At 66.5% G+C, this 113121-nt stretch carries 106 protein-coding genes (1 of these 106 only partly in view); 51 read left to right on the top strand and 55 right to left on the bottom strand.

Features of this window, described 5'->3' with window-relative positions:
* On the top strand, positions 1-297 hold the 3' portion of the coding sequence (locus ASF98_RS23350) for a TfoX/Sxy family protein (protein WP_055807591.1). The gene continues 63 nt to the left of window position 1, outside the view; 297 of the gene's 360 nt are visible here — the last part of the coding sequence; its start codon lies off the left edge, out of view; the stop codon is at positions 295-297.
* Between the two features lie 36 nt (positions 298-333).
* On the opposite strand, the gene ASF98_RS23345 is transcribed toward ASF98_RS23350, so the two are convergent.
* Positions 334-813, bottom strand: a complete 480-nt coding sequence (locus ASF98_RS23345) for an NUDIX domain-containing protein (RefSeq protein WP_055807588.1) — start codon at positions 811-813, stop codon at positions 334-336.
* Between the two features lie 66 nt (positions 814-879).
* On the opposite strand from ASF98_RS23345, the gene ASF98_RS23340 reads away from it, so the two are divergent.
* Together ASF98_RS23340 and ASF98_RS23335 are read left to right on the top strand one after the other, a co-directional pair.
* The gene (locus ASF98_RS23340) at positions 880-1653 is read left to right on the top strand and encodes an oxygenase MpaB family protein (protein ID WP_055807585.1); all 774 of its coding nucleotides are present in this window, start codon (positions 880-882) and stop codon (positions 1651-1653) included.
* 15 nt (positions 1654-1668) lie between these two features.
* On the top strand, positions 1669-2583 hold the full coding sequence (locus ASF98_RS23335) for a DUF817 domain-containing protein (protein WP_055807582.1): 915 nt from the start codon (positions 1669-1671) through the stop codon (positions 2581-2583).
* A gap of 10 nt (positions 2584-2593) precedes the next feature.
* On the opposite strand, the gene ASF98_RS23330 is transcribed toward ASF98_RS23335, so the two are convergent.
* The gene (locus ASF98_RS23330; protein ID WP_235506142.1) at positions 2594-3853 is read right to left on the bottom strand and encodes a hypothetical protein; all 1260 of its coding nucleotides are present in this window, start codon (positions 3851-3853) and stop codon (positions 2594-2596) included.
* 506 nt (positions 3854-4359) lie between these two features.
* Here ASF98_RS23330 and ASF98_RS23325 point away from each other — a divergent pair.
* Positions 4360-4623, top strand: a complete 264-nt coding sequence (locus ASF98_RS23325; protein WP_055807578.1) for a GlsB/YeaQ/YmgE family stress response membrane protein — start codon at positions 4360-4362, stop codon at positions 4621-4623.
* Between the two features lie 99 nt (positions 4624-4722).
* Here ASF98_RS23325 and ASF98_RS23320 read toward each other — a convergent pair whose 3' ends face one another.
* Complete coding sequence (locus ASF98_RS23320) at positions 4723-5970, bottom strand: NYN domain-containing protein (protein ID WP_055807572.1); 1248 nt, start codon at positions 5968-5970, stop codon at positions 4723-4725.
* Between the two features lie 225 nt (positions 5971-6195).
* Between ASF98_RS23320 and ASF98_RS23315 the strand changes: the two genes are divergently transcribed.
* Positions 6196-7626 carry an amino acid permease gene (locus tag ASF98_RS23315; protein WP_055807716.1) on the top strand — a complete coding sequence of 477 codons (1431 nt, stop codon included), beginning with the start codon at positions 6196-6198 and terminating at the stop codon, positions 7624-7626.
* Positions 7627-7698: 72 nt separating this feature from the next.
* Positions 7699-8475 carry an IclR family transcriptional regulator gene (locus tag ASF98_RS23310; RefSeq protein WP_200939446.1) on the top strand — a complete coding sequence of 259 codons (777 nt, stop codon included), beginning with the start codon at positions 7699-7701 and terminating at the stop codon, positions 8473-8475.
* Here the strand turns inward: ASF98_RS23310 and ASF98_RS23305 are convergent.
* Genes ASF98_RS23305 through ASF98_RS23295 form a run of 3 tightly spaced genes read right to left on the bottom strand, consistent with a single transcriptional unit; the run spans position 8468 to position 10455 of the window.
* Complete coding sequence (locus ASF98_RS23305; protein ID WP_055807566.1) at positions 8468-9229, bottom strand: IclR family transcriptional regulator; 762 nt, start codon at positions 9227-9229, stop codon at positions 8468-8470. The two genes, ASF98_RS23310 and ASF98_RS23305, sit on opposite strands and share 8 nt — an antisense overlap.
* A 45-nt stretch (positions 9230-9274) precedes the next feature.
* Positions 9275-10024 (bottom strand): cyclase family protein, encoded by a 750-nt coding sequence (locus ASF98_RS23300; protein WP_055807563.1) that lies wholly within the window; start codon positions 10022-10024, stop codon positions 9275-9277.
* Positions 10021-10455 carry a hypothetical protein gene (locus tag ASF98_RS23295; protein WP_326951118.1) on the bottom strand — a complete coding sequence of 145 codons (435 nt, stop codon included), beginning with the start codon at positions 10453-10455 and terminating at the stop codon, positions 10021-10023. The genes ASF98_RS23300 and ASF98_RS23295 overlap by 4 nt, the downstream gene beginning before the upstream one ends.
* A 160-nt stretch (positions 10456-10615) precedes the next feature.
* On the opposite strand from ASF98_RS23295, the gene ASF98_RS23290 reads away from it, so the two are divergent.
* Genes ASF98_RS23290 through ASF98_RS23280 form a run of 3 tightly spaced genes read left to right on the top strand, consistent with a single transcriptional unit; the run spans position 10616 to position 12876 of the window.
* Positions 10616-11992: an NtaA/DmoA family FMN-dependent monooxygenase gene (locus tag ASF98_RS23290; RefSeq protein ID WP_055807557.1), complete on the top strand. Its 1377-nt coding sequence runs from the start codon at positions 10616-10618 to the stop codon at positions 11990-11992.
* A 41-nt stretch (positions 11993-12033) separates the two neighbouring features.
* A complete protein-coding gene (locus ASF98_RS23285; RefSeq protein WP_055807554.1) occupies positions 12034-12366 on the top strand; it encodes an ArsR/SmtB family transcription factor in 333 nt (110 codons plus the stop codon).
* A 12-nt stretch (positions 12367-12378) separates the two neighbouring features.
* The gene (locus ASF98_RS23280) at positions 12379-12876 is read left to right on the top strand and encodes an SRPBCC family protein (protein ID WP_055807551.1); all 498 of its coding nucleotides are present in this window, start codon (positions 12379-12381) and stop codon (positions 12874-12876) included.
* Positions 12877-12976: 100 nt separating this feature from the next.
* Here the strand turns inward: ASF98_RS23280 and ASF98_RS23275 are convergent, their stop codons facing one another.
* Positions 12977-13174, bottom strand: coding sequence for a hypothetical protein (locus ASF98_RS23275; protein ID WP_011693996.1), 198 nt, complete (start codon positions 13172-13174; stop codon positions 12977-12979).
* 403 nt (positions 13175-13577) lie between these two features.
* Between ASF98_RS23275 and ASF98_RS23270 the strand changes: the two genes are divergently transcribed.
* Complete coding sequence (locus ASF98_RS23270) at positions 13578-14276, top strand: DUF2306 domain-containing protein (protein ID WP_055807548.1); 699 nt, start codon at positions 13578-13580, stop codon at positions 14274-14276.
* Here the strand turns inward: ASF98_RS23270 and ASF98_RS23265 are convergent.
* The 9 genes from ASF98_RS23265 to ASF98_RS23220 all read right to left on the bottom strand — a co-directional run bounded on the left by ASF98_RS23265 (position 14245) and on the right by ASF98_RS23220 (position 26093).
* Positions 14245-15981, bottom strand: a complete 1737-nt coding sequence (locus tag ASF98_RS23265) for a thiamine pyrophosphate-dependent enzyme (RefSeq protein ID WP_055807546.1) — start codon at positions 15979-15981, stop codon at positions 14245-14247. The two genes, ASF98_RS23270 and ASF98_RS23265, sit on opposite strands and share 32 nt — an antisense overlap.
* A 75-nt stretch (positions 15982-16056) precedes the next feature.
* The gene (locus ASF98_RS23260) at positions 16057-17571 is read right to left on the bottom strand and encodes an amino acid permease (RefSeq protein WP_055807543.1); all 1515 of its coding nucleotides are present in this window, start codon (positions 17569-17571) and stop codon (positions 16057-16059) included.
* 65 nt (positions 17572-17636) lie between these two features.
* Entirely contained in the window at positions 17637-18578 is a 942-nt protein-coding gene (locus ASF98_RS23255; protein WP_082507017.1) for a glutaminase, read from the bottom strand.
* Positions 18575-20176 (bottom strand): PucR family transcriptional regulator, encoded by a 1602-nt coding sequence (locus ASF98_RS23250; RefSeq protein ID WP_055807540.1) that lies wholly within the window; start codon positions 20174-20176, stop codon positions 18575-18577. The genes ASF98_RS23255 and ASF98_RS23250 overlap by 4 nt, the downstream gene beginning before the upstream one ends.
* A gap of 631 nt (positions 20177-20807) precedes the next feature.
* Positions 20808-22109: a dicarboxylate/amino acid:cation symporter gene (locus ASF98_RS23240; protein WP_055807535.1), complete on the bottom strand. Its 1302-nt coding sequence runs from the start codon at positions 22107-22109 to the stop codon at positions 20808-20810.
* A gap of 200 nt (positions 22110-22309) precedes the next feature.
* Complete coding sequence (locus ASF98_RS23235) at positions 22310-23677, bottom strand: aspartate ammonia-lyase (protein ID WP_156372515.1); 1368 nt, start codon at positions 23675-23677, stop codon at positions 22310-22312.
* Between the two features lie 396 nt (positions 23678-24073).
* The gene (locus tag ASF98_RS23230; protein ID WP_055807533.1) at positions 24074-24802 is read right to left on the bottom strand and encodes a FadR/GntR family transcriptional regulator; all 729 of its coding nucleotides are present in this window, start codon (positions 24800-24802) and stop codon (positions 24074-24076) included.
* 93 nt (positions 24803-24895) lie between these two features.
* On the bottom strand, positions 24896-25147 hold the full coding sequence (locus ASF98_RS23225; protein WP_055807530.1) for a DUF2630 family protein: 252 nt from the start codon (positions 25145-25147) through the stop codon (positions 24896-24898).
* Positions 25148-25298: 151 nt separating this feature from the next.
* A complete protein-coding gene (locus tag ASF98_RS23220) occupies positions 25299-26093 on the bottom strand; it encodes a carbon-nitrogen hydrolase family protein (protein WP_055807527.1) in 795 nt (264 codons plus the stop codon).
* A 32-nt stretch (positions 26094-26125) separates the two neighbouring features.
* Between ASF98_RS23220 and ASF98_RS23215 the strand changes: the two genes are divergently transcribed.
* Entirely contained in the window at positions 26126-26782 is a 657-nt protein-coding gene (locus tag ASF98_RS23215) for a GntR family transcriptional regulator (protein ID WP_055807525.1), read from the top strand.
* A 14-nt stretch (positions 26783-26796) separates the two neighbouring features.
* Here ASF98_RS23215 and ASF98_RS23210 read toward each other — a convergent pair whose 3' ends face one another.
* Positions 26797-28188: an MFS transporter gene (locus tag ASF98_RS23210; protein WP_055807710.1), complete on the bottom strand. Its 1392-nt coding sequence runs from the start codon at positions 28186-28188 to the stop codon at positions 26797-26799.
* Between the two features lie 148 nt (positions 28189-28336).
* Here ASF98_RS23210 and ASF98_RS23205 point away from each other — a divergent pair, with 148 nt between their 5' ends.
* Both ASF98_RS23205 and ASF98_RS23200 read left to right on the top strand, forming a co-directional pair.
* Positions 28337-29023 carry a DUF2848 domain-containing protein gene (locus tag ASF98_RS23205; protein ID WP_055807522.1) on the top strand — a complete coding sequence of 229 codons (687 nt, stop codon included), beginning with the start codon at positions 28337-28339 and terminating at the stop codon, positions 29021-29023.
* A 94-nt stretch (positions 29024-29117) separates the two neighbouring features.
* Positions 29118-29717 (top strand): NADPH-dependent FMN reductase, encoded by a 600-nt coding sequence (locus ASF98_RS23200; protein WP_055807519.1) that lies wholly within the window; start codon positions 29118-29120, stop codon positions 29715-29717.
* 57 nt (positions 29718-29774) lie between these two features.
* Here the strand turns inward: ASF98_RS23200 and ASF98_RS23195 are convergent, their stop codons facing one another.
* On the bottom strand, positions 29775-30098 hold the full coding sequence (locus ASF98_RS23195; RefSeq protein ID WP_055807516.1) for an antibiotic biosynthesis monooxygenase family protein: 324 nt from the start codon (positions 30096-30098) through the stop codon (positions 29775-29777).
* A gap of 167 nt (positions 30099-30265) precedes the next feature.
* On the opposite strand from ASF98_RS23195, the gene ASF98_RS23190 reads away from it, so the two are divergent.
* On the top strand, positions 30266-30886 hold the full coding sequence (locus ASF98_RS23190) for a J-domain-containing protein (protein ID WP_055807513.1): 621 nt from the start codon (positions 30266-30268) through the stop codon (positions 30884-30886).
* Positions 30887-30931: 45 nt separating this feature from the next.
* Complete coding sequence (locus tag ASF98_RS23185; RefSeq protein ID WP_055807510.1) at positions 30932-31714, top strand: hypothetical protein; 783 nt, start codon at positions 30932-30934, stop codon at positions 31712-31714.
* Positions 31715-31724: 10 nt separating this feature from the next.
* Here ASF98_RS23185 and ASF98_RS23180 read toward each other — a convergent pair whose 3' ends face one another.
* Entirely contained in the window at positions 31725-32045 is a 321-nt protein-coding gene (locus ASF98_RS23180) for a DUF6221 family protein (RefSeq protein ID WP_235506141.1), read from the bottom strand.
* Complete coding sequence (locus tag ASF98_RS24595; RefSeq protein WP_197024942.1) at positions 32046-32210, bottom strand: hypothetical protein; 165 nt, start codon at positions 32208-32210, stop codon at positions 32046-32048.
* Positions 32211-32393: 183 nt separating this feature from the next.
* Between ASF98_RS24595 and ASF98_RS23175 the strand changes: the two genes are divergently transcribed.
* Positions 32394-32771, top strand: a complete 378-nt coding sequence (locus ASF98_RS23175; RefSeq protein WP_055807507.1) for a hypothetical protein — start codon at positions 32394-32396, stop codon at positions 32769-32771.
* 120 nt (positions 32772-32891) lie between these two features.
* Here ASF98_RS23175 and ASF98_RS23170 read toward each other — a convergent pair whose 3' ends face one another.
* The 10 genes from ASF98_RS23170 to ASF98_RS23125 form a co-directional block, all read right to left on the bottom strand.
* Positions 32892-33176: a DUF1540 domain-containing protein gene (locus ASF98_RS23170; RefSeq protein ID WP_055807503.1), complete on the bottom strand. Its 285-nt coding sequence runs from the start codon at positions 33174-33176 to the stop codon at positions 32892-32894.
* 258 nt (positions 33177-33434) lie between these two features.
* Complete coding sequence (locus ASF98_RS23165) at positions 33435-34763, bottom strand: ammonium transporter (RefSeq protein ID WP_442854057.1); 1329 nt, start codon at positions 34761-34763, stop codon at positions 33435-33437.
* Between the two features lie 315 nt (positions 34764-35078).
* Entirely contained in the window at positions 35079-37253 is a 2175-nt protein-coding gene (locus tag ASF98_RS23160; RefSeq protein WP_055807496.1) for a transglycosylase domain-containing protein, read from the bottom strand.
* 153 nt (positions 37254-37406) lie between these two features.
* On the bottom strand, positions 37407-38912 hold the full coding sequence (locus tag ASF98_RS23155) for an NAD-dependent succinate-semialdehyde dehydrogenase (protein ID WP_055807493.1): 1506 nt from the start codon (positions 38910-38912) through the stop codon (positions 37407-37409).
* Positions 38913-38938: 26 nt separating this feature from the next.
* Entirely contained in the window at positions 38939-39748 is an 810-nt protein-coding gene (locus ASF98_RS23150) for an HpcH/HpaI aldolase family protein (RefSeq protein ID WP_082507016.1), read from the bottom strand.
* Positions 39733-40518, bottom strand: a complete 786-nt coding sequence (gene hpaH, locus ASF98_RS23145) for a 2-oxo-hept-4-ene-1,7-dioate hydratase (protein WP_055807491.1) — start codon at positions 40516-40518, stop codon at positions 39733-39735. Before hpaH ends, ASF98_RS23150 begins: the two co-directional genes overlap by 16 nt.
* Before the next feature lie 2 nt (positions 40519-40520).
* Complete coding sequence (gene hpaD, locus ASF98_RS23140; protein WP_055807488.1) at positions 40521-41606, bottom strand: 3,4-dihydroxyphenylacetate 2,3-dioxygenase; 1086 nt, start codon at positions 41604-41606, stop codon at positions 40521-40523.
* 49 nt (positions 41607-41655) lie between these two features.
* Complete coding sequence (gene hpaE, locus ASF98_RS23135) at positions 41656-43167, bottom strand: 5-carboxymethyl-2-hydroxymuconate semialdehyde dehydrogenase (RefSeq protein ID WP_055807479.1); 1512 nt, start codon at positions 43165-43167, stop codon at positions 41656-41658.
* Between the two features lie 22 nt (positions 43168-43189).
* Positions 43190-43864, bottom strand: a complete 675-nt coding sequence (locus ASF98_RS23130) for a GntR family transcriptional regulator (RefSeq protein WP_055807475.1) — start codon at positions 43862-43864, stop codon at positions 43190-43192.
* Complete coding sequence (locus ASF98_RS23125) at positions 43857-45383, bottom strand: fumarylacetoacetate hydrolase family protein (protein WP_055807473.1); 1527 nt, start codon at positions 45381-45383, stop codon at positions 43857-43859. Before ASF98_RS23125 ends, ASF98_RS23130 begins: the two co-directional genes overlap by 8 nt.
* Positions 45384-45607: 224 nt before the next feature.
* Between ASF98_RS23125 and ASF98_RS23120 the strand changes: the two genes are divergently transcribed.
* Positions 45608-47509, top strand: a complete 1902-nt coding sequence (locus ASF98_RS23120) for an FAD-binding monooxygenase (RefSeq protein WP_055807471.1) — start codon at positions 45608-45610, stop codon at positions 47507-47509.
* Positions 47510-47520: 11 nt separating this feature from the next.
* Here ASF98_RS23120 and ASF98_RS23115 read toward each other — a convergent pair whose 3' ends face one another.
* The 4 genes from ASF98_RS23115 to ASF98_RS23100 form a co-directional block, all read right to left on the bottom strand.
* Positions 47521-48378: a prephenate dehydratase gene (locus tag ASF98_RS23115; protein ID WP_082507015.1), complete on the bottom strand. Its 858-nt coding sequence runs from the start codon at positions 48376-48378 to the stop codon at positions 47521-47523.
* Between the two features lie 117 nt (positions 48379-48495).
* Positions 48496-49215: a GntR family transcriptional regulator gene (locus ASF98_RS23110; RefSeq protein ID WP_055807468.1), complete on the bottom strand. Its 720-nt coding sequence runs from the start codon at positions 49213-49215 to the stop codon at positions 48496-48498.
* Between the two features lie 4 nt (positions 49216-49219).
* Positions 49220-49762: a PTS sugar transporter subunit IIA gene (locus ASF98_RS23105; protein ID WP_235506140.1), complete on the bottom strand. Its 543-nt coding sequence runs from the start codon at positions 49760-49762 to the stop codon at positions 49220-49222.
* Complete coding sequence (locus ASF98_RS23100) at positions 49759-50061, bottom strand: glucose PTS transporter subunit EIIB (protein WP_082507014.1); 303 nt, start codon at positions 50059-50061, stop codon at positions 49759-49761. The genes ASF98_RS23105 and ASF98_RS23100 overlap by 4 nt, the downstream gene beginning before the upstream one ends.
* A 112-nt stretch (positions 50062-50173) precedes the next feature.
* Here ASF98_RS23100 and ASF98_RS23095 point away from each other — a divergent pair, with 112 nt between their 5' ends.
* Genes ASF98_RS23095 through nagB form a run of 3 tightly spaced genes read left to right on the top strand, consistent with a single transcriptional unit; the run spans position 50174 to position 53535 of the window.
* The gene (locus tag ASF98_RS23095; RefSeq protein ID WP_200939445.1) at positions 50174-51448 is read left to right on the top strand and encodes a PTS transporter subunit EIIC; all 1275 of its coding nucleotides are present in this window, start codon (positions 50174-50176) and stop codon (positions 51446-51448) included.
* Positions 51438-52748 carry an N-acetylglucosamine-6-phosphate deacetylase gene (locus tag ASF98_RS23090; RefSeq protein WP_055807465.1) on the top strand — a complete coding sequence of 437 codons (1311 nt, stop codon included), beginning with the start codon at positions 51438-51440 and terminating at the stop codon, positions 52746-52748. The genes ASF98_RS23095 and ASF98_RS23090 overlap by 11 nt, the downstream gene beginning before the upstream one ends.
* Positions 52729-53535, top strand: coding sequence for a glucosamine-6-phosphate deaminase (gene nagB, locus ASF98_RS23085; RefSeq protein ID WP_055807462.1), 807 nt, complete (start codon positions 52729-52731; stop codon positions 53533-53535). The genes ASF98_RS23090 and nagB overlap by 20 nt, the downstream gene beginning before the upstream one ends.
* Positions 53536-53660: 125 nt before the next feature.
* Here nagB and ASF98_RS23080 read toward each other — a convergent pair whose 3' ends face one another.
* Entirely contained in the window at positions 53661-54950 is a 1290-nt protein-coding gene (locus tag ASF98_RS23080) for an ammonium transporter (protein WP_055807459.1), read from the bottom strand.
* Positions 54951-55257: 307 nt separating this feature from the next.
* On the opposite strand from ASF98_RS23080, the gene glnT reads away from it, so the two are divergent.
* From glnT to ASF98_RS23045, 7 genes are read left to right on the top strand one after another with little or no spacing between them, the layout of a single operon-like run.
* Positions 55258-56601, top strand: coding sequence for a type III glutamate--ammonia ligase (gene glnT, locus ASF98_RS23075; protein WP_055807456.1), 1344 nt, complete (start codon positions 55258-55260; stop codon positions 56599-56601).
* Positions 56602-56630: 29 nt separating this feature from the next.
* Positions 56631-57539 (top strand): glutamine amidotransferase, encoded by a 909-nt coding sequence (locus ASF98_RS23070; protein ID WP_055807455.1) that lies wholly within the window; start codon positions 56631-56633, stop codon positions 57537-57539.
* The gene (locus ASF98_RS23065) at positions 57527-58273 is read left to right on the top strand and encodes a protein glxC (protein ID WP_055807452.1); all 747 of its coding nucleotides are present in this window, start codon (positions 57527-57529) and stop codon (positions 58271-58273) included. The genes ASF98_RS23070 and ASF98_RS23065 overlap by 13 nt, the downstream gene beginning before the upstream one ends.
* A gap of 10 nt (positions 58274-58283) precedes the next feature.
* Entirely contained in the window at positions 58284-59642 is a 1359-nt protein-coding gene (locus tag ASF98_RS23060; RefSeq protein WP_055807448.1) for an FMN-binding glutamate synthase family protein, read from the top strand.
* Entirely contained in the window at positions 59642-60802 is a 1161-nt protein-coding gene (locus tag ASF98_RS23055; protein ID WP_055807444.1) for an FAD-dependent oxidoreductase, read from the top strand. Before ASF98_RS23060 ends, ASF98_RS23055 begins: the two co-directional genes overlap by 1 nt.
* Entirely contained in the window at positions 60799-62055 is a 1257-nt protein-coding gene (locus tag ASF98_RS23050; RefSeq protein WP_268760447.1) for an allantoate amidohydrolase, read from the top strand. Before ASF98_RS23055 ends, ASF98_RS23050 begins: the two co-directional genes overlap by 4 nt.
* A 45-nt stretch (positions 62056-62100) precedes the next feature.
* The gene (locus tag ASF98_RS23045; protein ID WP_055807441.1) at positions 62101-62721 is read left to right on the top strand and encodes a helix-turn-helix domain-containing protein; all 621 of its coding nucleotides are present in this window, start codon (positions 62101-62103) and stop codon (positions 62719-62721) included.
* Between the two features lie 49 nt (positions 62722-62770).
* Here ASF98_RS23045 and ASF98_RS23040 read toward each other — a convergent pair whose 3' ends face one another.
* Positions 62771-64180 carry an aldehyde dehydrogenase family protein gene (locus ASF98_RS23040; RefSeq protein WP_055807439.1) on the bottom strand — a complete coding sequence of 470 codons (1410 nt, stop codon included), beginning with the start codon at positions 64178-64180 and terminating at the stop codon, positions 62771-62773.
* A 327-nt stretch (positions 64181-64507) separates the two neighbouring features.
* Between ASF98_RS23040 and ASF98_RS23035 the strand changes: the two genes are divergently transcribed.
* Positions 64508-65983 (top strand): APC family permease, encoded by a 1476-nt coding sequence (locus ASF98_RS23035; protein WP_055807436.1) that lies wholly within the window; start codon positions 64508-64510, stop codon positions 65981-65983.
* Here the strand turns inward: ASF98_RS23035 and ASF98_RS23030 are convergent.
* Positions 65960-66682: an AmiS/UreI family transporter gene (locus tag ASF98_RS23030; RefSeq protein ID WP_055807433.1), complete on the bottom strand. Its 723-nt coding sequence runs from the start codon at positions 66680-66682 to the stop codon at positions 65960-65962. The two genes, ASF98_RS23035 and ASF98_RS23030, sit on opposite strands and share 24 nt — an antisense overlap.
* Before the next feature lie 203 nt (positions 66683-66885).
* Between ASF98_RS23030 and gdhA the strand changes: the two genes are divergently transcribed.
* Positions 66886-68223 carry an NADP-specific glutamate dehydrogenase gene (gdhA, locus tag ASF98_RS23025; RefSeq protein WP_055807431.1) on the top strand — a complete coding sequence of 446 codons (1338 nt, stop codon included), beginning with the start codon at positions 66886-66888 and terminating at the stop codon, positions 68221-68223.
* A gap of 56 nt (positions 68224-68279) precedes the next feature.
* Here the strand turns inward: gdhA and ASF98_RS23020 are convergent, their stop codons facing one another.
* Both ASF98_RS23020 and ASF98_RS23015 read right to left on the bottom strand, forming a co-directional pair.
* Entirely contained in the window at positions 68280-69239 is a 960-nt protein-coding gene (locus ASF98_RS23020; protein ID WP_055807428.1) for a helix-turn-helix domain-containing protein, read from the bottom strand.
* 128 nt (positions 69240-69367) lie between these two features.
* A complete protein-coding gene (locus tag ASF98_RS23015; protein WP_055807425.1) occupies positions 69368-69964 on the bottom strand; it encodes a TetR/AcrR family transcriptional regulator in 597 nt (198 codons plus the stop codon).
* Positions 69965-70091: 127 nt separating this feature from the next.
* Here ASF98_RS23015 and ASF98_RS23010 point away from each other — a divergent pair, with 127 nt between their 5' ends.
* Positions 70092-72017, top strand: a complete 1926-nt coding sequence (locus ASF98_RS23010; RefSeq protein WP_055807422.1) for a primary-amine oxidase — start codon at positions 70092-70094, stop codon at positions 72015-72017.
* Between the two features lie 9 nt (positions 72018-72026).
* On the top strand, positions 72027-72476 hold the full coding sequence (locus tag ASF98_RS23005; RefSeq protein ID WP_055807419.1) for a hypothetical protein: 450 nt from the start codon (positions 72027-72029) through the stop codon (positions 72474-72476).
* A gap of 61 nt (positions 72477-72537) precedes the next feature.
* Here ASF98_RS23005 and ASF98_RS23000 read toward each other — a convergent pair whose 3' ends face one another.
* A complete protein-coding gene (locus ASF98_RS23000; RefSeq protein WP_055807417.1) occupies positions 72538-73866 on the bottom strand; it encodes an MFS transporter in 1329 nt (442 codons plus the stop codon).
* Between the two features lie 164 nt (positions 73867-74030).
* Here ASF98_RS23000 and ASF98_RS22995 point away from each other — a divergent pair, with 164 nt between their 5' ends.
* The 3 genes from ASF98_RS22995 (at position 74031) to ASF98_RS22985 (ending at position 76755) form a co-directional block, all read left to right on the top strand.
* Positions 74031-74867: a shikimate dehydrogenase family protein gene (locus ASF98_RS22995; protein WP_055807414.1), complete on the top strand. Its 837-nt coding sequence runs from the start codon at positions 74031-74033 to the stop codon at positions 74865-74867.
* Between the two features lie 155 nt (positions 74868-75022).
* Positions 75023-75826, top strand: a complete 804-nt coding sequence (locus ASF98_RS22990; protein ID WP_055807411.1) for an IclR family transcriptional regulator domain-containing protein — start codon at positions 75023-75025, stop codon at positions 75824-75826.
* Complete coding sequence (locus tag ASF98_RS22985) at positions 75823-76755, top strand: threonine/serine dehydratase (RefSeq protein WP_055807409.1); 933 nt, start codon at positions 75823-75825, stop codon at positions 76753-76755. The genes ASF98_RS22990 and ASF98_RS22985 overlap by 4 nt, the downstream gene beginning before the upstream one ends.
* A gap of 11 nt (positions 76756-76766) precedes the next feature.
* On the opposite strand, the gene ASF98_RS22980 is transcribed toward ASF98_RS22985, so the two are convergent.
* Positions 76767-78083, bottom strand: coding sequence for an LssY C-terminal domain-containing protein (locus tag ASF98_RS22980; RefSeq protein ID WP_055807406.1), 1317 nt, complete (start codon positions 78081-78083; stop codon positions 76767-76769).
* Between the two features lie 89 nt (positions 78084-78172).
* A complete protein-coding gene (locus ASF98_RS22975) occupies positions 78173-78646 on the bottom strand; it encodes a sensor histidine kinase (RefSeq protein WP_055807403.1) in 474 nt (157 codons plus the stop codon).
* 315 nt (positions 78647-78961) lie between these two features.
* On the opposite strand from ASF98_RS22975, the gene ASF98_RS22970 reads away from it, so the two are divergent.
* From ASF98_RS22970 to ASF98_RS22960, 3 genes are read left to right on the top strand one after another with little or no spacing between them, the layout of a single operon-like run.
* Complete coding sequence (locus ASF98_RS22970) at positions 78962-79798, top strand: response regulator transcription factor (RefSeq protein WP_055807400.1); 837 nt, start codon at positions 78962-78964, stop codon at positions 79796-79798.
* Positions 79799-79840: 42 nt separating this feature from the next.
* A complete protein-coding gene (locus ASF98_RS22965) occupies positions 79841-81682 on the top strand; it encodes a sensor histidine kinase (RefSeq protein WP_055807397.1) in 1842 nt (613 codons plus the stop codon).
* On the top strand, positions 81679-82335 hold the full coding sequence (locus ASF98_RS22960; RefSeq protein ID WP_055807394.1) for a response regulator transcription factor: 657 nt from the start codon (positions 81679-81681) through the stop codon (positions 82333-82335). Before ASF98_RS22965 ends, ASF98_RS22960 begins: the two co-directional genes overlap by 4 nt.
* A 74-nt stretch (positions 82336-82409) precedes the next feature.
* Here the strand turns inward: ASF98_RS22960 and ASF98_RS22955 are convergent, their stop codons facing one another.
* Positions 82410-82898: a hypothetical protein gene (locus ASF98_RS22955; protein ID WP_235506139.1), complete on the bottom strand. Its 489-nt coding sequence runs from the start codon at positions 82896-82898 to the stop codon at positions 82410-82412.
* A gap of 217 nt (positions 82899-83115) precedes the next feature.
* On the opposite strand from ASF98_RS22955, the gene ASF98_RS22950 reads away from it, so the two are divergent.
* Positions 83116-83682, top strand: coding sequence for a type 1 glutamine amidotransferase domain-containing protein (locus ASF98_RS22950; protein ID WP_055807390.1), 567 nt, complete (start codon positions 83116-83118; stop codon positions 83680-83682).
* A 107-nt stretch (positions 83683-83789) separates the two neighbouring features.
* Here ASF98_RS22950 and ASF98_RS22945 read toward each other — a convergent pair whose 3' ends face one another.
* The 6 genes from ASF98_RS22945 to ASF98_RS22920 all read right to left on the bottom strand — a co-directional run bounded on the left by ASF98_RS22945 (position 83790) and on the right by ASF98_RS22920 (position 88887).
* Positions 83790-84026, bottom strand: a complete 237-nt coding sequence (locus ASF98_RS22945) for a hypothetical protein (protein ID WP_055807387.1) — start codon at positions 84024-84026, stop codon at positions 83790-83792.
* Positions 84027-84098: 72 nt separating this feature from the next.
* Entirely contained in the window at positions 84099-84329 is a 231-nt protein-coding gene (locus tag ASF98_RS22940; protein ID WP_055807384.1) for a hypothetical protein, read from the bottom strand.
* Between the two features lie 393 nt (positions 84330-84722).
* The gene (locus tag ASF98_RS22935) at positions 84723-86381 is read right to left on the bottom strand and encodes an FAD-dependent oxidoreductase (protein WP_055807380.1); all 1659 of its coding nucleotides are present in this window, start codon (positions 86379-86381) and stop codon (positions 84723-84725) included.
* Positions 86378-87481, bottom strand: coding sequence for an alcohol dehydrogenase catalytic domain-containing protein (locus ASF98_RS22930; protein WP_055807376.1), 1104 nt, complete (start codon positions 87479-87481; stop codon positions 86378-86380). The genes ASF98_RS22935 and ASF98_RS22930 overlap by 4 nt, the downstream gene beginning before the upstream one ends.
* The gene (locus ASF98_RS22925) at positions 87475-87777 is read right to left on the bottom strand and encodes a YciI family protein (protein WP_055807373.1); all 303 of its coding nucleotides are present in this window, start codon (positions 87775-87777) and stop codon (positions 87475-87477) included. Before ASF98_RS22925 ends, ASF98_RS22930 begins: the two co-directional genes overlap by 7 nt.
* Before the next feature lie 144 nt (positions 87778-87921).
* Complete coding sequence (locus ASF98_RS22920) at positions 87922-88887, bottom strand: LysR family transcriptional regulator (RefSeq protein ID WP_235506138.1); 966 nt, start codon at positions 88885-88887, stop codon at positions 87922-87924.
* Positions 88888-88970: 83 nt separating this feature from the next.
* Between ASF98_RS22920 and ASF98_RS22915 the strand changes: the two genes are divergently transcribed.
* From ASF98_RS22915 to ASF98_RS22860, 12 genes are all read left to right on the top strand, one after another.
* Positions 88971-89801 (top strand): IclR family transcriptional regulator, encoded by an 831-nt coding sequence (locus ASF98_RS22915; protein ID WP_055807368.1) that lies wholly within the window; start codon positions 88971-88973, stop codon positions 89799-89801.
* Between the two features lie 253 nt (positions 89802-90054).
* Entirely contained in the window at positions 90055-91422 is a 1368-nt protein-coding gene (locus ASF98_RS22910) for an MFS transporter (RefSeq protein ID WP_055807366.1), read from the top strand.
* 53 nt (positions 91423-91475) lie between these two features.
* Positions 91476-92645 carry a Gfo/Idh/MocA family protein gene (locus ASF98_RS22905; protein WP_055807364.1) on the top strand — a complete coding sequence of 390 codons (1170 nt, stop codon included), beginning with the start codon at positions 91476-91478 and terminating at the stop codon, positions 92643-92645.
* A 9-nt stretch (positions 92646-92654) separates the two neighbouring features.
* Positions 92655-94718, top strand: coding sequence for an FAD-dependent oxidoreductase (locus tag ASF98_RS22900; protein WP_055807361.1), 2064 nt, complete (start codon positions 92655-92657; stop codon positions 94716-94718).
* A complete protein-coding gene (locus ASF98_RS24370) occupies positions 94715-95551 on the top strand; it encodes a sugar phosphate isomerase/epimerase family protein (RefSeq protein WP_055807358.1) in 837 nt (278 codons plus the stop codon). The genes ASF98_RS22900 and ASF98_RS24370 overlap by 4 nt, the downstream gene beginning before the upstream one ends.
* The gene (locus tag ASF98_RS24365) at positions 95548-96384 is read left to right on the top strand and encodes an aldo/keto reductase (protein ID WP_235506137.1); all 837 of its coding nucleotides are present in this window, start codon (positions 95548-95550) and stop codon (positions 96382-96384) included. Before ASF98_RS24370 ends, ASF98_RS24365 begins: the two co-directional genes overlap by 4 nt.
* Positions 96385-96432: 48 nt before the next feature.
* A complete protein-coding gene (locus tag ASF98_RS22885) occupies positions 96433-98256 on the top strand; it encodes an FAD-dependent oxidoreductase (protein ID WP_055807355.1) in 1824 nt (607 codons plus the stop codon).
* A gap of 150 nt (positions 98257-98406) precedes the next feature.
* Positions 98407-100500, top strand: coding sequence for a S8 family serine peptidase (locus ASF98_RS22880; protein WP_055807685.1), 2094 nt, complete (start codon positions 98407-98409; stop codon positions 100498-100500).
* Between the two features lie 16 nt (positions 100501-100516).
* The gene (gene mgtA / locus ASF98_RS22875) at positions 100517-103225 is read left to right on the top strand and encodes a magnesium-translocating P-type ATPase (protein WP_235506136.1); all 2709 of its coding nucleotides are present in this window, start codon (positions 100517-100519) and stop codon (positions 103223-103225) included.
* 114 nt (positions 103226-103339) lie between these two features.
* The gene (locus ASF98_RS22870) at positions 103340-104221 is read left to right on the top strand and encodes a CPBP family intramembrane glutamic endopeptidase (RefSeq protein WP_055807352.1); all 882 of its coding nucleotides are present in this window, start codon (positions 103340-103342) and stop codon (positions 104219-104221) included.
* Between the two features lie 29 nt (positions 104222-104250).
* Positions 104251-104988, top strand: a complete 738-nt coding sequence (locus ASF98_RS22865; protein WP_055807350.1) for a DUF4386 family protein — start codon at positions 104251-104253, stop codon at positions 104986-104988.
* Positions 104989-105093: 105 nt separating this feature from the next.
* Positions 105094-105300, top strand: coding sequence for a hypothetical protein (locus ASF98_RS22860; RefSeq protein ID WP_055807347.1), 207 nt, complete (start codon positions 105094-105096; stop codon positions 105298-105300).
* On the opposite strand, the gene ASF98_RS22855 is transcribed toward ASF98_RS22860, so the two are convergent.
* The 5 genes from ASF98_RS22855 to ASF98_RS22840 form a co-directional block, all read right to left on the bottom strand.
* The gene (locus ASF98_RS22855) at positions 105297-106280 is read right to left on the bottom strand and encodes a CapA family protein (protein ID WP_055807344.1); all 984 of its coding nucleotides are present in this window, start codon (positions 106278-106280) and stop codon (positions 105297-105299) included. The genes ASF98_RS22860 and ASF98_RS22855 overlap by 4 nt on opposite strands.
* Before the next feature lie 30 nt (positions 106281-106310).
* Positions 106311-107561: an ABC transporter permease gene (locus ASF98_RS22850; RefSeq protein ID WP_055807341.1), complete on the bottom strand. Its 1251-nt coding sequence runs from the start codon at positions 107559-107561 to the stop codon at positions 106311-106313.
* Between the two features lie 2 nt (positions 107562-107563).
* Complete coding sequence (locus ASF98_RS22845) at positions 107564-108511, bottom strand: ABC transporter ATP-binding protein (RefSeq protein WP_055807338.1); 948 nt, start codon at positions 108509-108511, stop codon at positions 107564-107566.
* Between the two features lie 219 nt (positions 108512-108730).
* Positions 108731-108907, bottom strand: coding sequence for a CsbD family protein (locus ASF98_RS23930; RefSeq protein WP_082507011.1), 177 nt, complete (start codon positions 108905-108907; stop codon positions 108731-108733).
* A gap of 133 nt (positions 108908-109040) precedes the next feature.
* Positions 109041-111458 (bottom strand): HAD-IC family P-type ATPase, encoded by a 2418-nt coding sequence (locus ASF98_RS22840; protein ID WP_055807336.1) that lies wholly within the window; start codon positions 111456-111458, stop codon positions 109041-109043.
* 140 nt (positions 111459-111598) lie between these two features.
* On the opposite strand from ASF98_RS22840, the gene ASF98_RS22835 reads away from it, so the two are divergent.
* Complete coding sequence (locus ASF98_RS22835) at positions 111599-112003, top strand: hypothetical protein (RefSeq protein WP_326951076.1); 405 nt, start codon at positions 111599-111601, stop codon at positions 112001-112003.
* Between the two features lie 4 nt (positions 112004-112007).
* Here the strand turns inward: ASF98_RS22835 and ASF98_RS22830 are convergent, their stop codons facing one another.
* On the bottom strand, positions 112008-112751 hold the full coding sequence (locus tag ASF98_RS22830; protein WP_055807333.1) for a GAF and ANTAR domain-containing protein: 744 nt from the start codon (positions 112749-112751) through the stop codon (positions 112008-112010).
* Between the last annotated feature and the right edge of the window lie 370 nt (positions 112752-113121).

The raw sequence follows: 113121 nt of genomic DNA, 5'->3' as shown, positions 1-113121 counted from the left end.
CCGGGCATCGAGATCAAGCCGATGTTCGGGAACCTCGGCGCCTTTGTCAACGGAAACATGTTCGCGGGGCTTTACGGCTCCACCTTGGGCGTGAAGCTCACGGAGGCCGACCGCGACGAGCTGATGGCGAGCCGGGAAACCCTGCCATTCATCTCGGCCGAACGGCCCATGGGCGGCTATGCGGGGCTCCCGGTACAAGGGTCGCCAGAAGAGATCGAGCCGTGGCTGGCCCGGGCGCTGGCGCACGTCGCCGAACTGCCGCCGAAGGCACCCAAGACTGCCAAACCGAAAAAGTGACGAACGACGACGGCGGGACCTCCCGGACTGTCCGGGCTAGTGCTGGATACCGTCCCGGAGCCGCTGAACCAGGGCGTCAAGGATGGGCAGCTGGCCCTTCACCAGCTTGGTGCGCGCCTCGGACTCGCTGAACCAACGGGCGTCGTCGATCTCGGGATAGCGGTTGATGATGCCGGACCCCCTGGGCCATTCCAGTGGGAAGGTGTTGCTCACGATGCTTTCGGGCTGGAAATCCCAGCCGGCCGCGAAAGCCGTGATGACCTTGCCTGAGGGTTGCCTGAAAGCGCCCAGTTCGAAGTAGTCGGCCGGCGGTGCCGGAGTGCCCATTTCCTCGGCGAACTCGCGCCGGGCGGCCGTCAGCGCATCCTCGTCCTCGGGGTATTCACCCTTCGGGATGGACCACGCGTGCTCGTCCTTGCGGGCCCAAAAAGGTCCGCCCATATGGGCTATCCAAACCTCCAGGTGGGCTTCCGGGTTCCACCGGAAAAGCAAAATGCCTGCGCTGCGAACCGTCATGTTGCCTCCTGGTCCAAGGCTATACGTCGGCGGCGGCGAGGGTCGGCTCTCGGGTAGTGTGTGGGCATGGTGCGTGGACTTGCCGACATGGGAGCAGAAGGCGTTCTGCTGGCCGGGGCAGGGCGGGCAATCCTGCTGCAGATCGCGAACCCGGCAGTGGGCCACGGCGTTGCCGAGCACAGCAACTTTGCCGATCGTCCGCTCGAACGGCTTCGGGCCACCCTCACCTACGTGTATGCAGTGGTGTACGGGACTGAAGACCAGGTGGCAGCGGTGCGCCGCAGCGTGAACCGCGCCCACGCCCCCGTCCGCCGCAAACCTGACGCCGGCTCCGCGGGCTACAGCGCCTTCGACGCACAGTCCCAGCTTTGGGTGGTGGCAACCCTGTACGACACGGCCGTCACCATCTACGAAAAAATCTACGGTGCGCTGGACGACGAAGCCGCTGACCTCATGTACCGGGACTACGCGAGAATCGGCACCGCATTGCAGCTTCCCGCGGAGCTGTGGCCGGCTGACCGCGCGGCATTCGGCCGTTACTGGGAGGGTTGCCTGCAGGGGCTGGAGGCCGATGCCGTTGCGTCAGGCGTGGCCCGCGGCCTGCTCTATCCGACGGACCCCCGGACCTGGCAGCGTGTGGTCATGCCGCTGGCCCGCTTCATTACCGCAGGGCTTCTGCCGGACCACCTGCGGCAAGGCTTCGGGCTGCCGTGGACTGAACGTCATGGCCGCTGGTTCGACCGCACCGTGCGGTGGTCCGCGGTGGTGTATCCACGGCTGCCGCGCCGGGTCCGGCACTGGCCAAAGAACTACTGCATGGGCAGGCTCGGCGCAGCCTAGGGAAACGGGGGATCAGTGCGGAGCTTCACATCCGTAGAGCTTGTGATCGATCAGCGGGCCCATCGGTTCTTGGACAGTGCGCCCGCCGGAGGTGCCAGGTCAAGGGTCGCCGAGTTTGTGGTTTTCGGCCTCAAGCAGGGCTGGGCATGCATCTTTGGGGCCGCGCTTCTCGCCGTGCTCATGGCGGCCCGCCTTTGGTACCCGGACGACGCCGGTCTGGCCAGGAACGACTTCCTGACCCTCGCCGCCGTCGTCATCCAGATCCTGATGGTGGCCACACGGCTGGAAACTGTCCGCGAGCTGAGGGTTATTGTCCTTTTCCACATCGTGGGAACGGTGATGGAGCTGTTCAAGACCGACGTCGGATCCTGGTCCTACGAGGCCGAAGGTTTCCTCCGCATCGGGGCGGTCCCGCTCTTCAGCGGCTTTATGTACGCGGCGGTGGGTTCCTACATGGTCCGCGTCTACCGGCTCTTCGACCTGCGCTTCAGCCGGTACCCGCGGCGATGGATTACGGCGGTCATTGCCGCGGCCGTCTACGTGAACTTCTTCACCCACCACTACATCTGGGACGCCCGCTGGCTGCTGCTGGCCGCCGTCGTGACCGTCTTTGGACGGTGCGTCATGCACTTCCGCGTCTTCCGCCGGAAGTTCCGGATGCCGCTGGTCCTGGCGTTCCTCCTGGTGGCGCTGTTCATCTGGATTGCGGAGAACATCGCCACCTGGTCGGGGGCCTGGCTCTACCCCAACCAGGTGGACGGCTGGCATATGGTCTCGCCCGACAAGCTGGTTTCGTGGTTCCTGCTGATGATCATCTCAGTGGTGCTGGTGGCCTGGGTCTACAAGCCGCAGCGACCGGAAGTGGCGGAAGATGCCGGCGGTGAAACCACTCTGCCCCTGGATGCCGGCATCGGGCCAGCCTCTTCCTGACGGAGGGGGCCTACGGTCCGGCCTTGGCAAACACCCGGCCGATGAACGCGGCCAGCGCGTCGGCGTTCGCCTGCACTTCGGCCTGTGAGGACGTTCTGCTGCTGGCCTCCACCGACAACGTCCCCTTGCGGGCCCCGACCCGGACGTGCCATTCGCCCGTCCCGTCGAACAGCTGGTAGGCGACGGCGTAGCTTGCGTCCGATGCGACGGTTATGTTCAGGGGCGAGACGGCCGGCCACTGGCGCTGGCCGCCGCCAAGGATGTTCTCCTGGATCGTCGCGCAGTCGCGGAGCGTGGCGGCTCGGGTGTCGAACGGATACGGCGGCGCCGCCGTCGAAGGCATGCTGATCACGCTCAGCTCGGTGTAGTCCATCTTGCTGGCACCTTGTATCTGCCCCTGGGCGAGGATGGAGCCTGCAAGTGACCCGTAATAGGCTGCGTCGTCGTAAGTGCATGGCGGCATGGAGCCCGGCGAAGAAGGGGCGAGAGTGACGCCGGGCACCGGGCCGATGACAGAGGCGCCGGGCAGTGCGACGGGGCTTCCGTCCGGCCCGGCGACGGCGTTGAGCAGTGCGACCAGATCGTCGGGCGTGCGGGGGTTCGGTGGCGGCGGCGGAACCGTCGGAGGCTTTGTCTCCGCCTGGTCGATGAGTTCCTTCGCCAAGGCGGCCATGGAGTCGAGGGCCGGCCTCGCATCGGCCTCGGAGTTGAGCTCGGCGGTAGCGAGACTCAGGGTGATGGACATGGTGCCTGCAAGCACCCTCAGCCCGACTGAGCCGTAGTCGCCTGGCCCCTTCGGCTTGGTGGTCTGCATCAAGCCGTGCTGTTTCTCGGCAATCGGGGGAGCCGCCAGTAACTGGACAGCGTAAGTTGAGGTCCGGCCGGACTCCGTTGACGCCATGTCAAACTGGCTGCAGCGGGCCGCCAGATCGTCCGTGTAGCCGAAATCTGCTGTGGCGATGGCATCCTTTTCCGCGCTTCGCAGTGTGATCATGATGGTGGTGGTCGGTCCCGACTGCGCGCCCGTCGGCATGGCGCCTTCGGCGAAGTTCACGCTCTTGTCCGCCCACCTGACGAACGGGTTTTGGGGGACGAACGCGATGCACTCGCCGGGTGTTGTCTCTGTGCTGACCTGGGGGAAGGATCCGCTGGCGGCTCCACTGCGCTGGCGCGCGGAGTCCTGGGCTGTGGGGACCTGCAGGTTCCGGTTCTGCGCTACTCCGTTGATGATCGCGACGAGCTCGGCGTCCGTAAAGACCGTCTCCGGCAACCCGGTTGTTTCAGGCCCGCTTGATGAGGACGCGGGCGGTGCACTAGCTGTGGCGGTTGGCGTCCCGTCCGACGGACTTGCGCCCGGCGTCCCGCCTCCGGATGAACATCCTGCCAGAGCCAGCAGGGCAGCCACGGCGCACGCGATCCAATGTCCACCTTTCGTACCCGCCCTGAAGCCACCGCCGGTTTCGGTTCCACAAACGGACATGCTCGGCCTCCTCTTCCAGAAGCCAAGGCTACGAACCAGCGGGCATACCCGCTAGGGTATTTGGGCCTCAGGTGCTGTCCGCGGGTAGTCTGTGCTGGCAATTCACGTAGGCGGCCGCATATTCGGGTGGCGGCCACTCGTGACGGGCCCGGGAGGACTCCTTAGAATCCACTCACCGGCAGGTGCCGGCAACCCGGACCGCGGAGTGGCAGCAGGCAACGGGCATGACCCCGTCCAGCAGGAATTCCTGCTCCTGCCGCAGCTAAGCGGTTCTCTCATTCGGAAGGAAGCTCGTCATGGGATTTCTCGGATTTCTCCTGCTCGGCTTGATCGCGGGGGCTATCGCAAAAGCCATACTTCCCGGCAGGCAGGGCGGTGGTTGGGTGGTAACACTGGTTCTGGGTGTGGTTGGCGCCATCCTTGGCGGATGGATCGGCTCGCTGGTCTTCGGCGGCGGACTCGCTGACTTCTTCGATCTCAGGACCTGGCTGCTGGCTATTTTGGGGGCTGTGATCGTATTGGCGATTTTCGGCGTCGTTACGCGTCGAAGCCGGGCCTGACCCCCGCGGTCCGTGAGGCCGCAAACCGAAGAAAACCGAGACAGACGACGGCGGTTCCTCCCCGCCGTCGTCCTCTCACCGACGCCTGCCGGAGGGAAACTAGACCTCCAGATAACCGCCACTGGCCCAGCGCCGCAGGGCCGCCTTCTCGGCGTCGTCGAACTCCATCAGCGCCACGCGGCAAAGCTCCTCCACGTCTTCTGTCCATGCCGCCGCCAGCCCTTCCGCCGTCGCATTTTCATTGAGCTGATAATTGACGTAGCCCAGACCTTGAATGACGAAGTTCACGGCACCGCGGGACACGGGCTGGCCGGCGGTGACACAGTCGTCCCGGACGAGCCGGGAGAGTTCGTTGCGGTTGACCGGCTGTTCGCGAAGCCTGGCCGCCATCGCCTGGAACAGTTGCCGGAACTGGGCTGCGGAGAGAGCGGGCACGTCCGTCACCCTGGTGACGCGTTCCTCGATGCCGGGCTCGACGTCGGCCTCCGCGGGCAGGTCGTCACTGGAAAACCGCTGCGCGTCCCAGACCCAGCCGCCCCGTGAGGGGGAGTACTCAACGCTGTTGCCGATCTGGGCCACCCACGTCCCGAATTTTCCGTACCCTCCCCAGTCAGTCTTCAGGGAAGGGTCCGCCGTGAGTGCGCGGTGGGCCACCATCGCCCCGACCACCGGACCCGGGGCAGCGCGAACGAAGTCGCAGACCTCCCGGACCGCGGCGGAAGCGGTTTTCGACATGGTCTTGGGCTTGGATTTGGCAGCCGGCTGGACCTGCGGCGGCTGAACAGAGGCCACGGCCCGGATGGGCTCGCCGGTGCTGCCGTTGAGTATGGCCACGAAGTCGTGGGACTCCACCACGCTGTCCGCCATCTCGCGGTAGGCGAAGGCCACGGCGCCGGCGGCGATGACCGTGGTCATCTTGTCGGCCGCCCGAAATCGCTGGATGAGCGACGTGAAATCAGCATCCGCCGAGGCGATGAAGAACTCGTCTATGCCTGCGCCGCCGGACAGTGCGTCCATCGCATCCAGCACGAGGTTGATGTCGGTGCTGGATTTCCCGCGCTGCGTCAGCGAGGGGCAGTCGATCACACGGAAACCCGCACGGGTCCAGTACGTCCGGTACTTCGAGTACACCACCGGGTTCAGGTAGCAGTTTCGGATCAGGAAGCGGCGGGAACTTTCGGCGGAGCCGCCGGCGGACAGGGCGTCCGCCCAGTGCTTGGGATCCTCGGCGAACCGCTTCGCCGCCAGGGGATCGAGGGCCAGCAGACCCGTGTACACGTTGTCGAAGTCCACAAACATGGCCGCCCGGATTCCGGGTCGTCGGGCGGGGGAGGGCGACTCTTTCATCTGCCCAGTGTGCCAGCACGCCGGTGTAGCTGGGGAGCCTGAGTCCAACGGATTCGGGCGGCATTAATGTTGTGCAATATAAACATTTGTGAATGCTTTTAAGGATCTTAACGCGGATTTGGTGCTAGTTTCATGACGCCGGGCGGGTGCGCCGACCTGGTCCCGGGTCCCGTCAGGCCACGGGCTAATCCCGTCCGCACGCCCACAAACTTCCGGGAGCAATTCATGGAACTCTCCTCCACTGCCAGCTTGGACCCCCAGGTTTCCGTCACGGCCGGAACTACTCCCGGGCTCCGCCGGTCCATGGGCCCCCGGCACCTCGTGATGATCGCCATGGGCGGCGTCATCGGGTCCGGCCTCTTCCTCAGTTCGGGCTACACGATTTCCCAGGCAGGCCCGCTTGGCGCGGTCCTCGCCTATCTCGTGGGCGCCTTCGTCGTTTATCTGGTCATGGCCTGCCTCGGCGAGCTGGCCATCGCTTATCCGGTCTCAGGTGCGTTCCACATCTACGCGGCCAGGTCCATCGGTCCTGCCACCGGCTTCACCACGGCCTGGCTGTACTGGCTGTGCTGGGCAGTGGCCCTGGGGTCGGAGTTCACCGCGGCCGGACTGCTCATGCAGCGCTGGTTCCCGGGAATTGAGGTGTGGGTGTGGTGCATCGTCTTCGCGTCCATTCTGTTTGCCCTGAACGCCGTCTCATCGCGCTTCTTCGGCGAATCCGAGTTCTGGTTTTCCATCATCAAGGTGGGCGCCATCGTTGTCCTGATTGCCTTTGGCGGGGCAGCGCTGGTCGGGTTCCACCCGCTGGCCGGAGGTTCCCACCCGTTCCTGCTCGAAAACTTCAACACGTCGGGCGGACTGTTCCCCAACGGCTTCTCCGGCGTCCTGGTGACTGCCCTGGCGGTGTTCTACGCGTTCTCCGGCTCGGAACTCATCGGCGTAGCGGCGGGCGAAACAGCCAACCCCGAGACCAGCATTCCCAAGGCCATGCGGACCACGGTGTTCCGCCTGCTGATCTTCTTCGTGGGCGCCATCGCTGTCATCGCTGCCACCATCCCGTTTGACCAGGTGGGCCTTGACGAGAGTCCCTTCGTCACAGTCTTTTCCTCCATCGGCATTCCCTACGCGGCGGACATCATGAACTTCGTCATCATCACCGCCCTGCTCTCCGCCGGCAACAGCGGCCTGTTCTCTTGCGCCAGGATGCTCTACTCCCTGTCCGAGGAAGGGCACGCGCCGAAGGCTTTCCGGAAGCTCACCAAACAGGGGATTCCCTTCATCGCTCTTTGCGTCAGCATGGTCGGCGGGCTGGCCTCGCTGATCAGCAGCGTGGTCGCTCCGGAATCGGTGTATCTCGCGCTGGTGTCTGTCGCCGGGTTCGCTGTTGTGGGAGTCTGGATGTCCATCACGGCGTCGCATTTCTTCCACAGGAGGGCCTTCGTGCGGAACGGCGGAAACATCGAAGACCTCGCCTATAAGGCCCCGCTGTTTCCGGCGGTTCCGATCCTTGCCTTCACTCTGTGCCTCGTCTCTCTGATCGGCATCGCCTTCGACCCGAACCAGGTAGCGGCCCTGTATTTCGGCATCCCCTTCGTCGCGGCCTGCTACGCGTTTTTCTACTTCAAGCACGGACGACGCCGGCAGCATGCGAGCTAGTCAGCCGCCGGTCACCGCAGCCTGCGCCGTGTGAGAATGGGCGTTGAGGTCCACCAGAGGGAGCGGTTCAGCTTGGAATTGTCGGAAGCGTCATCGCTGGGCCAGGGCCTTCGCCTTGTCCGGCTCATCATCGACCGCGAGAAGCAGGGCAGGCCACTGCTGGGCGTTTCGCAGCTCGCCGCCGAACTTGAGATGGACCAAAGCCGGGTGTCCCGGCTTACCCAGGAGCTGTGCGAACTAACCATTCTGGAGCGGGTGGAACGCGGACCGTTCCGTGCCGGTCCGGCCTTCTTCCAGCTGGCGGCCAGCCTCAATGTCGGCTGGATCGGCCAGGCGAAGAGCGAGCTGGAACTCTTCGTGGCCGAGTTCGGGCTCCGGGCCCGGCTGTCAGTCCGCGACGGTGTGCGGGTGATCCTCCTCAGGACATCGAGCAATGACGCCGTGCTGGGAAGCTTTGTGAAACCGGGCATGGTCACACCTGTCTGGTGCACGGGATCAGGCCGTGCCCTCCTCTGGGACCACAGGCCAACAGAGGTTGCGGAGCTTCTGCAGGGTGTGGATTTCATCGGCGTGGGCGGCCCAAGAGCGGCCCACGCCGTGTCGGAAGTGTGCGAGTTGATGGAACATGACCGCCCGCAGGGTTTCATCAGGGCGGCCGAGGAGTTTGAGCACGATGTTCATGAGCTGGCCGTTCCCGTGCGGGATCCGGGCGGACGCGTCAGCGCAGCCCTCTCCGTCCTGGGCAGCCGTGCCGCTGTTGAGCTCCGGACCGAGGAAATTGCGGATGCTCTGCACTCGGCAGCACGGCGCCTCGCGGCGGTGGGTGCAGACGGCACTGGAGTCAGCTAGGACGCCCCAGGGCCGCTTCAAGCCGGCCGGCCCATTTCAGGGCTGCGGAAGCAATTTCTTCGCACTTCGGCTCCAGCCGCGCCTTTGGTCCGACCACCTGCAAAGCAGCGATGGTCTCGGCGCGGAAGTCACGCACGGGGACGGCCACGGAGTACAGGTTGGGCTCCGCCTCTTCATCCACAACGGAATATCCGCGCTCCCGCGCCCCAGCCAGGCGAGCAAGGAAGTCCTCGACGTCGACGGGAGTGTTGGGGCCATGGCGCACAAATTCAGTGTGGCTAAAGACGGCCCGGACCTCGGCGTCGCCGGAGTCCCACAGCAGCGCCTGGCCGGCGTCGCTGCAGTAAGCGGGGTAGGGCCGGCCGATCCACGAACCCACCATCCTGCTGTCCGATGGGACATGCTCACCGATCGTTACGGTGCTGTCCCCGTTAAGGACACCCAGAAAGCAACCTTCGCCGGTATCCTCGACGAGCCCCTCCAGAGCCGTCAATCCGTCGGTCCGGAGCCTTTGCTCAGTGAGTAACTGGGCATCCGTGTAGAGGCTCCAGTCCAGTGAATACTCCCGGTGCCCGCCACGGAGCAGGAAGTTCTCCTGCTGGGCGGCCTTAAGCCCGCGGGAAATCTGGCTACGGTCCTTGCCGAGGTCTGCGGCGATGTCCCCGACGGTCGCGCCGCGCGCTCCGCCCTCGTGACGGGACCCGACAGCTAAGACGACTTGCATTCCGCGGCCCATGCTGGAGATCTTCGACATGGATCCGATCTTAGTTCGTGGCAGCCGCCGGTCAGGGGGTTGCCTCTAGTGGATCGCGAAGACCCGGGCGGGGAATCCACTTCCGCCTTGAGGCTTCGGCCACGTGGCCACCAGCACAGCCCCTGATTCAGGCAGGCCGTCCAGATTGGCGAGCAACTCTATCTGCCAGCAGTCCTGGGCAAGGATGTAGGTTTCCAGGCTGAAGTCCTGGTGCGACGTCGCCTTGCCCGGGTCCGTGTCGGTCTGTTCGTGGCCGATCGCCGTGATGTCCCGCTCGCCGACCAGGAAGGACAGCACCTCCCGGGACCAGCCCGGGGTGTGGCTGACGCCGTCGGAATCCCGGTTCGCCATCGACTCCGGGTCCGGCCAGCGCTTGCTCCAGCCGGTCCGAAGCGCTACGAACGCGCCGGACGGAATCCTTCCGTTGCGTTCCTCCCATGCTCTGACGTCAGCCAGGGTGGGCGTCGCGTCGGCGTCGATCGCGGTTCGCGTGCTGATGTCCAGCACCACCAGGGGCAGCACCATCTCTTCCACCGGGATGTTGTCCAGGCTTCGCCCGCCACGGATAAAGTGCGACGGCGGGTCCACGTGGGTGCCCCACTGGCCGACGATGGAGTAGACATGTGCCGTGAAGCCGTCGCCGTTTTCCAGGTCGAACAGGGCCGTCCTGCGTTCGTCCGGAAAGGCAGGGAAGTGTGGCTGGCCGGGGTGGAAGGCGTGCGTCAGATCCGTGAACGATCGGCCGGACAGCAACGACTGGAATCCTTCCCAGAGTCCGGTGGTCTGGACTGTCATGACGCCCGCCCCAGTGCTGGTCGAACAGACCCTGCCGCGGAAACCCGGACCGGCTCGGAAAGTTCGATGACCGGCACCTCCCAAGGGTGAACTTCGATCATGCGCCCGACGAGCCGGCTGACGGCCTCGTCGGGCAGGTCTGCGTCCAGGTAAGTGGTCAGGACAAAAGTGGGCGACAGGGTCCGTTCGCCCGCGCGGCCGAACGTGGGGTTTGCTGCCGCTGAAGCGGTGAACCCCTCGAAGCCGAGACTCGATTCGAACACGTGCCGGTAGTTTCCAAAGTCCCCGAGATCGGGGCAGGACTCCAGTGTGTCGAAAAGTGACGAGAGGCCGGGGTCCGTTTTCAGGACCTCCAGGTCACCCTCCACGAGCCGCCTCAACGAAACTGCGCCAATGGGCCAGTGGACGCGGAGTTTTCGCACACTTTTCATTGCAACGTCCATGTCCGGATGCCTCTTCCCTCGATCGGCCGGAGCCGCTCGTGCGGCTTGTGAATCATCCTGACAGACCGTAATAGGCATTACAAGCATATGCGCTTGTATATGATGCACGTAGAATTACCGTCCCGCCATGAAAGCGAAGTGATCCGCCTTGAGCACCCCTACAACCCCGCTGCTTTTCGCCCTCTACGAACAGGCCAGCGTCGGTTGCGGCGGTGCCCCAAGCCTCTGGACGCACCCGTTGGATGACCGCCTGTCGGTCAACTCCCTGGACCGCTGGCGGGACGTGGCCGTTACCGCGGAACAGGCCAACCTTGATGCGCTGTTCTTCGCCGACGTGCTGGGCCTCTATGACGTCTACGGCGGATCTGCCGACGCCGCCCTGGGCTGGGCCGTAGAGGCGCCGGCAAATGACCCGTTCATCTACGTCCCTGCGCTGGCGGCGCTGACGGAGCGGCTGTCCTTCGTCATCACGGCCTCGACCACCTATGAGCACCCGTTCTCCCTTGCCCGCCGCTTCGGCACCCTGGACCACCTCAGCAACGGCCGCATCGGCTGGAACATCGTCACGTCATACCTTTCCAGTGCGGCCAGGAACTTCGGTATGGACGAGATGCTCAAGCACGCGGACCGGTACGGCCGCGCGGATGAGTTCATGGATGTGTTCTACAAATTGCTGGAAGGCAGTTGGGCGGGCGACGCTGTTGTTGGCAGTAAGAGCGAAAAGATGTACGCGCGTCCCGGCTCTGTCCGGCCGATCAATCACGATGGCGAACATTTCCGGGTGGACGGACCGTCTTTGACCTCGCCGTCACCGCAGCGGACCCCCGCCCTGTTCCAGGCGGGGTGGTCTCCGCGGGGCCGCGAATTCGCCGCCAAGCATGCTGAAGTGATCCTGCTGCCCAAGAAGGATCCGCAGGAAATTGCCGAAGGCCTGGCGGACATCGACCGCCGGGCGCAGGAGGGCGGCCGTCCCGCCGGCGAGGTCCGCTCCATGGCGCTCGCCCGGATCATTACCGCGCCCACGGCGATCGAAGCGCAGGAAAAGTACGAGGAACTGCAGCGCAACTACCACCTGGAGGCACAGCTCGTCAGCTATGCCGGCGACACCGGAATCGACCTCAGCAAATACGCCGACGACGAGCCGCTGGCTACGGCGTCCAACGGACTCACGTCCTACGTGGTCAAGGGGGCGCCGCAGGACCGGCCGCTCACGGCCGGGGACGTGCGGCGCAAATTCTCCGAGGTCACGCGCGGAACGGACCTGCTGTTCATCGGTACGCCGGAGGGTGTCGCCTCGCAGATCCAGGACCACGCGGCGGCGTCCGGGCTGGATGGCTACATGATCAACCCGCTGGTGAGCCCGGGTTCCCTGAATGACTTCGCCGAACTGGTGGTGCCGGAGCTTGCCAAGAGGGGGCTCTACGACATGGAACCGAAGAAGGGCACCTTGCGATCCCGGCTCCGGGCTGACGGTGCCGACCTGATGGCGGCTACGAGTTACGGGGCCGGGTTCCGCCAGCGTTAACCCATTGACACCCGGGCACCGCAGTCATATTCTACAACCAAATGGTTGTAGATCAGCTCAGTGATGCCGAAGTGGACCGCCTGTTCCAGGCGTTCGCCGATGCCACCCGGCGGGATATTGTCCGGCGGGTGACGGTGGGTGAGTATTCCGTTTCCGGCCTTGCCGCCCTCTACGCCATGAGTTTCGCCGCCGTCCAGAAGCATGTGGCGGTGTTGGAACGGGCTTCCCTGGTGACTAAGGAGAAGCGCGGAAGGGAGCAGGTCGTGCGGGGAAACCATGAAGGCCTGCAGAAGGCCCGCCGGCTGCTTGACGAGTATGAAGCGATCTGGCGGCAGCGAGCCGAGCGGATCGCAGACATTCTGGCTGAAGGATAGGAAGGTTGCGCAATGCCTGTTATCAGTTCCACCAAGAATCTTGAGGCCCTCAGCTTCACCCTCGTGGCGGAGTTCGACGCCGGCGTCGAGCGCGTCTGGCAGATCTGGGAAGACCCGCGCCAGCTGGAGCGCTGGTGGGGTCCGCCCAACTATCCGGCCGCGTTTGACCGGTTCGACTTCCAGCCCGGCGGGGCAGCCGGCTATTACATGACCACCCCCGAAGGCGAGAAGCCTCGCGGCTGGTGGCGCTTCACCGCAATTGACGCGCCGCGGAAGCTCGAGTTCGACGATGGCTTCGCTGACGAGTCCGGCGCTCCGGTGGACGCCATGGGAATCGCTCATGCAGTCGTGGACCTCGAGGACATCGGCGGCCGCACGCGCATGACCATCATGTCCACGTTCGAATCCGAGGAGCAGATGGAAGAAGTGATGAAGATGGGCATGGAGGAGGGTATGAGGGAGGCTGCAGGCCAGATCGACGCCGTCCTCACCGAGCACTCCCATGCCTGACGGGGCTACGGTTCGTCTCTGACTGATTAAGCCGAAAAGCCAGCGGACGACGGCGGGAATTCCCGCCGTCGTCCGCTGGCTTTTTATTGTGCCTGACGTCCTAGACTGCGGCGCCCTGGGCGGCGCTGCGGTTCAGGCTCACCGTAAAGGTGTTCGGCCCGCTGAGGGTGACGGCAACATCATTCCGGTGGGCGTTGGCCTTCGTGGAAATATCGTGCACCAGGGCGTCCAGCGTGTGATCGATAGCTGAGCGGTCCCAGATCTTAAGGGTTACGGAGTGATTGGTTTCGAACGTCATTATTCGGTGCCTCATTCATCAATTTGGTCATGGGCTTCGCGTCGGCGCGGAGCCCGGGACGGGACAATCCGTGAACGCTCAGAGGCCTTGCGCAGCTCGGCGAGCTCACTGGTTTGGCCTCGTTGCGTCCACCAGGTTGGGTCGTTCGTTGCCGCTGCATTCTCTGCGCCGAAGCGCGAAATCAGGGCTGGTGCGGTTGTGAAATCGCATTCTCAACCGTCCTTTCCATGATGCACGGAGGGGCGGTGACGTCTCAAGCGGATAGCCGTTCATTGCGCGTGAGACTCATCACAGCCGTTGCCGCGACGCCGCGGGAGTCCGGACCTATTGACAAGTGTACGGTGTACACCTATGGTCATTCGCAAGAGGTGTACACCGTATACCGGCCAGCGAAGGACCCGCCATGCGCACCGAGACCACCAGCCCTCCTGCCGCCTCCGTCCGGCGTCACCGGCCCCAGTGGCCCGTGCCTGCGGGCCTGCTCCTGCTCAGCCTGATTCCGGTGATTTTCGGGGCCCTCCGGCTGACCGAGCTGGCGTCCGGTGCAGCGGTCACGCCGCAGAACGCGCGGTTCTTCGCCTCGCCCGTCCCGGTGGTGACGCACATTGTCGGCGTGACGGTTTACTCCGTGCTCGGGGCGTTCCAGTTTGTCCCCTCACTTCGGGGACGGCGCGGCTGGCACCGCATCGCAGGACGCATTCTCATCCCGGCAGGCCTGCTCACAGCGCTCTCCGGGCTGTGGATGTCCGTTTTCTATCCACTCCCGGACGGCTACATCGACGTCCCGCTCCGGCTGTTCTTCGGCTCGGCCATGCTGGTGAGCATCATCCTGGGCGTCGACGCGATCAGGCGCCGGGACTTCGTGCGGCACGGCGCCTGGATGACGCGGGCCTACGCGATCGCCGTGGGCGCGGGAACCCAAGCGCTGGTGAGCATTCCCTGGCTGCTCCTGATTGGCCCCACCGATGTACCCACCCGGGCGGTGCTCCTGGGGGCGGGCTGGGTGATCAACGTGGCGGTTGCCGAGTACGTCATCCGGCGCCGCGCCGGGAAGGCGCCCCACCGGCCAGTCAGTACGCCTTCACCCGCTGTTCCACGATGAGGTGAATGAGCGCAAACGTTCCCTGCCGGTCGATGGCCTGGAACGCGGCGTCGAGGGCGGCCGGCACGTCCCCGTCACAGGTGACTGTGATGCCGAACCCGCCAAACGCCCTGGCCATGAGGCCGAAGTCGGGGTTCTTCAGCTGAGTCCCCGACACGCGGGACGGGTAGTGCCGTTCCTGGTGGGTGCGGATGGTGCCGTACTCCTGGTTGTCCATCACCACGATCAGCGGCGTGGCCCCGTACTGGGCAGCAGTGGCCAGCTCCTGACCGTTCATGAGGAACTCCCCGTCGCCGGCGATGGTTACCACCCGGCGCTGCGGACTGGCCAGCGAGGCGGCGATGGCCGACGGGATGGAGTAGCCCATGGAGCCGTTCCTGGCGCTGAGCATGGAGGCGTAACGGCGCGTGGGGAAGTACCGGTGCGCCCAGTTGGTGTGCTCGCCCGCTCCGAACGTCACGATGGCATCCTCAGGCAGCCGGGGGACGAGGTTGGCCATCAGGGTGTCCATCCTGGCGGGTCCTGCCACCGGCGCGGCCGGCGGCAGGGCGGCAAAGGACGTCTGTTCGGCGCGCATCCTGGCCGTCCAGACTTTCCACTCGTCTTTCGCTGGCAGGTCGATGCCCAGCAGGTCGCGGACGAAGGCATCCGGTTTGGCGACGATCTGCCGTGAGACGGGGCCTGAGCGGCCGCGCAGCGAGGGGTCGATGGTCACCAGGAAGTTCTGCTTGTTCCAGTCCTGCCGGCAGACAAATCCGTCGGTAATCACGTCCCCGGGGACCGTCCCGACGAAGACGAGCAGGTCGGTTTCCTCCAGGAGGTCGTACGTGGGGCGGGGGCGTCCGTAGCCGATCGGGCCCACGTAGGACGGCGAATCAAAGGACACCGTACCCTGGGTGCGCCATTCCGCGGCGGCCGGGATGTGATGCTTTTCGAGCCAGCCGGTGAGCTGGCCGGCCGCTTCCTGGGTCCAGTCATTGCCGCCGGTGACAAACAGCGGCTTCTTGGAAAGTGCAAGGGCATCGGCGAGTGCTTCGGCGTCCGTGGTGCTCATGCCGCCCGCCGCCACGGGGATGCTCGGGTGCAGCGCCGGATCAACGTGCTGCCGGATGATGTCTTCCGGCAGGCCCACCACAACGGGCCCCGGCCGCCCGCTCATGGCCGCGAACATGGCTTCCGCAACGATCTCGGACGCCCGCTCGGCATGGTCAAGCACCATAACCCGCTTGGCTCCCGTGTCGAACCAGGCTTTGATGTCGAATTCCTGGAACGCCTCGCGGTCCCGGTGCGCAAACGGGATGAGCCCGACGAAAAGCAGCATGGGGGTGGAGTCCTGCCACGCGGTGTGCAGGCCGACGTGGGCGTTGGCCGCGCCGGGTCCGCGGGTGACCATGGCCACCCCCGGGCGCTGGTTCATCTTGCCGTCGGCTTCGGCCATGTACGCGGCGCCGCCTTCATGACGGCAGACCACGGTGTCGATCTTGGAGCCGTGCAGCCCGTCCAGCACGTCCAGGAAGCTTTCGCCGGGAACAACGTAGGTGCGCTCTACTCCGTGGGCCACGAGGGAGTCAACAATAACGTGCCCGGCGGATTTCAGCGTTCCGGGGGCAGCCGCGGCCGGCTGTGCTGCGGTCTGATTGATGGTGTCGCTGTCGAACGATTGAGTGTCTGTTGCGGTCATGGTGGATGCGGACTCCGTTGTCATTACTACTTGTCTTCTTGGGCTGGGTGTTGGTTTACGTCTGTTGGGTGGTGGCGCCGGGGGCGGTCGCGGGATCAGCTACCGGATGGGAGTCGGGTTGGCCACCACGGGCGCGGCGCCGGTGTAGCCGTCGCGTGCCTCGGCGATTTCGTGGATCCGTTGGCGGCAGGCGTACCAACCGGCGACCATAAGGGCGCAGGCGATGAGGGTGACAAGGAGGGTGAGCGGGGAGTCGATGAAGACCATCACCAGGACGCCAGCGAGGAACAGGAGTGAGAGGTAACCGGTGTAGGGAGCGCCGAACATCCGGAAGGAGGGGCGATTCAGCCATCCCTTGTCTGCCCAGCGTTTGAGCTGCATCTGGCAGAGGACGATTGTGGCCCAGGTGACGACGATGCCAACGGACGCGACATTGAGGACGATCTCAAAGGCCTGGGAGGGGACGAGGTAGTTCAGCGGGACGCCGAGGAGTGAGACGCCGGCGGTGATGGCGATGCCGCCGTAAGGTACGCCGGCTTTGTTCATGCGCTGGGCAAACTTGGGGGCGGAGCCGGCCACGGACATGGAGCGGAGGATGCGGCCGGTGGAGTAGAGGCCTGCGTTGAGGGAGGACAGGGCAGCGGTGAGGACCACGAGGTTCATGATGACGTCCACACCCTGGATGCCGATGGATCCGAAGAAGGTCACGAAGGGGCTGACGCCCTTTTCGTAGGAGGTGTAGGGCAGCAGCAGGGCAAGGAGGATGACGGAGCCGACATAGAACACGGCGATGCGGAAGACCACGGAGTTGATGGCCTTCGGCATGATCTTTTCGGGGCTTTCGGTTTCGCCGGCGGCTGTGCCGACCAGTTCGATCGAGGCGTAGGCGAACAGCACGCCCTGCATGAGGATGATCATGGGCAGGATCCCGTTGGGGAAGATTCCGCCGTTGTCGGTGATGAGGCTGAAGCCGACTGCCTGGCCGTCCGCAGGGGTGCCGAAGATGACGAAGTAGGTGCCGATGAGCAGGAACGCGACGAGGGCGACGACCTTGATGATGGCGAACCAGAATTCCATCTCGCCAAAGACCTTGACCGAGACGAGGTTCAGGCACAGCACGACGACGAGGGCGATCAGGGCCCAGGCCCATTGCGGTACGGTTCCCATCCATGGGATGTAGTGGCCGAAGAAGTTCATGTAGAGCGCTGCGGCGGTGATGTCCACGATGGTGGTGGTTGCCCAGTTGATCCAGTAGAACCAGCCCGAAATAAAGGCTGCCTTCTCGCCGAAGAATTCACGGGCGTAGGAGACAAAGGAGCCCGACGACGGGCGGTGCAGCACCAGTTCGCCCAGTGCGCGGAGGATCAGGAAGGCGAAGAAGCCGCAGACGGCGTAGGCGATGACAAGGGACGGGCCTGCGGCATTCAGCCGGCCGCCGGCACCGAGGAACAGACCGGTACCGATCGCGCCGCCGATTGCGATCATCTGGATCTGCCGCGGCTTCAGGCTCTTGTGGTAGCCCTTGTCCTCCGCATGGAGGAGTCTCTCAGAGGCATGCGCGTGGCCGCTGTCAGCCTCGTACTGGCCAACCTCGTCATTGGGGTTGTTGGACATGGGTGATCCTTTCGACCGGTTGAAGATCTAACTGAGGGGTGGAATGAAAAAGTGCGGGGACCGGATCAGAAAACGGACCATCCGGTGCGGTCGGACAGGTCAGCGAGGGCCGCCGAGCCCGCCAGGGAATTTCCCTTGGAGTCCAGCCGCGGGCTCCAGACGCAGATCGCGCATTCGCCAGGGACGATGACCAGGATTCCGCCGCCGACACCGCTTTTACCGGGAAGGCCGACGCGGTAGGCGAACTCACCGGCCGCGTCGTACATGCCGCAGGTGAGCATGATGGATCCGATGCGTTTGGCCTCGCTCCGGGAGACGACGGGGCCGTTTGCTCCGTGCCCGCCGCGGGCAAGGAACAGGCCGGCCTTCGCCATCTCGACGCAGCTCATCATGATGGAGCACTGCCTGACGTAGTTCTCCACCACGGCCTCGGCGGACCGGTGCAGGTTGCCGAAGTTCTTCAGGAAGTGGGCGAGCGCCAGGTTGCGGCTGCTGTTGGCCAGCTCGTTCCCGGCGGCGACTTCATCGATGAAGGGCCCCTGCCCACTGTGCTGCCCCGCCTGGACACGGAGGAACTGCAGGACATGACCTGCAGCGTCAGGGAACCTTTCCATCAGATGGTCGGTCACCACGAGGGCGCCGGAATTGATGAACGGGTTCCGGGGGATCCCGTGCTCCACTTCAAGCTGCACCAGGGAGTTGAACGAGGTTCCCGACGGTTCGCGGAGCACCCGGGACCACAGCCTGCCGGGGTCGTCGGCGCTGAGGGCCATGGCCAGGGTGAAAACCTTCGAGATGCTCTGGATCGAGAAGGGCAGGTCGGCGTCGCCGGCGCTGAACACGTCCCCGGACGTTGTGGCCACCGCGATTCCGAAGCGGTCGAACGGCGGCGATGACAGGTGGGGGATGCCGGCGGGCACCGAGCCGGCTTCACTCCGGGGCCGGTGGCTGTGGACAATGTCAGCCAGGACCAGGCCAAGAGGCGGTGAATCGAGTGCTGTCATCATTTCGTGCCCAGGTGCTCCTTATTGTGCGTGGCGGCCCACTCCTGGAGGTGGAGCAGGGCGACCAATGAATCTCGGGGATTGCTGAAGTTGAGGCCGGTGACCCGGCTGATCTTGCTGATCCTGTAGTAGACGGTGTTCTTGTGCATCCTCATCCGCTGGGCGCATTCGGCCACGTCCAGCGATGCCTCGAAATACGCCCGGAGGGTTTCGGCCAGTTCGCCATCGTTGCGGAGGAGGGCCCAGAGGCTGCGGTGGCGGAAGTCGGAGGCCGTGAAGTTCTCCACCGCCTCGTGGAAGAGGATGTCCACCTCGAAGTCGCCCACCGCGGCCACTGACGCGGTCTCTGACCGCCGCATGCAGCCGAGCAGGGCCTCCGTTTTGGCGGTCACCGAATGAATCGACAAAAGGTCAGGGGCGATCGGCCCCACTGCCGCGAACGGACCGATGCCCAGGTGCTTCCCCGCGTCCCGGACGATGGCCTCGGCGAGGCTCCGCAGCCCGGCTTCGGCGTTGGCGGACTGGAGTCCCGGTACGATCACGGCGGTGTCGCCGTTGAACTGCCCCACGATGGCAGACGCTTTGTAGGCCGCCGCATGGATGGACGCAAGGTTGGCGAGTTCCCCGTGTTTGAGGGCTGCATCGTCTTCCTGCGCCTCAGTGGCGGACATTCCCAGCAGGATCAGTGCCGAGGGGCGGTCCGCCGGGATCTTCTCGCTGTGTGCACTCGCTGCGGCTTCCGCGGGGCCGGAAAGGATCCGCGCGATCCGGTCCTCCCGCATGTGCACCGATTGCTGGTTGCGGTAGCGGATCAGCTCGGCTGACACCCGGGCGGCCGATCCGGTCAGGACATAGTCGACGTCGGCGCCGAACCCGTCCCCGGTTTCCTGCAGCCAGATGTAGCCCATGATGCGCTCGCCGGCGAACAGGGCGACGGCAACGCGCTCCCTCAACCCGTCCTGTGGCCGGGCCGGAACCCTGACAGGCAGGCGGGTCCGGTGCAGTTCGCGGTAGGCGCCGAGGTCCTTGAGGAGGAGTTCGTATTTTCGCGGACCACGGCGGGCAAGGATCGATGCCTTGCGGAGCTCGTCGATGTCATTGGTCACTGTGGAGTAGGCCAGGACTTTGTTGGCGGCGTCCTCGATGACCACGTGGCTGGACGTCAGGCGTGCGGTGGTCTGCGCGATGGCGAACAGGTCTTCTTCCAGCAGCGTCAGCACTTCGCTCTGGTAGGTGCGCGGCATGATCCGGTCTTTGGCGATGGACAGGAGCCGGTCCCAGTCAGCGGCCGGGTCCACCAGGAGCAAGCCCGTTCCCGCTGCCCGGAGCAGCTCTTCAGCTTCCTCGAGTTCGCCCGGACTGCCCTTAACGGCAAGCACCAGGGGAGGATTTTTCAGGAGGCGCCGCAGCGCCGGCAGTGCGGAGCGTCCCCGAACGCCGATCAGCAGGACAAACGCGGCGCTGCCGTCGGATGTTTCGTCGTCGGCGTCAACAATCAGAAAGCGTTCGATCGGCGAGTCTGCGCGGGACGGCCGGAGGATGAGACTGGCGAAACCCAGGGGGAGATCCGACAGGATGTCGTCCACTGTAGCTGCGGCCATGGGCTTCCTTCTGCATCGATACCCGCCCGGACGGCTCTGTCCGGTCCCCCAATGCTATCCAGAGCATTTCCGGGAAAATATGGGTGCCGGACTAAATCCAGTGCTGCGTTTTAGGTCCCTGAACCAAGGCGCGGCGGGCCGGGGACGCGGGCATGGGACTCCGGCCTTTTAAGGCACCCGATTAAGGCACAACGGACGACGGCGGGTGGTCCCGCCGTCGTCCGGTTGCTTAGTAGCCAGCGACGTCCGGTGAGGAGTCCGACTCTGTTTTTTCTGGCTTTCCAGGCGTTCCAGGGGCTAGGGCGTAGAAGGGCGTGAACCGGCCCCTTTGTCCGGGGGCAATATTGGAACGGACGATCGAAGCGCTCTCAAGCGCGGCCAGATGGTGCCTGACTGAGTCCCGGCACGAGGCGATGCCGTTGCTGATGTCGGCTACCTTGCTTGCACCATTGCTTGCCAGATAGTCGATGATTTGTGTCCTGATCGGTGTTCTTCGCGTGCTTCCCGCCCGCTTGGCGGTTTGCACGTCCGTCGGACTCTGGAGCTCAAAGGCAGCGGTCATGGGCGATGGCCTTTCATTCTGTATGGAGTGGATTCGCTGGTGGAACGTGGGTGGCCGGGCGAGGACCGGTCAGTGCATCGAAACGCGCTCAGGTTCCCTGCTGTATTCACTGTCTTGCGCCCCGTGGGACGCGTCGGAACGAGGGGCTTCGAGAGGGGAAGCAGACCTGTCGTGCTTTTGGCCGATGACCGCGGTGGCGATGGCATTTCCCAGGATGTTGGTGGCGGTGCGTCCCATGTCGAGGAGCTGGTCGATCACCAGCAGGACGCCAATGCCGGCGGCGGGGATGCCGAAACCAGGGACCACGGCGGCCACCACGACGAGCGAACCACGGGGCACCCCGGCCATGCCTTTGCTGCTGAGCAGGAGCATTGCCGTCATGGCGATCTGCTGGCCGAGGTCCATGTCGATGCCGTAGGCGTTGATCAGGAAGACGGACGCAAAGGTCATGTACATCATGGAACCGTCCACGTTGAACGAGTAACCCAGGGGGAGCACGAAACCGGTGGTGCGCTTCGCGATGCCGAACTTGGTCAGGCCTTCAATGAGCTTGGGCAGCGCGGCCTCACTGCTGGAGGTGGCGAAAGCGATCACCATGGGTTCGCGTACGATCCGGACCAGCCGGAAGGCCGCCCGTCCGAGGAAAGCGACGGCGACGGCGATCATGATCGCCCAGAGGGCGGAGAGGGAGACATAGAAGCCGCCGATGAACGAGGCATAGGTTGCGAAAGCGTCCACGCCCTTGGAGGTGAAGGCCGCCGCGATGCCGGCGAACACCCCGACCGGGGCCGCCTTCATTACGTACCCGGTGACTTTCAGCATGACGCCCATGAGTTCATCAATGGCATCCGCTATCGAGGAGCGGCCCTTCTTCCGGAGGTTCAACAGGGCAATGCCGAAGAGAGCGCCGAAGACGAGGATCTGAAGGGGGTTGTTGGCGGTCAGCGCGGCGAAGACGCTTGTGGGGATGATGTGGGTAATGAACTCCAGGTAATCGAGGGGCTTCGTTTCCATCCCCGCATCACCTCCCGGCATCAGGTTGAGCCCGTCACCGACGTTGAGTATGTGGGCGGTGATGAAACCGAAGGCGCCCACCAGGACGGAGGCGGACAGGAACCAGACCATGGAGCGGCCAAAGAGCTTCCCCACCCCTGCCGATTTCGCCGCTCCTGCGATACCGGAGACGAGCGTGGCAAAGATCAGCGGCGCAATGATCATTTTGATGAGGTTCAGGAACATGTGCGTCACGGTGTCGAGGACGCCCACAACGGCTCCGCGTGTGTCTGCCGGCAGCAGCCAGTGGAACAGCAGCCCGCTGAGGATTCCGAACACGAGCGCTGCCAGGATCCACATCGTTGATTTGTTTTTCATACTCAGTCCTTGCGTAGGGGCCGGGGATATTTGGGCACGGCGGTGTGCCCCTGCTCCCTTGATCGGGCGGGGTAGGTGGAGGGCTGTCGGGTGGTGGGGGACTACTTGCTGAGGTTGGCCAGGCGTTGCGGGCTGAGGAGCTCTTCCAGTTGCTCGGCGGTGAGCAGTTGGTGTTCGAGGACGAGTTCGGCGGTGGGGGACTACTTGCTGAGGTTGGCCAGGCGTTGCGGGCTGAGGAGCTCTTCCAGTTGCTCGGCGGTGAGCAGTTGGTGTTCGAGGACGAGTTCGGCAACGCCCTTGCCGGTGGCGAGGGCTTCCTGGGCGATGGCGGTTGCGGTGGTGTAGCCGAGGTGGGGGTTCAGGGCTGTGACSAGGCCGATGGATTGTTCGACGGTGAGGCGGAGGTGTTCGGTGTTGGCGGTGATGCCCCGGACGCAGCGTGCCGTGAGGGTGCGGCAGGCGGCTTCGAGGTGGGAGATGCTCTTGTGGAGGCTGTGGACGATGATGGGTTCGAAGGCGTTGAGCTGGAGTTGCCCGGCTTCGGCGGCCATGGTGATGGTGACGTCGTTGCCGATGACTTCGTAGGCGACCTGGCTGACTACTTCCGGGATGACCGGGTTGATTTTGCCGGGCATGATGGAGGAGCCGGACTGCACGGCGGGCAGGTTGATTTCGCCCAGTCCGGCGCGGGGGCCGGAGGAGAGCAGGCGCAGGTCGTTGCAGATCTTGGAGAGTTTCACGGCCACGCGTTTGAGGACGCCGGAGAGGTGCACGAACGCGCCGACGTCCTGGGTGGCCTCGATGAGGTCCACGGCGGTGACCAGGGGCAGRCCGGTGATTTCGGCCAGGTGCCGGCAGGCTGCTTCGGCGTAGCCGGCCGGGGCGTTCAGGCCGGTGCCGATGGCGGTGGCGCCGAGGTTGATTTCGTGGATCAGCAGGTCCGCTTCGGCCAGGCGCAGCCGGTCTTCGCCGATGGTGACGGCGTAGGTGCCGAATTCCTGGCCGAGGGTCATGGGCACGGCGTCCTGGAGCTGGGTGCGTCCCATTTTCACCACGGTGCGGAACTCGGCGGCCTTGGCGGCGAACGCGTCTTCGAGTTCGGCCAGGGCGGCGAGGAGTTCGCGGGCGGCGAAGATGGTGCCCAGCTTCACGGCCGTGGGGTAGACGTCGTTGGTGGACTGGCTGAGGTTGACGTGGTCGTTCGGGTGCAGGCGGGCGTAGTCGCCCTTGGGGTGTCCSAGGATTTCCAGGGCCCGGTTGGCGATGACCTCGTTGGCGTTCATGTTCGAGGACGTCCCGGCGCCGCCCTGGATGACGTCCACCACGAACTGCTCGCTGAGTTTGCCGTTCATGACGTCGGTGCAGGCCGCYTCGATSGCGTCGGCGCGTCCRCCGTCGAGCAGGCCCAGTTCGCGGTTGGTCCGGGCGGCRGCCAGCTTGACGGCGGCCAGGCCGCGGACCAGGTACATGTTGGAGGAGAGCGGCTGGCCGGTGATGGGGAAGTTCTCCACGGCCCGGAGCGTGTGGACACCCCAGTACGCGGCGGCAGGGACATCACGGTCACCCAGGAGGTCATGTTATGAAGACACCGGTCTCCACCTACCGGCTCCAGATCCGCCCCTCCTTTACCCNGAGAGCGGCTGGCCGGTGATGGGGAAGTTCTCCACGGCCCGGAGCGTGTGGACACCCCAGTACGCGGCGGCAGGGACATCACGGTCACCCAGGAGGTCATGTTCGGAACGGGTGTCCGGGGCGGTAGGGGAAGAGTTCATCGGGGGTCCTCACAGGGCTTCGTTGACGGGTTTGGACAGAAAATTTTGGACGGTAGGAATCCGGGTCCGGGACAGGCCTTCGTGATGCCTCAGACTGCACGGTGGCATGGCTATGCCACAGCAAGGAGGCGGGGCGGGCACGCCGCAGTAGGGGGCAGGGCAGGGGGGTGGGTGCTGTTCGGGGTTTAGGAGCTAGCGCGTATGGCCGGCCCTGGAGTTCCCGCTTCCGGGGACGATGGTGCCCAGGGCGCATTCCACCCCGTGCAGATGCATTCTCATGGCCTGGGAAGCGTCCTCGGCTGATCCACTCTCGATGGCAGCGAAGATTCGGGCGTGTTCCTCCCCCGATTCCTTGCGCCGGTCAGCCACGAGGTTGAGTGTGTTCGATTGGTTGGCCATGGCGTCGCAGATGTCTGAGAGGAATGATTCGAACACGCCATTGCCGCTGCACCGGGCGATGGTCACGTGGAACTCGGTGTTCAAAAGCACCCACTGCTGGAGATCGTCCTCCTCGGACATTTCCCGCAGGATCTCCCGGAGTGCCTCCAGGTCTTCGCTGCTGCGGCGTTGCGCGGCAAGCCCAGCGGCAGGCACTTCCACATGGGGACGTGCCTCCACGAGGGCACTAGCCGAGTACTTGCCGAGTTTGAGGTCCTGGGCCACTTTGTCAGCAATGACGAAGGTGCCCTTGCCTGTGTGGGTGGCGGTCAGTCCCAATGCGGTGCATGAACGCAGCGCCTCCCGGACCATCGTGCGGCTCACACCGTACTGCTTTGCAAGCGATGCCTCCGAATCGAGGCGGGTGCCGACCGGGATCCTGCCGCCTTCGATAGCGCTGCGGAGGGATGCGAAAACCGCTTCAGCCGCGCCAACGCGTACAACTCGATCTTGTGCAGCTGTCCAGCTGTCCAACAGGTCCATAGGGAAACTATGGCACCTGTCACACGGCCTGTCAAAGGTGTCCTGCATGTTGCGGGTGGCTGGGGGCATGCAGGACGGCCTGCTGCCGGTAAGTCAGCCGCGGTAGTCCTCCACCTGCCTTACCGGCCGCGGTGCCGCTTCGTCCGGGTTCTCGCCATACTGCAGCTTGGCGCGTCGCTGGCGAAGCAGGTCCCAGCACTGGTCCAGGTCCTCTTCGATGCGCTTGAGCCGCGTGCGGTCCGGGGCGTGCTCGGGCCCGGGCGCAGCAGATTCGGCTTTTTCGCGAAGCTCGCGTTCCTCCTCAACGAGCCCTTGGATGCGTTGCAGGATGTCCTGTTCGTCCATGGTGTCCTTCTTCCTGGCGGGGTACCAGCCAGCGTAGTGTCGGCCGCGATGCCTGACCAGATCTTCGGGCGGGCCGGGGCCCCGGCAGCCGGAACGAACAGAAACGGCCGACGGCGGGAGGTTCCGCCGTCGGCCGTTCGAGTACCGGTGGCTAGAGGCTCCGGGCGTTGGCGAGGACCGGCAGTTTTGCGCGGACGTCGGTGATGACGGCGGGGTCGATGTCCACCATGGCCAGCTCAGGCTCCTCGCCCAAGGTGACCAGGGGAGAGCCGAGCGGCGACACCACCGCACTGTGTCCGATCCCGGTGGGCGCTGCGCCAGCAGCGGGCAGCCCGATGCTGGCGGGATTGCCCTGGCCGCAGGCCACCACGAAGGTTGTGCTGTCCACGGCACGGGCCCGCACCAGCAGGTCCCACTGGTCCGTCTTGCCTTCGCCGGCACCCCAAGAGGCGCAGACGACGTTGATCTGGGCGCCTGCCCGCGCGTTGGCTGTAAAGAGCGCGGGGAAGCGCACGTCGTAACAGGTCGCGAGGCCGATTACCGTGCCGTTGAGTTCGAACGTCACCGGTGAGGTGCCGGCATCCACCGAATCGGACTCCGCGAAACCAAACGCGTCGAAGAGGTGGATCTTGTCGTAGGAAGTATCGGTCCCCGGTCCGGTGACGATAAGGGTGTTCCGCACCCGGCCGCCGTCGCCGGGCGTAAACATCCCCGCTATCACGGTGATATCCAGGTCCCTCGCAATGGCCCGGACAGCATTGGCCCACGGTCCGTCCAGCGGTTCGGCGATGTCAGTCAGGCTGTTGCCGAAGGCGCGCATTGCCGCTTCGGGAAACACCACCAGCTCGGCTTCGGCGGCCTTGGCCCGGGTGGCGTATTCTCGAATCAACTCCAGGTTGGCGGCCGGGTAGGCTCCTGTGATGATTTGGGCCACTGCTAAACGCATGAAATTGCTCCAGTCTGTTGTATACATGATGTATGCGAAAAAGTTCGGGGACAGCGGCGTCTGGCCGCGAGAAGGCGTACGCGTACCTGCGTGAAAATATCCTGATCGATCCCGAAGTCCAGGGGAAGTTCCTGAATGAGCAGGAGCTTGCCGCCGAGATCGGGGTCTCGCGCACTCCGGTGCGGGAGGCGCTCCTGCTGCTCGTTTCGGACGGCCTGGTGGAACTGATACCGCAGCGCGGAGCGTACGTTCCGCCAGTGACCGGCCGGGAAATGTCCGAATTGATGGAACTGCGCGGAGTCTTGGAAAGCCATGCCGCCCGCCTGGTCATCGAACAGAAGCGGGTGCCCGCCCCTACGATGCAGGACACCCTGGACCAGCAGGCCGGCCTTCCCGAAGACCTGAACCCGGAGGCTGCCCGGGAATTCATCCGCTTGGACACCTTGTTCCACCAGCAGCTCATTGACGCCGCCGGAAACGAGCTCATCTCCCGGACGTATAGCAAACTCCACGTCCGGCAGATCCTGGTGGGCGTCTCCGCCCTGTTCCGTACCGGAGGCCGGCGCGAGCAGGTGTGCGCCGAACACCAGGACATCCTCGATGCCCTGGTGTCCGGCGACTCGGCGAAGGCGCAGCAGGCAATTGACCATCACCTGGCCGTGACCCGCGACATCCTGCTCCGCACCTGACTACCTCCGGACCGTCAGCGGGACTCCGCGACGGCGGACTCCCGGCGCGCTGCTGCGGATCCTTCCAGCAGCATGCGGTAGTCCTCGTCCTCGACGGTGTTGGAATCCCGGCCGAGCGCCAGGCCCACTGCAGTGACGGCGGCGGCGACGGCAACGTAGATGGCTACCGGAATCCACGTGCTGAACTGGGACAGCAGCAGCGTGAACATCAGCGGTGCAACGGCGCCGCCGATCACGCCGGCAAAGGTGTAGGCCAGTGAACTTCCGGTGGACCGGAGCCGGGGGGAGAACTGCTCCACAATGAAGGCGGCCTGCGGTCCGTACATGAAGGAGTGTGCCATGAGGCCCAGGACGATTCCCGCGATCAGCATCGGCTCGTTGTCTCCGCCGAGGATGCCGAAGAAAACGAACGTCCAGACGGCGCCCAGCACGGCTGCCGTTCCGTAGACAAGGCGGCGGTTGAAACGGTCGGATACAGCGCCGGCCAGCGGGATCATGAACAGCTGGAATGCGGAGCCGATCAGCACTGCGGTGAGGACCTGGCTGCGTTCGTAGCCGAGGACCTGGATTCCGTAGGTAAGGGTGAAAACAGTGAACAGGGCGTAGAGCACGTCAGGACCAACCCGGCACAGGGTGGCGGCGATGAGCGGCCGGAGTTCCTTGCTGAAGACCTCCCGGACCGGGGCATTGGGCTGTTCGCCGTGGGCCTCGATCGCCTTGAAGATCGGAGTGTCTTCCAGCTTCAGCCGGATCCAGAGGCCGAATCCGACCAGCAGGGCCGAGACCAGGAAAGCGATGCGCCAGCCAAAGCTGATGAACTGTTCTTCACTCAGCGTGAGTGTGAGGACTGCCAGCGCGCCGTTTGCCATGAGGTTGCCTGCGGGCGGACCCACCTGGGCGGCGGAGGCCCAAAAGCCGCGCCGGTGGGGATCCCCGTATTCGCTGGAGAGCAGAACGGCGCCGCCCCATTCGCCGCCCACACCCACACCCTGGGCGAAGCGCAGCAGCACCAGGATGATCGGGGCGGTGATGCCTATGCTGCCGTATCCGGGGAGCACCCCGATCAGCACGGTGGCCACGCCGATGATCATCAGGGTGGTGACCAGGACCTTCTTGCGGCCGATCCGGTCGCCGAGCCGGCCGAAGATGATGCCGCCCACGGGACGGGAAACGTAGCCCACCGCATAGGTGGAAAACGCCAGGATGGTGCCGGTCAGGGGGTCGGATGAGGGGAAGAAGACGATGGGGAATACGACGGCGGCCGCGGCCGAGTAGACGGCGAAGTCATACCACTCGAGTGCGGTGCCGGTGAGGCTTGCGGCAAAGGCCTTGTACAGGCCCTTCGGGTGCATCGGCTTGTCCGGACGCGGCGCTGCGCCGGAAGCCGGGACTGGGACGTTGGCCATGGTGTTGTCCTCCACGAGATGTTTACGGTGACGCCTGTCACGCTGGCGTTAAATGTATACATTACGCATACTGGATGTACATTGGCGATCGTTTCCGGTTTCCGGTTTGTAAATTTCTCCAACAGGACACGCAAAGGATGGACAGAACATGACGGCTCTGAGCTTCGAACTTCCCGACGGCACCACAACGGAAGTCCAGGTCAAGCACCTCCTGAACGCCGGCTACGCAGGGCGGGAGCAGGAGGAAGTGCAGGCCCACATCGCCGAGCTGGCCGAGCTGGGGGTTCCCGGTCCCGCAACCACGCCGGCGCTGTACCCGGTGTCGCCCTACCTGGCCCAGCAGGTCTCTGAAGTCCGCGTACAGCACGGCCGGACCTCGGGAGAAGCAGAATGGGCGCTTGTGATCACCGGGGACGGCGTGCTGCTGACGGTGGCCTGCGACCACACGGACCGCGAGCTTGAAGTCCACGGTGTTGCGTGGAGCAAGAATGCCAGCCCCGATGTCCTTGGGCGCAAGGCCTGGCGGCTCGACGACGTGCGGGAGCACCTGGACCAGATCACGCTCAAGGGCTGGGTGGGGGAGGGCGATACGCCGGATACCCTTATCCAGGACAGCTCATTGGGAGCGTTGCTGAGCCCCGACTACTGGCTGGACGTCCTCAGCGAACGCGGCCTCAACGAACCCGGCACAGTCCTCATTTCGGGCACGGTGGCCATGACCCACGGGGTGGACCAGTTCGCCCGCAGCTGGAAGGTGGAGATGGCCGATCCGGTGACCGGCGCCTCCGTGGACGCCCAGTACGTGGTGGAGCAGATGGCCGAGCCGATCGGCTGATCCGGCTCCCCGGAACGACAGAAGCGGACGACGGCGGGAAGTCCCGCCGTCGTCCGCTTCCGGCAGCCGTGACTACCAGCCGGTTCGGGCCTTCATGATCGGCTACTTCGTCGGAAGCCTGGCCCGCGGCTCCATCAACCGAACGCTCGCCAATGCCCTCGTCAAACTTGCTCCCGAGGACCTCGAGTTCACCGAGATCCCCATCAAGGATCTCCCGCTCTACAGCTATGACTACGACGCCGATTTTCCACCCGCCGGACGTGCGCTGAAGGAAGCGATCGAGGGCTCCGACGGCATCCTGTTCGTGTCTCCCGAATACAACCGCTCCATCCCCGGCGCCCTCAAGAACGCCATCGACTGGGGATCCCGCCCCTGGGGCACCAACTCCTTCGCCCGCAAACCGACCGGCATCATCGGCGCCTCTCCGGGCAGTATCGGCACGGCCGTGATGCAGTCCTCCATGCGGGCCGTACTCAGCTTCCTGGACGCGCCGCAGCTCAACGCCCCCGAGGTCTACCTGAAGTTCGATCCCGCCGACTTTGCCGACGACGGAACGATCACCAACCAGGGCACCGCGGACTTCCTGCGCCATTACATGGAGGAATACGGCGCGTTCGTGGAACGCGTCCTCGCCGCCAACGCGCCCGGCCACATCGGCGACCCCAAACCGGACGAGGCCAAGCTCTCGCGGTAAGGGGCAAAACGAAAGCGGTCGACGGCGGTATGTCCCGCCGTCGACCGCTGGTCATTGCTACTTAATGGCCTGGTGCTGCGAGCTGACGATCGCCGCAACGTCGTAGTCGGCCCCGTGCATGTCCTCGCACAGCGCCACGCATGCGCCGATGCGGGTCCTGAACTCGGGGTCCTGCTTCCAGGCGTCCCGGGACGTTTCGTCACTCCACTCCGAATACGAAAGGTACCGCCCGGGGGCACCCTTGTCGTGCAGGAGCTTGGCCACGACCATCGACGGGTAGTTCTCCCGCGACCACTGAAGGAACTCCGTCCACTTCTGCACGAACTGGCCGTCGTTCCCTTGCTTTACATGCCAGACCCCGGAGGCATAGTGCTCTGCCATCGGTCTCACACCCTTTCCTGACTGACCCAACAAGATAATTTTAGGACCGGCGGGGGCGTACAGCGCCGGTCACCAAGGCTGCGATTCCGCCGCGTTATTGAAACTCCCGCGGAGGCTCTGAATACTGGAAGGCAGGTTATTCAGGATCGGCCAGGGGCGGTGTGGACATGACCAGCGAAGGAGCCGGCAGCTCGTTCCAGCGCCGCTTGGAACGAGCCGTCGAACTGCGGGCCGTCCGGGCAACCGGCATGACGGCCGCGGAGGAAGCCGAGCTCGCCGCTGCAGAGGAAAAAGAGCGGGAAAAGCGCCGGAAAGTGGACGACGCCAAACGGGCCGAATACCTGATCCGGGACGCCATGGCCCAGGGGAAGTTCGACAACCTGAAGTACGCAGGCAAACCCATCCCTGGGCTGGGCGAGGGCTACGATCCCGACTGGTGGGTCAAGGGCCTGATCCAGCGCGAGAACCTCACCGGCATGGGTCCGAAAGCCATCCTCCTTCGGACCGAAGACGCCGAACTGGATTCCAGGCTCGACGCCCAGTATGCCGAGAAGCAGGTCCGCGACGTCCTGGCGGACTTCAACAAGCGTGTGATCGATGCGCGCCGCCAGCTCCAGGGCGGACCCCCCGTCGTCACCAAGACCCGTGACATTGATGCCGAGGTGGAACGCTGGCGCGAACGCCGTGCTGAACGCGCTGCAGCTGCAGCCGCAGCCGCAGCCGCGCAACCGGCGGAGCCTGAACTGAAGCGATCCTGGTGGCGGCGGCTCTGGAACGGCGGATGGTGACAGGGCCACAATAAAGGGACCATCTCGCGGCCCTTGGAGGTTGGCATGCACACGTCGGCATCGTCCCACTTAGCATTGCCCGTCGTTCTTGTCTTCGCCTTCCTGCTTGCCGGCTGCGGCCAGCAACCCGGGCCTCCTGGGCCGCCTACCGAATCCGCGAGCGACCTGCCGGCGTCCGCGCCAGCTGCCGCCCCGTCAGGCGCAACGCGTACCCCGGACGGTACGAAGACGGCGGCTGCCGGCGGGACCTCCACTGCGTCGGCGGCCACTGAGCCGGCGGCATGGACCACGTACACGACGACGGACGGGCAGCTCATTTTCGACCTTCCCGCCACGTGGAGCGTCAGGGATCCGGCAGGGGAACTGGCGGAGGGAGGAGGCGCCTTCGCGGAGGTCACCAACACGGAAGGAAAACCGTTGGCCACGCTTCGGACCAACATGGCAACAGGGTCCACCTGCGTGGACCGGTACCCATACTCCGTGCTCGACTCCCAGGACCTGACGGCGCTGACCCTGAAAGGCGCCACGCCGCGGTTCGTCTATGAGACCCGGGGAAACGCCACCGCCCCGGGGCCGGCAGACACCCCGGCTGCGGCGTACGGGATCACGTCCGGTCCTCCGCCGGCAGGGGACTCGGCCTGCGCCATCTTCCAGTTCTTCACCTGGCCGCCTAATGCGGCCATGTTCGGGGCCTTCTACGATCCGGCGAACAATGACACTCCCGGGGACGAGTCCCTGCCCTATCTGGAGAAGGCCAGGATCTACCTGGAGACGCCCGAGTACCGCAGCATCAAGCGGATGATTACCTCCTTGCGGCCCACGCGCTAGCTCCGTCGACCTACAGCCAGTCCTCTTCGAAGTCCGGGTGATCGGCATAGGGCAGCGCCAGCGCCTTCAGCGATCGGGTGGTCCACTCGATCGCTTCGGGGATCCAGCGGGACTCCTCCTCGAAGGGGTCGCTGACCATGGTGGCAAGCGCCGTTTGCCGGGCTGATTCGACGATCCGGATGACCCTCTTCTTCGCCTCGCACTCCAGCAGCAGGCGGTGTTCGTACCATCGCCCCGATTCGGAGACCGTGCGGTCACTGAGGATTTTCCGGGCCGCTGCCTCGTCTTCCCTGATGCGCTCGGACAGGAACTCGACAATGTCCACAACCATTCAGCTTTCGGCGGCTGCCCCGTCTGCAAGGTCGGCGACTGTGATGTCGGCTCCTTCGGCCGGGTCCTGCGAATGCGCCCGGATGTCCCGTGGATCCGCGTTCACGTCGCCTTCGGCCGGAGCCTCGCTGTGGACACGCTCCGACGTCTTTGGATTCTCGCTCATGTCCGCTCCTTTTGCTGTGTTGCTGGGGTTTCTGTGGTTGCTGCGGTGACGCGGGACCCCCACTACTGATCATCTAGCGCCCGGAGCCGCAGCGCTGTCAAGAACCATTCCGGCCCTACCGAGGCGGCGGGAGTGGAGGACAATGAGTCCATCGGATGACGGGCCAGGCGAAGGAGCAGGACGGTGTCAGAGACAAACGGACCACGGCGCGCGGCGCAGCAGATGCAGGAGGCGGCCCGCTATCTGGCCCGTGCCACCAGGAACCTGGACACTCCATCGGACAGCCACGAGATCCTCCGCAGCCTGACGGAAACGCAGGGTTCCATCGCGCAGGCCATCCGGGAACTGGCCGAATGGCACCGGGCGGCGGCTGCGGGAACGCACTACTCCCGCCCGCACAATGAAAGCGCCCGGGGCGTGATGACCGCCGTGTCCGAACTGGACCTTGCGGCGCAGGAAGCCGATGCCCTGCAGGAGACGCTAAGCCGGGCGCACGGCGGAAGCAGCGTAGTGAACTGGCTGGAAAAGTCCGAACCCGAACCGCCGGCAAGCGATGGCTGAGAGGCGACTGACACCCGGCATCCGCGGCTGTTGACTGAGGCAGTCAGGAACGCAAGAGGACGACGGCGGGAAGTCCCGCCGTCGTCCTCTGCTTTAGCCGGGCGCGCCCGGCCCCGCCCGCTACGCGTGCGAGTATGTCAGGCAGTCCGCGTTGTCTGCGCCCGGACCCACATGGACCTCGGGGGCCTTGCACATCAGGTGGTCGTTGTGGACGCATTCGGAGCGCTGGCAGGCTCCGACGTCGGCCAGGACCTTGGGCAGTCCGCCGTGCATGCCGGTGTCGATGAAGGTGGCGCAGGATGCATGGTCCTGGGTCCCGCCGACGGTGATGGCGGCGGCGTTGCAATTCGAGTGGTCGTTGAAGGAACAGTTGGAAACACTGCAGTCTGCGACGTGCGTTGTCATAGGAAGATCCTCCGTTGTTCGGCTGCCCGGGCGGGCTGCTCCCTGTGACCCACCGTAGGCCTGTCCGGCCGGATCAAAAAGACCCAAACGTGTGACCTAATTGCCGGGTCCCTGTGCGCGGTTAGGGCATTACGGCCTATGGTCCGGCAATGCGTCGGTTCCTAAGATAGTGGTAGGGCCGACGGCACGACTCCCGGCACGTCCGGGGGGCCTTCCCAAAGACCGCCGCCGGCCCCTCAACTCCCACCGACAAGGCGGCTACACCAGGCTGTCTTGCTTTTCCTGTGCCTGGGCAGTTGCCGGAGCGTTGGTTGTTGCCGGAACGGGCAGCGGGTGATGGAAGGGGTTGAATCGGCTGCGGGACAGTTCACCGAATGCGTAGGCCGTCTCGGCATGTTCGGAAAGGTCCACGCCCGCGTTTTCGGCTTCCTCGCTGACCCGAAAGCCGATGGTCCTGTGGATGGCGCGGCCGATGACCAACGTGCCCAGGCCGGACAGGGCGATGGTGACCAGGACGGCGACGATCTGGGCCACGAGCTGCTGTGTTCCGCCGCCGTAGAGGAGGCCGCCGCCCACACCGTCCACCGGCAGGGCGATGAAGCCAAGCGACAGCGTGCCGATAACGCCGGCTCCGAAGTGGACACCCACGACGTCCAGCGAATCGTCGAAGCCGAACCGGTATTTCTGGTCCACGAAGACCGCGCAGGCCGCACCGGCCACGAGGCCCAGGCCCAGCGCTGCGAGGGGGCTGATGTTGGCGCAGGACGGGGTGATGGCCACCAGGCCGGCAACCACGCCTGAAGCGGCACCAAGGGAGGTGGGGTGCCCGTGGCGGATCTTCTCGGTGACGAGCCAGCTCAGCATGGCTGCGGCCGGTGCGACCAGGGTGTTGACCCAGATGAGGCCGGCCTGTTCGGCAGTGGTGGCGGCACCGCCGTTGAAGCCGAACCAGCCGAACCAGAGGATGGCGGCACCCAGCATGATGAACGGGATGTTGTGCGGCCGGTGGTTGGGATCCTTGGCGAATCCCTGGCGCTTTCCCACAATCAATGCGAGGACGAAAGCGGCGGTTCCCGAACTGACCTCGACGACGGCGCCGCCGGCAAAGTCGATCACCTGGCCAAAGACTGCGGTGAGGGCGCCGCCGGCGCTCATAAGGCCACCGCCCCAGATCATGTAGGCCAGCGGGCAGTAAACCAGGGTGATCCAGATGGGGACGAAGAGCGCCCAGGCGCTGAACTTGGCGCGGTCCGCGATGGCGCCGCTGATGAGGGCCACGGTGATGATGGCGAAGGTGGCGCTGAAGGCCGCCTTCATGAGGTCCGGCGAGCCCATGAGGTTCTGCAGGCCAAAGTTGGCGAAGGGGTTACCGAACAGGCCGAGGATGCCGTCGCCGGTGGTCATGGAGTAGCCCCACAGGACCCACACGACGCCGACAATGCCGGCCGAGATGAAGCTCATCATGATCATGTTGAGCGCCGCCTTGGCGCGGGTCATGCCGCCGTAGAACAGGCCGAGGCCGGGGGTCATGAACAGCACCATGGCCGACGACAGCATCAGCCAGACGTTTTCCGCAGTGATTTCCACCTGCGTGTCCCTTCTCATCAAGTCTTCCGTACGGGACCTCGAGTGATTCCGGGCCACGCCCCCGCTCAATGTTTCACGCTTCGTGTTTCCGATAATGGGGCGCTAGGTTGCGGGTAAGTTACAGGAACGGGCCCAGCGTGAAGATCACATGACCGTCTTGTTTCGGGCATGTTAACTGGGGCGCTTCGACGGCGTGATGGGTGGGCGCCGATGGGTTGCGTTTCGGCAAGATGACGGGCGGCTCACCGCGTGCGGCTGCGCTGCGGCTGCCGCGCGGCTGCCGCGCGGCTGCCCCGGCGGCTGCCCCGGCAGCCGCTAGCGGGAAGGGGCCGGCGTCGGTTGCTGCGGGACGTACATGGACGGCGGCGGCGGCGGGAAGGCCTCGGCCGGGTACAGCCCGGCCACCTGCATCATGTAGTTGGCCCACTGCGGCCCGGCGAGCATGTAGCCGTCGATCGACTTGTAGAAGTTGCCGTTAATGGTGACGTTCTGGCCTGCCCGTTGTTGGCCCTCCAGTGTGTCTCCAAAGAAGGACGCCGTGGCCAGGCCGGAGGTGTAGCCCGCCACCCAGGTGGCGCCGTTGTTGTTCGACGTCCCCGTCTTGGCCGCCACCGGCACCTTGCTCTGGACCTTCGGGTTGATGTAAACGCCGGAACCCATCTTCAGCACGTCCTGAAGCACCGCGTTGACGCCGCGCGCCACGTCGGGCTTGACGGCGCTGTGGCACTGGGAGGACTCGGACGGATGATGCCGCCCTGCAGGGTCACTGACGTCCGCGATGGCGATGGGGGTGCAGTACCGGCCGTCGTTGGAGAACGTGGCAAAGGCGTTCGCCAGGTGCAAGGGAGCCACCCCGATGGCGCCCAGCAGGTTGCCCAGCTGGTGCATGTTCACCTGGGCTCCGTCCAGGCCGCTGTGGATCCCCACCGCATCCACCATCTTCTGGATGCCGCAGAAGTCCAGCTGCGTGGCGGTGGCGAAGGTTGCCGTGTTGATGGAGTTGTAGAGGCCGTAGTTGATGGGCATGGGTCGGTAGTAGCCGGGATCGTTGTTCTGGAGATCGTCCGCTGCGCCCTCGTTCCTCTGGGCGGTGCTGTAGGCACCCAGCACCTTTCCGCAGCTGGACCGCCACGGGAAGCCGAGAGGATAGATCCGCCGGGACGCGTCGATCATGGCATTGATGGGCTTGCCCTCGTTCAGCCATTCCGCAAACGTGAACGGCTTCATGGTGGAGCCGGGCTGGAACCCGCCGGCGCCGTTGAGGTCATTGCCGTTGGCGTCCCTGGAGTCGACGTTAAAGTTCAGCTGGGTGTCGAATTTCCCTTCCGCGGGAAGGAAAACCGTGTTCTGCGCCATGGCCAGGATCCTGCCGGACCCGGGCTGGATGGTGACCAGGGCGGCGCCCCATTTGTCCGGATTCGCGCCCGCGGTGGCGTCCACCTGGGCCTGGGCTGCGGCCTGCAGCCTGCTGTCCAGGGTGGTGACGATGGTCAGGCCGCCGCGGTACAGCAGCCTCTCCCGGTCCTTGAGTTCCACGCCGTAGGCGGGGTTGTTGAGGATCAGATGGGACACGTAGTCGCAGAAGTACGGTGCGATGACGGCAGCGGCGCAGCCCTGCCGGCCCGGGGTGATCTTCAGGTCCACACCGGTGGCCACGGCGGCGTCGTGCTCCGCCTGGGTGATTTTTTCCTGCTCCAGCATGTTGCCCAGGACCTGGTTGCGGCGCTGCAGCGAGTTCTCCGGATGCACGGCAGGATCGTAGAAGCTGGGGCTGTTCACCAGCCCGGCCAGCAGCGCCGCCTGCGGCAACGTGAGATCCTTGGCGGACGCGCTGAAGAAGTGCCGCGCGGCTGCCTCGATGCCGTAGGCGTCCCGGTTGAAGAACACGATATTCAGGTAGCCCTCGAGGATCTGGGCCTTGGTGTATTTCTTCTCCAGCTCGATGGCGAGCTTCATCTCCCGAAGCTTGTCGCCAACGCTCTTCTGGCCGCTGAGGATGACCTGCTCGCTTTGATCCGCGGAAAGAAACGACTCATTGACGACGTTGGTGACGTACTGCTGGGTCAGCGTTGACGCACCCTGACGGCCTCCCTGGGTGACGTTGAACGTCAGCGCCCGGAGGATGCCCTGCGGGTCAACGCCGCCATGCTCGTAGAAGCGGCTGTCCTCGATCGCGATGATCGCGTCCTTCATAAACGGCGACATCTGGTCGAGCGTGACCCGCACCCTGTTCTCGGCGTAGAAGGTGGCAATGGGCTGGCCGTCCGCGGTCATCATTTTGGTGGACTGCGAGGGAGGATCGACCGTGAGGTCGCCGGGCAGGTTGTTGAAGAACGTAATCGAATTGCTGACCGTCACCCCGGCGGCCGCCACGCTGGGGACCACCAGGCTGGCGGCCAGGACCCCGCAGATGGCGCTCACGGCAACAAATCCGACCAGCCTCCCCAAGGCTGCGGCCAGACGGGAACCCCATCGCTTCTTCGGCGCCATTTTTTCCAGCTATCACGCGTGCCAGTGCCTCAAGGCTACGCCCGGCGGCCGCCCGCCGACCAGAGTCCTAATGCCCACACGCCGGGGGCACGCCGGAGGTCGAGCCTGTCGAGATCGGTTTCGACGAGCTCAACCACCGGCGGGGGCGGTCCGTCAGCTCGCGTAGGGGTCGGCGATGCCGATGTACTGCGTGGTGGTGTATTCGGCGATGCCTTCGGAGCCGCCTTCGCGGCCCAGGCCGGAGTGCTTGACGCCGCCGAAGGGGGCGGCGGCGTTGGAGATGACGCCGGCGTTGAAGCCCACCATGCCGAATTCGATCTGTTCGGCCACGCGCAGCAGCCGGTTGAAGTCGCGGCTGTAGAGGTAGGAGGCCAGGCCGTACTCGCTGGCGTTGGCGAGCCGGATGGCGTCCTCCTCCGTGCTGAACGTGGTCACCGGGGCGACGGGGCCGAAGATTTCCTGCCGCAGGATCGCGGCGTCGTTCGGGACGTTCCCCAGCACGGTGGGCGGGTAGAAGTACCCGGCGCCTTCTGCCGGGGAACCGCCGGTGAGTGCTGTTGCTCCGGCGTCGACGGCGGCGCTCACCAGGGCGTGCACGTCATCGCGGGCGCCGGCGTCGATGAGCGGGCCCACCTGGGTGGCCGGTTCGGTGCCGCGGCCGGTGGTGAGGGCGCCCATGGCGGCGGCGAACTTGTCCGTGAATTCGGCGGCCACGGATTCCTGGACCAGGAACCGGTTGGCGGCTGTGCAGGCCTCGCCCATGTTCCGCATCTTTGCGGCCATGGCACCTTCGACGGCTTTGTCCACGTCGGCGTCCTCGAACACGATGAACGGGGCGTTGCCGCCCAGCTCCATGGACGTGCGGAGGACATTGCCGGCGGCGTCGGCCATGAGCCGCTTGCCCACCGGAGTGGAGCCGGTGAAGGAGACCTTGCGCAGCCGCGGATCGGCCAGCAGCGGGCCGGAAATCCCGGACGCGCTGGCGGAGGCCACCACGTTCAGGACCCCCGCGGGCAGGCCGGCGTCGAGCATGGTCTGGGCGAAGTACTGGGCGGTCAGCGGGGTGAGCTTGGCGGGTTTGAGCACCATGGTGCAGCCGGCGGCGATGGCGGGGGCAACCTTGCGGGTGGCCATCGCCAGCGGGAAGTTCCACGGCGTGATGAGCAGGCACGGGCCCACCGGCTTCTTCTGGACCAGGATCTTGTTTTTGCCCTCCGGGGTGGTGAGATAGCGGCCGTAATCCCGGACCGTCTCTTCGGAGAACCAGCGCAGGAACTCGGCACCGTACGTGACTTCCCCGCGGGCTTCGGCCAGTGGCTTGCCCATCTCCAGGGTCATCAGCAGGGCAAAGTCATCGGCCCGTTCGGTCACCAGGTCGAAGGCGCGGCGCAGGATTTCGGCGCGCTCACGGGGTGCCGTCCGCGCCCAGGACGCCTGAACCTTGTCCGCGGCGTCGAGCGCTGCGAGGGCATCTTCGCTGGTGGCGGACGCCAGGGTGGCGAGCACCTCCCCGGTGGCGGGATCGTGCACGTCGAACGTGCCGCCGTCGGACGCATCCACCCACTGCCCGCCGATCAGCAGGCCGGTGGGGACGGAAGCGAGGAGTGCGGCTTCCCGCTCAGGGGTGACGGCAGGGGAAAGTGCAGGGGAAAGAGTCACGGAAAAGTCCTTAAGCTTGGTGGCTGTTAGTAGCTGGCGGGGGTTTCACCGGCACCAGCCGGGACGAATTCGGCGGCGAGGGCCTCGGAGCCGCGGGCCAGGAGGGCAACGTCGGCGCCCACCAGCACAAACGTGGCGCCGGCTGCCAGGTAGCTGCGGGCGGTGGCGGGGTTGAAGGCGTTGACACCCGCTGGCTTCCCCGCCTCGGTAGCGGCGGCAAGGCAGCGTTCGACGGCGGCGCGCACCTCCCGGTGTTCCTGCTGTCCCAGTACGCCCATGGAGGCGGCGAGGTCGGACGGTCCAAGGAAGATGCCGTCCACGCCGTCCACCGCAAGGATCTCCTCCACCGCTGCGACGGCGGCTTCGGACTCGATCTGGACGGTGAGGCTGACGGTGTCGGAAGCGCGGGCGAGGTAGTCCGGGATGCGGTTCCACCTCGACGCCCGGGCAAGGGCGGAGCCCACGCCGCGGACACCGTGGGGAGGGTACCGGGTGGCGGCCACCGCGGCTTCGGCCTCGGCGGCGGAGTTCACCATGGGCACGAGCAGGTTCTGGACGCCGAGGTCCAGGTACTGCTTGATCACCACGGTGTCGTTGACCGGCGGCCGGACCAGGGTGTGGACCGGGTAGCCGCGGACGGCCTGCAGCTGGGACAGGATGGATTCCAGGCCGTTGGGGCTGTGCTCGGCGTCAATCAGTAGCCAGTCCAGCCCGGCCCCGGCGCACAACTCGGCCACCAGCGGGCTGCCGGAACAGACCCACATCCCGGCCAGGGGGCGGTCCGCAGCGGCTAGGGCGTCCCGGAACGTGGCGTCCGGGTCTACTCGAAGCGGCATGTTACAACTCCCAGGGGGCCGTAGTCGGCGTGCACGGTGTCGCCCTGGTAGACCCAGAGCGGGCGGGTGAAGGAACCGGCCAGGATGATGTCCCCGGCCTTCATCCCGTCACCGTGGGCGGCGATCTTGTTGGCCAGCCAGTGGACACCGTTGGCGGGGTGGTCCAGGACCCCCGCCGCCACGCCGGTTTCCTCCACGGTCTGGTTCTTGTAGAGGATGGCCGAGACCCAGCGGAGGTCGACGGCGTCGGGCTTGACCGGACGGCCGCCCACCACCATGGCCCCCATCGCGGCGTTGTCCGCGATGGTGTCCACGATGGTCCGGCCCTCCATCTCGATCCTGGAGTCCAGGATCTCGAGGGCCGGGACCACGTAGTCGGTGGCGTTCAGGACGTCGAAGATGGTGCAGCCCGGGCCCTTGAGTGCATCTTTCAGCACAAACGCCAGTTCCACCTCCACCCGCGGATGCGTGTAGCGGTCCCACTGCACGGAACACCCGGTTTCGAGGACCATGTCATCGAAGATGGCGCCGTAGTCCGGTTCGGTGATGCCCGTGGCGGCCTGCATGGCCTTGGACGTGAGGCCGATCTTGCGGCCCACGAGCTTCCGGCCGGCATCCTCGTTCCGGTTCCGCCACAGCTGCTGCACGGCGTAGGAATCTTCCACCGTCATGTCCGGGTAGCGGGACGTCAGCCGGGGCACCGGCTTGCGGTTCCGGCCGGCCTCGAGCAGCTCGTCCGCGATGGCCTCGATCGTCTTGGCATCCAGCATGGCTACAGCTGCGCCCCGAGCTTGAAGCCCGTCCGGTCACCGTCGGGGGATCCGTCCTTGCGGGTGTAGGAGAAGCCGTCGGCGCCCACGGTCACTGCCATCTCAGAGGCGTCGGTGCGCTGGATGACGGGCTGCGGCTTGCCGTCGAGGTCCAGGACCAGGGAGGCCTCGGTGTACCAGGACGGGACCACGGGGTTGCCCCACCAGTCGCGGCGCTGGTTGTCGTGGACGTCCCAGGTGATGGTGGGGTTGTCCGGGTCGCCGGTGTAGTAGTCCTGGGTGTAGATCTCGATGCGGTGGCCGTCCGGGTCCAGGATGTAGAGGTAGAACGCGTTGGACACGCCGTGCCGGCCGGGGCCGCGTTCGATCCGGTCGCTGATGCGCAGGGCGCCCATCTTGTCGCAGATCTGGATGATGTTGTGCTTCTCGTGCGTGGCGAAGGCGACGTGGTGCATGCGCGGGCCGTTGCCGCCGGTGAGCGCGGTGTCGTGGACGGTCTGCTTGCGGTGCATCCAGACGGCGTAGGAGACGCCGTCGGAATCCTGGATGTCTTCGGAAACGCGGAAGCCGAGGTCCTCGAGGTACTTGCGGCCGCGGGGCACATCCGGGGTGACCTGGTTGAAGTGGTCCAGCCGGACCAGTTCGCCGGCGGAGTAGAGGTCGTAGCGCTGGGTGAGGCGTTCCACGTGCTCCACGTCGTAGAAGAATTCGTACGGGAAGCCGAGCGGATCCTCCACGCGGACGGAGTCGCCGATGCCCTTGGTGAAGCCTTCCTTGCGGCGTTCGGTGCGGCAGCCCAGTTCCTTGTAGTAGGCCTCGGCGGCGTCCACTTCGGCGGGGGACTTCACCCGGTAGGCAAAAGCGGCGACGGCGGCGATGGGACCCTTGCGCAGCACCAGGTTGTGGTGGATGAACTCCTCGAGGGAGCGCAGGTAGATGTTGTTCTCGTCTTCTTCGGTGACGTGCAGGCCCAGGAGGTCAACATAGAACTCGCGGGACTTGGCGAGGTCCGTGACCACGATCTCCATGTAGGCGCAGCGGACGATGTCCGGAGCGGGGACGGAGGGCTTCGGGATGACGTTGTTCATGGTGTTCTCTCTTCTTTGAAAGGGGCCGTGTTGGTCTGTGGGGCCGGAACTAGGCGCCGAATTTGGGGGTGTGGACGGAACCGAGCGTGATGTGCACGGCCTGCTGGTCGGTGTAGAAATCGATGGAGCGGTAGCCACCCTCGTGGCCCAGGCCGGAGGCCTTGACGCCGCCGAACGGGGTGCGGAGGTCGCGGACGTTGTGGCTGTTGAGCCACACCATGCCGGCCTCCACGTTCTGGGAGAAGTTGTGCGCCCGGGTGAGGTTCTGGGTCCAGATGTAGGCCGCCAGGCCGTACTTGGTGTTGTTGGCCAGGGCGAGGGCTTCGTCGTCGTTCTCGAAGGGGGTGATGGCGACCACCGGGCCGAAGATTTCCTCCTGGAAGATCCGCGCGTCAGGGGCGACGTCGGCGAACACTGTGGGGGCGATGTAGTTGCCTTCCGGGAGGTGATCCGGCCGGCCGCCGCCAGCCAGCAGCCGGCCCTCGGACTTGCCGATCTCCACGTAGGAGGCCACCTTCGCGAAGTGCTCCGGGTGGACCAGGGCACCTACCTGCGTCTTGGGATCATGCGGATCGCCGACTACGATGTTCTTCGCGCGGGCGGCGTACTTTTCGCAGAACTCGTCGTAGATGGCCCGCTCCACCAGGATGCGCGAGCCGGCGGTGCAGCGCTCGCCGTTGAGGGAGAAGACGCCGAAGAGCGCGGAGTCGATCGCGGCGTCGAGGTCGGCGTCGGCGAACACCACGCACGGGGACTTGCCGCCGAGTTCCATGGAGAGGCCCTTGAGGTTGGCGGCGGCGTTGCGGAAGATCGTCTGGCCCGTGGTGGTCTCGCCGGTGAAGGAGATCAGCGGGACATCAGGGTGCTTCACCAAGGCGTCGCCGGCTTCCTCGCCGAGCCCGTTGACCAGGTTGAACACGCCGTCCGGCAGGCCTGCGTCCTTGAAGATGGTGGCCCAGAGCGAGGCGGAGAGCGGAGTGAACTCGGCCGGCTTGAGGACCACGGTGTTGCCGGTGGCCAGGGCCGGTGCGAGCTTCCAGGACTCGAGCATAAACGGCGTGTTCCAGGGAGTGATGAGGCCGGCGACGCCGATCGGCTTGCGGTTCACGTAGTTGATCTGCGATCCGGGGACCTTCATGGCATCGTCGAACTGGGCGACGATCAGGTCCGCGAAGAACCGGAAGTTCTCTGCGGCCCGGAGTGCCTGGCCCTTGGCCTGGGTGATGGGCAGGCCGGTGTCGAAAGTTTCGAGTTCGGCCAGGCGCTCCTCCTGGGCTTCGACGGCGTCCGCGATCTTGTTCAGGATGCGGGCGCGTTCGCGCGGCTTCATCTTCGGCCAGGGCCCGTTCCTGAAGGCTTCGCGGGCCGCGGCGACGGCGAGGTCGATGTCCTCTTTCTGCCCGGCGGCGGCGGTGGCGTAGTTGGTGTTGGACACCGGGTCCAGGACGTCGAAGGTCTTGCCGCCCACGGAGTCAACGAATTCACCGTTGATGTAGTGCTGGATGTGGGTGGGAAGGTCCTGCGGGACGTAGTGGGCTGTGGTTTCTGCGGCAGTCGTCATCATTGAGTCCTAACGGTGGTCATTACTGCTTGGTTTGTGCGAGGTAGGCGTCCAGGGTGGCGCTGCGGTGGAGCCGTGCTGCTTTTTCGATGGTGTCGGCGTCGGCGCCGGTTTCGATGAGCTTCAGGAGGGCCTCGTGCTCGTCAACCGAGTCGTGCGCCCTGCCGGGCACGAACCGGAACGTGGAGGAGCGAAGGGACGCGAGCCGGTTCCAGCCACGGTGGACGAGGTCCAGGATGTGCGGGTTGGGACAGTGCTCGAACAGGACGCTGTGGAAGTCCTGGTTCAGCCGGGTGAAACGGACGGGGTCGAAGTGCTGCAGGCAGTCGCGCATTTCCTCGTTCACGGCCCGGGCCCGGGCCACGTCCGCCGCCCCGATCAGCGGCGCGGACAGGGCGGTGGCGGCGCCTTCCACGATGCTCAGGGTCTGCATGGTGTAGAGGTATTCGGTGGGGTCAATCCCGGAGACCGTGGCGCCGATGTTCCGCTCGAATTTCACCAGGCCTTCGGCTTCGAGGCGGCGGATGGCTTCGCGGACCGGCACGACGCTGACGCCCAGGTCCTCGGCGATCTTGGCCAGCACCAGCCGGTAGCCGGGGGAGTAGGTGCCGTCCACGATCCGTGCCTTGACTGCCATGTAGGCCTGCTCGGACTTGCTGCCTGCCAGCCCGGTTCCGGCGGTGGCCGTCTCAGTCATTTGCTTTGCCTGCTTCCCATTGCGCGTACTTGCCGCGCCACTCAGCATTCAGCGGGTAGAGGCCGTCCACGCTGTGGCCCTGCTGCACCATTTCGGCGATGAAGACCTCCTCGCGTTCCTGTGCGATGGAATCGTCAGCAAGCTCTTCGGCGAGTGCCGGCGGGATCACCAGGATGCCGTCCGAATCGGCCACGATGATGTCACCGGGCTGCACGGTGGTGCCGCCGCAGGCGATGGTGATGTCGGTGTCCCACGGGATGTGCCGGCGGCCCAGCACCGCGGGGTGGGGGTTGGCATAGTACGTGGGCATGTCCATGGCCGCCACCGCGGAGAAGTCCCGTACGCCGCCGTCGGTGATGATGGCGGCGGCGCCGCGGACCTGGGCACGGAGGGCCAGGATGTCGCCGATGGTACCGGTGCCCTTTTCCCCGCGGGCTTCCATCACCAGGATCTCGCCCTCGTTGACCGAATCGATGGCCTTCTTCTGGGCGTTGAATCCGCCGCCGTGGGTCTTGAAGAGGTCCTCGCGGTTGGGTACGTAGCGCAGGGTCCGGGCCAGACCCACGATCCGCTTCTCCGGCCGGGTGGAGGTCAGGCCGTCGATGCTGACGTTGTTCAGTCCGCGTTTGCGCAGCTGGGAGGACAGGGTGGCGGTGCAGACGCTTTCCAGCTTGGCCTTCAGACCGGGGGAGAGGACGGGCCCGACGGCGGCAGCCGCCGCCTCTGCTGGCTGCGCTGAGAGGCCGGCCGCTTCGCGGGAACCGTACGCTTCCTCCCGCTGGAGATCATCGGTCTTGGGCCGCGCGCCGAAGTCCGCGAACGGCGTCGTGCCTTCCTCCACCCGGGTGACCAGGCGGCCGGTGGTGAGGCCGGCGGCAGTGCCGCCCGCCGTCGTCGTACTGGTGCTGACTTCAACCTCGACGACGTCGCCCGGCTTGGCCACCGAGGCGCCGGCCGGGGTGCCGGTCAGGATGATGTCGCCCTCTTCGAGGGTGAGCAGCTGGGAGAGGTCCGCGACGAGCCGCGCGAACGGGAAGAGCAGGTCTTCGGTGGTGTCGTCCTGGACCAGGCTGCCGTTGTGCCACGTGCGGACGCGGAGTTCTGCGGGGTCGACGGCGTCCGCTGCGATCAGTCCCGGGCCCACCGGCGTGAACGCGTCCCCGCCCTTGGACCGGAGGTTGGATCCCTTGTCCGCGTAGCGGAGGTCGTAGACGCCCAGGTCGTTGCTGGCCGTGACCCACTCGACGTGGCTCCAGGCGTCCGCAATGCCCACGCGGCGGGCCGGCTTGCCGATGATCAGGGCGATCTCGCCTTCGAAACCAAGGAGTTCGCAGCCGGCGGGCCGTTCCACCGTTGAGGGGGCTTCCGCCGAACCGATTGCCAGCGAGGACGACGGCTTCAGGAAGTAGGAGGGCTGCTCCGGGGTGCGGCCGCGCTGGGCTGCCCGGCTGGGGTAGTTGATGTGCACCGCGATGACCTTGCGGGCCGCGGCCAGGATGTGGTCGGTGACCTGTTCCAAGTGTTACTCCTCATCGAGTACGAAATCGTATACGATAACTATCACCTAGGAGCTCGCCGGCGTCAACCCCTGATTTCCGGGGGGCTTTAGGGGCACTTGTAACGCAGGTCATATCTGCGTACAGTTTCGAATGAGCAGTAGATTTCTATTATCGAACTAGCAGTTCTGATATCGAACACATTTGACGGCCAAAAGACAGCCACACAACGAAGTGAGGAATCCCCGTGCATTTCCACCACCACGGCTACGTATCCGGTGACCCGCGAGTCCAGCCGGCCGCCGGCGTCGGCATCAACCGGCCCGAGCAGCTTCCCGACGAAGTGGACGTTCTCATTGTGGGTACCGGGCCCGCGGGCATGCTTACCGCCGCGCAGCTGTCCCAGTTCCCCGGCATCACCACCCGCATCGTGGAGCGCCGCCCCGGACGCCTCGAGATCGGCCAGGCCGACGGCATCCAGGCGCGCAGCGTCGAAACCTTCCAGGCCTTCGGCTTCGCAGAGCGGATTATTGCCGAGGCCTACCGGATCACTGAAATGGCGTTCTGGAAGCCGGACCCGCAGAATCCGGCGAACATCGTCCGTGCGGCCCGCACCCTGGATGATCCGCACGGGATCAGTGAGTTCCCGCACCTGATCGTCAACCAGGCCCGTGTTCTCGACTACTTCGCCGAAGTCATGGCGAACGCCCCCACCCGCATGACGCCGGACTACGGATACGAGTTCCGCGCACTCCAGGTCGGCGAGGGGGAGTACCCCGTTGCTGTGACGCTGGTCCACACCTCCGGCGCCGACGAAGGCCGGGAACGTGTGGTCCGGGCCAAGTACGTGGTGGGCGCGGACGGCGCGCGCAGCAAGGTGCGGGACTCGATCGGCTGCACCATGGCCGGCGACCAGGCCAACCACGCCTGGGGCGTTATGGACGTACTCGCCAACACCGACTTCCCGGACATCCGCCTGAAGTGCGCCATCCAGTCCCACGACGGCGGCAGCATCCTGCTTATCCCGCGGGAGGGCGGCCATCTCTTCCGCATGTACGTGGACCTCGGCGAGGTGGCCGCGGACGACCGCGGGGCCGTCCGCAAGACCTCCATTGAACAGATCATCGCCAAGGCCAACGCGATCGTCCACCCGTACAAGGTCGACGTGCGCAACGTGGCATGGCACAGCGTCTACGAGGTGGGCCACCGCCTCACCGACAGGTTCGACGACGTCCGCCCGGAGGAACTCGGCACCCGGACGCCCCGCGTGTTCATCACCGGCGACGCCTGCCACACGCACAGTGCCAAGGCGGGCCAGGGCATGAACGTCTCCATGCAGGACGGCTTCAACATCGGCTGGAAGCTGGGCCACGTGTTGGAGGGCCGCAGTCCGGAAACCCTGCTGTCCACCTACTCCGCCGAACGCCAGGTCATCGCGAAGAACCTCATCGACTTCGACAAAGAGTGGTCCACACTCATGGCGAAGAAGCCCGAAGAATTCGCGTCCCCCTCGGAGCTCGAGGACTTCTACGTGAGCACTGCCGAATTCCCGGCCGGCTTCATGACACAGTACGTTCCTTCGATGCTGATCGGCGAGCCCGCGCACCAGGAACTGGCCGCCGGATTCACCATCGGCAAACGCTTCAAGTCTGCGCCGGCGGTGCGTGTCTGCGACACGAACCCGCTGCAGCTCGGCCACCAGGCCTCGGCGGACGGCCGCTGGCGAATCTACGTCTTCGCTGACGGGGCCGCGCCCGGGCAACAGTCGCCCACCGCCGACCTTGCCGAATGGTTGGCCACCGCGCCAGACTCCCCGCTGGCCGCAACACCGTCGGGAGCCGACCCGGACGCCTGGTTCGATGTGAAGGTGATCTACCAGCAGGACCACACGAACATCGACATCAACACGGTGCCGGCCGTCTTCAAGCCCCAGGTGGGGCCGTTCAAGCTCACGTACCTGGAGAAGGTCTACGGCACCATTCCGGCGTCGGACATTTTCGAACTGCGCGGCATTGATCGCGGCGGCGTGATGGTGGTGGTCCGGCCGGACCAGTACGTGGCGAATGTCCTGCCCCTGACGGCAACAGCCGAGCTGGCCGCGTTCTTCGCGCCGATCCTGGCGGCAGGCAAGCCCGTCCCCGCCACATAGGCGTGGCCCCGTCAGACCGCGGTGGCCTGAGCCGTCCGGTAGTCTGCGGCTGCGTAGACGCCCAGGATGCGCACCTCGGTGGTGAAGAAGTCCAGTTCCTCCAGGGCGAGCTTCAACGGCAGGTCCTCCGGGTGGCCCTCGACGTCGGCCATGAACATGGTGGCGGCGAACTCATTGCCCACCATGTAGCTTTCCAGCCGCGTCATGTTCACGCCGTTGGTGGCGAACCCGCCCAGCGCCTTGAAGAGGGCGGACGGAACATTGCGGACCCGGAACAGGAAGCTGGTCACAGCCGGTCCGGACAGTTCCTCCCTGGTCGGCAGTTCCTTTTCAGGAGCCAGGACTACGAAGCGCGTGGTGTTGGAGGGGTCATCCTCAACCCGGGAGGCCAGCACCTCCAGACCGTAAATGCTGGCTGCGAGCGGGGGAGCGAGGGACAGCTTGGCGGGGTCGTTCCACTCCCGGACTTCCCGGGCGGAACCTGCGGTGTCTCCGGCAATAACGGGGCGCAGCCCGGCTTCGCGGATGAGCCGCCGGCACTGTCCCAGGGCGTGGATGTGGCTGTGGACCTCGGTGGCCGCTTCGATGGTGCTGCCGGGGATGCCCAGCAGGTCGAAGTGAATGGGCAGGAAGAACTCGCCCACGATCTGCAGGCGGGACTGCGGCAGCAGGATGTGGATGTCCGCCACCCGGCCGGCGATCGAGTTCTCGATCGGGATCATGGCGAAATCGGCGGCTCCCGTGGACACCAGTTCGAAGGCATCTTCAAAGCTGGCGCACGGAACGCTTTCCACTTCCGGGAACATCTGCATGCACGCGATATTTGAGTTGGCGCCGGGCTCGCCCTGGTACGCAATTTTCTGGGTCACGATCCGTATGGTTTCACGACCTGCCCCCGCGCGCCCAAGTAACTCGCATTTAACGTCGCCATTCGGGGGTTTCACGACGTTAAATGCGAGTCAGTTGGGGACTGGGCCGGTCCTGGCTCAGCCGAGCGCCAGCCGCATCGAGACCTGGTACCGGTCCGAGCGGTACGTCGAAATGGAGTACTCGATGGGTGTGCCGGGGTCTTCCTGGCCGGTAAACGAACGGCGCCTGAAGAGGAGCACCGGTGCCCCGGGCTCGATGTCCAGCAGGGCCGCCGTGTCCTCCGGGGCGGCGGCGGCCTCCACGGTCTGTTCCACATGCTGCACCGGATGGCCGGACGCGGCGAGGACGCGGTACAGCGACCCGGTCAGGTCCTCCGAGAGCAGGTCCGGCAGGAGCCGGGGCGGCAGCCAGGATTCGTCCACGCTGACGGGCGCCCCGTTTGCCAGGCGCAGCCTACGGACCTGGTAGGCCTCCTGCCCCGGCGGCAGTCCCAGGTGCTCGGACGCCGCCGCGGGCGGCTCCTCGGTGGAGGCAGTAATGACGCGGGTGCTGGGTTCGAAGCCGGCCGCCCGCATGTCCTCATTGAAGGAGGCCAGGTGCAGGGTTGAGCGGACCAGTCCGTGCGAGACGAAGGTCCCCTTGCCCTTGATCCGGACCAGGGCTCCGTCCTGGACGAGGTCCGAGATGGCCCGGCGCACCGTGATGCGCGAGACCCCGAACTGCTCCTCCAGTTGGCGTTCGCCCAGCAGGGCGTCCCCGGGCCGCAACGTGGTGGCCACCAGGTCCTGGAGCTGCCTGCGCACCCAGACGTGTTTGAGTTCCCCTGCCGTATCCATGTCCCTATTTTTCCGGAATTTTCCCGGGCAGACTGAACAGGTGCCCGCCGGCTTCCACCCGGCCGCCTGAAGCCGGAGGTTCAATGGCGTCCGGTGCGCTGTCCAGGATCACCACAGGACTGCACATGCTGAGGTTTTTCGAGCGGACAAACGCGACGTCAACGCTGATCATGGGGTCGCCGGCGCGCACCTGGTCGCCCTTCTGCGCCAGCACGCTGAAGCCCTCGCCCTTCAGCCCGACCGTATCGATGCCCACGTGGACCAGCACTGCCGGCCCCGAGGCGTGCTGGACGATGTAGGCGTGCGGCATGACCTTGATGACCTTGCCGTCCAGGGGCGCGACGGCGGTGAGCACCCCGGCGTCGTCGTCCGGAATGACCGCGGCGCCTCCGCCGACAAGCCCCTTGGCGAACACCGGGTCCGGCACTTCGCTGAGCGGGATGAGCCGGCCGGGCAGGGGCGAGGCCACACTGATGGCCCCCTTCTGCGTGGCCCCGGCGGGTGCGGCCCCGCTTACCTCAGCCGTGCTTACCTCAGGCGTGCTCACATCAGGTCCTGGATGTCTTCTGCCAGGCTTTCCGCCTCGGGGCCCACCACAACCTGGACCACCGTGCCGGACATCATCACGCCGTGGGCGCCCGCGGCTTTGAGGGCTGCCTCGTCAACCTTTCCGGCATCCACCACTTCGGTGCGCAGGCGGGTGATGCACCCTTCGATCTCTTCAACGTTCTCTGCCCCGCCCAGGGCGGCGAGGATGATTTCTGCTTTGGACATGTCCACTCCTGTTGGTCGTTTCGCGGTGAGTCCGGCCGGCTCTGAAGCTTTTTTCCTGCCTGAGGTTGACAACTAAGCCCGGTGCACTTCACAGTGATGATTGTCACTGGTTATAACCAGTTAGCAAAACTCTACTGAATCCCGCATCCCCGCACAAGCACCGCCTTTTCGAAACGAGGAACCCATGTCCACGGAAAACCCGTCCGCTTCCGCCGGGGCAGGCCCGCTGGCCGCACCGGCCCCGGGCAAGGCCAAGGGCAGCGGCAAAGCGCTGCAGAACCTCCAGCGCTTCGGCCGCAGCCTCATGCTCCCCATCGCCGCCCTTCCCGCCGCAGCGCTCCTCCTGCGCCTGGGCCAGGACGACCTGCTGGGCAGGTTCGAAGGCCTGACCACCGTTGCCCAGGTGATCGGCGCCGCCGGCGGCGCCCTGTTTGAGAACCTTCCGCTGCTCTTCGCCGTCGGCATTTCCTTCGGCTTCGCCAAGAAGGGCGACGGATCAACGGCGCTGGCCGCCGTCGTCGGCTTCCTGGTCCTGACCAACGTCTTCAAAGTCATGGCGCCGCTGGTGCTGGGCGCCGCCCCGGAGGGCGGCAAGGATCCGGTCATCAACTACGGCGTGCTCGCCGGCATCGTGATGGGCCTGACCACGGCGTGGCTGTGGCAGAAGTTCCACCGGACCACCCTGCCGGACTGGCTTGGATTCTTCGCCGGCCGCCGCCTGGTGCCCATCCTGACCTCGTTTGCCGCCATCATCATCGGCGTGGTCATGGCCCTCATCTACCCCTTGTTCAACTCCGGACTGACAGCCGTGGGCAACACGGTGGCGGACAACACGGTGGTGGGCAGCGGCATTTACGGCACGCTCAACCGGTTGCTCATCCCGCTGGGACTGCACCACATCCTGAACTCGATCGTCTGGTTCATCATCGGCGACTACAACGGCGCCCACGGCGACCTGAACCGGTTCTTCGCCGGTGATCCCTCCGCTGGCGTCTTCATGACCGGGTTCTTCCCCATCATGATGTTCGCCCTGCCCGCGGCCGCGCTCGCCATCTGGCACGAAGCCAAGCCCTCCCAGAAGAAGATCGTCGGCGGCGTGATGCTCTCCACCGGCCTCACCGCCTTCCTCACCGGCATCACCGAACCGCTGGAATTCTCCTTCATGTTCGTGGCCTGGCCGCTCTACATCGTCCACGCCGTCCTGACCGGAACGTCCATGATGCTGGTCAACTTCCTGGGGATCCACCACGGGTTCGGCTTCTCCGCCGGTGCTATCGACTACGTCCTCAACTTCGGGATCGCGCAGAATCCGCTCTGGCTGGTGCCCATCGGCCTGGGCTACGCGGCCGTGTACTACGTGGTGTTCCGCTTCGTGATCAGGCGCTGGAACCTCCGCACCATGGGGCGCGAAGATGAAACCGACGAGAACGGTTCGATGGCCAAAGCCGATGCAAGCTGACCCCGCTGTGGGGCCGGATCAGCCCACGCAAGAGAGCGGCGGCGGGCTGGGGCTGCGTGGCCGCCTCGTCACCGGCCGGGCCGGGGACGGTGTGATCGAAGACGGCACCGTGGTGATCGCCGGGGGGAGCGTCGCGTGGTGCGGCCCGACGGCGGAGCTGCCCGCCGGCGTCGACGTCGAAACAACGCAGGTTCCGGTCATCCTGCCGGGGCTGGTGGACGTGCACTGCCACGGCGCCGTGGGCCACACCTTCTCCGCGGATGCCGACGGCGCCCGCCGGGCGGCGGGTTACCTCGCCGGGCAGGGTACGACGTCGGTGCTCGCCTCGCTCGTTTCGGCGCCGTCGGATGTGCTGCTCGAGCAGATCACGGCGCTGCGGGAGCTGGTGCAGGACGGCACCCTGGCCGGCCTGCACCTGGAAGGACCGTTTATCACCAAGAGCATGTGCGGAGCGCAGGACCCGGCGGCCATCATCGACGGCGACCCGGTGCTCCTGCAGGAGTGGCTCGAAGCGGGGCACGGTACGGTGCGGTCCATCACGCTGGCACCGGAAACACCGCACTTTGCCGAACTCGTGGCCCTGTGCCGGGACTACCGCGTGGTTCCGTCGCTCGGCCACACCGGTGCCACGGCGGCGCGGACCCGGGAAGCCCTGGGCGGCGCCCTAGACAACGACGGCGCCGGCCCGGTGACCCGAGACGACGGTCCCTGGTCCGCCACACACCTGTTCAACCGGATGCCCGCACTGGGCCACCGGACACCCGGACCCATTCCCGTCCTGCTGCAGGCCGCACGGCAGTCACCGGGCCGGATGGTCCTGGAACTGGTAGCCGACGGCGTGCACCTGGACCCGGAGATCGTCCGTATGGTCTTCGGCCTGGTGGGCCCGGGCTCGATCGCGCTGATTACGGATGCCATGGCAGCGGCGGGAATGTCCGACGGCCACTACACACTCGGCAGCCTGGACGTGCTGGTCCGGGACCGGGTGGCGCGCCTGGTCCCCGCGGAGGGTGATGCCCGGCCCGGTGCGATCGCCGGGGCAACGAGCCTGCTGCTGGAAAATGTGCGCCGCTGCGTCGAATGGGGCGTGCCCCTGGCCGACGCCGTGACGGCGGCCTCGGCCACACCTGCCCGCCTAATGGGCTTGGACCGGCCGGAATCCGCGCAGATTGGTTCCCTCACCACGGGGTACCGCGCCGACATCCTGGTGACCACCGAAAAACTCGAACTGCTGCAGGTCTACCGGGCCGGCACACCACTGACGCAGGAAAGGAAAACGCGTGCAGATTATTCTGTGTGAGTCCGCGGACCACGTAGGGGGCCGGGCCGCTGACATCATCGAAGCCCGGGTCCGCCAGGGCCCGGCCGTCCTCGGGCTCGCCACGGGCGGTTCGCCGAAGTCCACGTACCAGGAGCTGATCCGCCGGCACCGTGAAGAGCAGCTGGGCTTCAGCCAGGTCACAGCCTTCACACTGGACGAATACGCCGGGCTGCCGCCGGAGCACGAACAGAGCTACTACTCCACCATCCGGCGGGAATTCGTCGACCACGTGGACCTGCCGCTGGGGAAACTCATGACCCCGCACGGGGATGCTCCGGACCTCGTCGCGGAAGCCGACCGCTATGACGCAGCCATCACGGCCGCCGGCGGGGTGGACATCCAGATCCTGGGCATCGGCGCGAACGGCCATATCGGGTTCAACGAGCCCACCTCGTCACTGGTCTCGCGCACCAGGGTGAAGACGCTTGCCGGTGCCACCCGCGCCGACAACGCGCGGTTCTTCCCGGCCGGCGACGTTCCCCGGCTCTGCCTGACCCAGGGGCTGGGGACCATCCGCGAGGCCCGGCTGGCGGTGCTCGTGGCCATGGGGGAGAACAAGGCTGATGCCGTCCAGGCCATGGTGGAAGGACCGGTCAGCGCACACTGCCCGGCTTCGGTGCTGCAACTGCACCGCCGGGCAGTGGTCATCCTGGATCCGGCGGCCGCCTCCCGCCTGAGCCTGCTGGACTACTACCGCGAGGCCCAGGAGTTCAACGACCAGCTGGGCCAAACGCCCACCCGGCCCTGGCTGCGGCAGCCGGCCTAGGACAACACAAAGAATCCGAGGATTGTCCGCGGTCACCTACCTTGACGGAAGGGCGCGGCGGACAAGCCTCGGATTCTTGACGGGAGCAGCGGCTAACTTCTTTTCCCGCGCCCTGCCCGGGGACCTTAGGCGCGGTGGGGCGAACCGAGTTCCACGGGCTCTTCGTCGCTGAGGTAGGCGGCCTCGGAGTGCGCGGCGATGTCGATGCCGCGCAGTTCATCGGCCTCGTGGATGCGCAGGCCCATGGTCATGTTGAGGACCTTGGCGATGATCCACGTAACCACGAAGGAGTAGGCGAGTACGGCCAGCGTGGCGACCGTCTGGATCCCGAGGAGCTCAAAGCCGCCGCCGTAGAACAGGCCGTTCACCTTGTTGGGGGCGGCCTCGGTGGCGAAGAAGCCGATCAGGAGGGTTCCCAGGATGCCGCCCACCAGGTGGACGCCCACCACGTCGAGTGAATCGTCGAAGCCGAGCCGGAACTTCAGCTCAATGGCCAGCGAGCAGACTGCGCCGGCGATGAGGCCGATGGCCAGGGCGCCCAGGGGGCTGACGGCGCCGCAGGCAGGAGTGATGGCGACGAGGGCCGAGATCAGGCCGGAGGCGGCGCCCATGCTGCTGGCGCTGCCCAGGCGGATGCGTTCCACGAGCGTCCAGGCGAGCAGGCCGGCACACGCGGCGACGGCGGTGTTGAGGAATACCACGGATGCGGACTGGCCAGCGGTGAGTGCAGACCCCGCGTTGAAGCCGAACCATCCAGCCCAGAGGAGCCCGGCGCCCACCAGCACGAGCGGGCGGCTGTGGGGTTTGGTGTGTTCGCTCTTGGGCCAGCCGGCGCTGCGTCCGAGGACCAGGGCGAGGGCGAGGGCGGCGACTCCGGCGTTCATGTGGACAGCGGTACCGCCGGCAAAGTCGATTGCCTTGAGGCTGTTGACGATCCAGCCGCCGGTCACCGAGCCGTCCGCCGAGCTGAAGGCGAAGACCCAGTGGGCGACGGGAAAGTAGACCAGGGTGGCCCAGAGGGCGGCGAAGGTCATCCATGCGCCGAACTTCATTCGTCCGGCGGCAGCTCCGGCGATGATTGCCGTGGTGATGCCGGCAAAGAACAGCTGGAAGGCTGCGAACAGGGCCGTGGGGATGGGCGCGTTCGGGTCCTCGGCCAGCAATTTCTCCATGCCGAAGTACTCGGTGACATCACCGAGGAGTCCGGCGCCACCGATGGAATTGCCGAAGACCATGGAGTAGCCGAACACGGCCCACAGGACGGCCACGATGCTCATTCCGCCGAAGCACATCATCATCATGTTCAGGATCCTGCGGGACCCGACCATACCTCCGTAGAACAGGGCAAGGCCGGGGATCATGATGCACAACAGTGCGCCCGCGGCGAGGATCCAGGCGACGTCTCCAGAATTCATGGAACTCCAATCAGAAAAGGGGTGTCCGCCAGGGGAAACGGCGGCACAAAAAAGTAACCGTGGGATGAAACCATGATTCGTGACAGTGAACGATCGTGGGTTTCGCGGGCGTAAATTTCCGGTTGCGATCGCGATTGGGCACGTCACCCCGATTTAACAAGCGGGGCGCACGCCTGTAACATCCTTTTGACTACTGTGGTTCAACAACGTTTCCCAGCAGGTAACACCAAATTGAACAGGACAGTTCCGATGACCAGTGTCGCAAAACCCTGAAGTACCAAGCGCCTCAGCCCTATCAACTGCCGCGTTGCCGGCCGAGACTGACCACATCTCCCTCGCGGACATCGCCAGGGCCCATGATGTGCGGTTCCTCCTGGCCACGTTCGTCGACATGACGGGCAAGCCGTGCGCCAAGCTCGTTCCGGTCGAAGCCGCAGAGCAGCTTGAGGCCGGCGCCATGGGCTTTGCCGGCTACGCAGCAGGGCTGATCGGGCAGAAGCCGCAGGATTCGGACCTCATCGCCATTCCTGATCTGGCGTCCTTCACACCCGTGCCGTTCATCAAGGAAGGGCTCGCGGTCATCCACTGCGACCCGCACGTGGACGGCAAGCCCTGGCCCTACGCCCCGCGCATCATCCTCAAAAACACGCTCGCCCGCCTCGCCGGTCAGGGAATGCAGGCGAAGGTGGGTGCGGAAGTGGAGTACTTCCTCGTCAACAAGAACCCCGACGGTTCCCTGAGCACGGCCGACCCCCGCGATGACTCGCCCCGCCCCTGCTACGACGCACGCGGCGTCACCCGCATGTATGAGCACCTCACCTCCATCTCGGAGGCAATGAACGGCCTGGGCTGGGGCAACTACGCCAACGACCATGAGGACGCCGCCGGGCAGTTCGAGCAGAACTTCAACTACGCCGACGCCCTCACCACGGCCGACCGCGTGGTCACCCTGCGCTACATTTTGAATGTCCTCGCCGAACAGCGCGGCATGACCGCCACCTTCATGCCCAAGCCCTTCACCGACCGCACGGGCACGGGCCTCCACTTCCATCTGTCGCTGTGGTCCGGCGCCGAGGCGCTGTTCCCGGTTGACAACGGAGCGGACGACGGCGGCAGGGGACTTGGGCTTTCGGCCCTCGCCTACTCCTTCATCGGCGGCATTTTGGACCACGCGCCGGCACTGCAGGCATTCCTGGCCCCCACCGTCAATTCGTACAAGCGCTCGGGCGCCACCACCAGCTCGTCCGGTGCCACCTGGTCTCCCCGGAAGGCCTCGTTCGGGGGCAACGACCGCACGCACATGATCCGCGTCCCGGACAACAAACGGATCGAACTTCGCTCGGGTGACGGTTCAGCCAACCCCTACCTCGCCATTGCCACGGCCATCTCGGCAGGCCTGGACGGCGTGGAAAAGTCGGCGGATCCGGGGCACCCGTCGGGCCCGGGCGAGTCGAAACCCGACGCCCACCTGCTGCCGGCCACCCTGCTGCACGCCGTGGAGGCCCTCCGCCGGGACCCGGTGATCCTGGCCAGCCTCAGCGGCGACGCGGAGATCGGCAAGTACTACGCGGACGCCAAGGAAGAGGAATTCCTCAGCTGGCACAACCAGGTCAGCGACTGGGAAATCCGCACGTACCTCACCTCGATTTAGCAACCTCCACTAAGCAAAGGAATCCCACCATGTGCGGAATCGCCGCGCTGCAGCTGCGCAACCCCCTGCTGCACCCCCAGATGGGCAGCCTGCTGTCCTCCATGATGTGCCAGATCGTGGACCGCGGACCGGATTCAGCCGGCCTCGCCGTCTACAACACCCCCGGCCTGGTCTCGGCCGGAACCTCCACCCTCAGCCTGCTGGGCAAGGACCAGGGCATTGCCCTCCCGGAGGTCAAGGCCTCCCTTGACGCGATGCTTCCGGCCGATGCCGCCGCCGCAGTACGCGTGGTGGGTGACACCACCCTGGTGAGCGCCGCCGTCGGAACCGATCTCCTGGTGAAAGCGGTCAGCGAAACCCTTCCGGGCTCCACCATCATTGGCCGCGGCGAGCACGTGGCCGTGATGAAGAGCGTGGGCCACCCGATGGACATCGCCGCCGAGCACGGGCTCGAGGCCATGTCAGGCAGCCAGGGCCTGTCCCACACCCGGATGGCCACCGAGTCCGCCGTGACCGCCGGCGGCTCCCACCCGTTCTCCGTGGCCGACGACCTGTGCCTGGTCCACAACGGCTCCTTCTCCAACCACGCCACCGTCCGCCGCGACCTCAAACGCGAGGGCGTGGTGTTCGATTCCGAAAACGACACTGAGGTGGGCGCCCGCTACGTCGCCTCCCGCCTGCAGCAGGGTGACACCCTCGAAGAGGCGCTCGTGAACCTGGGCAAGGTCCTGGACGGTTTCTACACACTGGTGGTCACCACCGCGGACAGCATGGCCGTGGTCCGGGACCCCATCGCCTGCAAGCCGGCCATCATCGCCGAAACGGACGACTACGTGGCTATGGCCTCCGAATACCGTGCCCTGGCAGCCCTGCCCGGCATCGAAAACGCCCGCATCTTTGAACCGGAACCCGGAAAGGTCTACACATGGTCACTCTGACAGCCCCCGAAACCAGCACGATGAACGCCGAAGCAACCCGGCCCGCCGTCAGCGCTGATTCCTTCAGCGTGGATCTGGCCGGCAGCCCCGTTCGCGAACTCAACCAGGCCCTCCACAACGCTGTGGACGGGCAGTCCTGGACCGTCGCCAACCCCGAAGGCAAGCACAGCCTGGCCGTGGGCATCAACACGGACGTCACGGTCACCATCAACGGCCACGCCGGCTACTACGCGGCCGGGATGCACCAAAAAGGCGACGTGACCATCAACGGCAATGCCGGCGTCGGACTGGCAGAGAACATCATGTCCGGCCGCGTCCATGTCAAGGGCGACGCCTCCCAGTCGGCCGCCGCCACCGGGCATGGCGGGCTCGTGGTCATCGACGGCAACGCCAGCGCCCGCTGCGGCATCTCGATGAAGGGAGTGGACATCGTGGTGGGAGGCAACATCGGCCACATGTCCGCGTTTATGGCGCAGGCCGGACGCCTGGTGGTCTGCGGTGACGCGGGCGAAGCGCTGGGCGACTCGATCTACGAAGCCCGGATCTACGTCAAGGGCACCGTGGCCTCGCTCGGCGCGGACTGCATCGAAAAGCCCCTGAAGGACGAGCACCTGGCTGAACTCGGCGAACTGCTGGCCGCGGCCGGCCGCACCGACAACCCTGCGGACTTCAGGCGTTACGGATCGGCACGGAACCTCTACCACTTCAGCGTCCACAACTCGACGTCGTACTAAGGACAACCCCATGACCATCACCTCACTGCCCGCCCCCGCCCAGGCTCCCGCCCAGGACATCGATGCGCTCGGCCTGCGCGAATCGGCAACGTTCGACCGCGCCACCATCGCGGACATCCAGCGCGCGGCCGCAACCGGCGTGTACGACATCCGCGGCTGGGGTGCCAAGCGCAAGGTCCCGCACTTCGATGACCTGCTGTTCCTCGGCGCCTCCATGTCCCGCTACCCGCTGGAGGGCTACCGCGAAAAGTGCGATACCGACGTCGTCCTCGGCGACCGGCACGCGAGCCGGCCGCTGCACCTGCAGACCCCGGTGACCATCGCGGGCATGAGCTTCGGTGCGCTCTCGGCCAACGCCAAGGAAGCGCTGGGACGCGGCGCCAGCGAGGTGGGCACCTCCACAACAACGGGCGACGGCGGCATGACGCCTGAGGAGCGAGGCCAGTCCAAGCACCTCGTGTACCAGTACCTGCCCTCCCGCTACGGCATGAACCCTGACGACCTGCGCAAGGCGGACGCCATCGAGATCGTGCTCGGCCAGGGCGCCAAGCCGGGTGGCGGCGGCATGCTGCTGGGCCAGAAAATCACCGAACGCGTCGCCGGGATGCGCACCCTGCCGGTCGGCATCGACCAGCGCTCCGCCAGCCGCCACCCGGACTGGACCGGCCCGGACGACCTGGAAATCAAGATCGGCGAACTGCGCGAAATCACCGACTGGAAGACCCCGATCTACGTCAAGATCGGCGCGTCCCGCCCGTACTACGACACCGCCCTGGCCGTGAAGGCCGGAGCCGACGTCGTCGTCGTCGACGGCATGCAGGGGGGCACCGCCGCCACGCAGCAGGTCTTCATCGAAAACGTGGGGATCCCCACCCTGGCCGCCATCCCGCAGGCAGTCCAGGCGCTCCAGGAGCTGGGTGTGCACCGGAAGGTCCAGCTCATCGTTTCCGGCGGCATCCGCACGGGAGCCGACGTCGCCAAGGCCATGGCCCTCGGTGCCGATGCGGTGGCCATTGGCACCGCGGCGCTGATCGCACTGGGCGACAACGATCCCCGCTACGCCGCCGAATACGCAGCCCTGGGCTCGGCCGCCGGCTACTACGACGACTTCCAGGACGGCCGCGACCCCGCCGGCATCACCACCCAGGACCCGGAACTCTCCTCCCGCCTGGACCCGGTCGAGGGCGGCCGCCGGCTCGCCAACTACCTGCGCGTCCTGACCATGGAAGCCCAGACCATCGCCCGGGCATGCGGCAAGTCCCACTTGCACAACCTCGAACCCGAGGACCTCGTGGCACTGACCATCGAAGCGTCCGCCATGGCACGCGTTCCCCTCGCCGGAACCAGCTGGATCCCGGGAGCACAGTGATGACTGACGCTTTTCCTGACTCGTCAGACTTTGTGGTGGTGGGCGCTGGCCTGGCCGGCGCTGCCACCGCCTGGCAGCTCGCCCTGCAGGGCCACGACGTCACCATCGTGGAGCGCTCAGTCCCGGCAGCGCATGACGGCAGCTCCCACGGCTCGGCCCGGATCTTCCGCTACGCCTACCCGGACGAGTTCTACACGCGGGCGGTCCAGGAGTCCAAGGTTCTCTGGGACGAACTGGACCGGGCCAGCGGACTGCATCTGATCACCCCCTTCGGCGCCGTGGACTACGGCCCGGAGAGGCAGCCGGAGCATCTCGCCCGGGTCCTCGCCGGCGCCGGCGTGGAGCACGAACTCCTCAGCGCGGCTGAGGCTCGGGAGCGGTGGCCGCAGTTCTCCTTCGACACCCCGGTGCTCTGGCACCCGGGCGCCGGGGTGATCGACGCCGAGAGCTCGGTCAACGCCATGATCAACCAGGCGATGAAGCAGGGAGCCAGGCTGCTGACCGGCTGGAACGTCGCCCGCGTGGAACGGAGGGGCACCGGCTACCGTGTGCACTCGGCAGCAGGAGAAGCGATTGACGCCGGGAACGTCGTTGTGAGCGCCGGCGGCTGGCTGCCTTCACTGCTGGGACAGCTGGATCTCCCGGCAGGGTTCCTTGCCGGACTGCCGGAGATCACCGTCCGGCAGGAGCAGGCCTTCCACTTCCGCTACCGCGATCCGGACGGCGCCGCCTGGCCCACGTTCATCCACAAGAGTGCCGCCATCCAGACCTATGGACTGCCCGGCGGGCGGGATGCCGGCTTTGCCGGGCAGAAGGTGGCCGAGTACAACGGCGGCGGCCTGATCCCGTCTGCCGCCGAGCAAACCGGCCTGGTGGACCCGGACAACCGGCGACGGGTGGTGGACTACGTGCAGAAGTACCTCCCCGGTCTTGACCCGGAACCGTATGCCGAGACCACATGCCTGTTCACCAACACGCCTCATGACGACTTCCTCGTCGACCGGGCGGACGGAATCACCATTCTGTCCCCGTGCTCGGGGCACGGTGCGAAGTTCGCGCCGCTGATCGGGCAGTGGGCGGCAGGCCTGGCCACCGGCGCCGCCGACGTTCCGGCCCGCTTCCGCCCGGCAACCACACTCCTAGAACGGACCAGCCCGTGACCTCTCCTGCGACCAAACCTGCAACCGACACCGTCGCCGGCCTGATGCGGGACATCTCCGGCGTCGGCACAGACTCGCGCCGCGGCGGATACTCCCGCCCGGTCTTCTCGAACGCCGAAACCGACCTGCGGAGCTGGTTCATCGAGCAGGCCGGGCGGCGCGGGCTGGACGTCACCACGGACAACAACGGGATCATCTGGGCCTGGTGGGACACTGCCACTGGCACGCGCAGGGACGCCGTCGTCACCGGAAGCCACCTCGATTCCGTCCCCGGCGGCGGCGAGTACGACGGTCCCCTGGGTGTGGCGTCGGCGCTGGTCGCCTTCGACATCCTGAAGAACCGGGGCCTCCGCCCCCGGAAGCCCCTGGCAATCGCCGTCTTCCCCGAAGAGGAAGGCTCCCGCTTCGGCGTCGCCTGCCTGGGCTCCCGGCTGCTCACCGGCGCCGTGGACCCGAACAAGGCGCGCAACCTCAAAGACGCGGACGGCAACACCTACGCCGACGTGGCCGCGGCCAACGGGCAGGACCCCCGGTTCATCGGCGCTGACCACAAAACCCTCCAGCAGCTGGGTCTGTTCGTGGAACTCCACGTCGAACAGGGGAGGGGCCTCATCGACCTTCGCCAGCCGGTGGCCATCGGCTCCTCCATCCTGGGCCACGGCCGGTGGAAGCTCTCGGTGACCGGCCAGGGCAATCACGCCGGAACTACGCTCATGAAGGACCGGAGGGATCCGATGATTGCCGCAGCCAAAATCATGATCGGCATCCGGGACACCGCCAGGAACTACAAGGACGCTCGGGCCACCGTCGGCCGGATGCAGCCTGTGCCCGGCGGAACCAATGTGATCGCCTCCCGGGTGGATATGTGGATCGACGTCCGGCACCCGCGGGACGAAGTGACAGCAGCCCTGGTGGAATCCATCCACCTTAACGCCCAGGTCATAGCCGCCGAGGAAGGGTGCACGGTGAGCTTCGGCGTCGAATCACTGAGCCCCACCGTGCACTTCGACACCGGCCTGCGGGACCAGCTCCGGACCCTGCTCCCGGATGCGCCGGTCCTGGATACCGGAGCCGGGCACGACGCCGGTGTGCTCGCCGGCCACATCCCCACCGCGATGCTGTTCGTCCGGAACCCCACCGGCATTTCACATTCGCCCGAGGAGCTGGTGGAGGATGCCGACGCGGAAGCAGGAGCCCGGGCCCTGGCCGACACCCTGGCAGGCCTGGTGGGTGAAGCCCGGAGGCTCGGGTAGGAACCGTGCTCGGGTAGGAACCGGACAGCCACCTAAGATGGCAGGATGACGAACCAGACTGGCGACGAAAGAGCCGCAGCCGACCGGTCCGCGGCTGACGAGGGGCCCGGCAAACTTGAGCGGGTCATCGCCGGGCAGGTCCGCCACTACCGGACCACGAACGGGCTCTCGTCCGCCGAACTCGCCGTCAGGACCGGACTGTCCAAGGCGATGATCTCCAAAATCGAATCCGCCAGCACGTCCTGTTCGCTGACCACTTTGCAGCGGCTGGCAGATGGGCTGAAGATACCCGTCACCGCGCTCTTCAGGGGCGCCGACACGGACCGTGATGCCACCTTCACCAAGAACGGCCAGGGCAGCCTGACCGTCCGGAGCGGTACACAGCACGGCCACGAGTACCGTGTGCTGGGCACCCTGAAAGGCCGCACCGACGCCCTCGAACCGACCCTGGTAACGCTGACGGACGCCTCCGACGTCTTCCCGCTGTTCCAACACCCCGGCACCGAATTCATCTACATGCTCTCCGGCAGGATGGTCTACGGCCACGGCGCGTACGAATACACCATGGAGGCCGGAGACTCCCTGCTTCTCGACGGCGAAGGCCCCCACGGCCCGCTGGAACTGCTGGACCTGCCCATCAGGTTCTTGGCCATCGCCGCGAAGTGAAAACGGTGCCCCGCCTCTGAAGGCGGGACACCGTTTCCAAGCACGCAACTCAGCCGTTGATCACCTGCGGCACGCCCAGGGCCTTGAGGCCTTCGACGCCGAATTCCAGGCCGTAGCCGGACTGCTTGGCGCCGCCGAACGGGATGCGCGGGTCCACGGCGCCGTGCTTGTTGATCCACACCGTGCCGGCCTCGAGGCGGACGGCCACCTCGCGTGCCCTGGCGGGGTCTGGGGACCAGACGGAGGCTCCGAGCCCGACGTCGAGCGCGTTCGCCATGGTGACAGCCTCGTCCACGGTGCCGTAGCGGATGATCGGCAGGGCCGGGCCGAACTGCTCCTCGGCCACCAGCGGGTTGCCGTTGTCGATGTCCGCCACGAGGGTGGCGGGGTAGAAGTGTCCGGGCTGGTCCGTGTCCGGGTTGCCGCCGAGCAGGATGCGGGCGCCGGAGTCGCGGGCGGCCTCGACGAGCCGGGCCACGATGTCGTACTGCTGCCGGTTCTGCAGCGGGCCCAGGACGTTGTTCTCGTCCAGGCCGTTGCCCATGGGCATCGCGGCGGCCACCTTGGTGAGCTCCTCGCACACGGCTTCATACAGAGAATCGTGGACGTAGAGGCGTTTGAGGGCGGCGCAGGTTTGGCCCGTGTTGATGAAGGCGCCCCAGAAGAGGCCTTCGGCGATGGCTTTGGGATCGGCGTCGGGCAGCACGATGCCGGCGTCATTCCCGCCGAGCTCCAGGGTGAGGCGCTTGACGGTGTCCGCGGAGGATTTGATGATCGCCCTGCCGGTGGCGGTGGAGCCGGTGAACATGACCTTGCCGATCGCGGGGTGTTCGGCCAGCCGGGCTCCGACGTCGCGCCCGCCGGAGACCACGGTCAGGAGGCCTTCCGGCAGTTCCTCGTTGAGGACCTTAGCCAGCGCCAGGACGGAGAGCGGCGTGTATTCGGAGGGCTTCACCACCACGGCGTTTCCCATCCGCAGGGCGGGGGCGATCTGCCAGACGGTGATCATCATGGGCCAGTTCCACGGGCCGATCGCGCCCACGACGCCGATGGGCCGGTAGTGCAGCTCGGCGCGCGTTTCGCCGTCGTCCACCACGGTTTCCGGGTCCAGCGGCGTGCCGGCGGCGACGCGCAGCCACGCGGCGCAGGCGCCCACTTCGAAGCGGGCGTTGGGACCGTTCAGCGGTTTGCCCTGCTCGCGGGAGAGCAACCGGGCGAGTTCTTCGGCGGAACGTTCGACGGCGTCGGCGGCTTTGAGGAGCGCGGCGCTCCGGGCGTCGTGGCCCAGGGCTGCCCACGCGGGCTGGGCGGCTGCCGCGGCGGCGATGGCCGCCTCGAGGTCCTGGACGCTGTGGACCGGCGCCTCGCCCACGGGTTCCCCGGTGGCAGGGTCCAGGATGGTACGGGTTTCGCCGGTATCCGGGGTGATCGAGGCCAGCAGGGCATCGTAGGTTTCCATGGGGTACTCCACTTCGAGTAGGTCAGAGAACGCGGCCGGAACGGCCTAACAGCGCTGCTTTAAGCGTGCTCCGCCAGGCGCCGCGGGTCTTGTGTATCCGCGTACGGCACTTGACCGGTGGCGAACAGTACGTGCTGCCCGCAACCTGAACCACACTGCGCTCAGGAACAACAACTGATCGCTGCACGACAAGCCGGGTCCGGCGGCGACTGCCATGCTGGATTTCACGGTGCAGCTCACGGGCACCTTTGCCCGGGCCCGGCAACTGGACCACGAATTTCCCGCCAGCTCTTTTCCCCAGCACTCATGACCGTTAAGAAGGATCCAATGAGTATTTCGAATCCCGAACCCCGGACCGCAGAACCCGGTTCCCGCCAGGAACACTCCACCGCCCTGCGCGCAGGAAGCATCGGAGTCCTGGGCATCCTGTTCTTTGTCCTCTCCGCCCAGGCCCCGCTGACCGGCATCGTGGGAGCCGCGCCGCTCGCGGCCGCGCTCGGCAACGGCGCCGGCGCACCGGGTGCCTACCTTGTGGTCGGCATCGTCATTGTCATCTTCGCCGTCGGCTTCGTGGCCATGAGCCGGAAAGTGCAGACCAACGGCGCCTTTTACGCCTACGTGACCGCGGCGTTCGGACGCAAGACCGGTGCCGGAGCGGCCTGGCTTGCCCTGCTGGCCTACAGCACCGTGCAGGCGGCCATGTACGGGCTGTACGGAGCGGCGTTCTCCGGCCTGCTGGCATCCGCTGGAATGACTGTTCCGTGGTGGCTGCTCGCCGTAATCACCATGGCGGGCGTCCAGGTCCTGGGATCCAAGAACATCGAGCTCGGTGCCCGTGTCCTGGCTGTCCTGGTGGGCCTGGAAGTGGCGATCCTGCTGATGTTCGGATTCTCCGTGCTGTTCCACGGCGGCGGCCCCGAAGGGCTCGACTTCGCCGCGTCGTTCGCTCCCGAAGCCATCGCCAGCGGAGCCCCCGGCGTCGCCATCATGTTCGCGGTGGCCTCCATGTTCGGTTTCGAATCCACGGCCATCTACTCCGCGGAAGCCAAGGACCCGCACAGGACGGTTGCACGGGCCACCTATCTGTCCGTGGGCATCATCGCTGTCTTCTTCTCCTTCATCACCTGGATGCTGGTCAGTTTCTACGGGCCCTCCCACGTGGTGGATGCTGCGGGTGCAGCCTTGGAATCGGGTGACGCCACATCGTTCGTGATCGGCCCCATCGTTGAAATGTTCGGACCCTGGGCAGGGATCACCGCCGGAATCCTGCTGGTGACCTCGCTTCTGGCAGGCATCATTGCCTTCCACAACGGCATCAACCGCTACCTGCACTCGCTGGCCCTGCGCGGCTCCATGCCGGCAGTCATTGCCCGGACCAACAAGCACCGCGCCCCGGCTGCGGCGGCCTGGATCCAGACAGTGGTGGCTGTCCTGCTGGTGGCACCGTTCGCGCTGCTGGGGCTGGACCCGGTGCTGACCCTCTTCTCCTGGTTCAGCGGCCTCGCCGTCGCGGCACTGCTGGTGCTGTACATGCTGTCCTCCCTTGCCGTCGTCGCCTATTTCCGCCGGGAAAAGGTGACAGGTCAGCAATGGCAGACGTTCATCGCCCCGGTGCTGGCTTCCGTGTTGCTGGCGTGGGTGCTGTACCTGGTGGTCAGCAACTTCACGTCCCTCATCGGAGGCAGCACGGAAACGGCCGTGGGCCTGCTGGCGGCCGTCCCCGCATTGTTCCTGGCCGGCGTCCTGGTGGAGATCCGGGTGGAGAAGCAGATCCGGGCGTCAGAGCTTGAGTTCGCCGGGTAGCAGTCTGTCTGGGACATCAGAACAGACAACGGAGGAGCCGACGGCGGCGGGATCCGCAACGGCGCGGGCGGCGGTTTGCCGCCCGCGCCTGCGCGTGGGGGCCGGGCCGGCCCGCCACGCGAGGCAGCCGGCCAGCAGCAGGAGTACGGCCAGCGCGGCTGCGGCGCCCGCCGCCGTCGTCGCCGTCTCGGGATCATTGGGCCAGCGCCCCGTGACGCCCAGGAGCGCCGGGACCGTGGCCGATGCCTGGCTCGTGAGGACCAGGGACCAGCCAATGAGCGGCGTGAGTCGCTGGAACCCCAGGGCCAGTTGCAGGAAGAACAGCAGCCACAGGTACGTCCAGCAGAGCCAGAGTACGGCCAGGAGTGGGTCCTCCCCGGACCAGGCAGCGGCGAGCAGGAGGCCGCACGCGCCCACCATCCCGCAGAACCAGCCAAGGCCCCGGGACCCGAGTTCCAGCAGGAAATCCAACCCGACGTAGACGTAGGTCAGCCCGAACAGGAACATCCCGGATGCCTCGAGCAACAGGTGCAGGACCCCGTCGCCGGTAATCCCCAGGTACGCAACGGCGAGGACCAGCTGGGTGCTGCCGATGACCAGGCTGAACACGGCCGCATCCCGGCGGGGGAGGAGATCCAACGCGGCGAGGCCGTTGAGCAGGAGCGCGGCCCCGGAGAGAAGCAGGCAGATGTGGGCCATCAGAAGTCCCCCGCCTTACCCCGACCCTTGGCCAGAGTTTTCGTTTCATGGAAATTAAATGTCACAATACGGAGGTTAGTGGAAGGCCGATTGGCCATGCGCGGCCCGTGCAGTCACAATTGGTAGGTTGAAGTTTCAATAAAAGGGTGCCGGCGCGGCCTATGCCGGAGACTTCCGCGCCCGGTTCGAGGTTAGGAATCATCATGGATGCACGGCTCGAGGCCATCAGGGACACCGTCCTGGCCAGGAACCCGGGAGAAGCGGAGTTCCATCAGGCGGTGGTCGAGGTCTTCGAAAGCCTGGGCCCCGTCCACGACAGGCACCCCGAATTCCTCGAAGCGGCCATCCTGGAACGGCTCTGCGAACCCGAACGCCAGATCATCTTCCGGGTGCCGTGGACCGATGACCAGGGACGCGTGCAGATCAACCGCGGCTTCCGGGTGGAGTTCAACTCGGCACTCGGCCCCTACAAGGGCGGCCTGCGGTTCCACCCGTCCGTCTATCTGGGCATCGTAAAGTTCCTCGGCTTCGAGCAGATCTTCAAGAACGCCCTCACCGGCATGCCCATCGGCGGCGGCAAGGGTGGTTCGGACTTCGACCCCCGCGGCCGCAGCGATGCCGAAGTCATGCGGTTCTGCCAGTCCTTCATGACCGAGCTGTACCGCCACATCGGCGAATACACCGACGTGCCGGCCGGCGACATCGGCGTCGGCGGACGCGAAATCGGCTACCTCTTCGGCCAGTACAAGCGGATCACGAACCGCTACGAATCCGGCGTCCTGACCGGCAAGGGCATCTCCTGGGGAGGCTCGCTGGTCCGGCCCGAGGCCACCGGGTTCGGAACAGTGATCTTCACCGAGGAAATGCTGAAGACCCGCGGAACGTCCTTCGACGGGCAGCGCGTGGTGGTTTCCGGCTCCGGGAACGTGGCCATCAACGCCGTCGCCAAGGCCCAGTCGCTCGGTGCCACAGTGGTGGCCTGCTCGGACTCTTCCGGCTACGTCGTGGACGAGGCGGGCATCGACGTCGGGCTTCTCCGCCAGGTCAAGGAAGTGGAGCGCGGGCGCCTGAAGGATTATGCGCTGCGCCGTTCCGGCGTCGCCTATGTGGAAGCCGGTTCGGTCTGGGACGTCGACGCGACGGTGGCGCTCCCGTGCGCCACGCAGAACGAGCTCGACGGCGATGCTGCCGCGAGGCTGGTCCGCAACGGCCTGATCGCCATCGGCGAAGGCGCCAACATGCCGTCCACCCGCGAAGCCGTAGCGGTCTTCCAGGAAGCCGGCGTGCTGTTCGGCCCGGGCAAGGCCGCCAACGCGGGCGGTGTGGCGACGTCCGCGCTGGAGATGCAGCAGAACGCGAGCCGTGACTCCTGGTCCTTCGAGCACACGGAACAGCGGCTCACGGACATCATGGTGGGGATCCACCACCGCTGCGCCTCGACGGCCGACGAATACGGGGAGCCCGGCAACTACGTGCTGGGCGCCAACATCGGCGGTTTCGTCAAGGTGGCCGACGCCATGCTTGCGCAGGGGCTGATCTAGGGGCTGACGCCCTGGCGTGCGCCCCGGCTGGACCCGGCCGGTGAGCCCTGCACAGACTAGGCGCCGCGGCGCCAGTCGCTGGGGGATTCGCCGTAGGCATCCCGGAACGTGCGGCTGAAATGCGCCGCGTCAAGGAACCCCCAGCGGGCGGCGACCGCCCCCACGGAAGTGCTGTGGTGCAGCGGATCCCTCAGGTCGCGGCGGATGCGTTCCAGCCGCTGGCTCCGGATCCAGCTGGCAACAGTGGCTCCGGATTCGTGGAAGATGTTGTGCAGGTGCCGGGTGGAGATGAAGTGTGCCGCCGCAATGCCGGCCGGCGAGAGCTGTGGATCGGCGAGGTTGGCCTCGATGTATTCGCGCACGGACGATGCCAGCAGCACCTGCGGCTTCATGCTGTCCCGAGCCATGTCCAGTTCCGAGTGCAGCATGGTGGACACGAGGTCCAGGGCGTTGGCGGCCAGCCGTGATCCGCTGGGGCCGCTGAGGGCTTCAAGGTTCTCCGCCAGCTGGGCGATAAACGGGCCCACGATGCCGGTCAGGCCGTGCCCGCCTGCCAGTCGGACGGCCGCGAGCTGCCCGACGTAATCCGGCGGCAGGGACAGGGAGTCGTGCGGAAACATGACCACCATGACCCGCGCCTGCTCTTCGAAGGCCAGCGTGTAGGGACGGTTGGTGTCGTAAATGGCGAGGTCGCCGGGGCGCAGCACTGCCTCGCGGTTGTCCTGGATGAGGAGCCCGGTGCCCTCCAGCTGGAGATTGAGTTTGAAATAGCGCTGGCCGGGCCGGGCCACCAGGGCCGGGGTGCGGTGGACGTTGTGGCCCGTGGCAGTGACCTCCACGATGCACAGCCGGTCCAGGACCCTGGAGCGCATCCGGCCGCGGAAGGTGTCGGGATGATCCGTGTCGGCGGCCAGCGGCACGAACGACTCCGCCACAAGGTGCCGCCAGTGCTCAAATGAGGTGGCCTCGCTGGAGATGAGTTCCTGGCCCGCCGGGCGGGCTGTGGTTGCAGACATGGATGTTCCTGACGCCGGATAGCCATCTGAAAGTTGGTCCCCCAGGCTGTGTCCTGCGACACAGTTATTTCAGGTTAGCGGTGATGCCAGGCGTTGTCATCTTTTTTCGCCCAACGTCGAAAAAAGAATTACGAGCCCGCCTGAAGCAAGGTCAGGAATGCTTCCAGCTGGTCGCCCAGGCCCAGGTCCGTCTCGTTGTCCGGGGCGAGGGCGGCTGCTATCTGCGCCCCCAGCAGCATGTTCAGCAGGTGGCCGGCAACGGCTGAATCGTCGACGGCGGCACCCACGTCCCCCTGCGCCCTGGCCTCTGCCAGGTACCCGAGGATCGCAGCGCGCCACTGGTCCATGGACTCGCGGTGGATGGCGGCTTTTTCCGGATCGTTGATGGCCTTCTGCCAGAACGGGACCACGATCCGCGCTTCATTGACCCGCTCGGAGTCCAGCGGCAGCACCTCGACGCAAAAAGCCCGGAGCGCCGGAATCCCGGCCTTGCCCGCCGTGACCTCCCGGATGCGCTCGTTGGTCCTGTTGAAGACGTGCCGGAAGGCAAACGTCAGCAGCGTGTCCTTGGTGGGGAAGTAGGGCTTCAGTGCGCCGTTGGCGAAGCCGGCCTCGAGGGCGATCTCCCGCATCGTGGCGCCTTCGATGCCCAGCCTGGCGATGATCCGCCAGGTCGCATCCACCAGCTCCAGGCGCCGTTCATCATGGTCAACAATCTTTGGCACTCTGGTGATCCCCCCGGAACTTTTTTGTATCGAACCCTTGTGATCCATCTTACGGACCGCTTATTCTCTACAACTATAGAAAATAAAAATCCCGACCCCAACACGGTCCCGGACAAAGGCAGCGCTCATGACACTCGCACCAACTGACACAGCCGCCCCGTACCGCCTGGCAGCGGCCGCTGAGATCACTGAAGTCCAGGGCATCCTGCGCGCCGGGGGACTCCTCGGCCCGGAAAAGCGGATCGCCTACCTGGGCCTGCGGGACCCGGCCCGGGACAGTTCCAGGGACTCCGAGGACCGGCGCTTCCGCGTGTTCATCCACGATGTCTCCGGCGGCCGCCCCCTCGATGTGACGGTCTCCGCCACCCGCGGCGAGGTGACCTCCGCCGTCGAACTGGACACCGCCGTCGCCGGCGAACTGCCCGTGCTGGAAGAGGAATTCGAGGTGGTCGAGGAACTCCTGGCCTCCGACGAACGGTGGCTGAAGGCCCTGGCGGACCGGAACCTGGACGTCGGCACAGTCCGCGTTGCCCCGCTGTCCGCCGGCGTCTTCGAATACCCGGAGGAGAAAGGCCGCCGCATCCTCCGCGGCCTGGCCTTCGTGCAGGACTTTCCCGAGGACAGCGCCTGGGCGCATCCCGTGGACGGGCTGGTGGCGTACGTCGACGTCGTCGGCAAGGAAGTCACGCAGGTCCTGGACACCGGCGTCGTCCCGATTCCCGCCGAGCACGGCAACTACACCGACCCCGAGCTCACCGGCCCGCTCCGCACCACGCAAAAGCCGCTCCACATCACCCAGCCCGAGGGCCCCAGCTTCACAGTCACCGGCGGTAACCACGTCGAGTGGGAAAAGTGGAGCGTGGACGTAGGCTTCGACGTCCGTGAGGGCGTGGTGCTGCACAACCTGGCCTTCCAGGACGCCGGGCGGAAGCGGCCCATCATCAACCGCGCGTCCATCGCCGAGATGGTGGTTCCCTACGGCGACCCGTCGCCCATCCGGTCCTGGCAGAACTACTTCGACACCGGCGAATACCTGGTGGGCCAGTACGCCAACTCGCTTGAACTGGGCTGTGACTGCCTCGGCGAGATCACCTACCTCAGCCCCGTGATCAGCGACGCGTTCGGCAATCCCCGCGAAATCCGCAACGGCATCTGCATGCACGAGGAGGACTGGGGCATCCTGGCCAAGCACAGCGACCTCTGGACGGGCATCAACTACACCCGCCGCAACCGCCGCCTGGTCATCTCCTTCTTCACCACCATCGGCAACTACGACTACGGCTTCTACTGGTACCTGTACCTCGACGGCACCATCGAATTCGAGGCCAAGGCCACCGGCGTCGTTTTCACCAGCGCATTCCCCGAAGGAGGCTCAGCCAACATTTCCCAGCTCGCACCCGGGCTCGGCGCGCCGTTCCACCAGCACCTCTTCAGCGCCCGCCTGGACATGGCGATCGACGGCTTCAGCAACCGGGTTGAGGAGGAGGACGTGGTCCGGCAGCCCATCGGTGAGGGCAACGAACGCGGAAACGCCTTCTCCCGGAAGCGGACCGTCCTGGCCCGGGAGTCCGAAGCCGTCCGGGAAGCCGACGCGCGCAGCGGCCGGACCTGGATCATCTCCAACCCGGAATCACGCAACCGCCTGGGCGAACCGGTCGGCTACAAGCTGCATGCCCAGGGCCAGCCCACGCTCCTGGCCGATCCGGATTCCTCCATTGCCCGCCGGGCGGCGTTCGCCACCAAGGACCTGTGGGTCACCCGGTTCGCGGAGGACGAGCGTTACCCTACCGGCGACTTCGTGAACCAGCATTCCGGGGGAGCGGGCCTGCCGGCCTACATCGCCCAGGACCGCGAGATCGACGGCCAGGACATCGTGGTGTGGCACACCTTCGGGCTGACCCACTTCCCCCGGATCGAGGACTGGCCCATCATGCCGGTGGACACGGTCGGCTTCAAGCTCCGGCCCGAAGGGTTCTTCGACCGCAGCCCCGTGCTGGATGTGCCGGCCAACCCGAACACCAGGCCCGCCGCCGGCGGGCACTGCCACGGCTAGGCAGGCGCCATGACCGCCCTGCGTGGATGGGGCCGGACCGCCGGCCCCGTCCTCCACCCCCGCCCCGTTGTACACCTGCGCATCGTGGCCGTGGCGACCGCCGCGTCAAGCCTGGTGCACCTTGGTCTCGTGGCGGGAAGCCACCACGGGCTGTGGCTGAACCTGCTGATGCTTGCCATGGTGGGGGTCTGCCTGCCGTGCGCCGTGCACATCTGGCGCGAGGGCCGGGTTGGGTCACTGCACCAGGTCATGGCGTGCGCGCTGGCCATGACGGCGCTGCACGCTTTCCTGTTGTTGGGGACAGCGTCCGGCGGCGGCCCGCACGCCCACAGTCACGGGGTTCCCGGGGTGCCGGCTGTGGCTGGCACCGGCGCCGGCGGGCTGCTCGCCGTCGTCGCCCTGGAAATCACGACGGCGCTGCTCGCCGCGACGCTGCTGGCCCGCCTCCGTCGCCGGTAGTGCCCCTGTGGTTGAGCCTGGGCCATGCGGTTTCGACAGGCTCAACCGCCGGGGCGATTCGTCAGCGGACCGGGTTGCCCAGTTCGCGCAGCGGGGTCTTGCTGGTCTCGCGGGCCCAGTAAGCACCGGCCACGGCCAGGAGCGAGGATGCAGCCACGATCCAGGCGGCGGGGCCCCAGTTCGCCTTGTCCGCGCCGACGAGGGCGGTGCCGAGCAGCGGGGTGAAGCCGGCGCACAGGATGCCGACCTGCAGGCCGATGGCCATGCCGGAGTAGCGGACCTTGACGTTGAACAGCTCCGAGAACCAGGCGGGGTAGATGGCGTTGGACATGGCGTAGGTGCCTGCCGTGATGAGGGTGCTGGTCAGGAAGATCATGGGGATGTTGCCCGTGGAAATCACGGAGAAGTACACGAAGATCATCAGGCCTGAACCCAGGACGCCGGTGATGAAGATCGGACGGCGGCCGTACCTGTCGGAGAGCCAGGCCATGAACGGCTGGGAGATGACGGCGATGATGTTGCCCGTGATGCTGACCCAGAGCATGGTGGAGGCCGGCACCCCCACGGAGACGGCATAGGCCAGGCCGAAGGACTGCATAAACGTGTTCGTGACGGTTTCAAAGGACATCAGGGCCACCTGGAAGAACTGTGCCGGGTGGGTCTTGAACATCTTGGCGAAGGGCAGCTTCACCAGTTCGCCGTGATCATGCTTCTCCTCGAAGACCTCCGGTTCCTCCAGCGAGCGGCGGACAAGGTAGGCGACGATCAGAACCAGCAGCGACAGCCAGAACGGAATGCGCCAGCCCCAGGCCAGGCGGTCCGCTTCGCTCATGGCCGCCACGGGGAGGAACGCCAGGGAGGCCAGGACAATGCCGGCGGAGATGCCGCTCATGGCGAAGCTGGCGAAGAAGCCGCGGCGTCCTTCGGGGGCTTCTTCGGTGGACAGTGCCGAGGCGCCCGCCGTCTCGGCCCCGGCGGAGAGGCCCTGCATGAGGCGCAGGAGCACCAGCAGGGCGGGGGCCCAATAGCCGGCGGTGTTGAAGTCGGGCAGCACGCCGATGAGGAACGTGGCCGAACCCATCAGGACGAGCGTCAGTACCAGCGTGTTCTTGCGGCCGATCTTGTCACCCAGGTGCCCGAAGACCACTGCGCCGAAAGGCCGAGCCACGTACGCCACGCCGAAGGTGGCGAAGGAGGCGATCAGGGCGACCGTGGGGTCCCCCGACGGGAAGAAGATCTTGGAAAAGACCAGCGACGCCGCAGTGGCGTAGATGAAGAAGTCGTAGTACTCGAGGGCGCCGCCGAGGAACGCGGCCAGGGCTGCTTTCTTGGCCCTCTTGAGCTGGCGCTGCTCGGCTCCGATGCCGGCGCCCGTGGCTGTGTTGGTCATGATGCTGGTCCCTCCGCGTTGAAAGACTGTCTGGATTTTTCATTTGTGCGCATTCCGAACAGCTGTGCGGTATGCGATTATGGAATAGAGTACCGCAGGGTGAGGTGCCTCACAACACTTTCCTGGCCGGGCAACCGACTGCGTCTTCACATGAGAGGGTCATTATGGAGAACCGAACGCCCGCACACCGTTTGTTCCTTATCGGCTCGGCTGCTTCAAGCGCCATGTCGCCCGGGCTGTGGGGCCCGGTCTTCGAAGAGCTCGGGAGCAGTTGGACGTACGAAGCATGGGACGTGCCTGCCGGCCAGGACATGTCCGGCGTACGTGCTGCCATGCTGGAGGCCGACGTCGTGGCTGCAAACGTGACGATGCCCCACAAGCAGTGGGCCGCGGGAACGGCTGACACCGTCACCGGACCGGTCCGGCTCAGCGGAGCCTCCAACCTCCTGGTCCGGGACGGCCGGAGGCTGAATGCGCACAACACGGACATCACCGCCGTCGTCGAACTCCTGGGCGGCCGGCACCAGCGGCACGCCCTGATGCTCGGGGCGGGCGGCGCCGCACGCGCAACCCTCGTGGCACTGGCGGGGCTGGCAGACCGGGTCACGATAACGGACAAGGATCTGCTGGCGTCGCAGCAACTGGTGGACCTTGCTGCCAGCCTGGGCATGGAGGCCGCCGCCGTGTCCTGGGCCGAATCCCGGGACCACGCGCCCGGCGCATCCCTGATCGTCAATGCGACACCCCTCGGCAAGGGCATTGATGATGAACCGGCGTGGGGGCAGTCGCAGCTCTCGCCGGATGCCTTTGTCTATGACTTCGTCTATGCCGGCCACACCACCGCAACCATCGCCAGCGCCAAGGCGCAGGGGCTGGCGTACGCCGACGGCTGGGACCACCTTAGGGCGCAGGCGGCGGCCATGATCCCCATTCTTGGCCTGGCGCCGGAGACGGGAACGCTCCTGGGGCGGACGCTGACGCATATCCGGGCAGATGGCTGACCGGATGCGGCGGGGAACTGGCCGGAACTGACCGGAGCTGGACCCTGCGGGTTGCGCGGTCGTGCGGCGGATAGGGGCCGGATATGATCGAAACAAGCCGGCGGCCACGCGTCCGCGGGCGCCGGATGTGAGCTTCAGGAAGGGCAAGCGATTCCATGGCGGAACAACCCGCATACTTCGTGAAGTCGGTGGAGAAGGCCTTTGACGTACTGCGCGCCTTCGCTCCGGACGAACCCCGCCTGACGGTGTCCCAGGTTGCCGCGAAATCTGACATGACCAGGGCCTCAGCCCGGAGGTTCCTGATGACGCTGACCGACCTTGGCTACCTGCGGGCCGAAGGTTCACATTTCGAACTGACCCCCCGCTCGCTGGACATCGGGCAGTCCTTCCTGGCAAACCTTGCGCTCCCCAGAATCGCCGAGCGGCACCTCAAGTCCCTGGCCGCGGAGCTGAACGAGACAACGTCGTTGTGCATCCTTGACGGCACCGACGTCGTGTACGTCGCGTGCGTTCCGTCGCCCCGCCTCCTCAGCGTTTCCATCAGTGTGGGTACCAGGTTCCCGGCCTGGGCAACGTCCATGGGACGCGTCCTGCTGGGTGCGTTGTCCGAGGCCCAGCTGAAAACGTACTACGACTCCGTCCAGCTGCAGCGGTTCACCGAGCGGTCGATCGGCACCCTCGAACAGCTGCAGGCCGAAGTGGAACAAGCCAGGACCAGGGGGTGGTCCATGGTCTCGCAGGAACTGGAGGAAGGCCTCCGCGGTGTGGCCGTCCCGGTCTGGCGCGGCCACGAGGTCGTTGCCGCGGTCAACGTGTCCCTGCAGACCCACCGGGCTCCGGCGGAAGCCATCGAAAAGACGGTGGTCCCGTTCCTGCTGGACGCCGCACGCCAGATCGGCCATGACTACGGCGGGCGCGCCACGGCACCAGCCGGCACGGCGGCCGGGGGAGTGCGGTGATTACCCGGTCCGACGTCGACGAAGCTGCCGCCAGGATTGCCGGGCTGGTGCGCCGCACGCCAGTGATCGAAGCGGACCCGGAGAGCTTTCCCGGGTCGGTGTGGCTGAAGTGCGAGTTCATGCAGCACACCGGCACGTTCAAGGCCCGGGGCGCATTCAACCGCGTGCTTTCCTGCCGCGAGCGTGGTGAGCTCAAGGAGGACGTCGGCATAGTGGTCGCTTCCGGCGGCAACGCCGGCCTGGCCAACGCCTACGCCGCCGCGCAGGCGGGAGTACCCGCCACCGTCTTTGTCCCGGAGACAGCCCCCGCCATGAAGGTGAAGAAACTCAGGGAATCCGGGGCCACAGTGATCCAGCGCGGCGCCGAATATGCCGTGGCCTACGACGCCGCCACCGCCTACGCGGCCGAGACCGGAGCCGTGTACTGCCACGCCTACGACCAGCCCGAAATTGCCGCCGGTGCCGGCACAGTCGGTTCGGAGCTCCTGGAACAGCTGGGCGGAGTGGACACCGTGCTGGTGGCGGTGGGCGGTGGAGGCCTGATGGCCGGGATCGCCGCGGCCGTCGAAGGCCTGGCCAGGGTGGTGGGAGTGGAGCCCGCAACCGCCCCCACCCTGCACGCCGCGCTGAAGGCGGGCGAACCGGTGGATGTGGCGGTTTCCGGGATTGCCGCGGACTCGCTGGGAGCGCGCCGGATCGGCCGGATCGGCTTTGACCTCGCGGTGCGGACCGGCGTAGCTGGCGTGCTGGTGTCCGACGATGAGATTGTCGCCGCGCGCTCGCGGCTGTGGGCCGACTACCGGATGGTGGTGGAGCACGGCGCGGCGGCGGCGTTTGCCGCCCTGACCTCCGGGGCCTACGTCCCGGCGGAAGGCGAACGCGTGGCCGTGATCCTGTGCGGCGCGAACACGGACCCGTCCACGCTCTGACGGTCTAGCGGTCAGATCGCTGCGCGGCCGCCGGGCCGTGCGGCGATCCGTTTTGGCTCCTTGCGGTCGCGGCGGGCGTAGACGCGGGACCGCTCGCTGGACAGCGCGAGGATCAGCAGGATGTCCAAGGTGAGGCCGGGGAGGTTGGTCTGCAGCGTGATTCCAGGACCCCCGTGAGCGACGTCAATGACCTGCAGGCCGATCGCGGCGGTGCTCAAGGCCATGGCGAGCGTGCGCGCCCAGTTCCGTCCCAGGAAGACGAACCAGGCGAGCAGTAGTTCCGCGAGGGCAGAGAGGACCAGTACTGCCACCCCGGCGTAGAGCACCAGCTGCGATTGGCCCTCGCTTAGGTGCCCGGCGGGAAAGAGCAGGACGGACAGGGCCAGTGCCGCCGCGGCGAGTGCACGGCCGGCCACGAGGGCGGCTCCGATGATGGTGGGCGCAGGGCGCCTGTTCCTGCTGTCGCTCGGGAGCCGCGGAACAGCAACGCCGGGCACCGGCGTTGCCCGCAGGTTCACGATGGGAAGGTCGCCGTCGGTGGCAATTTCATCGCCTCCGCCGTTGCGGGTGTGGTACCCGGTGGAGAAGTCCCGGATCACCCGGACGTCGGCCGAGGGTTCGGCGGCGGAAATGGACGCGACGATGTGGTCCCGCTCATCGTCCGTGTGCTCGTCGATCTTGTGCGTGATCTGGAGGGTGAACAGGGACAAGCCGACGCTGCGGTCGTACGTGCCCGCGGCCAGCCAGTCCGCGGCCACGCCGCCGGGAAGCAGCCAGCCGGGCGGGCACCGCCAGAAGCGGACGTGGTGGCGCTTGCCCGGGGTTCCGTCCACTTCCTGCTGGTACGCGAAGTCCTGCTGCCGGCCGAAGAGGAAGAGCGGGCTGACCGGCGCCTCAAGGTAGCTGCGGCGCAGCAGGGTGGAGGTGATGATCCTCCGGCTGCTGGCCAGGGTGACGTCGTCGGCGATGGTCCAGCCGGCCCGGCGCATCACGTGGTGGAGCTGGGCTTCGGAGCTGAGCAGGGCCACATTCACCGGATCGCCGAGCAGGCCGTCGCTGGTGCGGGCGCGCCCGATGAAATAGTCGGGCACATAGACGCGGGTCAGGATCGAGTGGAGCCTGGGCAGGACGAGGTAGGCGAGCATGGCCCAGAAGACGAACGTGAACCAGAGCTGGCCCCAGCCCCACTGGAAGCTGAGCTCAAGGAGAAGATAGGTCAACCACGCGGCGGCGACACCACCGACCATAAAGAAGATCCGGTCCCAGACGGTATCGAGTGCAGTGCGGGCCACGTCCGCGATAGGAGCCCTCACCGCAGGCCTGGTCATGGGCAAAATAATACTGGAGACGGTTGCTGGTTCCGTGGGCACAACGGCCCGGGCTGATATGCATGGTAATCCCCCGTAAAAGCGTGTGGTCAGTCCAGCGGAAGCGTGACCGTGACGCGGGTACCCTCGCCGGGCGCACTGTCAATGGTTGCGGTGCCGCCGGCGTCATGGACTGCGATGGACATCAGGAACAGTCCGAATCCCTGCGGGCGGTTGCCCGTGCGGTCATTGCCGTCGAAGCCTGCACCGTTGTCGGCCACCGTCAGCCGGATGCCGTGATGTACTGCCGCGAGCCGGACGGTCAGTTCGGTGGCACCGGCGAATTTGAGCGCATTGCTCAGGGCCTCCTGGGCGGCGTGGTAGAGCAGCCCTGCAGTGCCGGACGGTATCTCGACGCCGTGGTGCGGCGTCTCCCACCGGACCGTGGTTCCCTGCTCCCGCAGCGGGGCGGCGAGCCGGTCGATGCAGCCGGCGAGCCCCAGGGCGTGAAAATCCAACGGTGCCTGGTCGGTGATGACGCCGTGGATCGCGGCGACCTCATTGGCAGCTTGAGCCTTTTTCATGGCCGGTCCTGCTTCCTTGCAGCCTGTGATGCTTCCTTCTCACGGGTGCTGGGTTCCCGCCTGGATGTATGACTCAAGGGTGGACCGGCGGAATCATGAATGACGCGACTTTGACGCAATTTTGGCTCAAGTTCCCGGGGATACCTGGGGCGAACTCAAGAGATGCACAAGATTTGATTCGACGGCAATGTCCGCTGTCCCGCCGTGTGTAGGCTCATCATCAACCTCATATGTCCAGTTAGTGGAGATACCCATCCGCGGGCTCCCTGCCGACGAATATGAAGGGGTGACTGGCCGAAGACTATGGGGGCATAGATGGAAGAACGCGGCATTGCCGTTGTGGTAGAGGACGACGACGACGTCAGGAATTCCCTGCGGGAGGTGCTGCTGCAGTCAGGTTTCGCCGTCCACGCGACCGCCTCCGGGCTCGAAGGTGTTGAGGCGGTCCGCCGGTACAACCCGGTGGTGGTCACCATGGACCTCGGGCTTCCGGACTTTGACGGCCTGGAAGCGTCCCGCCGCATCCGCACGTTTAGCGACGCCTACCTTGTCATTGTGACCGGCCGGGTGGACGAAGCGGACGCGATCATGGGCTTCGAAGCAGGGGCCGATGACTTCCTGACCAAGCCTTTCCGTCCCCGCGAGCTGCGGGCGAGGATCGCCGCCATGCTGCGACGGCCGAGGCGGGCTGGCCACAGGCTGGCGGGACCGGCCGGTGATGCACGGGGAGCGCTCAACACTCCGGACGATGCCGCACTGTCGTCCGTCCCGGCCGTGGCGGCACTCCGGCAGGGTGAGCCTGCCGATCCCGAACTCGCCGATTTCGAGCACAACGGCCTCACGCTCAGCGAGGGAACCAGGACCGCCGAATTCGAGGGGCTACGGATTGAGCTGACCCGGACCCAGTTCGACCTTCTCCTGGTGCTCCTGGAGAACGGCCGCCTGGTTCAGACCAAGGCCGACCTGGTCCGCCGCCTGAGGAACGAACCCTACGACACCGGCTCCTACGTCAGCACGGCAGAGGAGCGCACCGTCGAAGTCCACATGGGAAACCTGCGGAAACGGCTGGGAGACGACTCGCGCGCGCCCAGGTGGGTCGAAACCGTGCGGGGAATTGGCTACCGGCTGGCGCCGCAGATGGCTGCCGAATAGCCTGACGGGCGCCTATTCTTAAGCTTGGCGGAGGGAAGCACCGTGACTCCCAAGCAACTGGTATTCGTAGTGGCTGCCACCGTGGGCGTCCTGGCCCTGGTGCTGATCTCGATCGACTGGCAGCCGGCCGCCCTGCAGGATCCCGCCCGGACGCTGGGTGTCCTCAACGCCCAGGGTGTCATCCGCTGGGGCGAGAACCCGGCCCGGGCACCTTTCTCAGTCTTTGAACTCTCCCTGTTCGTCGCCGTCGGGCTTGCCTTCGTCCTGGCCGGCGTGACCGCGTGGCAGACCCGGCCCAACCGGAATCCCGGCCTGCTGCTGGTGGTGGCCGGGCTGCTGTGGCTGGCGGCCGGCGTGCGGCGGTCCAGTGATCCGGTCCTCTTTACGGTGGGGGTGGGGCTGACCCTGATGTACCAGCCTCCGCTGCTGCAGCTGGCCCTCAGCTTCCCGTCCGGAGTCCTGCGCTCGCGTGCGGAACGGGCGGCCGTGGTTTTCTTCTTCGCCGCCTGGGCGGTGATTGCCGTGGCGAGCTGGGCGTTCTTCGACCCCCGGCTGCACATCGCCGCAGGGGAGTCCACGTCCCGGAACCTGTTCCTGCTGTGGGACAGCCCGCAGCTCACCAGCGCTATCGGCGACGTTGCCCGCATTCTCCAGGTGGGCATCGGGTTGGCAATTGTGGCCGTGCTCGTGGCCCGCTGGCAGTCCGGCTCAGCCGCCTACCGGGCGGCCTTCCTGCCGTTGTGGCTGGCAGTGATCATCAAGACCGCCTCCACCGTCTGGGTGTCACTTGCCGTGGTCCAGCTGACCGGCACACTGTCCAATGAGGCACTGCTGTGGCAATACCCGGCGACGGCGATCGTCCCGCTCGCCGTGCTGCTGGGGCTCTGGCGCTACCGGTTCGCCCGCGGCGCGCTGAGCGAGCTGCTGGTGGAGATCGGTGCGGCGCCGGTCAGTGACCGGCTGATCCGCGCCTTGCGCAGGTCGGTCCGGGACCCCACCCTCAGCCTGTGGCGGTGGTCGCCAGCGCTGTCCGGATTCGTGGACGACGACGGCGTGCCCCGCGCCGTCCCGGAGGACGGATCCGGGCGGGCGGCCATGGTTCTGGAGCGTAACGGCACGCCCGTCGGGGCCCTGGTTTTCGACGAAGCACTCCGGGACCAGCCCCAGCTGCTGGCGGCAGTGCAGAGCGCCACGTCCCTGGCCCTGGACAACCAGAACATGGAGCAGCAGCTGCGGGACCAGCTGGTCGAGGTCCGCCGCTCCCGGGAACGGATAGTCACCGCCGGGGACGCCCGGCGTCGTGAACTCGAACGGGACCTCCACGACGGTGCGCAGCAGCGTCTGGTGGGCGTGTCCATGGACCTGGCGAGGGCACGGCGTGCCGCGAGCCCCGAGGAGATGAAAGTCCTTGTGGCGCAGGCCAGCGACGAGCTCGCCGTTGCGCTGGCGGAACTGCGTGAACTGGCCCGGGGCGTCTACCCGCCGTCGCTGCGCGAAAGAGGCCTGGGCGGCTCGCTCACGGCGCTCGCGGAGCGGTCCGCGCTGCCCATCGAGCTGGACGTTGACCTGCCGCAAAGGCCTCCGCCGCCGGTGGAACTCGCAGCGTATTTCATCTGCGCCGAGGCCGTGACCAACGCCGCCAAGCACGCCCGGGCCTCGAACCTGCAGATCGGCGTCAAAGGCACGGAAGACGGACTCAGCCTGCACGTGACGGATAACGGGATCGGCGGGGCGAGTCCCGGCGCCGACGGCGGCCTGCTGGGGCTGGCCGACCGGGCGGCGGCCCTGGGCGGCTCCCTTACGGTCACCAGCCCGGCCGGCCGCGGAACAACCGTGGCCGCAACCCTGCCCTTCTCGGCCGACCCGATGGAGGACCTGCCATGACACTGCGCGTCGCCATCGCGGACGACTCGGCGCTGCTCCGCCGCGGCCTTGCCGCGCTGCTCAGTTCCGAAGGGCTGGAGGTGGTGTGCGAGGCCGCGGACGCCCAGGAGCTACTGGGATGTATCGCAGCGCAGCAGCCTGATGTTGCCATCGTCGACATCCGCATGCCGCCCACCTTCACCACCGAAGGCATCCAGGCCGCCACCGCGATCCGCCGCGACCAGCCCGGGACGGGGGTTCTGCTGCTGTCCCAATATGTGGAGACGGAGAACGCCATGCAGCTCCTGGGGAACGGAGCGAAAGGGCTCGGCTACCTCCTGAAGGAACGCGTGTCCGACATCGACGACTTCATCGACGCCCTGTACCGGGTGGCGGCCGGCGGGACCGCCGTCGATCCTGAACTGGTGGCCCGGATGGTGGCCCGGCCGCACAACGGACACCAGGGGGAGGACGAGCTCAGCAGCCGCGAGCGGGACGTCCTGGAACTGATGGCCCAGGGGCGCACCAACCAGGCGATCGGCAAGACCCTGTTCCTGGGGGAGCGGACGGTGGAGGCGCACATCCGGAGCATCTTCCTGAAGCTGGGGCTGCGACCCGAACCCGAGGACCACCGCCGGGTCCTCGCCGTGCTCACCTACCTGCGCCGGCACTAGCAAAACGGCGGCTGCCCCCGTGGGGACAGCCGCCGGATTGCCTGCTGGTTGGTCGGACTCAGTTGGATACGGAACTAGTTGGACATGGACGTGGTGCCGCTGCCGGTCCAGCCGGTGAACGGCGACCAGACGCCACCCACGCCTTCCTGATGCCGGACCTTCTGGTAGACCTCCTCGTTGCCGATCTCGGTGTTGGTCAGGGTGCGGACGTTGTGGATGGTGTACCAGCCGTTGGCGGGGCCGAGGTAGCGGCTGAACGAGGAGTTGCCGAGGTGGTCGTCACCGTTGGGCCAGTCGTCGCTTTCCCAGCGCTGCTGCTCGATGTTGACGTAGCGGTTGGCACCGCAGTAGACGTTGATCCGGTAGTCCACCAGTTTGGTGCCGGACGAGTTGAAGCCCGCGAAGATGGGCTTCAGGGGCACCACGGTGCAGGCGTAGTTGGTGGCGGCGGCCTGGGCTGGTGCGGCCAAGGCGACGCCGCCCGCAGCAAGTCCCAGCGTCATTGCTGAGACGAGTGCGATCTTGGCGCGGGACGGGCGGGACTTCTTTGTTCCGGCGGTCATGGACATTTTTTTGCTCCTGTTGCGGTGATTGTGGTTTCGGCCAGGAATCCTTTCCTGATGCCGTGTTTCCATGGTCCGCTCGGGGCCTTGTCCCTGACTTCCGTGCTAGCACTGTTTGTCCGGGGCAGATTGTCCCTGACAAACCAATTGTCAGCTTGCTTATTATTTCCGGCGTTCCTAGTGTTAAAGCCGTAAGGCATCCGGCGAAGGAGGACATATGTCAGCGCACAATATTGCAGGCAAGAAGGTTGCGTTCCTGCTGACCGACGGCGTGGAGCAGGTGGAGCTCACCAGCCCCTGGAACGCAGTGAAGGAGGCAGGCGGCGAGCCCACCCTCGTGGCGCCCAAGGCCGGAAAACTGCAGGGCTTCCACGGCACCGAAAAAGGCGAGAAGTTCGACGTCGACATCACGGCGGCCGAGGCCCGCGCTGCTGATTTCGATGCGCTGGTGATCCCGGGCGGAGTGGTCAATGCGGACCACCTCCGCGTGGACAGGGATGCGCAGGCCTTTGCCCGCAGCTTCTTCGAACAGCACAAGCCGGTGGCGTCCATATGCCACGGCCCCTGGCTGCTCATCGACGCAGGCGTGGTCCGCGGGCGCAAGCTGACCTCGTACCACACGCTCCAGACCGACCTGAAGAACGCGGGCGCTCTCTGGAGCGATGAGGAGGTTGTGGTGGACCAGGGCTTCGTCACCAGCAGGCACCCCGGGGACCTCAAGGCCTTCAACGACAAATTGCTGGAAGAGATCGAAGAGGGCGAGCACGCAGGCCAGACTGCCTGACCGGCACAACGCAGTCAGCAACCTGGTCAGGAAAAGCATAAAGAGGAGGAGTCCGACGGCGGCAATTGCCGCCGTCGGACTCCTCCTCTTTGTTGTCGCTTTCTATGTCAGCTGGAGCTGGGTTCGGTGGTGAGGCCCCGGTGGTCCGGGGTTTTGCTGTTCTGTTCCTCGGCCGGTCCCGGGGGTTTGGTGCCGTCCGCACCGGCAGGGCGGCCATCGACAGGGCCGGGCCCGGCGTGGCGGCCGGACGCCTGGTCCGCCGGCTTTTCCCTCGGCACCGGGTTGGTTTCGTCCTCGACGCCATCGCTCACGATGTCGTCGGCCTCGTTGTGTTCCGTGCTCATCGGCTGCTCCTGATCTCGCGGTGTGGTCCCACGCTACAGGCGGGGTCCGGGTGCGTACAGCGGCGGACCTTCCTAGGAGATGGAAGCCCACTGCCGCAGCTCCCGGGTTTCGCCGTACGGAACATCGCGGCTGACGGCCACGGTGTAGGTGGAGAAGCCGGTCTGCGTGACCAGCACGCCGTGGCGGCGTTCCTCCATGGCGTGCCGGAGGGCGATGTCCACGGCACTGTTGAGGTCGTTTTCAATCGTTGCGGGATCGTGGGCAATGATCTCGAGCAGGATGTCGGAATGGTGCTTGATCATGGGGTGCTCTCTTTCGCGGGGCGGGCACTGCGTGTTGAGGGAAGTTGGCCGGGCCGGGCCGTGCTTCGGATAAGGGAATCCGGGGAGGACAAAAAGGGTGCCGTGTGAGGCGGGAGGAGATTCGAGCTGAAGGTGATTCGAAGGGCCCGGCATTCTGAGATGGGGCGGGGCCGGTGCGATGCATCCGGCGGAGGGACCGGGAACGTTTTGTCGTTCCTGCGGATCCACCCTAAGTGTGGCCGACTGACCGGCCGGAAGGCAATCACTTCGCTGGAATTTCTTCTGTGTCCCGCGTCACACGCACAAAAGGCGAGGGGCCGACGGCGGAAACTCCCGCCGTCGGCCCCTCGCCGTGGTGTTCTCTGCTCAGCGCTCCTGGCGCTGCTCGTGCTGTCAGTTCTGCTGGCGCCGAGCCAGGTGCTCGCCCACGGCGAAGGCCCGCGTGATGGCGGACCCCAGGGTGGCCCCGCCGCCAGGGTAGTTGTTCCGGAACACGCCGGCAGCAACGTTCCCGGCGGCGTAAAGCCCGGGGATCGGATCCCCCCGGCGGTCCAGCACGCGGCCGTCGAAGTCGGTTTCCAGCCCGCCGGAGGTGCCCAGCACGCCCGCCGAAATCGGCACCGCATGGAACGGGCCGGTGGCCAGGGGAGCCAGGCACGGGTTGGGGGTGTTGCCGGTATCGCCCAGGAAGCGGTCCTGGGGCGTGGCGCCGCGGCGGAACTCGGTATCGACGCCCGCAGCAGCATCTTTGTTGAACCGGGCCACGGTCTCGCCGAGCCCGGTGGGGTCCACTCCTAGCTTCGCGGCCAGCTCCTCCACGGTTCCGGCCGAGGTCATCCATTCCGCCGGTGACCCGGGCGTTGAGCCGGCCACGGGGTACTTGGACAGGTAGGCGGAGTCGAACACCAGCCATGCCGGATTGTTCAGCTGCCGCCCCGTGTGGGGGTCCACCGAGGCGAACACCCGGCAGGCGTCGTGGTAGTTCAGAGCCTCATTGACGAAGCGCTTTCCCGCGGCGTTCACGGTGATCGAACCGGGCAGGGTCATCTCCACATTGCCCATCCGGCCGGACTGCCGGCCGTCGTAGCGGTGCGCCGGAACGGAGATCACAGGAACACCCCAGATGGCCGTCATGTCAGCCACCGCAGCCCCGGCCTTGAGGCCCAGTTCCAGCCCGTCGCCCTCGTTGGACGGCGCACTGATGGGCGTCACCGGGAAGGGCAGGAACGCCTGGCGCAGCCTCCGGTTCCATTCGAACCCGCCGGAGGCCAGGACGACGGCGGCAGCCGCCAGCGTCCTGTTGCGGCCCGCCGCTGTACCGAGCGTGACCCTCCAGCCACTTCCGGCGCGGACCAGGTCCTCCACCGGTGCTTCGGCAGCGATGTGGACACCCCGGTCCAGGGCGCTCGCCAGCAGCCGGCCCACCAGTGCGCCGCCCATGGTGCGCACCCCGGTGGCGGCCCTCGTCTCGAGAAGGGCAGGATCGGCGGCCCGGCCGTTGAGCTCGTCCCGCTCCGTCATGGTCAGGAGCGGGAAGTACGACGACGGCCGGATGGCCTCCGCCAGGCCCGGGTAGCCCGACGGATCGAAGGCGTTGTTGTCCAGGCCGCGGCCGCCGTCGGCCGCTCCGTTCCACTCCAGGTGGTAATCGGGGCGGGCGATGGGGGTCATGGACACCCGGGTGCTGCCGGTCAGGTAGGCAACGGCGCGAGGTGCGGTGCGGACGTACCAGTCGATTTCTTCGGGGGACAGGGCGTGCCCTGCTGCCTCCGTGAGGTATTCGACGGCGCGGTCATGGCTGTCGCTGTAGCCGGCCTCGGCTGCCAGATGGTTGTTTGGAGCCCACATCACGCCGCCGCCGGCGGCCGTGGTGCCGCCCAGCAGGGCTGCCTTCTCGGCCACCAGCACGCTCAGCCCGGCGTCCGCCGCGCGGACTGCCGCCACCAGGCCGGCGGCTCCGCTTCCGATCACCACCACGTCGTATGCAGGAGCCAGTTCCTCTGCCGGCGTGAGCACCGGGTGGGTCTCGCGGGTGTCTGCGACCGGGTTCATGCCGGCCCTCCTGCCGGTGCGAATGCTGCTGCTGCTGCTCCGGCAGTGGCACGGTCTCCCGAAGTGCCGGCTGCCGGCATCTCGATGAGGACCTTGCCCACCTTCTCCGTCCGGTTGCGCATCAGTTCGTACGCCTGCTGCAGGTCCGCGAAGCCGAAACGGTGCGTCATCAGGGCCCGGGCCTGGTCCGGATGGCGCGCCAGGAGGGCCAGCCCGTCGGGGATCAGGTTGAGGCTGTTCCGGCTGCCCAGAAGGTCCAGTTCCTTAAACGGAATGTCCTTCATTGAGACCGTGGCCGAGCGCGCTGAAATGCCCACCTGGACGATGCGGCCGGCGCTGGCTACGAGGCGTATGGCGTTCTCCAGCGAGGAGGGTGCGCCGGTGGCCTCGAGCACCAGGCCGGGGCCGTAGCCGTCGGTCAGCCGCCCCAGGCGCGCAGCCTGTTCGGCGTCGGGGAAGCCGACCGGGTCCACCAGCAGCGTGTCCACAGCACCGAAGTCGCGTGCCAGCTCCAGGCGGTCAACCTCCGTGTCCGCGCAGACCACGTCCACGCCCAGGTCGGTCAGGTACAGGGTGGCGAGCAGCCCGATGGGGCCGCTGCCCAGGACAAGTACGGTTTCCCCTGCCGCGGGGCGGCCGCGGTTCACGGCCTGCATGGCGATGGAGGCGGGTTCGGCCATGGCGGCGAGTTCCAGCGCCAGGCCCTCGGGAACCCGGCACAGCTTGTCCGCCGGGACGCTGATAACTTCCACCAGGGCGCCGTCGGAATAGCAGCCGATGCAACTGATGTTGCGGCAGACGTTGAACCGGCCCTGCAGGCATGGCCGGCAGGTTCCGCAGTACGTCATCGGGCTGACGGCAACCCTGTCCCCGACGCGGATGCCCGCAGCGTTGTAGCCGATTGCTTCGACGACGCCGGAGAACTCGTGGCCCTGAACGACCGGCAGTTCGGCCGGGTAGTCGTCTTCCCAGATATGGAGGTCGGTGCCGCACAGGGTGACATGGTGGACCCGGACCAGGGCGCGGCCCTGCTCGAGGACAGGCTCGGCCACGTCCTCGTAGCTGATGGTTTCCCTGGCAACAGTGCGGGCGGTCAGCATCGCGCGTCCACGCGTTCGGCGCCGAAGAAGATGTTCCACTGCCGGATGGTCCGCTCTTGGATGAGGTTGTTGCTGAAGAACGGATCCTGGTCCATCAGTGCCTCGACCTCGGCCTTGGAAGTGCCCGTGAGGATCAGCAGGGCTCCGGGGGATTCGCCGGAGCCGAAGGGGCCGCTCGTCAGCAGCCGGCCGCCGTCGAACTGCGACTTCAGGAATTCAACGTGGCGTGGCCGGTGCTTGTCGCGTTGGCCGGCCGTGGCGTCAGAGTAGGCATAGGTGACGGCGAAAGTTGCCATGGGGCGGTGTCCTCTTCATTGAGTGATGTGCAGTGGAGTCCTTTCATCGTGGGACCTGGATTGAGACGTGTCCAACACTTCTTTGGTCAGAGACTATGTGTGAAAACTACATAGTCAACCGCCGGGCTGAGCAGTTCGAAGGTCCTAGCGCGACGGCGTGGGCAGCACGGAATCGGCCAGTTCAAGTGCCAGTTTGAGGGCAGGTGAGATGAGGGCAGGATTCCAAGCGATCCCGGAAGCCAGCAACGGCGCCGCGCCGGAAAGCGCGATGAAGACGGTGCCGCCGGGCATGATGCCGGCCATGGAGTCGGGCACCAGGCTGACGCCCACACCGCCAGCCACCAGGGAGAGGGCCATATAGGGATCGGAGACCTCCTGCACCACGCGCGGCCTGAAGCCCGCAGCTGTGCACGCCGAAAAGACCGCCTCCCTCAGCGTGGAACCCTGGGCTGCGGGCATGGTGACAAAGTTGTCGGCTGCCAGGTCGGCCAGGGCAATCTGTGGCCGGCCGGCCAGCGGATGGTCCTCCGGAACAGCAGCGCCCAGCGGCTCCACGGCGATACGTCGCGTGGCCAGGGAGGGAGCATCCACCGGCAGCCCGATGAAGGACAGATCCAGGGACCCGTTGCGGAGCTGGTCGAGGGCATCCTGGGTGAGCAGTCCGCCGCTGAGGGTCAGGTCCAGGTGCGGGTAGCTGCTGCGCAGCGCCCGGGTGAGCGGGGGGAGGGTCTTGTGGTTGAGTGCTCCGGAAAACCCGATGCTGAGCCGGCCGTACACTTCGCCTGCATCCGCGGTGGCGGCCCGGCGCGCCAGGTCCAGCTCCTCCAGGATTTTCCGTGCGTGCGGCAGGAAGGCGAAGCCGGCGGTGGTCAACGAGACGGCCCTGGTGTTCCGTTCGAAGAGGTCGGTGCCGAGGCTCTTTTCCAGCTTCTTGACGGTCTGGCTCAGCGGGGACTGCGCCATGCGAAGCCGGTGGGCGGCGCGGCCAAAATGCAGTTCCTCGGCCACCGCCAGGAAAGCCTCGATCTGCCGCAGCTCCACGTTGTTCCTCCAGGCGGTGTTCCCGTGATGGCCTGCCCCGTTGCTGTCGCCAGGTGCAGGCCTGTTCACCCTAGGCTACTTCCACGGGCCCGCAGTCCTGCCGGCACGGGGATATATTGGCAGGAGAAAAGCTGGCACAACCGGGAGGAACCATGGCGAACTCCGCATCGGGGGAGTCCGTCATCCAGCGGGTGGTGAAGATCCTCGATGCCTTCTCCCGGGGGCATCCGCGTTTGACGCTCGCCGAGCTGGTCCGCATCACCGGAATGTCCAGCAGCACCGCGCACCGCCTGGCCAACGACCTCGTAGACAGCGGGCTGCTCAACCGCGGCGACGCCGGGGACTACGGCGTGGGCGTCAAGATGTGGGAACTTGCCTCACGCAGCAACCCCCTCGAAGAGTTCCGGCGCCGGGGGCTTCCCTTCCTGGAAGGTGTCCACGCGGCCGTCCGCGAGAACGTCTCGCTGTCCATCCCCGACGTCGAATCCGGCAGCGTCCTGTACCTCGAACGCCTCGACCGGCACGGCACCGTCCTGAACCTTGCCGACGTCGCCGGCCGGCTCGACATCCACAACACCTCCTCGGGCCTCGCCATGATGGCCCACATGCCCCGCCACGTTCAGGAGCGTTTCCTGGCCGGCCGGCTGGAGAAGACCACGCCCAACACGGAAACGGACCCCGTGAAAATCCGCGCACACCTGGCGTTGATCCGGGAGCGGGGCTATGTCCGGCTGGCCGGCGTCCTGGTTCCGGAAAACACCGCCTATTCCGTGCCCGTGTTCGGTGAGGGCAACAGCGTGATCGGTGCGATCGCCGTCGTCGTTCCCACCGCGGATGAGAAGCCCCAGCTGATCCTGCCGGTGCTGGTGGCCGCCGGCCGCGGCCTGTCCCGGACCATGGGTGCCGAGCGCCGGCCCTACGGAAACCGGCCTTGGCTCGAATCGGGCCGCCAGGCCGCGGGGGACCGGGACGCGAAGACCTAGGACGATCCCGCCCGTCCCGGTGCGCCGTCCCCTGTAGCTGCCCCGTGGCAGGCGTCCCGCGGTAAGCGTCCCGTTGAATGGGATTTGCCGCTGAAATCTGTGATGCCGCTCATACAGTTTTTCTTCAGGGAGCCACGCAACCGCCCGCTGGCTGGCGGAAGCTCCCGGCCCCAAAACTCTTACGGAACGTGCCACCGCAACGTGGCGGCGGCCCCCACCACCCCTAACCCGTGACACTCGATGAGGAGACACTATGGGACATGTTCAGCAACCCCCGGCCCTTGAGCTTGGGGAGACCGCCGTCGTAGAAAACCGCCCGGAAAAGATGCCCAAGAAGGCGGCCCTGGCTTCTTTCCTGGGGTCGACCCTGGAGTACTACGACTTCTTCATCTACGGCACCGCCGCAGCACTCGTCTTCCCCAAGATCTTCTTTCCGGGCGGCGACCCCGTGGTGGCACTGCTCGGAGCGATGGCAACCTTCGGCGTCGGGTACCTGGCCCGGCCGCTCGGCGGCATCGTGATGAGCCACTTCGGTGACAAGGTGGGCCGCAAGCAGGCACTGATGATCACGCTGGTGATCATGGGCGTCGCGTCCATCGGCATCGGCTTCCTGCCCACCTACGGCCAAATCGGCTACTGGGCGACCGCACTGCTGCTGGTCGGCCGCCTGGCGCAGGGCTTCTCCGCGGGTGCCGAGGCCGCCGGCGCGTCCACCCTCACCATGGAGCACTCCCCGGAAGGCCGCCGCGGCTTCTTCACCAGCTTCGTGATGACCGGCTACGCCTCAGGCATGGTGCTCTCCACCGTGGTCTTCATCCCGCTGGCCGCCCTTCCCGAAGACCAGCTGCTCAGCTGGGGCTGGCGTATACCGTTCTGGCTGTCCGTTGTGGTCCTCGGCGTCGCCTACTGGATCCGCACCCGCCTGGAGGAACCGCCGGTCTTCGAAGAAGCTGTGGATCCGACCAAGCCCAAGGGCATCCCGGCAGCCGAGGTCCTGAAGACACAGTGGCGCGACGTCCTGCGCGTAGCCCTCGTCATGCTGTTCTCCGTCATGCAGACCACCTTCACCGTGTACGCACTGGCCTACGCCACGGGTCCCTCCACCGGGCTGGACCGGACGCTGATGCTCACCGTCAACGCCGTCACCATCGGCCTGTCAATGTTCACCATCCCGCTGGCGGGCATCATCTCGGACAAGTTCGGCCGCAAGAAGGTGCTCCTGGTGGGCGCGCTCGGCTGCGCTGCCACCTCGTTCGGCTACTTCTGGGCCATCAGCGAGCACAACGTCCCCCTCATCTTTGTCTTCGGGTTCCTGAACATGTCCGTGTTCTACTCCTGCTGGAACGGCGTCTGGACGGTCTTCTTCCCCGAGATGTTCCCCGCCCCGGTCCGCTACTCGGGAATGGCCATCGGCAGCCAGGTGGGCCTGATCCTCACCGGGTTCGCCCCCGTCATCGCCACAATGCTCGCCCAGCCCGGCCCCGGCGGCTGGATACCGGTGGCCAGCTTCACGGTGGTCTGCCTGACCGTCTCCGCGATCGCCATCGCGACGGCGAGGGAAACCCACAAGACCCCGCTCGAAGAACTCGGACTGCCCCGCAAACGCCGCGTTTCCGCCTAGCGCACCCGGTTTCCGCCCAGCGCCCACCCACGCACCAGAAAGTTGATCCTCCCGTGACTCCATCAGCATCCGCACCCGCCCGCACCTTCCGCGTCGGCATCGTTGGCTGCGGCGCCATCTCCCGCAACCATCTCGAGGCCTTCGGCGCCCTGGACAACGTCCGGATCGTCGGGGTCTGCGACATCGACCTGGACCGGGCCCGTGCCACTGCCGAATCGTGGGATGTGCCCAACGCCGTGAATACGGTGGGCGAGCTGCTGGATCTCGGCGTGGACATCATCTCGGTCTGCACGCCGCACCCCACCCATGAGGAAGTGGTGCTGCGGTCGGCCGCGGCAGGCGTCCACGTGCTCTGCGAGAAGCCCATCTCCACCGACCTGGCCTCGGCCGAGCGGATGGCCGCGGCATGCGCCGACGCCGGGGTGAAGCTGGGCGTGCTCTTCCAGCGCCGCTTCTGGCCGGGCGCCCGGCGGATCCGGGCGGCGATCGACGACGGCACCCTGGGCCGCCCCGTCATGGGGCAGTGCTCGGTGATGCTGCACCGCGAACCGGAGTACTACTCCAAGGACGCCTGGCGCGGAACCTGGGCCAACGACGGCGGCGGGGTCCTGATGACGCAGGCCATCCACTACATCGACCTGCTGCAGTGGTTCATGGGGGACATCGCGGAGGTCTACGGCAAGATCAACAGCTACAAGCACGGCGCCAACATCGAGGTGGAGGACTCCGCCACAGCGGTCCTGACCTTCACCTCCGGAGCCATGGCAACGCTGGAGGCCTCGACGGCGGTGTCGCCCAGCCTGGGCGTGCAGATCCGCATCACCGGCGAGACCGGCGCCTCGGCATCCCTCACCGAGTTCCCGGAGGGCAGCGACGGCCGGGTGGACCTGTGGGCCGTCGGCGAAACCATCACCACTGAAGCCGTCCACCCCTCAGGAATCCGCCCCAACGTGGACCTCGCCACCATCAACGGCCAGCTCATCCCGCACCACACCAGCCAGGTCCGCGACTTCGTGGCCGCACTGGAAGACGGCACCGAGCCGGCCATCACGGGCGAGGACGCCACCAGGGCGCTGCGCATCCTGCTGGCCGTGTACGAATCCTCCCGCACGGGCGTCCCGGTCCGCTTCGCCGCGGTGGACCAGCGGGGCATCACCGGCCAGGCATCGGCGCCGGAAGCCCCGGCAGCCGAACTCGCCGCCAGCATTCCGGCAGCAAATTAGGAGAATCCCATGACCACCGAACGCTACGCAGCCCTGCCGCTGACCCTCGGCCGCAACGGCCGCACTCCGCGGACACTCCGGAACCGCCTCGCCTCCGCTCCGATGGAACGCAACTACGGCACCACCGACGGCCAGATCACGGACCAGTACATCGACTACCTTGTGACCCGGGCCAGGGCCGGGCTGGGTATTGTGACCACCGAGGCCACCTACGTCCGTGCCGACGGCAAGGGCCGCTCCCACCAGTTGGGCCTGCACACCGACGCCATGGTCCCGGGCCTGCGTGCCCTCACCGACGCGCTGCATGCCGAGGGCGCGCTCGCCGCCGTCGAAATCAACCACGGCGGCCGCACAGCACAGGCTGCGGTATCGGGATACAAGAACCTGGCGCCGTCGCCGGTGCCGTGCGAGGTGGCCGGCGGGGAGGTGCCGCGGGAGCTCACCCTCGGGGAGTGCCACGACCTCGTGGAAGCCTACGGCCAGGCTGCCCGCCGCGCCGTGGACGCCGGCTTCGACGTCATCAACATCCACGGCGCCCACGGGTACCTGATCCACCAGTTCATGTCCCCCATCTCCAACCACCGCACCGACGAATTCGCCGCCCCGGAACACTTCATGAACCTGGTGATCGACGAAGTCCGGCAGGCCGCCCCCGATGCCATCATCGGCATGCGCGTCTCCGTGGTGGAGGGTCCGGCGGACGGCATCACCGCGGAACAGCAGCTGGCCATCATCGCCAAAGCCCACCTCGAGCATCTCGACTTCCTGGACATCTCCGCCGGCAGCTACGAGGCCGGCGAATGGATCGTCCAGTCCGGCGAATGGAAACCCGGCGTCCTGGCCGATTACGCGAAGGACTACCGCCGGTTCGGCCTTCCGCTGGGCATGGCCGGCCGGCTGAACTCCCCGGCCATCATTGAAGAGGTTCTCCGCGACGGCACCTGCGACTTCGTCAGCCTGGCCCGCGCCATCCACGCAGACCCCGCCTTTGTGGGCGGCGTCCTGCACGGCGAACGCTACCGCCCGTGCATCGCCTGCAACGTCTGCATCGACAACCTGGGACTCGGCCAGGTGACCTGCACCGTCAACCCGGCCGTGGGCCGCTCCCGCGTCCCGATCCCCACGCCCGCCGTCCGTGAAGGCTCCCGCGTTGTGGTGGTGGGCGCAGGCCCCGCCGGCCTCACCGCCGCCCGTGAACTCGCCGAAGCCGGCGCACAGGTAACAGTGCTCGACGACGGTGCCCGCCCCGGCGGCCAGTTCGCCCTCGCGGAGCGGATGAAGTCCACCCCGGACTTCCACCGTTTCGCCGAATGGTCGGCGGAAGAGAACGCCCGGCTCGGCGTCGACGTCCGGCTGGGCACGCACGTAAACACGAACGACGTCGCGGCACTGGTCCGCGAAACCGGCGCCGACGCTGTTGTGCTGGCTACGGGCGGATTGCGCCCGGCCGCCCGGTTCACCGGCGGAGATTCCCCGAACGTCCTGGACGTGCGCGAATGGCTCGCCGCCCACCCCGGCGTCCTGGACGGCGGTGCGTCCGCCGGCGAAGTCCCCGCAGCGGTGACCATCTGGGGGGCCGACTCAGTGGCAATGAGCGTGGCGGACACAGTGGCGGACCGCGGCGCCGCCGTGCTGCTGGTAGGGCCGCAGGACGTCATCGCGCCGGAATCCGGCCGCCGCGCCAAGATCCTGGCCGTGCCCCGGCTGGACCAGAATCCGCGGGTCCGGATCCGGCTGGGCGCCGCGATCGAGGAGTACGACGGCGCCCGCGTGCGGCTCAGCAGCGGCGAGTGGCTGGACGCCCCCGGGCCACTGCTGGTCTCCCGTTCGGTTGCCCCGTTGGACGGCTCCGTGCCGGCCCGTGAACGCGACGCGGAGCTGAGTTTCGCGGCCGGGGTTCCCGTGACCCTCGCCGGAACGGTGGTGGACCAGGCCCCGGCCATCGCGTCCAACGCCGTGAAGAGCGGCTACGACGCCGCCCAGCGCGTGGCCGCCGCACTGGCCGCCAGTCCCACCGGCGACCGAGCCCGTCGAGATCCAGCGAACCTTTCCCTGAACGGAGCAGCATCATGAACACCCCGCCTCGCCGCCAGGTGGGCCTGGCCCAGCTTTCCCTCGTGGGGACCGCGCCGCCGGACCTCGTGACCATCGCCGCCGGGGCAGGCTTCGACTTCATCGGCGCCCGGGTGCGGCCGGTCACGGCGGCCGAGCGGGCGTACGACCTGCAGCCGGGGTCACCCATGCTCAGGGAAACCCTGGCACGGATGCGGGACACCGGGGTGACGGTGAAGGACATCGAGTTCCTGCTGCTGGACGGCAGCGAACAGCGCGAGGCCTGGCTGCGGATGATGGAAGCAGGCCAGGCGCTGGGCGCCGGCTCGCTGACCGTAGCCGGCGCCGATGCGGACACCGCGCGGCTGGCGGACACCCTGGCCCGTATGACGGAGGACGGCCGGGGCTTCGGCATCGTGCCCACGCTGGAACCGATCTCCTACCAGGCGGTCCATTCGATCCCCGCCGCGGCCGAGCTGGCCCGGGCGGCGGGATGCAAGATCGTGGTGGACGCCCTGCACTTCAACCGCTTCGGCGGCACGCTCGACCAGCTGGCAGCCAGTGCGGACCTCGTCCCGCTGCTGCAGTTGTGCGACGGTCCGGTGCAGCGGCCCGCCAGCCGCGAGGACCTGGTGGCCGAGTCCCGTTCCGAGCGCGGTGTCCCCGGCGAAGGCGGGTTCGATCTCGCCGCGCTGGTGGCCGCGTTCCCGGCAGGGACGCCCGTGAGCGTCGAGACGCCGTCGGACCGGCGGGTTGCCGAACTCGGCGAACCGGGCTGGGCCCGGAACCTCAAAGCCGCCTCCGACGCCGTACTCGCGGCAGCGGAGAGCCTCCAGGAAGCAGGGACCAAGTGAGCGAAGTACTGGAAAGCACGACGACGGAGCTTGCCCCCGGCGTCCACGTTCCGCTGATCGGGCTGGGCACTTGGCCGATGGTGGGGGAGGAAGCCGCGGATGCCGTGAACCGCGCCATCAACAACGGCTACCGGCACATCGATACTGCTGAGAACTACGGCAATGAAGAGGCGGTGGGGGAGGGCATCCGGCGCAGCGGCATCGCCCGGCAGGACATCTTCATCACCACCAAGTTCAACCGGGACTGGCACAGCCGGGACGGCGTCGGCACCGCTTTTGAACGCTCGGCGGCCCGACTCGGCGTGGATTACCTGGACCTGTTCCTGGTCCATTGGCCCAACCCCGCGCAGGGCCGGTTCGTCGAGGCCTGCGAAGGCCTCCAGCAGCTGGCGGACGACGGCGTCATCCGCGCCTGGGGCGTCTCCAACTTCAAGCCCGCCCACCTGCTTGCAGTGGAAAGAGCCGGACTTACGGTGCCGGTCAACCAGGTGCAGGTGGACCCCGCCCACGGCCAGCCTGAACAGCTGGCCTTCCACCGCGAGCACGGCATTGCCACCGGTGCGTACAGCCCGCTCGGCCGCAACGGCGACTTCCTGGCCAGCCCGGCCATTACCGGAGCGGCGCCGGAGCTCGGCAGGACGCCCGGGCAGATCGTGCTCCGCTGGCATGTCCAGCAGGGCCGCATCGCCACACCGAAGTCCGCCAGCGACACCCGTCAGCGGCAGAACCTGGACGTCTTCGGCTTTGAGCTGACAGCGGACCAGCTGGCCGCCATCAATGCACTGGAGACCGGCGCCCCGCCGCGCCTCGATTCAGATACCTTCGGCCACTGACCACTACCGACACTGAGAGACACCGAGAGACCCACAATGGAGAACCCCATGAACGCGAGCACCGACTCCACGCCGGCACCGGCCGCTATTGGACAGGACCGCCGGCTTCCCGCCGTGGACTGCGATGTCCTGGTGGTCGGATCAGGTGCCGGCGGATTGTCCGCCGCGGTCACCGCCGCCTATCACGGCCTCAAAGTCATCGTGGTGGAAAAGGCCGAGGTCTGCGGCGGGGCCACGTCCTGGTCCGGAGGCTGGGCCTGGACCCCCGGCAACCCCCTGGCCAGGGCTGCCGGCGTGAACGAGGACAAGGAAACGTTCCGCACCTACCTGCGCCACACCCTGGGGCAGGAGTACCAGGCGGACAAGGTGGACGCCTTCCTCGACGCCGTGCCGCACATGGTGGGGTTCTTCCAGCACAAGACGTCCCTCCAGTTCGTCCCGGGAACCAGGATCAATGACATCTACGGCAAGGTACCGGGCGCAGGCACCGGCAACCGCTCAGTGGGCCCCAAGCCGATCAACGCCCGCCGGATCCGGCCGGAACTCCGGGCAAAGATGCGCCACCAGCTCTACGAGACGTCCTTCCTGGGCATGGGCATCATGGCCGGACCGGACCTCACCAAATTCCTCTCCGCCTCGCAGGGCAACCCGAAGGGCATCTTCCACGCCGGCTGGCGCATGGGCCTCCATCTCCTGGACCTGCTGATTCACCGCCGCAACATGCAACTGGTCAACGGCACCGCCCTGACCGGACGCCTGCTGAAGTCCGCTGACGATCTCGGTGTGGACATCCGCGTTTCCACGCCCGCGAAACGGCTACTTACCGACAACAACGGCAAGGTGACCGGCGCCGTCGTCGGCTCCCGGAACGGTGAGCTGCAGATCAACGCAGCACGCGGCGTCGTCCTCGCCGCCGGCGGCTTCCCCAACGACATCCACCGCCGGAAAGAGCTCTTTCCCCACACTCCCACCGGCCGGGAACACTGGACGCTGGCACCAGCGGAGACCACTGGCGACGGCATCAGCCTGGCCCAGGCCGTGGGCGCCCGGTTCAAGACCGACGTGAAGTCCGCCGCGGCGTGGTGCCCCGTGTCGCTGGTGCCGTACCGCAACGGCCGCACAGGCACCTTCCCGCACATCATGGACCGCGCCAAGCCGGGCAGCATCGGCGTCCTCGCGAACGGCAAGCGCTTCGTCAACGAGGCCAACGGCTACTACGACTACGTAGCCGCGCTGATAGAAGCCACGCCCGCGGGCGGCACCGCGGAGTCGTGGCAGATTGCCGACAGCCGGTTCGTCCGCAGGTTCCCGCTGGGCATGGCCAAGCCGCTGCCGGTCCCGCTGTTCCCGTACCTTCGCTCCGGCTACCTCAAGAAGGGGCGGACCGTCGAGGAGCTCGCGGCGAGGTGCGGGATCGACCCCGCCGGCCTCAAAGCCACCGTGGCGGAGTTCAACCGGAACGCCCGCGACGGCGTGGACCCCGACTTCGGACGCGGCGAGACAGCGTTCAACCGGTATGGCGGCGACGCCGGCAACCGGCCCAACCCCTCGCTGGGTCCGCTCGAGAAAGGTCCTTTCTACGCGGTCCGCGTGGTTCCCGGCAGCTTCGGCACCTTCGCCGGACTGGAGGCGGACGGCCGCAGCCGCGTCCTGGACAACGACGGCCGGCCGATCGAAGGGCTCTACGTTGCGGGCAACGACCAGGCCAACGTCATGGGCGGGCACTACCCCGCGGGCGGCATCAATCTGGGGCCGGCCCTCACCTTCGGCTACATCGCCGGCCGCGACCTCGCCGGAGCGGACGCGTACGAGGACGACGGGACTCTGCCCGCGGAGGTGCCCGCTGCGGGGCGGCTTTCCACCCGCCGTTGACCGCCTAGGGTGCCGAGCGTATGCTGACGCTCACCTTCCGGGGCCCCGCTCGGCGGGGTCCGGGTCTCCTTATAGAGCACATGCGGCCACCGGGTGCCGAGGCTGTTTCCGGCGGCGCAATTCCGGCTGATCGCCAGGGGGCACAACTTCATGTCTGACATCACCATCAACGGCATCACCATTGATCCGATCAAACAGAACCGTGCCCTGCGTGACGCCGGACTGGTTGCCGAGGACGCCTCGGAGTCGGACCACATCCTCATCCAGACCGCGGAGCCGCTGACGGCGGAACAGCGCGCGGAACTTGCCGGCATCGACGTCGAGATGCAGGAATACGTATCGGACAACACCTACCTTGCAGCGTTCCCGCCGGCAGACCTGGACCGGGTGCGCGCCCTGCCGTTCGTGAGCTGGGCCGACGTCTACTCCAGGGTCTTCAAGATCCCGCCGCCCCTGCTGCCGCGCGGGGCGGACACCGGCAACGTCCGGTCGCTGGCGGACCACGAACCGCATCCGGACCGCCGGCTGGAAAAGGTGGACCTGCTGCTGCACCCGGGCATCGAGGCCGGCCCGGACCTGATCGCCCGGGTTGCCGTGGCGGCCCGGGTGGAGCCCGACGCCGTGGCGGTGACGCCGGGAAAGCTGCGCATCACCACGTCGGTGGGCCAGCTCCCGGAACTGGCGAAGATCGACGAGATCCGCGAGATCCACCCGGTCCGGGAGCGCCAGCTCTTCAACAACGTTGCCCGGCAGATCCTGAATGCCGAGGTGCTGGTCAACGGGACCGTCTACCGCGGCGACGGCGAAGCGGTGGCCGTTGCGGACACAGGATTCGACACCGGCGACGCCGCCAATCCGCATCCGGCGTTCACCGGACGGGTCCAGACACTCTATGCGCTGGGCCGCACGGCGCCGGACAAGGCGGACGATCCGCACGGCCACGGCACGCACGTGGCCGGCTCCGTGCTGGGCCGGGGAAATTCGGCCACCATGGGCGGGGACATTGAGGGCACGGCACCTGAAGCCATGCTGATCCTGCAAAGCCTGCTCGACGCCAACGGCGGTCTGGGCGGCATCCCGGTCAACCTGAACGACCTCTTCCAAAAGACGTATGACGACGGCGCCCGCGTGCACACGAATTCGTGGGGCGTGCCCGGACTCAACCTGCCCTACGACGCGAGCTCGCGGGAGATCGACGAATTCGTATGGAACCACCCGGACCAGGTGATCTGCTTTGCAGCCGGGAACGACGGCGTGGACGGCAACAGCGACGGCACGGTGGACTCGAACTCCATCGGATCCCAGTCCGCGGCCAAGAACTGCATCACCGTGGGAGCCAGCGAAAGCCTCCGCAAGGATTTTGCGCCCTCCTACGGCACGTACTGGCCGGGTGACTTCCCCGCGAACCCCGTCAAGCGGGACAAACAGGCCAACAACCCGGACGGGATGGTGGCCTTCTCCAGCCGCGGGCCCACGAAGGAAGGCCGGATCAAACCCGACGTCGTGGCCCCGGGAACCAGCATCCTGTCCACGCTGTCGCGGAACGCCCCGATGGGCAGCACCTTCGGCACCTCCACCGATCCGCTGTTCTTCTTCGATTCCGGCACGTCCATGGCAACCCCGCTGGTTGCCGGCTGCGCGGCGGTGCTGCGGGAAACACTGGTGAAGAACGGGCTGGCCGCCCCCAGCGCTGCCTTGATCAAGGCCCTGTTTATCAACGGCGCCGATGTGCTGCCGGGACAGTACAACCCCAGTGAGGCCGGGGAATCACCGAACGGGAACTCCGGGTGGGGCCGGGTCAACCTGGGCCGGTCCGTGGTCCTTCCCGGGCAGCCGGGCAACGCGGGCCTGGGCGAAGGCGGCCCGCTGGAGCAGGGGGAGGAGGACTCCTTCGCCATCGACATCCCTGCTGAAGTCCCCAAGGTTGCTGCCAAGGGGAGGCGGCACCGGGGTCCCCTCGGGGACCCGGAACTCACCGCAGCCGGGGTGACGCTGAAGATCACCCTCGTGTGGTCCGATCCGCCCGGTCCCCAGTTGCAGAACGACCTCGACCTCATTGTGCAGGCGGCCGACGGCAGCGAGCGGCACGGAAATTCCGGGACCTCCGCCGGCTTCGACCACGGGAACAACGTGGAGCAGGTCCTCTGGACGGGCATGCCGCCGGGCCCGGCCAAAATCTTGGTCCGCGCCTTCCGGATTACCCAGTTCCCGCAGCCCTACGCTTACGTGTGGCGGCTGTCCTGACGTGCAGGAACTCCACGTGCCGGACTTCCAGGTCCACGGGCATTTGCCCGGGCAAGTGACGATGGCGCATGCCGCGCAGCTTCCCGTGGAAGAGGTCCTGGACCAGTTGGAATCCGGCAGCGGTGGGCTGGCCAGCGGGGAAGGCGCCAAACGGCTGGCTGCCGTGGGCCCCAACGCCGTGCGGACGCATCAAGCGAGCGGATGGGCCGTATTGGGCCGGCAACTGGGCAGCCCCATCCTGATCCTTCTCGCCATCACTGCCGGGCTATCGCTCTTCCTGGGGGATGCCACAAACTCCATCGTGATCGGCGTGATCCTGCTGGTCAGCGTCGGTCTGGGCTTTACCAACGAGTTCCGGGCCGAACGCGCCGCCGAGGCCCTGCACTCGCGGGTCACCCACCTGGCCGCTGTTCTCCGCGACGGGACCATGGATGAAGTCGGCGTCACCACCCTGGTGCCCGGCGACGTCGTGCATCTGGCCATCGGTGCGATCATCCCGGCCGACATCAGGCTGCTGACGGCCAAAGACCTGCTCTGCGACGAAAGCATCCTGACCGGCGAATCCCTGCCGGTCAGCAAAGACCCCGCGCCAGTCACCGGTGCCGTTGCGCTCGCGGACCTGACGTCCTGCCTGTTCATGGGGACCGTGATCCAGTCGGGGAGCTGCACAGGGGTGGTTGTGGCCACGGGCGGGCGGGCCGAATTCGGCCGGATCGCCCTGGGACTCGGTGAGCGGCAGCCGCAGACCGAGTTCCAGCTCGGCCTGAAACGCTTCTCCTACCTGCTGCTGCAGGTGGCCCTGGTTCTCACCTCGCTGATCTTCATCGCCAACCTCCTGTTGCAGCGGCCTGTCATTGAATCCCTGCTGTTCTCGCTGGCCATCGCCGTCGGAATCACCCCGCAGCTGTTGCCGGCCGTCGTGAGCACCAGCCTGGCGACGGGCACGCGTCAGCTGGCCAAACGCAAAGTGCTGGTCAAACGGCTGGTGTGCATTGAGGACCTCGGGGACATGGACGTGCTCGTCACCGATAAGACCGGCACCCTCACCGAAGGCAGGATCAGCTTCACCGCAGCGTTGCCCGCCAGGGAGGGACTGTCCCCGGGCGCCCTGTTGACGCTGGGACTTCTCGCCACGGAAGCGGACTACGCGGAAGCGAAGGTCTCCATGGTGGGACTGAACCCGCTGGACACGGCTCTCTGGGCCTCCGCCGACGCGGCGGGGTTCCAGCCGGACCGCTACGAGCGGCTCGACGTCATCGATTTCGACCACCTCCGGCGCCGGACCAGCGTGCTGGTCAGCGAGGACGGCGGAGTGGCGCGGATGGTCACCAAGGGATCGCCGGAAGATGTCCTGGCACTCTGCGTGGACATCCCGGCGGGCGTGCAGGCGACGCTGGACGAACAGTTCAACGCGGGCTCCCGCGTGGTGGCCGTCGCCAGCCGGCCGGCCGGAGGAATGGCGGCGATTGAACCCTCCGACGAGAAGGGCCTGGTCCTGGAGGGGCTGCTGGTTTTCCTGGACCGGCCCAAAGCCAACGCCAGGGCTTCACTGGACCAGCTCGAAGCGCTCGGCATCACGGTCAAGATCGCCACCGGGGACAACGCCAAGGTTGCCGAGAAGGTCTGTGACGAGCTCGGAGTGCTCTCCGGCGGCACGCTCACCGGCGCCGAGGTGGAAACTCTCTCTGATGCCGAGCTGGCAGCAGCGGCCCGCGAGGCGAGCATCTTCGCCCGTGTCTCGCCGGAGCAGAAGGCCCGGATCATCCGCCTGCTTCGCCAAAGCGGGGGGTCCGTCGGGTTCATGGGCGACGGCGTCAATGACGCGCTGGCCTTGCACGCGGCGGACATCGGCATCTCCGTGGACAGCGCCACCGATGTGGCAAAGGACGCCGCCGATGTTGTCCTGCTGGACAAAGACCTGGGCGTGCTGGCAGAGGGGGTGATGGAAGGGCGGAGGATTTTCGCCAACACCATCAAGTACGTGCTGATGGGAACCTCCAGCAACTTCGGCAACATGTTCAGTGCCGCCACGGCCTCAGTCGTCCTAAGTTTCCTGCCGATGCTGCCCGGGCAGATCCTGCTGAACAACCTGCTCTACGACACCGGCCAGCTGGCGATCCCCGGCGACCGTGTGGACAAGGAACAGCTGCTGGCCCCGTCGCACTGGAACATCGGCTTCATCCGGCGTTTCATGTTCCTCTTCGGACCGATCAGCTCCCTGTTCGACTTCGCCACCTTCGCCTTGATGCTGTTCGCGTTCAACGCGGTGCCCGGGGAATTCCGGGCCGGCTGGTTCATCGAATCGATCGCCACGCAAACACTGATCATTTTTGCCATCCGCACCCGGAGGGTTCCATTCATGCGGAGCAGGCCTTCGGCCGGCCTGCTGGGCGCATCCCTGGGCGTGGTGGCACTGGGCATCTTCCTCCCGCTGTCTCCGCTGGCAGGCGTTTTGGGGTTCGATCCGCTGCCCACGCCTTTCTTCCTGGCGCTGCTGGGCATGACGGCGGTGTATCTGGTCATGGTCGAATTCGCCAAGCGCTGGTTCTTTGCCCGTACAGCCCAACAGCCTCCTGTCCGGCCTGCCGTCATTCCGCGCCGGCGGCCCACGCACCACATTTCCCGCCGCGCGGCCCGCTTCAGCACCCCGGCAGCCCGCCCCCTGCGGGGACAGCTGCTCCGCGGCGGGCGGAAGAGGAAGGCCAGGACCACCCATGGCCGCTGACGGGCCGGCGGCCCGCTCGGGAAACCCCGCACCGGAAACTATGGATTCAGCGTTGCAACCGGCGTACTCTGCAGCTGTTCGCATCTGGTGATTTGGCCTGAACCGAGGCACATCATGAGCGTTGAATCGAATGCACCGAACTCCGCGGGAAGCATCCGCATGCGGCTCAAGGACCGCATAGCCGCGCACCCGGTCGCCGCTTTCCTGATCCTTGCCATCCCGCTGGCCTGGCTGGCGCAGTGTCTTGCCATCGTCTTGCTCAAGGACGTTACTCCCGGGCTCCTGGTGGAACTGCTGGTCCTGCTGGGGACGGCCGTCCTTGTGACGGCGGCGACGGATGGCCGTGCCGGCGTCCGGCGCCTCTTCAACGGTGTGGTCCGCTGGCGTGTGGGCGCCGGCTGGTATGCCATGGCGTTGCTGGCACTGCCGTTGCTGACTCTCCTGACCGCCGTCGCGACCGGCACGCTCCGTGAGCCCGGCACCGGGTGGGCAACAACCGCGGGGCTGTACCTGCTGAAGGCAGTGGTCATCGGCGCCCTGCTGGGCAACGTCTGGGAGGAACTGGCCTGGGCGGGGGTGGTCCAGCGCCGGCTGATGGACCGGAAGGGCGTGCTCGCAGGCTCACTGCTGACTGCCATCCCGTTCGCCCTCATCCATTTGCCCCAGGCCTTCGCCGCGCGGGGGTTCGCAGCGACCCCGTGGACGGACGTTGCCCTGTCCTGGGGAGTGCTCTTCGGCTTCGCCGCCGTAGCGCGTTACCTACTGGGTATGGTGTTCCTGGGAACCGGCGGAAGCATCCTGATCCTGGGACTCCTGCACGGTTCCATGAACGCGTCCCAGGGCATGGACACGGTGGACTGGTGGCAGTTCATCCCGGCGGTGGCGGTGCTGACCGCGGCGGTCGCGGCGTACCTCGCCGTCAGGTCCCGGACCACCGGCCAGGGCAGCAGCGGACATGCCCTGCGCCGGCGGCGTTACCGGGCAGCAAACCCGTAGCTGTCAGCCGGCGGAAGGGAGTTAGGGACATGGAAGACACAAAGAACGACGGCGGGCTCCGCCGCCCCGAGCTGCGGCTGTCCGCCGCACTCCTCTTCGCCGGCGTCGTGGCCTCGCTGCTGGCCGGACTCCAGCACCCGGACGCGGCCAGCGCCAACGACCACCCTGCGACGTTCGCCGAGTACGCGGCCAGTGACGCCTGGATCCTGGTCCACCTCGGGCAGTTCGTTGGCATGGGGCTGCTGCTCTGCGGACTGCTAGTGCTTGCCTATGCCCTCAACGTCCGGCACGGGCCAGCGGGCTGGGCCGTGCGGCTGGGTACGGCGGCGGCCGTTGCCGCGCTCGCCCTCTACGGTGTCCTGCAGGGTGTGGACGGTGTTGCGCTCAAACATGCCGTCGATGCCTGGGCCGGCGCCGCCGAGGGGGAGAAGGCCCTGCGCTTCGCGGCTGCGGAGGACATCCGGTGGCTTGAGTGGGGAGTCAGGAGCTACCAGAGCTTCATGCTGGGTTCAGCGCTCATCCTGTTCGGCAGTGGCATCGCCGCCACGCGCAGGGTCTCCCGGTTCATCGGGTACCTGATGGCGCTGTCCGGAGCGGCCTACCTGGCGCAGGGCTGGATCATCGGTGCCGAGGGCTTTTCCGCATCCAATAGCCTGCCCACGCTGGCGGGCATAGTGCTGATCCTCGGGTGGACCGGCTGGCTCCTCGTGGCGGCCTGGCGGAGGACAGCGGATGACAAAGCCGGGGCGCCGGCTTCCGCCGGCTAGTCTGCCGCTCACTGGACTTCCGCCCGCTGGCAGGTACGGATAATCTGGAAAATGCCAAGATGCTGCCAGAACAGCACCCCAGTTCCTGGCCAAGAGAGGCACGACATGTCAGAGAAGCTGCATCTCACCCCGGAAGACGAGTTTCCGGAAGATCTCTCAAAGGTCGAGGACACGGAACTTCAGGTCCTCGACAGCCAGATCCAGCGCCAGCTGGATTACGAGTACGTGGCCGAGGGCGAACCGAACCCGGAGACCGAATTCAGGCATTTCGACCTCGATGAGGAATTCAGCGAACGGGACAAACGGGATTAACTGTCCACCGGTATTTGCAGCACGTTCGTTTCATCGACCCACTTACTCTGCGTTCCCAGCTGGGCGCTAAGCTCCTGCATCCGTGCTGCGATCCGGCGTGAGCTTTTTCCGGCCAGCCGCGCCTGGAACCCGGTGATGACCGTTGGATGGAGCTGCAGCCGGACGGGCACGCCGCCGCCGATTTCCAGGCGGAAGATGAACGACTGGTCGTTGCGTTCCTCGGGGTCCACGGCATAGTCGTCTATGAAATCGCCGGCGCTGTAGATGAGCGGCCGGCCGCGGTAGAGCTCCACGCCGCGGAAGATGTGCGCCGAATGCCCGAACACGACGTCGGCCCCCGCATCCACCAGCGCGTGCCCCAGCTCCCGGTGGGCGGGCGGCACATCGGCGCCCCAGTTGCCGCCCCAGTGCGCCGAAACGACCAGCAGGTCCGTGCGTGCCCTGGTGCGGCCAACTAGCCCCAGCAGGTCCCGGACCCTCGCGTTTTCCGGGTGCCGTTCGTCCACCGGCACGTAGTACACCCCGGGCCGGAACGGTCCCGCCTCCCAGTCCGGCTGGTTGTCCGTGAAGGCAAGGAATCCGACGGCGGCCGGACCCACCCGCCGGATCACAGGCCGCCGGGCGGCCTCCAGGTCCGGCCCCGCTCCGGCATGCAGGATTCCGCTGCGGTCCAGCGCAGGCAGCAGCTCCCGGAATGCGTCCGTCCCGTAGTCAAGCACGTGGTTGTTGGCGAGCGAGACGGCGTCGATACCCGCGGCAGTCAGTGCGGCAGCGTTCCGGACGTCCGAGCGGAAATGGAACACCTTCCCCGGCAGCGGCTTCCCGCCGTCGGCCAGGACGCATTCGAGGTTGGCGAACCGCATGTCCGCCTGCGCCAGGACCGGAAGCGTGTCGCCCCAGGGGTAGGCAGGCGGGGCTGACCTGAGCCGCTCGTTCACCAGGCGGCCCAGCATCACGTCACCGAGGAAAACCAGCCGCACGGTCCGCCTCCCGCCCCGCCAAAGTCCCGGCTACTTCTCCGCCGGGCCGGCCACAGCGTGCCGTGATCCAGCTTTGAGGGCGGTCCTGATGCTGACCTTCCGGGTGTAGGAGATGGACCCGTATTGGAAGAGCCGCACGGCCACACGGAGCATCAGTGCAGCGCCGACGTAGAGGATGGCGATCACGACTGCGGCTTCCAGGACGCCCAGCGATCCGAACGCGTTCCGCAACAGCGCCGTGACCGGCGCCGAGAAGGGGAAGTAGGTGAACACCTGCACGATCAGGGAATGCGGCTCGGAGATCACCAGGCTGACCGAATAGAACGGAATGAAGATCAGGGCAATCATCACACCCATGAAATTCCCGGCTTCCTTGGCTGTGGGCATTACGGCGCCGATGGCCACCAGCGTGGTGGTGAACAGGGCGAAGCCGCCCACGAGGATGAGGAAACCGACGGTGATGCGCAGGGGGTCGAAGACCAGCTGGGAGAATTCGAACGCGGGGATGCTCAGGGCATCACGGTAGAAGAGTCCGCCGATCAGAATGGGCGAGGCGAAGACCGCCACCTGCACCAGGCCCACCATGAACAGGGCCAGCACCTTCCCTGTGATCAGGGTGGTGGGCTTGAGGGTCGTGAGGATCATTTCGGTGACCCTGTTCTCCTTTTCCTCCAGCGTGGAGTTCAGCATCTGCCCGGCGAGGAGCACCACCAGCCCGTAAAACACCACCAGGAACGCCATCGGCGGAATCACGGAGTTCATGCCGCCGGCCACCTCGGACCCCTGGTAGGTCACCGTTTCCACCTGCACCGACCCCGCCGCGAGCCCGGACAACTGGGGCGAACCGATCCTCACGGCCACAGCGCGGGCAAGCATGGCCTGGGCGACGGCGGCGTACTTGCCGTTTTCAAACAACCCCCGGTCCGCGCCGTAGGCCTTCACCGCAGTCGCCTCGGGATGGGCGGGGAACTCGAAGTAGGCCTCGACGGCGCCGGACCGGACATCCTGTATCCCGGCGTCGGACGAGGCCGCGGGAACGGCGCCGAACGCGGCCGCGTCAGCGGGAGTGATCAGGCCGGAAGCATCCAGGTAGGAGATGCTGAACTGGGCGTTCTTTTGGGCCTCGGCGGCGGAACTGGTGCTGGTGTTGCTGAGGAAGATCATCCCGAACACCACGGCCATGATGACGGGCACGGACAGGGTGCCGATCCAGAAGCGAAGCTTGGTGACGGTGCGGACGAATTCGAAGCTGATGACGGTTCCAAGGTTGTGCTGGGCCATGGCTACGCACCCCGTGTTGCGGCCACACGCCCGGGGGCGGGTGCCGGGGACCCGTTGTGTTCCCCGTACACGCGGATGAAGATGTCCTCCATTGAGATCTTCGTGGTGGTGAAACTGCGGATGACCATGCCGGCGTCCATGAGTTCGCGCAGGATGGCCGCTTCGTCGGTGTCGTCCGTGATGGAGAGCTCCGCGTAGTTGGTTTCCTCCAGCGTCACCTCATAGTGCGGCGACGGCGGGATGGGCCCGGCGTGCCGGATGCGGACCACCCTGCCGCCGTACTTGTTCTGGACCTCATCGATGGTGCCGTAGGCCTCGGACGTGCCGTCCTTCAGGAGGATGATGCGGTCGCAAAGCCGTTCCACTTCCTCCATCTGGTGGGTCACCATCACCACGGTGGCGCCGTCGTTCTTCTGCTCCGCGATGATGTCCATCAGGAGGCGGCGGTTCACGGGGTCGAACCCCTTGGTGGGTTCGTCCAGGATGAGGAGCTCCGGACGGTTCATGATGGTGACGCCGAGCTGGACCTTCTGCTGCTCGCCGCTGGAGAGCTTGTCCACCTGGATGGCGGCCTTGCCGGCAAGGTCCACGCGGTCCAGGTATGCCAGGGACCATTGCCGCGCCGAGTGCCGGTCCATTCCCTTGAGCCGGCCGAAGTAGGTCATGACGTCCATGACCTTTTCCTTCTTGTAGAGCCCGCGCTCCTCCGGAAGGTAGCCCAGCCTGCTGCCGTGCTCGGGCTTGAAGGGCCGCCCGTTGATGTGGAGGACGCCGGCCGTGGGCTCGTACAGGCCCAGGAGCGCGCGGATGGTGGTGGTCTTGCCCGAGCCGTTGCTGCCCAGGAACCCGAACGTCTCCCCGGCCCGCACGTCGAAGGACAGGTCGCGGATCACGGTGGTGTCCGCGAAGTCCATCCGGAAACCGCTGATGTGCACCACTGGCTCGTCCATGGCTGTCGCCGCCTGTACCGATCATTGCCCGCCGTTGTCGGTTCCCCCGGGGCAGGCTGCCATGTGACCAGAGTGGTTCCGGATGCTCCGAAAAGGAAGGGGCTAAGGTCCCGGCCGTGTGCCGGAACCTGCAACGGGACGTCGCGCCGATCCCTCCGCCGGCGGGGCATAAAAATGGCCGGGACGCGAAAATCTCCGCACCCCGGCCATCAGTAACGACTACTTGTCGTTGATGGTGTCCTTGACGTCCTCGGCGGCGTGCTTCGCGTCGGCCGTGCCCTGATCAATCTTGCCCTCGGTCTCGAGCTTGCTGTTATTGGTCAGCTTGCCGAATGCTTCCTTGGCCTCGCCGATGGCTTTCTCGGCAGCGTTCTTGATCTTGTCGCCCAAACCCATGTTTGTTTCCTCAATCAGTTGATCAGTCGCAGGCGGGCGGATGCCTACCGTATGCCCCTCCACCCTAGGTGCATACGGGTTCGAGTAGTGCCATAGGCGGTTATGCGTCCATGGCGCCGCGGCCGCCGGCCGGTCAAACATTGAGGCGGCGGCGTAACCGGAACACGAGCTCGACGGCGGCGCACCCGCCCAGCGCTGCCAGCAGGGCGGCATTGCGGAGCTCGTCCGGGGGCCACGAGATGCCGAAGAAGTCCGTGATGACCGGGACGGTGAGGAGCGCCAGCAGGCCTGCATACATGGAGGCGATGATGAGGAGACGCCAGCGGTTCAGCGGCCGGGAGAGCACCACGAGCACCCAGAGAGCCACGAGGGCGAGAACCATGACCGACCCGGTCCGCACGGAGTCCTCCCTGTACCCGCCTGCGATCGCCGCATAGGCATTCAATGAAAGGACGGCCGCGGTGATGATGAGGCCGGCAGGGACGGCGAACGTCAGGGAGCGTTTGAGGAAGCCGGGCCTGTAGAGCCGGGTGTTTGGCATGAGTGCCAGGAAGAAAGCGGGGATGCCGATGGTGAGCCCGTCGGTGGCGGAGAGCTGTCGCGGCAGGAACGGAAAGCCCCACAGCAAGCCGCCGAAGACCACCGAAAGGGCAATGGCATACGCTGTCTTGGCCAGGAACAACATGGAGACGCGCTCGATGTTGGCGATGACCCGCCTTCCCTCAGCCACGACGCCGGGAAGCCTGTCGAATCGGCCGTCCAGCAGTACCAGCCGGGAGACGGCCTTGGTCGCTGCCGCGGCGGTGCCCATGGCTATCCCGATGTCCGCCTCCTTCAGCGCCAGGGCATCATTGACTCCGTCCCCGGTCATGGCCACCACGTGGCCGCGGCTGCGCAGTGCAGCCACCATTGCCTTCTTTTGCGCGGGGGTGACCCGGCCGAACACCTTGTGGTCCCGCAGGACGTCCGCCATGAGCTCGGGATCTTCGGGCAGCTCACGGGCATCGTAGCCGTCAGCGGCGTCCAGGCCCACGTCTCGGGCAATGGCCGCCACGGTCCGCGGATCGTCACCGGAAATAATGCGGAGGTCGACGCCCTGCTCCCGGAAGTAGGCGAGGGTCGTGGCGGCGTCGGGCCGTATCTTCTCGCGGAATGTCAGCAGCGCTGACGGCACCAGCGTCGACGGCAGTGCTCCCTCCTCCGCTTCCCTGGCAGCCATGGGCCGCCCGGCATGGGCCAAAACAAGGGTCCGGAGGCCGGACGATGCCAGCCCGGCCGCAGAGGCCAGGGACTGGACGTGTCCCGGGGTCGTGGCCTCGAGGACGAGTTCCGGGGCGCCCAGCACCCAGGCACCGGGCGCGGCCCCGTCGTTGAAACTGACCGCACTCCATTTCCGGGACGACGCGAAGGGGACGGAGGATACCGGGCGGGGTCCGCTGTCGTACTTGAAGTCGGCGGCGAGGCAGCGGGCGGTGGCGTTTGCATCGGCGTCGGCCCCGAACCAGCCCAGGGCCTCCTTCCACCCTTGCGCCGGTGCGGTGCCGGCGTCGTGCACGCCGTCGAAAATGATTCGTCCTTCAGTGAGGGTGCCGGTCTTGTCCAGGCAAAGCATGTCCACCCGGGCCAGCCCCTCCACCGCGGCCAGTTCCTGGATGAGGACCTTATCCCGGGCGAGCCGCAGCCCGCCCAGCGCGAACGCGACGCTGGCCATCAGCACCAGGCCTAGCGGGATCATGGCGATGACGCTTGCCACGGCGCCCACAGCCGCGGTCTTCCATGTGCCCGTGTCCAGCGCCTGGCTCCAGCCTCCCTGGGCGTGCATCTCGCCGTTGACAACAATGGCCATGACAGGGAGGAGGCCCCACGTAATCCACCGCAGGACCCGGTTGAGGCCGGTGCGGATTTCCGAGTTAACCAGGGAAAAACGCTTGGCCGCCATCGTAAGCTTGCCGGCGAAGGAGTCGTCCCCCACTCGGACAACCTGGGCCCTGCCCTGGCCGCCCACAACACTGGACCCGGCCAGGACCTCGGACCCCGGTGCTTTGTCCACGGGATTGGACTCGCCTGTGAGCAGCGATTCGTCGATTTCCAGCCCATGGGCGTCGTACACGGCGGCGTCCGCGGGCACCTGGTCGCCGGCGAAGAGCAGGATGACGTCATCAAGGACCACCTCGGCCGTCGGAATGTCCCGGATGGCGCCGTCCCTGAGTACCCGTGCGTGCGGGGAGTTCAGCACCGCAAGCCGGTCCAGCGACTTCTTGGCCCGGTATTCCTGGACCACCCCGATGACGGCGTTGCCGACCGCGGCGAAACCGAAGAGGGCATCCTGCCACTGCCCCAGGACCAGGAGCAGCACGAAGCTGCCGGCCACAATGGCATTGAACAGCGTCAGGACATTGGCGCGGAGGATGTCCCACAGACTGCGGCTGGATGCGTTGGAGACCAGGTTGGTCAGCCCTCCGCGGACGCGTTCGGAGACGTCCGCACTGGACAGGCCGTTCCCGCGCCACTTGTCTTTGCCAAACAGGTGGGTGCGTTGCCCCGTTACCATGTGTGCTGCTTCCTTAGGCATGCCCCGCTCGTAGTAGTCCTTAGTGTGGCACGTCGGCCGTGTGGCACGTCGGCCGGGCTCGTGGCCCGCCTGGAGCGGACGGCGGATGTGGCCCGAGAATGCGCGGGAAAGGTACCATCATGACCATGCCCGGAGTTCTCGACATTGCAGGTCCCATCCTGGAAGTGCTGACGTGGATTTGCCTGCCCGCCGGCCTCATCCTTCTGGTGGCCGTGGGGACGATGAGGCGTTTCGATGATCACTGGATCGAGTCGGAGGGCGTGGTTTATTCCGACGAGAGCGGCGTGGGTTTCCGCTGGTACGACCACCATTACCAGGTCCATAACGCGCCCATGTCCCCGCACGACATCAGGCATATGGCCCCGGGGGACGCCGTCACCATCCACTATGCCGTGAAGACGCCCACCCGCTGGCGGACCACTGCGCCGGAGGTCCGCGGCGAGGCTGCAGGGGTCCTGGGCTGGATCCTCAGCGGCATCGGGGCAGCAGCCCTGGTCATCGGATTCCTGCTGCCGATGTTCTGAACCGCTACAGCTCGAAGTGCGTCCTGGCCGGACCCTGGCCCAGGGAATCGACAATGGCAGCAGCCACGCCGTGCAGTTTGACGTTGCGCGCACTTGAGGCCGCCTTCAGGAGCTCGAACGCCTCCTCCTGGCTGCACCGGTTCTGGGCCATGATGATCCCGATGGCGACGTCGATCGCGGTGCGGGACTCCAGGGTTGCCTTGAGATTGGCCGCCGTTTCGCTGAAGTGGGCGAACCGCACCGCCAGCCGGAGGGCCATGGACGTCTGGCTGACAAAGTCCTCGGCGAGTTCCAGGACCTTGCCCTCGAACCGGCCGGGCCGGTGGGAATAGAGGTTCAGCGCCGCGCGGGTGTCGCCGTCGAGCTGGAACGGCACGGCAAGGATGGACCGGACGCCGTGCCCCAGGACCGTGTTGGAGTACTTGGGCCAGCGTTCATGGGCCCGGAGGTCCTTGATGTGCACGGTCACCTGGTCGCGGGAAGCGGTCATGCACGGGCCGTCGCCAAAGTCGTACTGGATTTCGTCCATCGCCTGGGCTTCCGGGCTGCTGCTGGCCACCGTTGCTGCCTTACGGTGCCGGAGCAGGGTAATCCCGCAGAGGACGGCATCCCCGGGCTCGGAAAGGCTGCGCGCGGAAACCCGTGCGAGTTCGTGAAGGAATTGCTCCACATCCGAGCTGTTCAACACCATTTCGTGCAGATGCTGGCTGATGGACGTTGCGGTGTTTGCGGTCGACTCGCTGGCCACGATGTTCTTGCTGCCGTTTCATTCAGGTCAAAACGACCCGGCAGCGCGGCCGCCCGCCGCGTCGGTGGCAACGCGGACGGCAGGCAGAGGGGACCGGATCGTAGAACTATCCAACGGCTCTCTGCTAAACCGTACCGGGAAATTATATACATCTGTTGCCGGGCTCCGGACGCGTGTGACAACGCGGCCGTGGCTGCCTTGGGCGGGTTGGCCGAAGGCCGCCAACGCCCCTGGAATCCGGGCCGAAAGTCCCTCCCAGCCAGCCGCCGCCTGCCGGATAGTTGGAGAAGAGCGGCCGCCGAAGTCCCTCCCCGCATGCTGAAGTGCATACCCCTGGGTTGCCCGGACCCGCACGGCGGCCATGAGCCAC

The organism is Arthrobacter sp. Leaf337, from assembly GCF_001423745.1.
Lineage (GTDB): Bacteria > Actinomycetota > Actinomycetes > Actinomycetales > Micrococcaceae > Arthrobacter.
This window is presented reverse-complemented; position numbering and strand designations above follow the sequence as displayed.

Excerpts from the sequence above, each read along its gene's own strand:
- ASF98_RS23055 (WP_055807444.1), top strand. The coding sequence starts at position 59,642 with ATGACTGACGCTTTTCCTGACTCGTCAGACTTTGTGGTGGTGGGCGCT.
- hpaE (WP_055807479.1), bottom strand. The coding sequence starts at position 43,167 with ATGACGACTGCCGCAGAAACCACAGCCCACTACGTCCCGCAGGACCTT.
- ASF98_RS23220 (WP_055807527.1), bottom strand. The coding sequence starts at position 26,093 with ATGCGTTTAGCAGTGGCCCAAATCATCACAGGAGCCTACCCGGCCGCC.
- ASF98_RS22870 (WP_055807352.1), top strand. The coding sequence starts at position 103,340 with ATGAGCGTTGAATCGAATGCACCGAACTCCGCGGGAAGCATCCGCATG.
- ASF98_RS22900 (WP_055807361.1), top strand. The coding sequence starts at position 92,655 with ATGACCACCGAACGCTACGCAGCCCTGCCGCTGACCCTCGGCCGCAAC.
- ASF98_RS22910 (WP_055807366.1), top strand. The coding sequence starts at position 90,055 with ATGGGACATGTTCAGCAACCCCCGGCCCTTGAGCTTGGGGAGACCGCC.
- ASF98_RS23200 (WP_055807519.1), top strand. The coding sequence starts at position 29,118 with ATGATCGGCTACTTCGTCGGAAGCCTGGCCCGCGGCTCCATCAACCGA.
- ASF98_RS22995 (WP_055807414.1), top strand. The coding sequence starts at position 74,031 with ATGGAGAACCGAACGCCCGCACACCGTTTGTTCCTTATCGGCTCGGCT.
- ASF98_RS22860 (WP_055807347.1), top strand. The coding sequence starts at position 105,094 with ATGTCAGAGAAGCTGCATCTCACCCCGGAAGACGAGTTTCCGGAAGAT.
- ASF98_RS23070 (WP_055807455.1), top strand. The coding sequence starts at position 56,631 with ATGTGCGGAATCGCCGCGCTGCAGCTGCGCAACCCCCTGCTGCACCCC.
- ASF98_RS23225 (WP_055807530.1), bottom strand. The coding sequence starts at position 25,147 with ATGGACGAACAGGACATCCTGCAACGCATCCAAGGGCTCGTTGAGGAG.
- ASF98_RS22945 (WP_055807387.1), bottom strand. The coding sequence starts at position 84,026 with ATGAGCACGGAACACAACGAGGCCGACGACATCGTGAGCGATGGCGTC.
- ASF98_RS23240 (WP_055807535.1), bottom strand. The coding sequence starts at position 22,109 with ATGAAAAACAAATCAACGATGTGGATCCTGGCAGCGCTCGTGTTCGGA.
- ASF98_RS23340 (WP_055807585.1), top strand. The coding sequence starts at position 880 with ATGGTGCGTGGACTTGCCGACATGGGAGCAGAAGGCGTTCTGCTGGCC.
- ASF98_RS24370 (WP_055807358.1), top strand. The coding sequence starts at position 94,715 with ATGAACACCCCGCCTCGCCGCCAGGTGGGCCTGGCCCAGCTTTCCCTC.
- ASF98_RS23265 (WP_055807546.1), bottom strand. The coding sequence starts at position 15,981 with ATGACAACGGAGTCCGCATCCACCATGACCGCAACAGACACTCAATCG.
- ASF98_RS23185 (WP_055807510.1), top strand. The coding sequence starts at position 30,932 with ATGCACACGTCGGCATCGTCCCACTTAGCATTGCCCGTCGTTCTTGTC.
- hpaD (WP_055807488.1), bottom strand. The coding sequence starts at position 41,606 with ATGAACAACGTCATCCCGAAGCCCTCCGTCCCCGCTCCGGACATCGTC.
- ASF98_RS23150 (WP_082507016.1), bottom strand. The coding sequence starts at position 39,748 with ATGCCGCTTCGAGTAGACCCGGACGCCACGTTCCGGGACGCCCTAGCC.
- ASF98_RS23010 (WP_055807422.1), top strand. The coding sequence starts at position 70,092 with ATGACACTCGCACCAACTGACACAGCCGCCCCGTACCGCCTGGCAGCG.
- hpaH (WP_055807491.1), bottom strand. The coding sequence starts at position 40,518 with ATGCTGGATGCCAAGACGATCGAGGCCATCGCGGACGAGCTGCTCGAG.
- ASF98_RS22850 (WP_055807341.1), bottom strand. The coding sequence starts at position 107,561 with ATGGCCCAGCACAACCTTGGAACCGTCATCAGCTTCGAATTCGTCCGC.
- ASF98_RS23130 (WP_055807475.1), bottom strand. The coding sequence starts at position 43,864 with ATGACTGAGACGGCCACCGCCGGAACCGGGCTGGCAGGCAGCAAGTCC.
- ASF98_RS22835 (WP_326951076.1), top strand. The coding sequence starts at position 111,599 with ATGACCATGCCCGGAGTTCTCGACATTGCAGGTCCCATCCTGGAAGTG.
- ASF98_RS23080 (WP_055807459.1), bottom strand. The coding sequence starts at position 54,950 with ATGAATTCTGGAGACGTCGCCTGGATCCTCGCCGCGGGCGCACTGTTG.
- ASF98_RS22865 (WP_055807350.1), top strand. The coding sequence starts at position 104,251 with ATGGAAGACACAAAGAACGACGGCGGGCTCCGCCGCCCCGAGCTGCGG.
- ASF98_RS23035 (WP_055807436.1), top strand. The coding sequence starts at position 64,508 with ATGAGTATTTCGAATCCCGAACCCCGGACCGCAGAACCCGGTTCCCGC.
- ASF98_RS23110 (WP_055807468.1), bottom strand. The coding sequence starts at position 49,215 with ATGGATACGGCAGGGGAACTCAAACACGTCTGGGTGCGCAGGCAGCTC.
- ASF98_RS22990 (WP_055807411.1), top strand. The coding sequence starts at position 75,023 with ATGGCGGAACAACCCGCATACTTCGTGAAGTCGGTGGAGAAGGCCTTT.
- ASF98_RS23190 (WP_055807513.1), top strand. The coding sequence starts at position 30,266 with ATGACCAGCGAAGGAGCCGGCAGCTCGTTCCAGCGCCGCTTGGAACGA.
- ASF98_RS23160 (WP_055807496.1), bottom strand. The coding sequence starts at position 37,253 with ATGGCGCCGAAGAAGCGATGGGGTTCCCGTCTGGCCGCAGCCTTGGGG.
- ASF98_RS23060 (WP_055807448.1), top strand. The coding sequence starts at position 58,284 with ATGACCATCACCTCACTGCCCGCCCCCGCCCAGGCTCCCGCCCAGGAC.
- ASF98_RS23325 (WP_055807578.1), top strand. The coding sequence starts at position 4,360 with ATGGGATTTCTCGGATTTCTCCTGCTCGGCTTGATCGCGGGGGCTATC.
- ASF98_RS23260 (WP_055807543.1), bottom strand. The coding sequence starts at position 17,571 with ATGTCCAACAACCCCAATGACGAGGTTGGCCAGTACGAGGCTGACAGC.
- ASF98_RS23275 (WP_011693996.1), bottom strand. The coding sequence starts at position 13,174 with ATGACGTTCGAAACCAATCACTCCGTAACCCTTAAGATCTGGGACCGC.
- gdhA (WP_055807431.1), top strand. The coding sequence starts at position 66,886 with ATGGATGCACGGCTCGAGGCCATCAGGGACACCGTCCTGGCCAGGAAC.
- ASF98_RS22960 (WP_055807394.1), top strand. The coding sequence starts at position 81,679 with ATGACACTGCGCGTCGCCATCGCGGACGACTCGGCGCTGCTCCGCCGC.
- ASF98_RS22950 (WP_055807390.1), top strand. The coding sequence starts at position 83,116 with ATGTCAGCGCACAATATTGCAGGCAAGAAGGTTGCGTTCCTGCTGACC.
- ASF98_RS22935 (WP_055807380.1), bottom strand. The coding sequence starts at position 86,381 with ATGAACCCGGTCGCAGACACCCGCGAGACCCACCCGGTGCTCACGCCG.
- ASF98_RS23095 (WP_200939445.1), top strand. The coding sequence starts at position 50,174 with ATGTCCACGGAAAACCCGTCCGCTTCCGCCGGGGCAGGCCCGCTGGCC.
- ASF98_RS24595 (WP_197024942.1), bottom strand. The coding sequence starts at position 32,210 with ATGAGCGAGAATCCAAAGACGTCGGAGCGTGTCCACAGCGAGGCTCCG.
- ASF98_RS22930 (WP_055807376.1), bottom strand. The coding sequence starts at position 87,481 with ATGCTGACCGCCCGCACTGTTGCCAGGGAAACCATCAGCTACGAGGAC.
- ASF98_RS23930 (WP_082507011.1), bottom strand. The coding sequence starts at position 108,907 with ATGGGTTTGGGCGACAAGATCAAGAACGCTGCCGAGAAAGCCATCGGC.
- ASF98_RS23090 (WP_055807465.1), top strand. The coding sequence starts at position 51,438 with ATGCAAGCTGACCCCGCTGTGGGGCCGGATCAGCCCACGCAAGAGAGC.
- ASF98_RS22925 (WP_055807373.1), bottom strand. The coding sequence starts at position 87,777 with ATGGCAACTTTCGCCGTCACCTATGCCTACTCTGACGCCACGGCCGGC.
- ASF98_RS23210 (WP_055807710.1), bottom strand. The coding sequence starts at position 28,188 with ATGGCCAACGTCCCAGTCCCGGCTTCCGGCGCAGCGCCGCGTCCGGAC.
- ASF98_RS23300 (WP_055807563.1), bottom strand. The coding sequence starts at position 10,024 with ATGACAGTCCAGACCACCGGACTCTGGGAAGGATTCCAGTCGTTGCTG.
- ASF98_RS23305 (WP_055807566.1), bottom strand. The coding sequence starts at position 9,229 with ATGTCGAAGATCTCCAGCATGGGCCGCGGAATGCAAGTCGTCTTAGCT.
- ASF98_RS23030 (WP_055807433.1), bottom strand. The coding sequence starts at position 66,682 with ATGGCCCACATCTGCCTGCTTCTCTCCGGGGCCGCGCTCCTGCTCAAC.
- ASF98_RS22970 (WP_055807400.1), top strand. The coding sequence starts at position 78,962 with ATGGAAGAACGCGGCATTGCCGTTGTGGTAGAGGACGACGACGACGTC.
- ASF98_RS23005 (WP_055807419.1), top strand. The coding sequence starts at position 72,027 with ATGACCGCCCTGCGTGGATGGGGCCGGACCGCCGGCCCCGTCCTCCAC.
- ASF98_RS23315 (WP_055807716.1), top strand. The coding sequence starts at position 6,196 with ATGGAACTCTCCTCCACTGCCAGCTTGGACCCCCAGGTTTCCGTCACG.
- ASF98_RS23205 (WP_055807522.1), top strand. The coding sequence starts at position 28,337 with ATGACGGCTCTGAGCTTCGAACTTCCCGACGGCACCACAACGGAAGTC.
- ASF98_RS23045 (WP_055807441.1), top strand. The coding sequence starts at position 62,101 with ATGACGAACCAGACTGGCGACGAAAGAGCCGCAGCCGACCGGTCCGCG.
- ASF98_RS22915 (WP_055807368.1), top strand. The coding sequence starts at position 88,971 with ATGGCGAACTCCGCATCGGGGGAGTCCGTCATCCAGCGGGTGGTGAAG.
- ASF98_RS23285 (WP_055807554.1), top strand. The coding sequence starts at position 12,034 with ATGGTTGTAGATCAGCTCAGTGATGCCGAAGTGGACCGCCTGTTCCAG.
- ASF98_RS23270 (WP_055807548.1), top strand. The coding sequence starts at position 13,578 with ATGCGCACCGAGACCACCAGCCCTCCTGCCGCCTCCGTCCGGCGTCAC.
- ASF98_RS22980 (WP_055807406.1), bottom strand. The coding sequence starts at position 78,083 with ATGACCAGGCCTGCGGTGAGGGCTCCTATCGCGGACGTGGCCCGCACT.
- ASF98_RS23215 (WP_055807525.1), top strand. The coding sequence starts at position 26,126 with ATGCGAAAAAGTTCGGGGACAGCGGCGTCTGGCCGCGAGAAGGCGTAC.
- ASF98_RS23065 (WP_055807452.1), top strand. The coding sequence starts at position 57,527 with ATGGTCACTCTGACAGCCCCCGAAACCAGCACGATGAACGCCGAAGCA.
- ASF98_RS23250 (WP_055807540.1), bottom strand. The coding sequence starts at position 20,176 with ATGGCCGCAGCTACAGTGGACGACATCCTGTCGGATCTCCCCCTGGGT.
- ASF98_RS22975 (WP_055807403.1), bottom strand. The coding sequence starts at position 78,646 with ATGAAAAAGGCTCAAGCTGCCAATGAGGTCGCCGCGATCCACGGCGTC.
- ASF98_RS23170 (WP_055807503.1), bottom strand. The coding sequence starts at position 33,176 with ATGACAACGCACGTCGCAGACTGCAGTGTTTCCAACTGTTCCTTCAAC.
- ASF98_RS23180 (WP_235506141.1), bottom strand. The coding sequence starts at position 32,045 with ATGGTTGTGGACATTGTCGAGTTCCTGTCCGAGCGCATCAGGGAAGAC.
- ASF98_RS22845 (WP_055807338.1), bottom strand. The coding sequence starts at position 108,511 with ATGGACGAGCCAGTGGTGCACATCAGCGGTTTCCGGATGGACTTCGCG.
- ASF98_RS23040 (WP_055807439.1), bottom strand. The coding sequence starts at position 64,180 with ATGGAAACCTACGATGCCCTGCTGGCCTCGATCACCCCGGATACCGGC.
- ASF98_RS22885 (WP_055807355.1), top strand. The coding sequence starts at position 96,433 with ATGAACGCGAGCACCGACTCCACGCCGGCACCGGCCGCTATTGGACAG.
- ASF98_RS23020 (WP_055807428.1), bottom strand. The coding sequence starts at position 69,239 with ATGTCTGCAACCACAGCCCGCCCGGCGGGCCAGGAACTCATCTCCAGC.
- ASF98_RS23295 (WP_326951118.1), bottom strand. The coding sequence starts at position 10,455 with ATGAAAAGTGTGCGAAAACTCCGCGTCCACTGGCCCATTGGCGCAGTT.
- ASF98_RS22880 (WP_055807685.1), top strand. The coding sequence starts at position 98,407 with ATGTCTGACATCACCATCAACGGCATCACCATTGATCCGATCAAACAG.
- ASF98_RS23280 (WP_055807551.1), top strand. The coding sequence starts at position 12,379 with ATGCCTGTTATCAGTTCCACCAAGAATCTTGAGGCCCTCAGCTTCACC.
- ASF98_RS23230 (WP_055807533.1), bottom strand. The coding sequence starts at position 24,802 with ATGGACCTGTTGGACAGCTGGACAGCTGCACAAGATCGAGTTGTACGC.
- ASF98_RS23320 (WP_055807572.1), bottom strand. The coding sequence starts at position 5,970 with ATGAAAGAGTCGCCCTCCCCCGCCCGACGACCCGGAATCCGGGCGGCC.
- ASF98_RS22955 (WP_235506139.1), bottom strand. The coding sequence starts at position 82,898 with ATGACCGCCGGAACAAAGAAGTCCCGCCCGTCCCGCGCCAAGATCGCA.
- ASF98_RS23255 (WP_082507017.1), bottom strand. The coding sequence starts at position 18,578 with ATGATGACAGCACTCGATTCACCGCCTCTTGGCCTGGTCCTGGCTGAC.
- ASF98_RS23000 (WP_055807417.1), bottom strand. The coding sequence starts at position 73,866 with ATGACCAACACAGCCACGGGCGCCGGCATCGGAGCCGAGCAGCGCCAG.
- ASF98_RS22940 (WP_055807384.1), bottom strand. The coding sequence starts at position 84,329 with ATGATCAAGCACCATTCCGACATCCTGCTCGAGATCATTGCCCACGAT.
- ASF98_RS23345 (WP_055807588.1), bottom strand. The coding sequence starts at position 813 with ATGACGGTTCGCAGCGCAGGCATTTTGCTTTTCCGGTGGAACCCGGAA.
- ASF98_RS23195 (WP_055807516.1), bottom strand. The coding sequence starts at position 30,098 with ATGGCAGAGCACTATGCCTCCGGGGTCTGGCATGTAAAGCAAGGGAAC.
- ASF98_RS22840 (WP_055807336.1), bottom strand. The coding sequence starts at position 111,458 with ATGGTAACGGGGCAACGCACCCACCTGTTTGGCAAAGACAAGTGGCGC.